Source organism: Mucilaginibacter sp. RCC_168 (assembly GCF_041355315.1).
Classification (GTDB): domain Bacteria; phylum Bacteroidota; class Bacteroidia; order Sphingobacteriales; family Sphingobacteriaceae; genus Mucilaginibacter.
Map to the genome: position 1 here is coordinate 173015 of NZ_JBFUPN010000001.1, position 115343 is coordinate 288357.

The following is a 115343-nucleotide window of genomic DNA, read 5'->3' on the forward strand; positions in this document are numbered from 1 at the left end:
ACAATCAACTATTTTGGATCAGGATAAATATAAAGTGAATCCTTCCCTGGGCGATACTAAACCTCCTGTTCTGCATCATTATGTAGATCTCTCCAAAAAATATTATTACACACAGGCCTGGAAAAAAGTGATCAGCTAAATGAGCATCGGGCGATTGATTTACAAGATATTTTTTAAACCAACTTTACAGATCAGGTATCATATCCGTCATTTTGGTTTAATAGGATGGTACAAATTATACCAGGGCGAACAGCAAATGAAAAAGGCTGCCTCGGATATTCCTCCCGTTCCATTAGCAAAAGATCATTTACTGGAGGTTAATTATTTAACAGGCGCTAAATATTGGCACCAAACTATTTTCTGTGCACAATCACTCGCCAGGGTTTTGCAGGGAAGAGTTAAAATAAACATTTACTCCGACGGAACATTAGATCAAACACATGAAGCTTTTATTGCACGAGCCATTCCCGGTGTCAGCATTATTGCAGAAAAAACTGTCAATAAGTATCTTGACCAATTCCTTCCGGTCGCTCAATTTCCCACCTTGCATTATTTGAGAAAATGGCACCCCTTTTTCAGGCGGCTGATAGATATTCATTCCGCCCCATTATGGGCCATACACCTGGATAGTGATATGCTTTTTTTTGACCGGCCGCAACAGACCATAGATGCGTACCAAAATAAAACCGCTATTTACATGCAGGAGCATCTGAGCAGTTCTTATTTTGTTGATGACGAAAAAACGCTGAAAGACAAACATGATATCAATTGCATAAGCCATGTAAACGGAGGTATCATTGCCTATAACGGCGATATAAATTACACCGATCTGGAAGAAAAAGCAAAGACTTTACTAAAACATTACCCCAATGCAGGCCCGGCCCAGGTGGAGCAAACCTTAATGAGTTATGTATTATTTAAACAAGATGCCACACCGCTTGATAAACAACGGTACCCTATATTTTATGATAGTAAAATTGAGTTGAACAATTCACAAATAGTACGTCATTATATTTTTAAAGCCAAGCTGCCGTACTTTAATACCGAATGGAAAAAAATACGCCATTAGTTTCTGTTTGCATGCCGGCTTATAATGCCGGGGAATATATTGCTGATACAATAAAATCAATTACTGCCCAGTCGTATACCAACTGGGAGCTCATTATGGTGAATGATGGGTCGACAGATGATACCGCTGATATCCTGAACCGGTTAACAGATCCCCGGATCAAAGTATACAACCAGGAAAATAAAGGGCAATGTGCGGCGGCCAATCAAGCATTCCAATTTTCAAATGGTGAGCTGATCAAGTTTATGGATGCAGATGATCTGTTATCACCCAACTATATTCAAAACCAGGTATTGGCAATTAATGGCGATGATAACGTAATTGCTTTTGCCGCCTGGGGAAGATTTTATAATAATTCATTAGCGACCTTTCAGCTGGATGATGACTTTTTAAAAGTCTCCATGAAACCTATCGATTGGCTTATCGCCTCCATGACCGGTAAACAGGTGATGCTGCAATGTGCCTTATGGCTTATTCCGCGTAAGATATTAGAGGTTTCGGGTTTATGGAATGAAACACTTTCACTCATCAATGATTTTGAATTTTTCATCCGGGTGTTGTTATGTGCCCATGAGCTACGGTTTACCAATGATGCCATTTTATATTACCGTAGCGGGCTTGCCCAATCGTTATCAGCCACCACCTCGGCAAAGGGCGCGGAATCGGCATACCATTCGATAAACCTGGGCACACAGTATCTTTTAAAACAGGAAGCCAGCGACAGGATAAACAGGATAGCCGCCGATTGTTTTCAGCGCTTGGTTTATAATTTTTACCCGCAGCATCCAATCATTGTTCATAAAGCAGAATTAAAAGTAAAAGAGTTGGGTGGTTCATCCATTGCTTTTTCGGCAGGTGGCTATACAAAAATACTGGTATCGGTATTAGGATGGAAAGCTACCCAGTACCTTAAATTTATATTCAAAAAACGTGCTTAGCTGCAGGGTGTATTTGTTTACTTATAAAAGAAATCATCTGCTATCAAGGGCCGTTGAAAGCCTTATCAAACAAACTTTTCAAAATTGGGTTTGCGAACTGCATAATGATTGCCCGGACGATCCCTATCCGGCTGCTTACGTTCAATCATTAAATGATCCCCGCTTCATTATAAAAGATCATGCAGTTAATATAGGAGCCACTGCCAGCTTTAATCTTGCTTTTATAGGCTGTGCAGAAGATTTCGCCAGTATTCTGGAAGATGACAACTGGTGGGAAGCAACCTTCCTGGAAGAAATGATCGCCCTGATGGAGAATAATCCAACAGTGAATATGTCCTGGAGCAACATGAACCTATGGCAGGAGAAAGCCGGCAACGAATGGCAAAATACGGGTAAAACCATTTGGCCTGTGGATGAGTGCACTACCACTTTTTCATGGCCGGCAGAAAAACAGATCTTAGGTGCCATAAGCTCCAACGGCGCCATGCTGTACCGTGGCAAATACGCCCATCATTATATCATACCCGCCGAAACCATCTTTGATGTGATGGAACTGGTAAGAGAGCGGAGCTTTGAACACCCTATAATCTTAAACCACAAACCTCTGGCCAATTTCGCCATCACGATAAGCACAAGCCGTTCAAATGATCCCTATCCATGGATCGCCTCACAGGCTATGCTGTTGGCCAGTTATATAGAAGCATCCGACCATAATGTTGCGATCATCCGGGAAGCATTGGCCTATCATCGCGGGCTAAAACCAAGCCCCATTGCCAATTTCTTTTTAGCTAATTTCTTTTTGTTAAAAAACAGGTTGCTCTATCAATACTTCAGCTTGTCAGATTGGATAGTTATTATCAAATGGCTCATCGGGAACGGGCATAAACTAAACTACATGAAAACCTTCCTGGCATCGCAAAAAGAAACCTATAGCTTTTTACTAAAACAAACGCGCTTGCGGTTCCAGGAGTCAAAACACAACGTACATTGAAGATAGCCCTTATTGTAAACCCTTTAATACCGGTGCCACCCGAGCAATATGGCGGTATAGAACGTGTGGTTTATGTACTGATCAGGGAGTTGCTCAAAATGGGGCATGAGATAACCCTGTATGCTAATCCGGATTCGCAACCGGGCTGCGAACTCACCGGTTACCGGGAGTCTGAAAATTATGGGTTAAAAGATCTTGTAAAGATCAACCTGCTAACCTCTTCCCTGCTTTTTAAAAATTTCGATGTGGTACACACTTTCGGCCGCATGAGTAATATAGCATCGCTCATGCCTTTTAAACAGCCTAAAGTAGTTTCGTACCAGTTGCCGCCTACGCTATCGCAGGTAAAAAAAGCTGTAAAAATCGCGGCCAAAAATTCGCTTTATTTTACAGCTTGCAGCAATTTCATCGCACAGCAAATCAGCCACATCGGCAATGTAACCGCCATTTACAACAGCGTGGATATGGATGATTATCATTTTAACGCTGAAGTTGATGCAGGCGCGCCATTGGTGTTTTTAGGAAGGATCCAGCAGGAAAAAGGAACGGCCATAGCCATCGAAATAGCGCTTAAAACAAATAAAAAACTGATCATAGCGGGCAATATCCCGGCTGAACAAATTCACCAGCAATACTTTAATGAACAGGTAAGGCCCTTTATCGATCAGGACCAGATCAAATATATCGGGCCGGTTAATAATATTCAAAAAAACGAGCTATTAGGTAATGCCGCCGCCATGTTGATGCCGGTAACCTGGGACGAGCCTTTTGGCATTGTAATGGCTGAGGCGCTGGCCTGCGGCACACCCGTAATTGGGTTTAACAGGGGAGCAGTACCCGAAGTGGTCACCAACGGATCAACCGGTTTTGTATGCAGCAATGCAAACGAAATGATTGAAGCGGTGAATAGTATATCGACGCTAAACAGATCAAACTGCCGCAAGGTGGCCGAAGAAAAATTCAGTTCGACTGTAATGGCCAGGCAATACGAGCAATTGTATAAATTTAGTATCAAGTAGTGAGTATCAAGTATCATGACTGCTACAATTGTTTTATGAGGATTTCAAGAATCTTGATGCTTGGTTCTTGACCCTTAACCCAACGTGAAACACATCACCTTCATTACCACCGGGCAGCCAAGTACAAATCCAAGACTGGTTAAGGAAGCCGAAACCTTAATTAAGCTGGGATACCAGGTTAAGGTGATCTGCTGTTTCTATCAGGGCTGGGCGCGGGAATTTGATCAGGAGATCATCAACAGGAACCAAGGTGTATACATTTATTGTGGGGGCGATCCTGTACATGAAAAACTAAGCTATTACAAAACACGTTTGCGGCAAAAAACAAGCTTGCGTCTTTTTAACTATACCAAAGCTTTCGGCATTCCCGAAAATGCCATATCCCGTACTCATGCTGAGGCGCTGTATATCGCCAGATCCATCCAAACCGACCTGTATATCGCCCATAATCTCGGAGCATTACCTGCGGCCGTTCTGGCAGCAAAATTCAACCATGCCAGAGTAGGATATGATGCCGAGGACATGCATTCGGGCCAGTTTAAAACCAAAACTGAAAAAGGCTATCTGCTGAATAAATTTATCGAAGAAAAATACTTTCCTCAGACAGATTATTTTACGGCGGCAAGTCCGCTTATTGCGCAAAACTATAAGCAGGTTTATCCTTATTTGGATCCGGTAGTGATCAATAATGTTTTCCCCAAAACTGATCTTCCTATCAGACCAAACACCGATACAGCATTACCTTTGAAACTTTTCTGGTTTTCCCAAACCATCGGAGCTGAGCGGGGGATCGAAAACATTATTGAGGCGATGGCGCTTATCGACAAACCAACAGAGTTACACCTGCTGGGAAATTGCTCTGCAGGGAATGAACTGGCCATTATGGAGCTGGCAGAATACAATCATCTTGCACCCGGTCAAATTCATTTTCACAAACCCATTGCCCCGGATGAGCTGTTCAAATTCGCCGCTCAGTTTGATATTGGCATGGCCACAGAAACGGCACCAAACCTAAACAGGGATATTTGCCTCACCAATAAAATTTTCACTTACATACAGGCCGGTCTCGCCATTATTGCCAGCGATACCCAGGCACAACGCCTTTTTATGGAGCAACATCCAACCACGGGCTGCCTGTATCAAAAAGACGATATTACCTCCCTCACCAATTGCCTATTGGAATATGCTGAAAACCCCGAAAGCTTAATTCAAACAAAGCAAATGAACTATCAATTGGGGCAAACAGAGCTAAACTGGGAAAATGAAAGCCGGATATTTCAGCGTGTTGTAGAATCAGTAACAAGTAGTTAGTATCAAGTATCGTGACTTTTAAAAATAGCATTTACGACTTACAAGATATCTTGATACTTGATACTAACTACTTGATACTAAATTGAAAAACCTCCTCATCATATCGCCCTACTTTCCGCCGGTAAATGCGGCCGACATGCAACGGGTGCGCATGAGCTTGCCTTATTTTGCCAGCAATGGCTGGAGTGTGGAAGTGGTGATGGTGGATGAGCATTATACGGATATCCAGATCGATCCTCTGTTGCTTCAAAGTATCCCCAGTGATATCAAGATTCATAAGGTTAAAGCCCTGAATAAACGCTGGACATCCAAACTGGGGCTGGGGAGTATTGCTTTACGGTCGCTTTGGTTTTATCGGCATAAAGTTAACCGGCTTTTAAAAGATGGAAAATTTGATTTGATCTATTTTTCAACCACACAATTCCCGGTTTGTATTTTAGGCGCCTATTGGAAAAAAAAGTTTGGGATCCCTTACGTTATTGACATGCAGGATCCTTGGCATTCTGACTATTACCAGGATAAACCCAGAGCACAGCAGCCGTCAAAATACTGGTTCTCGTACCGTTTAAATAAATTCCTGGAACCCATCGCCATAAAAAATGCCGATGGGGTAATCAGTGTTTCTGAAGGTTATATCGATGATTTGAAAAGCAGATATCCGGTTATAAAAAACATCCCCTCAGCAGTAATCACTTTCGGGGCTTTTGAACCTGATCTGTCCATCGCCCGTGAAAACCAAACGAGATTTGCTAACCTGTTAGATGTCCGGTTTATCAATATTGTTTATACGGGTCGCGGTGGTACCGATATGCACCAAGCCATAATTCCCGTATTTGAAGCGCTTAAAAAAGGGCTCTCTGATCGGGAAAACACATTTTACAGCCGACTGAAGTTTTATTTTATCGGTACCAGTTATGCCCCGGCCGGTGAGGGTAAGCCAAGTATATTACCCCTTGCCCAACAATATGGGGTAGCAGATCATGTTGTTGAGATAACCGATCGGCTCAGTTATTATCATACCCTGCTCACCCTGCAGCAGGCCAATGGGCTTTTTATCCTGGGCTCGGATAATCCGCAATATACGGCGTCAAAAATTTATCCGTACCTGCTTACTCAAAAACCTTTGCTGGCTGTTTTCAACAAAAAAAGTTCGGCGATACCGATACTTCGGGAGTATGGTGTAAAACACGTTTATGATTATGAAAGCGTTACGGGAATAAATATCAACGACTTCTTTTCGCAGTTAAATAACCACGATCCTGAGCCGGCTTTATATGATCAAAAAGCGATCAAGAAATATTCGGCAAAACAAATGACGGTAAATCAGTGTCGACTTTTTAACCAGGTATTAAATAGAGAGTTGAGAGTCAAGAATAAAGACAGTAAATATTGATTAATTATACAAGCTTTCTTGATTCTTGACTCTCAACTCTTGTCTCTCAGCAAACTATGCGTTTAGCCATTATAGCCACCCATCCGGTACAATATTACGCCCCGGTTTTTAAACTGCTGGCCGAAAACCCGGACATGGAGATCAGGGTATTTTATACCTGGGGCGAAAAAGCCATGGAAAAATTTGATCCCGGTTTCGGACAAAAAATCGACTGGGACATTCCCTTGTTGCAGGGATACGATTTTGAGTGGGTAACCAACACGGCATCTGATCCGGGCTCGCATCACCGTAACGGGATCATTAACCCTGGTTTGATCGACCAGATCAATCAATGGCAGCCCAACGCATTACTGGTATTTGGCTGGGCCTATCATAGTCACCTAAAAGCTATTCGTTATTATCACCATAAACTACCTGTCTATTTCAGGGGTGATTCTACTCTTCTGGATATAAAACCCGGCATCCGCGCATTTCTAAGATCCGTTTTTTTAAAATGGGTTTACCGGCATATCGATCATGCTTTTTATGTAGGCACTAATAATAAAACTTATTTTAAAAAATACGGATTAACAGACAAACAACTAACCTTTGCCCCGCACGCTATAGATAACGCAAGATTTAGCGCCGACAGAAACTTAGAGGCTTTAAAATTAAGGCAAACCCTTGGTATTGCGGAGGAGGATACCTTGATACTTTTCGCAGGTAAATTTGAACATAAAAAGTCACCCCAATTACTCATCGATACTTTTTTAGCGCTAAATAAACCAGGCGCGCACTTATTACTCGTGGGGAGCGGTATTTTTGAGATACCCTTAAAAACTAAGGCCAGCATCAATAAGCGTATCCATTTTATGGACTTTCAAAATCAATTATTGATGCCGGTGGTATACCAGGCCGCTGATCTTTTTTGTCTGCCATCCAAAGGTCCTGGCGAAACCTGGGGGCTTGCGGTCAATGAGGCCATGGCTGCCGGAGTACCGGTGCTGGTATCCAACAAAGTAGGTTGTGCCGCCGATCTGGTGATACCCGGTTTAACGGGTGATATTTTTGATTCGGAAAATTTATCAGATATTACCCAAAAGCTCGGCGAACTTTTAAAAGACAGATCAAGGCTAAAAACTTTAGGTACCAATGCCCAACGTAAAATAGCCGACTGGAGCTTTGACAAACAAGTGGCTGCCATTTTAAATACACTAAAGCACAACCATGCGAACTAATCAGGCTCCGTTGGAGCGGTTTATCGTACTATTTTTACCCTGGGGACTCTCCTTTTTATTAAAAGGCGATCCGGTGCTCTCTTATTTTATTGCCTGGCTTGGTTCGTTTTTAATATTCTGGCTTTCGCTAAGCGGGTGGATAAAACCCCTCCCTGCCGACAGGAGCATTGCAGGCCAGTTAATGCGCCCCATTTTTTTAGTCCAGATAATTTTTGCCGGGTACATGGCCTGTACATCCATTTTTTATTTCATGGATGTAATGGGCTACGAGAATTTTGTGAAACAAGGCTATATTTTGGTTGACCATGAAAAGCTGCTGCTCACCGCGCAATGTCAGCGTTATTATTGCCTGGGGCATGCCTCGCTTGTTTTAGGCATACTGATATTTATGAACTATTCTACCGAAAAGATTTACCATGTAGATACGCAAAAACTCACCCGCCTGCTAATGTTATTTGCGATGGTTAGTTTTCCTGTATCTATTTTGTTTTTAAAAATCCAGGGCCTATCCCAATTCTATAATCAATTAAACTCGCTTAGTTTTATTGCAGGTACATTGGCTCTGGCCTTTGCTATACCACTCAAAAAAGTAGGCAACACGCTGATATGTATTGGTTTTTACTGTTTTAATTTTTATCAATCGCTCATCTCGGGGTTTAAAGAGCCCATTATTGTAAGCGTACTGGTTTTGGGTATATTTCTATATCCCAATTATAAAAAAGCGGTGACCTTTACCTTTGTTCCCTTGATGCTATTGTTATTTGTTTTTTTACCTACCTACAATCGTGTTTTCAGGCAAAATGCATGGTCTGGTAACAGTAACGCCACCGAGGCCAGTCAGCTGGCATTGGATGCTACCTTAAATAATGATGCAGAGGATGATGATTCCAATTGGTCGTTCTTGGTGAACCGCTTAAGCGAAATTGATATGTTTACACACTTTGTGCAATCAACCCCCAAGCAGGTAGATTATTACGGTATTACCCTGCTTAAACAATCCGGAACAGCCATTATCCCCCGTATATTCTGGCCGTCCAAACCCATTACCGAAGAAATGGTTATGGAACGGGTTTACAATGCCGGGGTTATTAACCGTTTTTCCAATGTGTCTGCTAAGCCCGCGTTTATTGTTGATGCGTATCTTTCGGGAGGGGCCTTAGGTGTACTTTTGTGTTTATTTGCCTATGGCGCTATCGCTCAGCTGATCGCTCTGCAGGCCGAGAAACTTTTTGGCGGTTATATTCTGGGTACAGCGCTTATTTTTAGTGGTTTATTTCAAATCCTGTGGCGCGGGTTAAGTTTCGAGTTTTTAATTAACAGTGTATTCTGGAGTTATATTACCATGCTCGTTATTCATAAAATACTTACGGCAACCCATATCCTTCAAAAGGCTTGAAAGTTTTACAGATCTCGGCTTCTTACAAACCTGCGTTTATCTATGGCGGGCCCATTATGTCGGTAGCCATGCTGTGCGAACAATTGGCTAATGCTGGTTGCAGGATCATGGTGTATACTACAACCGCTAATGGGTTAAACGAACTTTCGGTGGCTCCGAATGAAGCTGTAAATATTGATGGGGTCACTGTTATCTACTTTAAACGAATTACTAAAGATCATACCCACTTTTCACCGACGTTATTAAAATCGGTTTGGCGAAACGTTAAAAAATATGATGTGGTACACATCCAGGCCTGGTGGAATACGGTTTCGGTTTTATCGTGCTTCATAGCCGTATGGCGCAAGGTACCTGTTGTGATTTCGGCCAGGGGTACATTGAGTCCTTATTCTTTTCAAAACAAAAACAAGGTCATTAAAAAGATCATTCATCATCTGCTCACAAAACCTCTATTTAAACGGTCGTACTGCCATGTAACTACTGATAGAGAGAAAGAGGCTATGCTTAGCCTGGTTCATCCTAAAAGTATTTTCAATATTGCCAACCTGGTTAAACTACCTTCATTAAATCACATGGCAGATGGCAAGCGGGGTGCCATATTTAAATTAATTTTCCTTTCCCGGATAGAAGAAAAAAAGGGTTTGGATATACTGCTTAATGCGTTGCCTGATCTAACATTCCCCTTTACATTGACCATAGCCGGCGATGGCGACAGTAATTATGTAAATGGATTGAAGGAACTGGTAAAAAACAAGGGCCAAGAACAAAGTGTTAACTGGATAGGTTTTCAAAACGAACATAAATTTGATCTCTTAAAGGAGCATGATCTGCTGGTGCTGCCATCCTTCGATGAAAATTTCGGGAACGTAGTTATTGAAAGCTTAAGCCAGGGAACAGCGGTATTGTTAAGCGAATTTGTAGGCTTGTCGGCTTATGTGGTTCAAAAAAGCCTGGGCTGGCAATGCGCACCAGACAGCCGTTCATTAGCCAGCCAGTTGAATTTAATAAGCGGTCAACAGGCTGAGTTAGCCCGTATCCGGACAATCGCCCCTTCGGTAATTGAAGCCGGCTTTGATAAAAGCAACCTGATCAACCAGTACATGAATATGTATACAAACATCATTTCCCATGGCTGATTATAACAACTATGGTTATCATAATGATAAGCCAACACACAATTTAAGCTACCAGCTTCATGACCTGCTTGGCATGATTGATCAGTCGCGGCATCACCATATACTGGATCTGGGATGTGGTAATGGTTACCTCGTTAATTATTTGATTGAGCTGGGTTACAACGCTTACGGAACTGACGCCTCTGAAGAAGGTATCAGCATAGCCCGGCAAAAAAATCCCGATCGTTTTTTTGTTCAGGACCTATCATCTGATAATTTACCCCAACAATTACAAAATATAGTCTTTGATATCATCATCACTACCGAGGTTATTGAACATTTGTACAACCCCGAGGCGTTTATCCTGTTCTGCAAAAAACAGCTTAAACAAGGCGGCGAATTAGTGGTATCAACCCCTTATCACGGATATATAAAAAACCTGGTGCTCAGCATTTTTAACAAATGGGACAGCCACATGAACCCGCTCTGGCTTGGCGGGCATATTAAATTATGGTCAAAAAAAACACTGAGCCAGGCATTGTCAAATGCCGGTTTTACAGTTACTTCGTTTAAAGGTAATGGGCGCTGGCCTTATTTATGGAAATCAATGTTGATAAAAGCTAAATTGAATTGATGGTCCCTTATTCAGTCATCATACTTACTTATAACGAAGAGCAGCATTTGCCCCGTTTGCTGGAGTCGATAGCTCTATTAAACGCGCCTGTTTTTATACTGGATTCGGGCAGTACCGATCAAACCATCCAAATAGCACAGCAAGCAGGAGCAGTTGTGCAACAGCATCCGTTTAAAAATCATCCCAAACAATGGGACCATGCATTGAAGATTTTTGATATACAAACTCCCTGGGTTATTTGCTTTGATGCCGACCAGATAGTTACCCCCGAATTAAAAGAGCTGCTGTTTAATTTTAAGGACGAGGACCACGGGGATATTAATGGCATCTATTTTAACCGCAAAAACTTTTTTAAGGGCCGCTGGATCAAACATGGGGGATATTACCCCATTTATCTGCTCAAAATGTTCCGCTATAAGGCCGGGTATTCTGATCTGAATGAGGGGATGGATCACCGCTTTATTGTTCCGGGTAAAACCATTGTTTGGAAGCAGGGACATATTTTAGAGGAGAATTTAAAAGAGAACAACATCAGTTTTTGGATAGATAAACATAACCGTTACAGCGACCTGGTGGCGCGGGAAGAAGTAGAACGGATGCAAAACCTCCGGCGCCAAACACTGAAACCAAGCTTGTTAGGTTCGCCCGATGAACGTACTGCCTGGCTTAAACGCTTATGGTGGCAGCTGCCACGTTACGTAAGACCTTTGCTATACTTCGGCCACCGTATGATCTTTCAGTTAGGGATATTGGATGGCCGCACCGGTATCATATTCCATTTTTTACAGGGATTTTGGTTCAGGCTTATTGTCGATGTAAAGATTGATGAAATACTCAACTCCACTCCAAAGCGGGTTGCTGGTAACCAACCCTCTCCCTTAAAATTCGCCTTTAAATTCATAGTCCTGTTCCTCTTATTCTATTACTTTAATATTCTGTTCCTGGGCTTAACCAGTCCCGGTAATCATTACAATGCTTTTTTAGCTACTTATTTAAACTATATACAGGGTTTACGAACCCTTTTATTATCAGTCAGCGCCATCATACTTAACATACTCGGTTTTGATGTAATTTATAATCATATTGATCTGCTGGTAGCGGGCAAAGGCGCTATCCGGTTAGCCTATGATTGCCTGGGGCTTGGGGTCATGAGCTTTTTCTCGGCATTTGTGATCGCTTATCCTAAACAATTCAGGTCAAAAATCTTATTTCTGGGATCTGGCTTATTAGGTATTCAATTTTTAAACATTATCCGGTTTGTACTGTTAGCCTTGTTTTGGAATAAAAAAACAAATGGGATAATTGATCATCATACTATTTTTAATATCATTATCTACATCTTGATTATGATCAGTCTTTACTTTTGGGTTAAAAGAGACGATAAAAAGGCAAGATATAAGAGTCAGGAATCAAGATAAAGGCAAAAACAAATGATTTATAAAAAATTTATTTCTTTATTGAAAATACGAACAAGAGCAGTCTATTTTTTTCTTGATTCCAGACTCTTAATTCTTGCTTCTCCTTATAAAACGGATCTATCTACCTATCAAGCCTAAACAACTTATGTCAACACAAAAGTCTCACATCCACCAGATTATTTTAGCGGCGCTGGGTATCCTCGTACTTATTTTGGGTACCATGATATACCTGTATCCTACTTCCATTTTTCCTGATTCCTGCTGGGGTTTCCAGGTACTGCGTGCCATGCAAATGGGCGGCGGTTTTAATATGGCCATCAAACCCGATCCTGCCGATGTCGCTAAAAACTCGGCTGAGTTTTTAACCTGGTGGTCGCCGGGGCAATACCTGTTTCCTTATGTTTTCAAACTCCTTTTGGGTATAAACACCGGCAAAGCAGCGGCAGTTACGGTTACCTTATTTACTTTATCGGGTTTAGCTGCCTTTTACCTGTTTTTCAAAAAGGTAGGTTTTACACCTTTGGTAGCCGCTATCAGCGTGTTAGTTATTGCTTGTCAGCAGGCATTTATTGTTCCTTATGTTTTTTACAATGGTGGCGAGGTTTTACTTTTCGGCTTCGCCGGATGGTTCTTGTATGGCTGTGCGGCTATAGATAAACCAGGGTGGAAGATCGTCATATTCCTGATCATTTCGGGCTGGATAGGCTTTTGCTGCAAATCGTCATTTTTATGGATATACGGAGCTGGCTGTATTTACTTATGGATCACATTGTCATCCGGCGAAACGAGTATATGGGGCTGGATAAAAAAAGGCTTCTGGATAGGCGTACCCGCTGTACTGTCATTAGCCGTGATATACAAATTTTACCTTTCCAAAGGCATCACACCGGCCTCAGGAGCCGGCGGTATAAAACTGGCCTGGGAAACTTTTAGCTTCCCGATGGCCTCACCTATATTGGCCGGTTTTTCGGTTGATGATATAATGGGCGGCCTGATATATCATGATGATTCGGCCATGTTAAACCATTTTTGGGCGGTGTTTATTGTGGTAATAGCGGCTGTATTGAGTATATTACTGGTGAGCCGTATAGTGCGTAAAGTCCCCGATAAAAAGTATACACGGCTGCTCATCGTTTTTTATTCTGTGGCGATATTGTTTTTTGGATACAACTTTTTGAAACAGGCATATATCTCTTACGAAGCCAGGCACCTGCGCTTAATCGGGTTGTTAATTATACCCGGGGTGGTTTATTTAATAAGCCAGAGCGGGGTATTTTACAAAGCGGCGTTCGGATTTATTTGTATGGTGATCGCCTTTTTTAGTTTTCGTTATTTTATACCGGGTTATCTGCAAAACAAAAATGTAAATGCTAGGGGTACGTCTGGCCTGGCCCAAATGTTTATTGATCAGCCATCATTGAACTATATTATGGATCTCGACAAAAAGAACAATAACGCCCTTTTTGTATTTATCAGTCCAGATCTGGGGTTGGAGATCAACCACAACCGTTTTATTACGTTAGACCCCATAGACTCGGATATTAAAATTGATTATGACAGCTACGTACACCGTGGCCACGCAGGGCCAATATTTATTCTGTTACCGGCAAGTTACATGGGGCCAAAGTCAAACATCATACGCAAGTGTTTCCCAGGTTACAAAGGCTTTAAAATGGATATGCTGAGTAATGATTATGTGTTGTACTCGGCTAAGTGAGTCGGGAAGTCCGGAAGTCAGTAAAGTTCGGAAGATAAAATAGGAGTAAAAGATAAAGTCCGAAAGTTTGGAAATTACAACACTCCAAACTTTCGGACTTTATCTTTTATTTTTCCGACTTGCAGACTTTACTGCTCGCGCTGTTCGAAGTCTCTGACTTCGAATGACTATGCCTGTAGTTTGCAACTACACTGCTTCATGTAGTCTAAAGACTACTAACATAATAGTCCGAAGTCAGAGACTTCGGACAGCGCGTTACAACACTCCAAACTTTCGGACTCTATCTTTCCGACTTACGGACTTTACTGACTTTCGGACTTTATCTTTTATTGATCTCGGTCCAAAGGAGGTCTTTTAGTTCCGTAAGGTTCTTTTGCGCTACGGAGGATATGAATAAAGAAGGAACTCCCTCGGGGAGTTCTTTTTTCATTTCGGCCTGCAGCTCGTCATCAAGCATATCCATTTTGGTAACTGCCAAAACGCGGGGCTTGTGCATAAGCTCTGCATTGTATTGCTGCAGCTCGTTCAGTAAAATTTCGTATTCTTCTTTTATGGTGCGGTTGGTATCGGCCGGTACCATGAACAACAGCACCGAGTTACGTTCGATATGCCTCAGGAACCTGAAGCCTAAACCTTTACCCTGTGATGCCCCCTCGATGATTCCCGGAATATCGGCCATTACAAATGAGCGGTTATTACGGTACGATACAATACCCAGGTTGGGCACCAGGGTAGTAAAGGCATAATCGGCAATCTCGGGCTTGGCAGCAGATACTACCGAAAGCAGGGTTGATTTGCCCGCGTTGGGGAAACCTACCAAACCTACATCGGCCAATATTTTCAGTTCCAGTATATTCCAGTCTTCCCTGCCATCTTCACCGGGTTGCGCAAAGCGGGGTGTTTGCTGGGTAGCGGTTTTAAAGTGCCAGTTGCCTAAGCCACCGCGACCGCCGGGTGTTAATATTTTTGTTTCCCCATCCTGGGTTATCTCGAAAATGATCTCGCCTGTTTCGGCATTTTTTACGGTTGTACCCAGGGGTACTTCCAATATCTCGTCGCGCCCGGTTTTTCCGCTTCTTAAAGAGCTGCCACCCGAATCACCATCGCCGGCAATTACGTGTTTACGGTATTTGAGGTGAAGCATTGTCCAGAGCTGGGCATTGCCTTTAACGATTACATGACCGCCACGACCGCCATCGCCACCATCCGGACCACCTTTGGATGTTAATATATCACGGTGTAAATGAGCAGAGCCCGCCCCTCCGTGGCCCGAGCGGCAACAGATCTTCACATAATCAACAAAATTGGAACCCTGCGACATTTCTTTTCCTTTTTTAGTCCGGAAAGTCCGAAAGTCAGTAAAGTCCGGAAGGCTAAGAATTTTGAATGTCTCAACTTCCGGACTTTACTGACTTACCCGACTTGCGGACTGTCTTTTTACTTAATAATTTTCGATAACGGTATCAATTGCCTTATATATCTGGTCAATTGAGCCTATACCGTTTATGCTGGTAAACTTATGCTGGTTTTTATAAAAATTAGCAACCGGCGCCGTTTTATCATTATACTCTTTAATACGTTTGCGGATAACTTCCGGGTTGGCATCATCAGCACGACCTGATTCTTTACCGCGCAATAAAAGGCGATGTTCCAGTTCATCGTCATTTACTTCAAGCGCTATCATGCCTGATATAGCCGATTCCTTTGATTTTAGCAGCTGGTCTAATGCTTCGGCTTGCGCCACAGTACGCGGAAAGCCATCAAATATAAACCCTTCGGCATCTTTATTGGCATCCAGCTTGTTGCTGATCATCCCTATAACTACCTCATCCGGAACCAGCATCCCCTCATCCATTAGTTTTTTCGCCTCTAAACCAAGCTTTGTTCCTTGTGCAATTTCGCCGCGTAAAAGGTCGCCTGTTGAAAGGTGTATTAAACCGTGTTTTTCAATAAGCTTTTGCGACTGAGTCCCTTTCCCTGCTCCGGGAGGGCCAAACAATACCAGATTTAGCATGCTCTATACAAATTAAAAGCCTTTCGGTACTACACGGAAAGGCTTAACGTTATGGTGCACTTGAAGGGAGTCGAACCCCTAACCTCCTGATCCGTAGTCAGGTGCTCTATCCAATTGAGCTACAAGTGCTTTTTGAAACGGAATGCAAAAATAGAATTTTTCACCGTCCGTTGCAAACTTTTTTAAAATAACTTTCTGAATTATTTTTTCTGAGTAGCCAAATAGCTGATCTGATGCTTACTAAACCGTTTCTCTTTTTAAACCGGCAGCCATGCATCAGCTCAAAATTACTTTACTATCTCGGCTATCGCTGCAAAATCGGGCAGCTGGCCGGCATCTTCCAGCACTTCGGCGTATATAATATTCTGCTCTTCGTCGATCACAAAGGCCGAACGCTTAGAAACACCTTTCAGGCCCAGGACAAATTCTTCGTACAAGGCGCCGTAAGCAGACGATACTTCTTTGTTAAAATCCGACAGCAGGTCGAACTGATAATTATTCTCGGCCTTGAATTTAGCCAGTGTAAAAGGCGAATCCACAGATATACCTAATATCACGGCATTCAATCCGTCATAATAACCAAAGCTATCGCGCATGGTACACAACTGCGTGGTACAAACACCGGTAAAAGCTAATGGGAAGAAATGTACAACTACTTTTTTGCCTTTAAAATCGGCTAATGATACCGACTTGATATCAGTTGATAATAAAGAGAATTGAGGTGCCGCCTGGCCTGCTTGTAATGTCATAGTTAATTTTTTGATTACAAATAAATAAAAATTACCGGCCTTATTGGTAATCGCTGGGTAATTAATTCGTTTAATATAATTTTAAGCCATGAAACACCTATTGTTTACTTTATTCCTGCTTTCATCCGTTTTCGTCAAAGCGCAAACCAGGCCGTTCCGCATCAGTACCCAGCATTTAACAGGCAATGTATATGTGTATATTTCTTATGGTTTGCCTGACGATAAAACGCCATTCCCGGCCAATGGCCTTTATATAGTAACACCTGCCGGCATTGTATTAATTGATACCCCCTGGGATGAAGACCAGACCCGGCAGCTGATAGATACCATCAAACAACGTTACCATCAAAAAATAGCGCTCTGTATATCCACTCATTTTCACACTGACCGTACCGCGGGGCTCGACGTATTAAAAAAGAACGGCACCAAAACCTATACCAGCGTATTAACCAAACAGCTGGCCAAACAACACAACGACAAGCAGCCTGAGTTTACTTTTACTAAAGACACCGTTTTTAACGTTGGCGGCGTAAAAGTGCAAACCTATTTCCCCGGCGAGGGCCATACCAAAGACAACATTGTGATATGGCTGCCCCAAACCAAAGTATTGTTTGGCGGCTGCCTGATCAAAAGCATGGATACCGACGAAAAGGGTTATACAGCCGATGGCAATATTGCCGAATGGCCTTTGAGCGTAAACCGGGTAAAAACCCGTTTTAAGAATATCAAATACCTTATCCCCGGGCACCAGGGCTGGCAGGGCGATACCCTGATGCTGAACCATACTATTGACATAGTGAAGCAGAAATAGTCCTCTTTCTGTTACCGTTGAATAGTGATTATTTTAAATTAATTTTATTAACTAAATATTTAGTTATAGCTTTAGCGTATCAAACCCTATAAGCTATGATCAGGAGTTATTTAAAAATCGCGGTACGTACCCTTTTAAAAAACAGAGGTTTTACATTTATCAATATCCTGGGTCTGGCCTTGGGTTTGGCCATCTGTTTGCTCATTATATTTTTTGTGGTTGATGAGTTAAGTTACGACCGGTACAATACCAAATATGAAAGAGTTTACAGGGTAAATACCGATCTGAAATATAACGGTACTGTATCATATTTTGCAGGCAGCCCTATCCCACTTGCCGACGCATTGGTAAGGGAGTTTCCAGAAGTTGAAAAGGCTGTAAGGATAACTCCCTCTTTAAATATCCGTTTTAAAAAGGGAAATGAGATTATAAGTGAGACAGGGGCCACCTTTTATTGCGAGCCAGGCATTTTTGATATTTTCACATTCCCCATGCTTTCCGGCGATTCCAAAACGGCACTAACCGAACCAAATGCTATTGTGATTACCGAATCGATGGCTAAAAAATATTTTAACCGCACCAATGTTGTAGGCGAAACACTTTTCCTGGTTACCGATAGCAGCAGTCATAAAATAACCGGGGTAATGCGCGATATGCCTATGCAATCGCACTTTAAAGCTAATTTTCTATTTGCTGCTAATGCCGTTGGAAAAGGCCAGTGGAATAGTATTAGCCCGTTTAAAACTTATGTACTACTTAAACCCGGAACCGATTATAAACGCTTTGAAGCAAAGCTGAATCCCTTAATGGATAGAAATCTGGCCCATGCCGATTTTGATTATAAAAAATTCAAATCGAGCAGCAATTATTTCAAGCTTAGTTTAATACCCTTAAAAGATATCCACCTGCAATCAAACCGGCAGGGAGAGCTTGGTGTTAACGGCAACATACAATATATCTACATATTTTCGGCGGTGGCTATATTTATTTTATTGCTGGCCTGTATCAATTTCATGAACCTATCCACAGCCCGCTCCGCGAACCGTGCCCGTGAGGTTGGTGTACGCAAGGTGCTGGGCTCGTCACGCAGGCACCTCGTTTTCCAGTTTTTGGCCGAATCATTAATAGTAACTTTTGCGGCTGCCTTGATAGCAGTGCTAACCGCCTGGGCTTTGCTCCCACTTTTTAACCATTTTTCCAACAAGGAATTAAGCATAACGCTGCAAACCTTAAGCTGGTTATTGCCTGCCTTACTTGTCATTGTTCTATTTGTTGGCATCATCGCCGGCTCCTACCCCGCATTTTTCCTTTCGGCATTTCAACCGGTGGATGTTTTAAAGGGGAAATTAGCCTCCGGTTTTAAAGGCGGTACACTCCGCAGTACCCTGGTTGTTTTTCAGTTTTCCATATCCATTTTTCTCATTATCGGCACACTGGTTATTTATAATCAGTTGCATTATATTCAAAATAAGGATCTTGGCTTTAACCGCAGCCAGATGCTTACTATTAACAGTGTAAATACCCTCAATAATACCCAGCTATTTAAACAGCAAATTAAACAGCTGCCTGGTGTTGTGAATGCCACATTAACCAGCTTTTTACCTGTTGGAGGTTACCGGTCGATTGGTTTTATATCTACCGATCAAAACAACGGACAATCTACCCAACTCTGGAAAGTTGATGAAGATTATTTAAACACAATGGGTATCGAGTTGAAGCAAGGACGCGACTTTTCAGCCCAGCTTAAAACAGATTCATCAGCCGTAGTTATCAATGAAACAGCAGCCAAAATATTAGGTTATCACGGTGATCCTGTCAACAAACCACTTTATACAGGCGTAGGGAAAGATATTAAGAAAAAATATACAGTCATTGGCGTGGTAAAAGACTTCAATTTTAGTTCGCTGCGCGATAATGTAGAGCCTTTGGTAATGGTAATGCAAAATGATTGGCTGGCCCGCTTAAGTGTACGCGTAAACACGCATAACTTACCGGCAATGCTGGCCCGGATTGAAGCTACATGGAAAACAGCAGCCCCGCATGAACATTTTGAATATTCATTTATGGATGCCGATTTTGATGCCCTGTACCGAACCGAGCAGCGTATGGGAAATCTTTTTATAGCATTTACCACGTTAGCCGTCATTATAGCCTGCCTGGGTTTATTCAGCCTGGCGGCTTATGCGGCCGAGCAACGCAATAAGGAAATAGGTATACGCAAAATATTAGGGGCTGGTGTTTCTACAATAGTAGCTATGCTCTCTAAAGATTTCATCAAGCTGGTTTTCATCTCCATCCTTATCGCTACGCCCCTGGCCTGGCTAATCATGAACAAATGGCTGCAGGGCTTTGCTTACCGGCAAAATATTCAATGGTGGATGCTGCTTTCGGCAGCAGTTGGCGCGCTTGTTATCGCCTTTGTCACCATCAGTTCGCAATCATTCAGAGCCGCGCATAGCAATCCGGTTGACAGTTTAAGAAGCGAATAATCAGATTTATAAATCACGAGCTATACACACAACATGCGCACGGAGACTATAATTCACTACATCTTCAACAACTTATCAATTACCGCAGTCGCGTTCCTTTCAAAACCATCACATAATCAACAAGCCGTAGGTACGGCACTCCCGTTGCATACCTACGGCATGCCATCACGTCGCCTTTATTTGCTACAAAGCTTTACTCCTGCGGAGTAATCTGCAATTTAATTACATTGACAGGATACTCCCCACTCTGTATTTTCCTTATTTTTGATCATTATATGTACGCTGAATTTGAAACTTACCTCCGGGAGCACATGCAGCTGTCTGATGATGAACTCAGGCTGATCCACTCTTTTGCTGTTGAAAGAAAGGTGCGCAGAAAACAGGTGCTGCTGCAGGAAGGCGAAATATGCCGCTTCAAGATATTTGTTTGCAAAGGTATATTACGCACCTACCGTACCCGGGAAGACGGCACCGAACATATTGTGCAGTTTTCGTCAGAGAATTTGTGGGTTACCGAGCCCGAAAGCTTACATAATCATACCCCTTCCCGTTATTATATCGATGCGGTAGAAGACAGTGAACTTATCTTCTGGACCAAAAGTGATTTTGACACCCTGTTTGCGCAGATCCCCCGCTTAAAATACTTTACGGAGCGGCTCATCTCCCGCAATGTCACATTAGGCCGCGATCGCATCTTTAGCGCCATCAGTTCAACACCCGAAGAAAAATACGATGAATTTATACAAACCTACCCCACCGTATTTGCGCGTGTGCCCCTGCACATGATCGCTTCGTACCTCGGGCTTTCGCTCAAAACCCTTAGCCGTGTGCGGCATGCCCAGCTCAAACGATAGATAACAACTCAAACTTGCGAGGTTATAAGTAAATCGCAGAGTCGACTCACCGGTCTACGCTTCGCTGGACCACCTCTCTTCGCCTGCGGCGGAAAGAGGGTGAAGAAAAAAGAAAGAAAACCCCTCTATGCGCGAAGCGGAGAGAGGGGTGACAAGCGTAGCGATGTCGGGGTGAGTCGATATACGCCCGATTTCCACCTAATGTCTTTTTATAAGTTATTACTTCGCTCCCACGAGATACGCTGCCAGGGAGCAAGCATTAAAAAAAACAGCTTACCTAAATGAAAAACAGCGTCAAATGTCCTCTTTTCCCGAAGCGGCATTGGCCAATTTTGAATCGTTAAAAACGATTTAAAATTTTATTTATCTAATTCAAAAAAAACATGCGTGTATTTGTAACAGGCGCTACGGGCTTTGTAGGCTCAGCCATTGTTCAGGAATTAATAGGCGCGGGGCACAAGGTGCTTGGTCTCGCGCGTTCGGATGCGGGTGCAAAAGCCCTTATCGTCGCCGGTGCCGAAGTGCACCGTGGTAACCTGGAAGATCTCGAAAGCCTGCGGGTGGGGGCGGCTATGTGTGACGGCGTTATCCACACCGCCTTTAACCACGATTTTACCAAATTTAAAGCCAACTGCGAAACAGACCGGCAAGTGATACAGGCAATGGGCTCGGTACTCATCGGCTCTGATCGTCCGCTGGTTATCACCTCGGGTACAGGGCTGCTGGCCGGGGGAGGCCTGGCCACCGAAGATACGGTGCCCGATTTCAGCTCGTCGCCAGTGCCCCGTGTAGCCTCGGAAGAGGCGGCGATGGCCATCGCGGCACAAGGGGTACGCACAGCAGTGGTGCGCCTGCCCCCAACGGTACATGGCAATGGCGACCATGGCTTTGTGCCTGTACTCATTGGCCTTGCCCGGGAAAAAGGAGTTTCGGCTTATGTAGGCGAAGGACTTAACCGCTGGCCTGCCGTGCACCGTCTGGATGCCGCTCGTTTGTACAGGCTCGCGCTGGAGAAAGGCTCCGCAGGGGTCCGATATCATGGCGTTGCCGAAGAAGGTGTACTCTTCCGCGACATAGCCGGTGTGATCGGTCGCCACCTGAATGTACCGGTTGTAAGCAAAACACCCGAAGAAGCACCAGATCACTTTGGCTGGTTCGGGCATTTCGCGGGCATGGATAACCTGTCGTCCAGCGCCCAAACCCGTGAACAACTGGGCTGGCAGCCGAAACATATTGAACTTATTGCCGATATGGAAACAGGAACTTATTTCGGATAGTAAAGGGACGGTTAAATTTTTATCCTTCCCTAAAATTCAGTATATTTGTATATACAACAGCCCGTTTCCCTTCAACAAAAAGAGAAACGGGCTGTTTGGTTAAGGAAAAAAGAAGCCAACCTACCGATTTTAACATAGTTATTTGACAATTAATTATTTAATACTTTTTAAAGTTTTTAAAACACGTAAAAACCGCTTTGAAATTTGTTAAAAAGTGTTAAAATCGATGGTTTTGAATCAATTTTTAAGCGTGTTTACCCCGTTTTTGAGCCGAAAAGTGTTAAAATTTAAGGCTTAAAAAGTGTTTGAAAACAGGTGTGCAGATTTCAAACGTGTAAATATGCAGATGAGGTTCTGGTGGCATAAAAAATCACTAATTCAATAAATCAGTAATTCAATAATTAATTATGAACGCAGTTGTTGTCACCCGGCCTGGTACCCCTTCCGTTTTGCAGATCGCCGAGAGATCAAAACCCAGTTGTGGAGCTGATGAGGTGTTGGTGAAAGTGATGGCTGCCGGGGTTAACCGTCCGGATATAAAACAGCGCGAAGGTAAATATCCGCCGCCTGCTGGTGTGGTGCAGGATATCCCCGGTTTGGAAATAGCCGGCACCATAGTTGAAACTGGCACGGCGGTAACCCAATGGAAAATTGGCGATAAAGTTTGCGCCCTCGTAGCTGGTGGTGGTTATGCCGAATATTGCAAGGCCCCGGAGGGTCAATGCCTGCCGGTTCCGGATGGGTTTTCATTTGAAGAGGCAGCCTCATTACCCGAAACGTTTTTTACCGTTTGGAGCAATGTATTTGATCGTGCCAACCTCAAAGGCGATGAAACTTTGCTGGTACACGGCGGGTCAAGCGGTATTGGGGTTGCGGCCATACAAATGGCGAAAGCGTTGGGTCATCCGGTTTATGTAACTGCCGGCTCGGATGAAAAATGCCGCTTCTGCGAGCAATTAGGTGCTACCAAAGCTATCAACTACAAAACAGAAAATTTTACCGATGCTATTAAACAATTAACTAACGGCAAAGGAGTTGATGTGATATTGGACATGATAGGCGGCGATTATACGCCGGGCAATATCCAATCGCTGGCTATTGAAGGCCGCCTGGTGATGATCAATACCATGAAAGGCAAGGATGCCCTGGTTGATCTGGCACAGGTAATGATGAAAAGACTGGTGATCACCGGCTCCACCTTGCGGGCTCGGGATGTGGCATTTAAAGCGGTGATCGCTCAAAAGCTGCAAAAAAACATCTGGCCGCTACTGGCATCCGGGCAGATAAAGCCGGTTATCTATAAAGTTTTTAAAGCCGAAGAGGCCGCACTCGCTCATGAGCTGATGGAAAGCAGCGCGCATACAGGAAAAATTGTGCTGAGTTTTGCGCATTAAAAACCTGAAAATGGGTGTGCAGAAAATATATGCAAAAATGTTGGCGTTGCTATTTAAATATTTGGATAGAAATCTTAACTTTGCGCCTCTGAAATAGCATCTTATATTTTAACAGTAACAACTATTTCGCAGAAAAATTCTTTAAAACACCAGGTTATATATGCCAAACATTGGAAAAATATCACGGATCATTGGTCCGGTAGTTGACGTAAGTTTCGCTGATGATGCTCATCTTCCCAAGATTTATGATGCGTTAGAGATCACGAAAGATAATGGCCAAAAAGTAATTTTAGAAGTTCAACAGCATTTAGGTGAAGATCGTGTACGTGCGATCGCGATGGATTCGACAGACGGATTGCTACGTGGCATGAAAGTGTTGGATACCGAAGCCGCTATCAAAATGCCGGTTGGCGAAAACATTAAAGGTCGCGTGTTCAACGTAGTTGGTGATGCTATTGACGGTATCGCAAACTTAGATAAATCTAATGGCCGCCCTATCCACAATGTACCTCCACGTTTCGAAGATCTATCTACCGAAACCGAAGTATTGTTCACAGGCATTAAAGTTATTGACCTGTTAGAGCCTTACGCTAAAGGTGGTAAAATTGGATTGTTTGGTGGTGCTGGTGTAGGTAAAACCGTATTAATTCAGGAATTGATCAACAATATTGCCAAGGCTTATTCTGGTTTATCAGTATTTGCCGGTGTAGGTGAGCGTACCCGTGAAGGTAATGACCTTTTACGTGAGATGCTTGAATCGGGCATTATTAAATATGGCGATGGCTTTATGCACTCGATGGAAGAAGGCGGTTGGGACTTATCTAAAGTTGATACCGAAGCTTTAAAAGAGTCAAAAGCAACATTCGTTTTCGGACAAATGAACGAGCCTCCAGGTGCGCGTGCACGTGTGGCTTTATCAGGCTTAACCATTGCCGAGTATTTCCGTGATGGTGAAGAAGATGGCAAAGGCCGTGATATCCTGTTCTTTATCGATAACATTTTCCGCTTTACACAAGCAGGTTCTGAAGTATCGGCGCTGTTAGGCCGTATGCCATCAGCGGTAGGTTACCAGCCAACACTGGCTACCGAAATGGGTACCATGCAAGAGCGTATCACCTCAACAAAAAGAGGTTCAATTACCTCAGTACAAGCCGTTTATGTACCTGCGGATGACTTAACCGACCCTGCGCCGGCAACAACCTTCGCTCACTTAGATGCTACTACTGTACTTTCACGTAAAATTGCCGAGTTAGGTATCTACCCAGCTGTGGATCCATTGGATTCTACATCACGTATCCTTAGCCCTGCTGTTTTAGGCGATGAGCATTACAATACTGCTCAACGCGTTAAAGAAACTTTACAACGTTACAAAGAGTTACAGGATATTATCGCGATCCTGGGTATGGACGAGTTATCTGAAGAAGATAAACTGGTTGTATCACGTGCGCGTCGTGTTCAGCGTTTCCTGTCACAACCATTCCACGTGGCCGAGCAATTTACCGGCTTAAAAGGTGTATTGGTTGATATCAAAGAAACCATCAAAGGTTTCAACATGATCATGGACGGTGAAGTGGATGAATATCCTGAAGCAGCTTTCAACTTAGTAGGCAGCATCGAAGACGCCATTGAAAAAGGCAAAAAGCTGCTGGCTGAAGCCAACGCTTAGATATGAGATTTGAGATATGAGATTTGAGATTCACCATTTCAACTCTTATATCTCACATTAAAAACAAGGGATATAGGATATGGGAACCAAGAGGCATTTTGTCTCACATCTCATATCTCATATCTCACATCTAATCAAATATGACATTAGAAATTCTTACTCCCGATAAAAAAGTATACGAGGGCGAAGCCACATCGGTAACCGTTCCTGGTACTTTGGGATTATTTGAAATATTAAACCATCACGCGCCTATCATCTCTACTTTACAGGATGGTAAGCTAACTGTACGTGGCGGCAGCGCTGCTAAAGAAGAAGTTTTTTTTATTAAAGGCGGCGTAGTTGAAGTATTAAACAATAAGGTCATTATTCTTGCTGAAGGCATTCAGCACAAATAGTCCTTATACCTACATTCAAAAAAAACGTCCGGGTATAACGCCCGGACGTTTTTTTTTTGACATTTTTTCCGGCTGGCCTTTTATCAAACAAACCTAACCGTTACTGAACAAACTGAACCCTTTTTTTATCGGCTCCTGCTTAAAAGTTGTTTAAATTAACAGGGCTAAATTCTGAGGCAAATTATATAAAGATAAAGCAACATCCTTAAGCGGTAATTACATCATGCAAAGCAATCCGATTTTTACAACTTCTGCATCAGCTTTGCCCATTTCAGGAAGAAAATCGACAACTTACTATGCATGCATAAAAAATGTACCGAATACCGTTTTGAACTTTGGTATATTTTATAACATATATTATTGCTATATTTTTATTTTAAGCAGAATTAAATTTCATTTTTATAATAAAAACGGCATAAAATACTTTTTTCAAAAAAAAATCGCAGCTATTGCTATTCTTTATTCCTATATCTACCTTACAAATACAGATTCGTACTGTACGAATAAACCAGGATCAACAGGCAAAATTATTTACAAATTAGTCTATCATACCAAATAAAAATGAGTTCATCAGATACTACAGCGGCTATAGAATTGAATAAGTACAGCAAAACTTTTACACAGGACGAAACACAACCTGCTGCCAAAGCCATGTTATACGGCATAGGTTTAACCGACGATGACATGGAAAAAGCACAGGTTGGGGTGGCCAGCATGGGTTACGATGGTAACACCTGCAATATGCACCTGAACGATCTGGCTAAGCTGGTTAAACAAGGTATCTGGGATGAGGATATGGTAGGCCTGATATTCCATACCATTGGCGTAAGCGATGGCATGAGCAACGGTACCGAAGGTATGCGCTACTCATTAATGAGCCGCGATATTATTGCCGACTCTATTGAAGCCGTTACCGGCGCACAGTATTATGATGGCTTAATTACCCTGCCGGGCTGTGATAAAAACATGCCAGGCTCTATCATGGCTATGGGCCGTTTAAACCGTCCGTCTATCATGGTATACGGCGGCACTATTAAACCCGGTCACTGGAAAGGTGAAGATTTGAACATTGTATCGGCATTTGAAGCTTTGGGTAAAAAAATTGCAGGTCAGATAGATGATGTTGATTTTATGGGCGTAATTAAAAACGCTTGTCCAAGCGCGGGTGCCTGTGGTGGTATCTACACGGCTAATACAATGGCCGCCGCTATTGAGGCCTTGGGTATGAGCTTGCCCTACTCATCATCGAATCCGGCATTGAGCGAAGATAAAAAAGCAGAATGCCTTGCTGCGGGTAAAGCGATCAAGATATTGTTGGAAAAAGATATCAAGCCATCAGACATCATGACCCGCGAGGCATTTGAAAATGCCATGGTTGTGATCATGGTACTGGGTGGTTCAACCAACGCCGTGTTGCACCTTATTGCAATGGCCAAAAGCGTTGGTGTTAAAGTAACTCAAGACGATTTCCAGACGGTAAGTAACCGCATACCTGTATTGGCCGATATGAAGCCAAGTGGTAAATATATGATGGAAGACCTGCACAATGTTGGCGGCGTACCCGCTGTAATGAAATACTGTTTGAGCCAGGGATGGTTACATGGCGATTGTTTAACTGTTACCGGCAAAACCATTGCTGAAAATCTGGCTGATGTTCCGGAGATCAGTTTCGAAACACAAAAAATAATTTTCCCGGCTACCAACCCGATCAAAGCAACCGGTCACTTGCAAATATTATACGGAAACCTTGCCGAAGGCGGCAGCGTAGCCAAGATCACCGGTAAAGAGGGTACCAGTTTTGAAGGCCCTGCCCGTGTATTTGATGGTGAATTTGAATTGATACATGGCATACAAAGCGGCCGTGTTAAAGCCGGCGATGTGGTGGTTATCCGCAACGTAGGTCCTAAAGGCGCTCCTGGTATGCCAGAGATGCTGAAGCCTACTTCTGCCATATTTGGCGCAGGATTAGGTAGTTCGGTAGCATTAATTACTGATGGACGTTTTTCGGGCGGAACACACGGCTTTGTAGTTGGTCACATTACACCAGAAGCTTATGATGGCGGCGGTATCGCTTTTGTAAAAGATGAAGACCGGATATTTATTGATGCCGTTAACCGCACCATCAATGTAATGATAAGTGACGAAGAATTTGCCGCCCGTAAAGCGGCCTGGAAACAACCTGCTTTAAAGGTAAGCAAGGGCTTATTATACCGCTACGCTAAAACAGTAAGCACAGCTGCTGAAGGTTGCGTTACCGACGAAATGCCTTAATTATTGATTAAGGACAAAGGATTAAAAGACAAAAGAAATAACATACAATATAAAACGTACAACAAACTAATACCCAACACTATGGAAGTTGCACAGGAAACACTAACTACACCCGCTCCAACAACAGCGGTAGAAGTTTCAGGATCAGTAGCATTATTGGAGGCATTAATTGTTGAAGGTGTTGATACCATCTTTGGCTATCCAGGTGGCGCTATCATGCCCATCTACGATGCTCTATTTGATTATAATGATAAACTGAACCACATCCTGGTCCGTCACGAACAGGGTGGTATCCATGCTGGTCAGGGTTATGCCCGTACTTCAGGTAAAGTGGGTGTTGTATTTGCAACCAGCGGTCCAGGTGCAACCAACCTGGTAACTGGTTTAGCCGATGCGCAGATAGATAGCACACCCGTGGTATGTATCACCGGGCAGGTATTCGCCCATTTGTTAGGTACCGATGCCTTTCAGGAAACCGATGTGATTAACATCACTACCCCGGTAACAAAATGGAATTACCAGGTAACTGATGCTAACGAGATCCCCGAGGTTATCGCCAAGGCTTTCTATATAGCCAAAAGCGGCCGTCCCGGACCGGTACTCATCGATATAACCAAAAACGCCCAGATACAAAAGTTCAATTTTCAAGGTTATACCAAATGTAACCATATCCGTAGCTACAGGCCAAAACCTATTGTGCGTACGCAATACGTTCAAGAAGCTGCCGCGCTGATCAATCAGGCTAAAAAGCCATTTATCGTTTGGGGTCAGGGCGTAATACTGGGCAGTGCCGAACAGGAATTTAAAGCTTTTGTTGAAAAAAGCGGTATCCCTGCAGCATGGACTGTTTTAGGTGCGGGCGCCATCCCAACAGAACATCCTTTAAACGTAGGTATGCTGGGCATGCACGGTAACTATGGCCCTAACGTATTAACTAATGAATGCGATGTATTGATTGCTATCGGTATGCGCTTTGACGACCGCGTAACCGGCCGTTTAGATAAATATGCTAAACAGGCAAAGGTGGTTCATTTGGATATTGACCCGGCCGAGATCGACAAAAACGTAAAATCAACCGTACCGGTATGGGGCGACTGTAAAGAGACGCTGCCAATGCTGACCAAGCTGATTGAAGAAAAGAAACATACCGAATGGCTCAATACTTTTAACGAATACACTCAGAAAGAAATTGAAGCCGTAATTCATGACGAATTGAACCCAACCACCCCCGAAATGACCATGGGTGAAGTGATCAAACAACTGAATGAAATTACAAAAGGTGAGGCTATTATCGTAACCGACGTAGGTCAGCACCAGATGGTGGCCTGCCGTTATGCCCGATTCAATAAAACACGCAGCAACGTTACCAGCGGTGGTTTAGGTACTATGGGCTTTGCCCTGCCTGCTGCTATCGGTGCCAAATTTGGCGCTCAAGACCGCACAGTTGTAGCTATTATTGGTGATGGCGGTTTCCAGATGACCTTGCAGGAATTGGGCACTATTATGCAAACCGGTATCGATGTAAAGATCATCATTCTGAACAACCGTTTCCTGGGTATGGTTAGGCAATGGCAGGAGCTATTTAATGAGCGCCGTTATTCGTTTGTAGATATCCAGAGCCCTGATTTTGTAACACTGGCATCGGCATATAAAATTCCCGGTAAACGAATTGACGACCGGGCAGAACTTCCGGCAGTATTAAATGAAATGCTGAACACAAAAGGGTCATTCCTTTTAGAAGTGATGGTAACCAAAGAGAATAATGTATTCCCGATGGTACCGCAAGGATGCAGTGTAGCCGAGATCAGGTTGAAATAATTACAGCCTATAACCTTTAAAATAGCAATCATGAGCAATCAAGATATAGAGAAACAAGAATTTAACATCACGGTTTATACCGAAAACCAGATAGGTCTGCTAACACGCATAGCCATCATATTCTCGCGCCGTAAGATCAATATCGAAAGCCTGAATACATCTCCATCTGAGATAGATAAAATTCATCGCTTTAACATTGTGATCACCGAATCGGAAGAAGTAGTACGTAAGCTTGTTCGTCAGATAGAAAAGCAAGTGGAAGTACTGAAAGCATATTATCATACCAATGCCGATGTGATCTGGCAGGAATTAGCGTTATATAAAGTATCAACCGATGTAATTGCCGAGAAAGTGAGCGTTGAGCGTTTGTTACGTGAAAACGGCGCGCGTGTAGTTGTATTGCGTAAAGATTATACGGTATTTGAAACCACTGGTCACCGTGAGGAAACTGACAATTTGATCAGTATATTGCAGCCTTTCGGCTTGATTGAGTTTGTACGCAGCGCACGTGTAGCCATTATTAAAGACAGTGAAGGTTTTAACCGTAAACTACGCGAATTTGAAAGACTGGAACCAGGCGAAGAAGTGATAGAAAACGAATACCTTAACCAGGGCGAAAAAGTATTTACTATGTAAGCTGAAAGCCGAAAGGTTAAAGCTGAAAGCTAACAACTAAAATGACTGATTTTCGTAAAAATCGGTGAAATCAAAATAAATAAACTTAAAATAGAATAATCGGTGAAATCACTCTACAATCGGTGAAATCATCAAAATCATTAAATAAAAACAAAACAATGGCAAAATTAAATTTCGGCGGTACTGAAGAAAACGTAGTAACCCGCGAAGAGTTTCCTTTATCAAAAGCGCAGGAAGTATTAAAAGACGAAGTTGTAGCAGTAATTGGCTATGGCGTTCAAGGTCCTGGTCAGGCATTAAACCAAAAAGACAATGGCATTAATGTAATTGTTGGTCAGCGTAAAGGCACTAAAACATGGGATAAAGCAGTAAGCGATGGCTTTGTACCCGGCGAAACACTTTTTGAAATTGAAGAAGCTCTGGAAAGAGGAACTGTAATTTGCTATTTATTAAGTGATGCAGCTCAGATAGCTCTTTGGCCAACTGTTAAAAAACACTTAACCCCAGGTAAAGCATTATACTTTTCTCATGGTTTTGGTATCACTTTTAACGAGCAAACCGGCATCGTTCCTCCTGCTGATGTTGATGTATTTTTGGTTGCTCCTAAAGGATCTGGTACTTCGTTACGCCGTATGTTCCTGCAAGGCCGTGGCTTAAACTCAAGCTACGCTATTTTCCAGGATGCTACCGGTAAAGCATTTGAGCGTGTTATTTCATTAGGTATTGCTGTAGGTAGCGGTTACCTGTTTGAAACCAACTTCAAAAAAGAAGTATACAGCGATTTAACCGGCGAGCGTGGTACGCTGATGGGTTGTATCCAGGGTATCTTTGCTGCTCAGTACGATGTATTGCGTGCCAATGGTCACTCACCATCTGAAGCCTTTAATGAAACTGTTGAGGAGTTAACTCAATCATTAATGCCATTAGTTGCAGAAAACGGTATGGATTGGATGTATGCCAATTGCTCAACTACAGCACAACGTGGCGCTTTGGATTGGTGGAAAAAATTCCGTGACGCTACTAAACCAGTATTTGAAGAATTATACAAAAGCGTTGCAACTGGCAAAGAATCACAACGTTCAATTGATCTGAACAGCCAACCTGATTACCGCGAAAAATTAGACGCGGAATTAAAAGAATTACGCGAAAGCGAAATATGGCAAGCAGGTAAAACTGTACGCAGCTTACGCCCTGAAAACCAGGTTGTAGAAGCGTAATTATAAGTCTTGAGTCGTAAGTCATAAGTATGAAGTTATAAGTCAATGACTTTGTACTTACGGCTTATGACTTACTACTTCGGACTTTAGACTAAAGACTAAAAAACATGGGACAAACATTATTTGATAAGATTTGGGATGCACACGTCGTCAGTAGCAACGAGGGCTTTCCTGATATTTTATACATCGACACACATTTCATACACGAAGTAACCAGTCCGCAGGCATTTGATGGTTTGCGTACCAGAGGGTTACCGGTTTTCAGGCCAAAACAAACCGTGGCCACTGCCGATCATAACGTTCCTACCATTGATCAGCACCTTCCCATTAAAGAAGAACTTTCCCGCTACCAGGTTGATATGCTTACCAAAAACTGTAAAGAGTTTGGTATTGAGCTGTACGGCTTGGGCCACCCTTTCCAGGGCATTGTGCACGTAATAGGGCCAGAGCTGGGCATTACCCGTCCGGGTGGCACTTATGTTTGCGGTGATAGCCATACTTCAACACACGGCGCCTTTGGTGCCATAGCGTTCGGTATAGGCACCTCGCAGGTGGAGCAGGTAATGGCAACCCAGTGTTTACTGCAATCCCGTCCCAAAAGAATGAAGATTGAGGTGAATGGCAAATTGCACAAAGGTGTTGGCGCTAAAGACATCATTCTGTACATCATCGCGCAGATCTCTGCCGCAGGCGGTACGGGTTATGCTGTAGAATACGCCGGCGATACCATCCGCTCATTAAGCATGGAAGGCCGCATGACCATCTGCAACATGAGCATCGAAATGGGTGCACGTTGCGGACTAATTGCTCCTGACGAAACAACTATTGAATACGTAAAAGGCCGCGAATTTGCCCCTAAAGGCGAAGAGTGGGATAAAGCAGTAGCTTACTGGAAAACTTTATACTCTGATGCTGATGCATCTTTTGATGAAGTATTATCCTTTAAAGCCGAAGACATTGAGCCAATGATCACCTACGGAACAAACCCCGGTATGGGCATTGGCGTTACACAACACGTTCCTGAAACCGCTTCATTTGAAGCCAAAGAGCAGGGATCATACAAAAAAGCCCTGGAATACATGGGTTTGCATGATGATGAGCAGTTACTGGGTAAACCCATTGACTATGTGTTCATCGGCAGTTGCACCAATTCACGCATTGAAGATCTGCGCCAGGTAGCCGAATTTGTAAAAGGCAAACACAAGGCAGATAATGTTACCGTATGGGTAGTGCCCGGATCAAAACAGGTACAGGAACAAGCCATCCGCGAGGGACTGGATAAAATATTTGACGCGGCAGGTTTCCCGCTTCGCGAACCGGGATGCAGCGCATGCCTGGGCATGAACGAAGATAAAATACCGGCAGGCAAATATTGTGTATCTACCTCCAACCGTAATTTCGAAGGCAGGCAAGGGCCAAATTCCCGCACCTTCCTGGCCAGCCCGCTCACCGCGGCTGCATCGGCTATTACGGGTGTGGTAACGGATATACGTGAGTTTTTGAAAGAGGAAGAATTAGCTGTCTGAACCCGAATTTTTGGAATTGTAGAATTACCAGAATTTAAAAATGGAAAACTATAAGCGTACGGCCGAAGAGTTTAATGACTGCACCGGTAAAATTATAGGTTGTGCCATGCGTGTCCATTCAGCGCTTGGTAATGGATTCCAGGAAGTGATATACCAGCGCGCCCTTGAAATAGAATTAAGGAATGAGGGATTAGTATATCAGCGGGAAATGGAAATGCCTATCTATTACAAAAATGAGCACATCGGAACAAGACGGGTAGATTTCTTTGTTGAAAGTGAGATTATGGTTGAATTAAAAGCAATCATTGATTTAGGTGACACACAGCTGGCTCAAGGCATAAATTACCTTGAGGCTTATAATATGAAGACTGGGCTACTGATCAACTTTGGAAGTAATAGCTTGCAATTTAAACGATTATTAAATAGAAAATACAAACCACAATTGATTTAAGAAGAACGCCAAAAATTCCGGCCATTCTTAAATTCAATAAATTCGAGTTCAGACAATGAGTACCAAAATATTTAAACATATACAAACCAGCGTAGTGCCTCTGCCTATCGAGAATATCGATACGGACCAGATCATTCCCGCCAGGTTTTTGAAAGCTACCACCCGCGAAGGCTTTGGTAACAACTTATTCCGCGACTGGCGTTTTGACGAGAATGACAATCCGAAACCGGATTTTGTACTCAACAATCCAAACTTCAGTGGTAAAATACTGGTTGCAGGCAAAAACTTTGGCTGTGGCAGTAGTCGCGAGCATGCGGCCTGGGCCATTGCCGATTATGGCTTTGACGCCGTGGTAAGCAGCTTTTTTGCCGATATATTTAAGGGCAACGCCTTAAACAATGGTCTGCTCCCGGTACAGGTAAGCGACGATTTTTTAAAGAAGATCTTTGAAGCCGTTTATGCCGATGAGCATGCTGTAGTAGAAATTGACCTGGTTGATCAGTTCATTAAAATTGTAGCTACCGGCGAACAGGAAACATTTGAGGTTAACCCCTACAAAAAAGCCTGCATGACCAATGGCTATGATGATATTGACTACATCCTGAGCAAAAAGGAGCTGATAAAGGAGTTTGAAACCCCCTAACCCCCTGAAGGGGGAACTGGAAAGGGACAAACCAAAGAGATTATAATAAACTAATTAACAACAACACAATCAAAAAATTCCCCCTTTAGGGGGTTAGGGGGTTTATGGGACTATCTAAACATATATTAGTAATACCCGGTGATGGTATCGGTACCGAAGTAACAACCTGGGGTAAGGCCGTACTGGAAGCAATTGGTCAAAAATTTGGTCATGAATTTACCTTTGACGAAGCCCTCATGGGTCACGCAGGTATCGAAGCAACCGGCAATCCGCTACCCGACGAAACTTTAGCTAAGGCAAAAGCCAGCGACGCTATTCTATTTGGCGCCATTGGTCACATTAAATACGATAATGATCCATCGGCCAAAGTACGTCCTGAACAAGGGTTATTAAAAATACGTAAAGAACTTGGGTTATATGCCAACCTGCGCCCCATCATGCTCTTTGATGAGCTGTTGGATGCATCAAGCTTAAAACCCGAAATATTAAAAGGGACTGATATCCTTTTCTTCCGCGAATTGACAGGTGATGTTTATTTCGGCGAGAAAAAACGCAGCGAAGACCGTAACACTGCGTCAGATCTGATGATCTACTCACGGTACGAGGTAGAACGTATCGCTATAAAAGCATATGAAGCAGCCCGTGTTCGTGGCAAAAGATTATGCTCTGTAGATAAGGCCAACGTATTGGAAGCATCACGCCTGTGGCGCGAGGTGGTTCAGGAGATAGCTAAACAATACCCGGATGTGGAAACCGAGCATATGTTTATTGACAATGCAGCCATGCAACTGGTTAAAAACCCTAAAAAGTTTGATGTGGTGTTAACTGCCAATCTTTTTGGTGATATTTTAACGGACGAAGCATCGCAGATAGCGGGGTCAATGGGTATGCTGGCCTCGGCATCTATCGGTGATGGAACAGGTTTCTTTGAACCTATCCATGGTTCGGCACATGATATTGCCGGGCAGGATAAAGCCAATCCGCTGGCTTCTATCCTATCCGTGGCCTTAATGTTGGAGATCAGCTTCGGATTAAAAGAAGAAGCCAAACTGGTAACATCAGCAGTTGATAAAGCGTTAAAAGATGGTTACCGGACTGGCGATATCGCTGATGCGAATACAGATAAAAGCAAAATTTTAGGCACTACGGCCATGGGCCAAAAAGTGTTGGAATATTTGTAAGCCCCCCAGCCCTCTAAAGGGGGTGCAGGAATACAAATCGGTGAAATCACATTGATATCTGTGTAATCATCAAAACAAGATCGGTGTAATCAAAAAACATCGGTGTAATCTGAAAGAATATGAAATGGAACGCTGACTTGTACGACCAAAAGCATGCCTTTGTATTTCAATACGGCGAGGATGTGCTGGAGTTACTGGATGTTAAACCTGGCGAATATATCCTGGATCTGGGTTGCGGTACGGGCCATTTAACACAACAAATAAAAGATAAAGGCGCACGCGTAAAAGGCACAGACTTTTCGCCGGAAATGATTGAGCAGGCCAGGGCAAAATACCCGGAAGTTGATTTCGCGGTGGAGAATGCTGCCGATTTTTTTACCGACGAAAAATATGACGCCGTATTTTCAAACGCGGCCCTGCACTGGGTGCTTGATGCCAACGGCGCTGCACGTAGTGTGTACAACAGTTTGAAACACGGTGGTCGTTTTGTGGCCGAAATGGGTGGTAAAGGAAATGTGGCACACTTGATTGAGGCCATTCAACTGGTATTGCAAAATCATGGTTACCATGTACAGGCCGATACTAAGCTTTGGTATTTTCCTTCTGTAGGCGAATACGCTACCCTGCTGGAAGAACATGGCTTTAGGGTAACCTATGTAGTGCATTACGACCGTAAAACACCACTGCAGGATGGCGATGATGGTGTGGCTAAATGGGTAACCATGTTTGGCGCCCAATATCTGGAGAATATCCCTGAAGAGGAGAAAGCGGAAATATTAAAAGAGATAACCCACAAACTGGAACCCTACTATAATGAAAACGGCCAATGGTATGCCGACTATAAAAGGTTACGGTTTGTGGCGATAAAAGAATAATTTAAGTAGCAAGTAATTAGTATCAAGTATCAAGACTTTTTATCTGTTTTGATTTTAGATACCTACAGATAATGAATTGAATTAAGTAAAAAGTAAACGAACAGGTCTTGATACCTGATACTCGCTACTTGATACTAACAAAAATTTAAAAACTAAAAAAAATATGTTACACGATCCCAACCGCGTTTATGTTTTTGATACCACGCTTCGCGATGGCGAGCAGGTACCTGGTTGCCAGTTAACAACCCCCGAAAAAATTGAGATAGCAAAAGAACTGGAGCTGCTGGGCGTGGATATTATTGAAGCAGGTTTCCCGGTTTCAAGTCCGGGTGATTTCAACAGCGTTGTTGAAATTTCAAAAGCTGTAAAAGAACCTACTATTTGCGCCTTAACACGTGCCAACAAAGGCGATATTGACGCTGCTATCGAGTCGTTAAAATACGCCAAACGGCCGCGTATCCATACGGGTATCGGTTCGTCTGATATGCACATCAAACATAAATTTAACAGTACCCGCGAAGAAATTCTGGAACGTGCCGTTGAAGCCGTAAAATATGCCAAACGTGCGGTAGAAGATATTGAATTTTATGCCGAGGATGCCGGCCGTGCCGATGTGGAATACCTGGCCAAAATGGTTGAGGCTGTAATTGCCGCCGGTGCTACAGTAGTTAACATTCCGGATACCAACGGCTATTGCCTGCCAGATCAGTACGGCAGCAAGATCAAATTCCTGAAAGAGAATGTTAAAAACATCGACAAAGCTATCATTTCGGTACATTGTCATAACGACCTGGGTTTAGCTACAGCCAACTCCATTGCCGGTTTGCAGAATGGCGCACGCCAGATAGAGGGTACTATTAACGGTATTGGAGAGCGTGCAGGCAACACCTCTATTGAAGAAGTGGTCATGATCCTGAAAACACACCAGGTGCTGGGTTTACATACACAGATAGACTCTAAAAGATTTTATGAGCTTAGCCAAATGATCCGTACACAAATGCGCATGCCGGTACAGCCAAATAAAGCCATTGTAGGCGCCAACGCCTTTGCACACAGCTCTGGTATACATCAGGATGGCTTCTTGAAAATGCGCGAAAACTATGAGATCATTCGTCCGGAAGATGTAGGTTTCCCAAGTGCAAGTATTGTATTGACTGCCCGCAGCGGCAGGCACGCGCTTAAGTTCCATCTGGAGCGCCTGGGCATCAACCTGAGTAAAGAAGAACTGGCCGAAGCTTATAACAACTTTTTAACCCTTGCTGATGCTAAATTAGACATCAACGATAACGACCTGTTGAGCCTGGTAGCGCACAAGCTGGTAAAAAACTAATAATGGAAACTGATACTAAGAACCAGCTGGATTTTGAAGCTGCCCATCAACGCCTGAAAGGCGTTGTTAAGCGCACTCCGCTGGAATATAATGCCGGCTTATCGGCAAAATACGAATGTGAGGTATACCTCAAACGTGAAGACTTACAGGTTGTACGCTCCTACAAGTTACGTGGCGCATACAACATGATCAGTCAGCTAAGTGCCGAAGAGTTGAGTCGTGGTGTGGTTTGCGCCAGTGCGGGTAACCATGCGCAGGGTGTGGCATTCAGCTGCAATGCCTTGGGCACTAAGGGTGTAATTTTTATGCCCGAGATTACGCCGAAACAAAAAATTACCCAAACAGAAATGCATGGGCATGGTAACGTCGAAATCGTTTTAACCGGCGATACTTTTGATGATTGCCTGCGCGAAGCGTTGATCTATACTGAGGCTCATCAGATGACCTTTATTCCTCCTTTTGATAATTATCGTATTATTGAAGGACAGGGAACTGTGGGTTTAGAAATATTAGAAGATCTGCCGGATGTTGAAGCCGTAATTATGCCTATCGGTGGTGGCGGTATGGCGGCAGGTACCAGCAGTTACTTAAGACAACACGTACCGGGAGTTTACCTGATAGGGGTTGAGCCCGAAGGCGCGCCATCTATGCTGAAAGCTTTTGAACATGGTGAGCCGATCACATTGCCGGAGATAGATCGCTTTGTTGACGGTGCAGCGGTAAAACGTGTAGGTACTTTAACTTATGAGATTTGTCGTGAGTTACTGGATGAAATGTTGTTGGTACCCGAAGGAAAAGTTTGTACCACTATACTCAAGCTATACAATGAGGATGCCATTGTGGCTGAACCGGCGGGCGCCCTTTCTGTAGCGGTGCTTGACGCCTGCAAAGACAAAATAAAAGGCAAAAAAGTAGTTTGTGTGGTGAGCGGTGGTAATAACGATATTGCCCGCATGCAGGAGATCAAAGAGAAGTCTTTACTATATGAAGGACTTAAGCATTACTTCATAGTTCGCTTTCCGCAGCGTCCGGGTGCTTTAAAATTGTTTGTGACCAATGTATTAGGTTCGCATGACGATATTACCCGCTTTGAGTTCATCAAGAAAAATGATAAGGAGAACGGCCCTGCCCTGGTGGGCATCGAACTCCAATCAGCCGATGATTATCCGGCATTGTTAAAACGCATGTTAGCCCATCGCTTTAACGTGATCGAATTGAATAAAGACCGTACTTTGTTTGAGTATCTGGTATAAAAAAAACACCGTAAAATAATTTTTGTCATTCTGAACGTAGTGAAGAATCTAATTGCCGAATAGATTCTTCGTTCCTCAGAATGACATTTTTTTTTAATACCCCGGACTCTCCCTAATACTCCAACCACTTCCCTACCCTTACCGCAACTTTATCACCTTCGGAATATTTCCCCGACTCCTCATTCACTATACGTAATGATACGCCTTTCTGCTCCAGTATCAAGTCCTCATAAAAACCCTTAAAAAGTACTTGTTTTACAGTCCAGCCTTTGTTCGGGGTAATTACTTTAATTTTTACCCATTCCGGATATATAACCGCGTGCTCCTTTTTAATATCCACACCGCAAAGTTTGGATTCGACTGCGGCAAGTACATTACAGTTACTGAGCAGTTGCGCGGTATACAAGTTCTTTGGTGATTGATACAAGATTTTAGGATGACCATGTTCTATGATCTCTCCGTTTTGCAGCACGATCAATTCATCGGCCATGGAGAGTACTTCTGCCGGGTCATGCGATACCATGATCACGGTAAGTCCGGTTTCTTTTACAATCTGCCTGATATCGCGTTGCAAGCCCTCCCTAAACGAAGTATCCACCTGGTTAAAGGGCTCATCCAGCAACAAAACCTGCGGACGGGTGATAATAGCCCGCGCAATAGCCACACGCTGCTTTTCGCCGCCGCTCAGATCGGCCACGCGTCTTTCGGCCATGTGCAACATGTTTAGTTGCTGGAGCACCTGCTCTGTTTTTTGTTGTTTGGCGGCCAGGTCGGTTGCGGGCAGCATTGCGGCTACGTTATCCCACACTTTGGCAAACAGGTTCAGATCGTCAGTATGCTGGGTAACCATTTTCATGGCATCATGACCGGGGATCAGTTTTTCTTCGGGCCCCCAGATACGATCGCCTTTAAATTGTACTTCCCCTGTATCGGGAGAGAGCAAACCGTAAAGCAATTTGAGTAAAGTACTTTTCCCGCTGCCGCTTTCACCAATAATAGCCGTTATTTTACCGGGCTGCACCACCATATTGGTTGGCTTTACACCTGAGAGCTGTTTACCAGGATATATTTTACTTACCGCAATTGCCTGCAAAAAAGGAGTATCTGACATAGACACCAATTATCACGAATTATTTCGAATTTCACGAATAAAAATAGGTTTCTTGAAGTTCGAACTTCTTATGTGTGATCCGGTTTAAATCGTACCATCTGTTTTGTGAAATTCGAAACCCTTCGTGAAATTCGAGCTTCAATTTTAAAATCCCAACGTCAACCCGAATGAGAAATTATTCAATCCGGCCTGTGCAGGGCTGTTCTCAAACATGTCGCTAAAGTAGTATTTGGCATAAATACCCATCAGGCCATAACCTACACGTACAAAGGCGCCTTTACGCAGTTTGGTAAAATGATAATCATCGTTAAATTTCTGTTTGCCGTTCTCTTCGCTTATTTGTTTTACACGCCCATTAAGCAATACGCCAATCTCTGGTCCTGCAACTAATCTGAAATGGTTACCCCTGGAATCTTCGGGACCACGGTAGTAAAATGATAATGGAATACGCAGATAACTGGACGAAAAACGATTTTTACTGTAATGGATATCGTCTTCCGTATAAGTTAAAACCGGTGTATTCCTTTGTATGGTGATGTCCCTGCGCAAACGGATCAATGTCCAGTCGAACCCACCCGAAACATATATTTTAAAGGCACTGTTAAAACGATAGCCAAACTGAACCACATCGAATCCGAAATTGCTGGTTTTCCATTGGCGGTAACTCAAAAACTGGTTATTGGGCGATAAGGTAAAACTACCATGATCAACCAGTGTAGCCAAACCCAGGTCGATACGGGAAAAGGTTACACCGAACGAAAAGCCGGGCGCCTTGTGCGCATGATAGGCCGTATCCGGCTGATTTGCTGAAACAGCCGGCGCATCATCCCCCACGCCTAACTTCACCCGTACACGTTTCCTATGAACGCTATCAACGGTAGTATGAGTTGAATCGGAAGTAGTCTGCGCAAAGCTTATGCTTGCTACAACGCATATGATGATGGTAAAAATTAAGCGTTTCATATATAATGGTAAATATATTATTTTTCTTTCTTCACTTTAATGATGCCCAGGTTAATACCGGTAATCGTGGCGTCATCCTCATCGGTATTGGAAAATTCAATGAACTTATCCTTCCGCTTATCAACTGCCGCTATCACTACATTAAACACATCACCCATACTACGGATACGATGTTTTTTAACCGGGGCTGTAATCGGTTTTGCATGCAAGGCCGCCAATTGCTGTTTGCTCTCCAACAAACTTAGGTCATGTATCGCTGGTTTTACTGATATTTCGTCACCGGTATGATCGGGGATAACCGCACTGGCCAGATCATCTCCACGACTTGTTAAAACACCCTGTGGTTCCGCATTCACTTTCACCAACTCCTCATTCTGTACCTTTGCTTTTTTAGTTCTATTTGCATTTTCTCTGTTATTTGTTTTTTCAACCTTTACAGCTGCCAAGTGATTAGCTGGGGTGATAACTCCCTTTTCCGTTTTTTTGTTTGGTTGTTCGATGGTTAGTACCACCGGAACTGTTTTAGTAAGCAGAGATGTGTTTTTATCTATCCTGTTAACCAATGGATTCTGCTTGTTTACCTTAATCTGTTTTGGCATAAACAGCAGGCCTATAGTAAGCGCCAATACAATACCTGCGGCAATACTTAAAAAGGGCATCAGTGATCTTTTGCGTTTGCCGGCATCCAACTGATTGGCTATGCCAGTCCATACATGGGCCGATGGCTGTATTTCCAATTCATCAAATGACGAGCGAAACAGTTCATCTAATTCATTACCCTGCATATCCATAACTTTTACCCTCCATTTTTGCAATTTGTTCTTTTAATATAGTCCGCGCCCTTGATAGTTGTGATTTGGAAGCGCCTTCGCTGATACCCATCATCTCCGCTATTTCTTTGTGCGAATAGCCCTCCAGCGCATACAGGTTAAAAACCATGCGATAGCCCGGCGCCAGCTGTTGTATCAGGCTTAACAATACCTGTGCATCTAAATTTGATGTTGCCAATGGGTTTACCGAGGGCTCATTTCCTACATCATCCGTATTAACCACCTGCAGCATTTTATGATGTTTACGATAATATTCAATGGAGCTGTGCACCATAATGCGCCTTACCCAGCCCTCAAATGAACCATCACCCCGAAAGTCTGCCGCTTTCTGGAATACCCGGATAAATCCGTTCTGCAGCATATCTTCGGCCTCCATTCTGTCGGTAGCATAACGCATACACACCACCAGCATTTTGGCAGCGAATTGTTTGTATAACAACTCCTGTGCTTTACGTTCGCCCGTTTTACAACGGTCTATCAATTGTTGAATGGTAAATTTGGGTTCCAAAAACATCATTTATAGCATTAAGATGTAATGCTTCAGTAATTGGTTGCATGGTATTGAAAATATATTTCAATATATTCTTAATACTGCTACCGCTGCCGCGGGCTTCCAGCCCGTGGCAAACATGGCCTCAGCTTTCAGCTGAAATTAAAGCTAAAAGCTTTAATCATGCCACCCACGAGATACGCTACGCTAATCCCGCGGGAGCGGTGCGGTTGTGGTGAGGGATATGCTTTGATAATACGCGTCATTGCTGTAAGCGCAGCGTGGCAATCCCTAATTATACAGAGCGGGCCTGCTAATCGGGGATTGCCACGCTGCGCTCGTATGGCGCTCTTTATATTTTAGGGCTTCTTCATCCTGTAACGCTTGTATATTTTCACGGCTACCATCAGGATCATGGCTAAAGCCACCAGGCCTACTACGCCAAATATCCAGTTGAGAGCGCTTTTGAGCACCACCAGGAAAACGATGGCAAACAGCAAGAGCGTAGCCAGTTCATTCCACAAGCGTAATTGGGTCGACGACCACTTGAACACCCCATTGGCCATTTGTTTAATCTTATTCTGGCACATATGGTGGTATATGCCCAACACTACCACAAAAGTAAGTTTGAGGTGCATCCAGCCAAAATGAAGCCAGCCGGGTTGCATTACCAGCATGGTAATACCAGCGGCCACGGTAAGGATCATGGATGGGATGGTAATAATGTTCCACAGCTTACGCTCCATAATGGTAAACTGATCTGATAATATCTTACGATCGGGTTCGGGTTTTTCCTGTGCCTCGGTATGGTATATAAACAGGCGCACTATATAAAATAGCCCGGCCATCCAACAAACCACAAAGATGATATGTATAGCTTTAACGTAATTGTACATAACGCCCCCCAGCCCCCTAAAGGGGGAGCAAACCTTTTAATTTTTATAAATCACCCTCTGCTATTCCCCCTTTAGGGGGTTAGGGGGCATATTCTTTGATCACCTCTACCGCGTACTTCACGTTGTCAAACGGGATATCGGGCATAATACCATGCCCCAGGTTAAAGATGAAACCTTTTTCGTCCTTCATCCTGTCAAACAGGCGGTGAATACGTTCTTTGATCACCTTTTTATCGGCATACAAAATATGCGGGTCAAGGTTACCTTGTACTGCAATACCTTCTGGTAAACGTTTTTTAATATCCAGCAGATCAACGTTCCAGTCAATCGAGATCACATCCGGTTTGGCTTCGGCCATTAACGGCGCAAATACCGAACTGCCTTTGCAGAAAGATATCACCGGAATATCCTTACGGTTCAACTTACTGATGATCTCGGCAATATAACGGTGACTAAACTCTTTATAATCATCCCAGGCCAGCGCTTGTGCCCAGCTGTCAAATATCTGTACGGCATTTACACCCGCAGCTATCTGCATGTTCAGATAATCGGCTGTAACGGCAGCTATTTTTGATAACAGCTGATGAGCCAGTTCGGGCTCATTATGCAGCATCAGTTTAGTGAGTTTAAAATCCTTGGTCGATCCGCCTTCTACCAGGTAGCTCATCACGGTAAACGGCGCGCCTGCAAAACCAATCAATGGGATACGGCCATTTAAGCGCTGCTGAATTACTTTTATAGCATCGGCAACATATTGCAGTTTATCCAAAACATCGATCTGCAGGTTATCCACATCGGCTTGTGTACGTACCGGGTTGGCAAACTTAGGTCCAACACCATTAGTAAAACTCAGATCGCCGCCCATGGCTTCGCCGGTAACCAATATGTCCGAAAACAGGATGGCTCCATCTATACCCAACAGATCAACCGGCAGCATGGTAACATCAGCAGCCAGCTCCGGGGTTTTACACATTTCCAGGAACGAATACTTGTTTTTGATATCCCAGTATTCTTTCATGAAACGGCCAGCCTGGCGCATCATCCACACCGGCGGGCGTTCTGTTTTCTCGGAAAAAGCTGCTTTTATTAATAACGAATCTCTCATATATTTTTAGAGTATCAAGTAGTTAGTATCAAGTATCAAGACCTATAAAAGAGCTTTATTAATGTCCGATTACAAAAATCTTGATACTTGATACTAACTACTTGATACTATTTTTCAATGTTTTTTCAATTCCTGATGAAGACGGTTAATTACCTCTTTCATTTTGGCTGTCATTTTATCGGTATGTTTTTCGGCCAGTCCTAAATAAGCTTTGGCTTTTTCAAAATTACCAAACCTGATGTTAAGGTTAGCTACGGTAACCAGCGCGGCTACGTGATCATTCAGCGTATGCAGCGGGTATTGCGCGGCCAGCTCATAATGCTGTTCAGCGGCCTCAAACTCCTGCCGCTGGATACAAACGCCTCCATAGATGTACTCATAAAACCCACGGCGCTTTTTGCTCAGCCATTTCGGATTACTGATCTCTTTTAACGATGCCTCGGTTTTTACATAGTCCTTAGCATGAAAATACTTAGCCGCTACTACCAGGGTACCTTGTTTAAAGTAATCCCAAATGAGCAGCAATATCATCATTACCGCTACTGCTGCCAGTTCATAAATACGCAGGTAAAGTAACAGGCCCAATGATAACAGGAAAATAAATGCTATAAATAAACGTACCCTGTTACTGAACATTAATGCTGATTATCGGTAAACTTATAACCCACACCACGGATAGAGTGAAAATAAACCGGGTTTTTAGGATCTGGTTCAAAATACTTACGGAAGGTTAGGATAAAGTTATCAATAGTACGGGTTGAAGGGTATACATCATAGTTCCAAACCGTTTCCAGGATCTGCTCGCGCGATACGGCATCATTTCTGCGCTCGATAAGCAGTTTAAGCAGCATGGTTTCTTTTTTGGTAAGCGCGGTGATAGACCCATCGGCATTTACCAGTTCAAAGGAGTTAAAATGGATGGTTTTATCACCAATTTTATAGCTGTTAAACTCTTTCAGATCTTCACCTTTCAGACTGCGTTTTACCAGGTTATTCACCCTTAAAATCAGCTCTTCCAGGTTAAATGGTTTGGTCAGATAATCATCTGCGCCTTTTTTAAGACCCGCTATTTTGTCCTCATTGGTATTTTTAGCCGTTAAAAACATAATAGGCACTTCGGTATTTTCAAGCCTGATGGTTTCGGCTACTACAAAGCCATCAATCTCGGGCATCATTACGTCTAATATCACCAGGTTAAAGCGCTCTTCTTTAAATAATTGTAAAGCCTTTTTACCATTTTTAGCTGTAGAAACTTTATAACCTTCCAGCTCAAGGTTAAGTTTGATGGCTTCCAACAAATGTTCTTCGTCTTCAGCCAATAAAATTCTTTTCTTATTAAGCATGTTATTTTTTTAAATTTAGGTTCATCCAAATACTACTTCAAAAACACTGCCCGACGGACGGTTATCCCGCACCTTGATGCTGGCCTGGTGTTTATCAAGTACTTCTTTTACAATATAAAGCCCCAGTCCGGTACCTTTGGTATTACGGGTATCCTCGCTGCCTACACGGTAAAACTTATCGAAAATACGTGTTTTTTCGTTATCAGCTATACCAATGCCCTGGTCGGCTACTTCCAGGTAAACCTTATCGTCTTTTGAAAACAGCTTTACAGCTACTGCAGAGCAGGGGCTTGAGTATTTCACCGCATTCTCGATAAGGTTAGTTACTACCGATGTAAGCGCAAACTTATCGCCGGTGATCTCTATCTTAGGTTCTATTTCGGCATCGATGATCTGCTGGTTGCAATCGCATTTGGTGATCTGTAAGCGATTAACAATGCTATCAACCAAAACCGAAAGGTTAAAAGTATTTTTGGGGAAGGTATACGACTGGTTATCAATTTTTGATGCCAGCAGCATATTCTCTACCATATCATCCAAACGTTCCACATCCAGTAATGACTTGCTTACAAAATCAAGCAGCTGCTCTTTGGTTAACGACCGCTTCTGAATGGTTTGCAGCAAAATTTTAATAGAGGCCAAAGGCGATTTAAGCTCGTGCGTAACCGAAAGCAGGAAATTCCTCTTTTGCTCCTGAAGCTTACGCTCTTTGTTGATCGACGCATGCAGGCTATAGGCTCCTACTATTAATATCAATATGAACATAGAGCCCTCGCCCAGGATCATCCCAATGCGTTGCGGCTGCAGTTTTATCAGCATATAGCCCCACCAAACCAGTTCGGAAACGGCGTATATGATGAGCGCATAGAAAATAATAAATGGCTTCTTCATTGTTTTAGTTTTTGGGTTCGGGTACGGGGTTCGGGTTGCCGGTAATTCAATTAAACTGCTTGCCACACGAACCTCGTAACTCGAACCTATTTTCCGTTAAATACCAGGTCAAGACTATCAAAGATAGCACGTTTAGCCTTTTCCAGGTCTATTTTTGTATGTGCCGATGATATAAAACCCACTTCATAGCCCGATGGACCCAGGTAAATACCCCGGTTGATCAGTTCGCGGTGGAATTTTTTGAATTTTTCCATACTGGAAGCATCAATATCTTCGGCTTTACGAATATACTCTTTATCTGTAAAAGCAAACCAGAATATAGAGCCGATGCCAAACACCTTAAACTTATAGTTACGTGCTGTGGCAAAGCGCTGTACCGCCTCGCGAAACTCCTCGGTTTTGTTATTCAGGTCGCGGTAAAAACCCATTTTCAGCAGTTCGCTCAATTGCGCAATACCTGCGGCCATAGCTACCGGATTACCTGATAATGTACCTGCCTGGTAAACCGGGCCTTCAGGCGATATATTGCCCATAATAGCAGCCGAGGATCCGTAAGCGCCAACAGGCATACCACCGCCGATGATCTTACCATAAGTAATGATATCCGGTTTGATACCATAATGACCTGATGCACCTTCAAAACCTATCCTGAAACCCGATATTACTTCGTCAAATATCAACAGCGTTCCGTTTTGGGTACAGATTTCACGTAGGAATTGCAGATACTCTTTTTCCTGCAGCAACAAACCATTGTTGGCCGGGATAGGCTCAATAATAATGGCGGCAATCTGGTCTTTAAAATCTTCAAAAGCTTTGGTTAAAGCTTCCTTATCATTCAGGGATACAACAATAGTTTCATCAGCAAAGGCTTTGGGCACACCTGCCGATGAGGTTTCGCCAAAGGTCACCAGGCCCGAGCCCGCTTTTACCAGCAGGGCATCTACGTGACCATGGTAGCAGCCTTCAAACTTTAATATCTTATCGCGTTTGGTATAACCCCTGGCCAGGCGAATAGCCGACATTACAGCCTCTGTACCCGAGCTTACGAAACGCAGTTTTTCAATCAGTTTATTGTTTTTCAGGATGAGTTCGGCCAGTTCGTTCTCCAAAGCCGTCGGCGCACCGAACGACATGCCATTTTGCATTACCTCGGTCACTTTTTCGCGTACTTTGGTATTGTTATGGCCCAGGATAAGCGGCCCCCATGAGCAGCAAAAATCCACAAACTCGTTACCATCGGCATCCCAGATATGGCTGCCATCACCTTTTTGGATAAACAGCGGCGTACCATAAACAGATTTGAACGCCCTTACCGGTGAATTTACACCGCCCGGAAAATAAGTTTTCGCTTTCGCGTACAACTCTGCAGACTTTTCCCTGCTGATATCAGGCTTGCCTGTAGTATTCAAAGGCTCATTGGCCTCACCCGAAAATATTTTCTTTATTGAATCTAACATGTTTCTTTTAATCTCTAAATGCTAATCTCTAAATTCTAAACCTCAGAGATCGTTATTGATAAACTCTAAATTTTAATTAATTTCCTTTAGGATTTAGAAATTAGAGTTTAGAATTTCTTTTCTACAGCCATTTATTCTCCAAAACCTCTTTGGCGTGATAGGTTAGTATCGCCGTGGCACCTGCCCTGCGGATGCTGGTAAGCACCTCGGTAATGGCGCGCTGCTCATTCAACCAGCCTTTTTGTATAGCCGCTTTGATCATGGCATATTCGCCGCTTACGTTGTATGCCGCTACCGGCAATTCGGTATTATCTTTTATCAGTTTAATCACATCCAGGTAAGGCAATGCCGGTTTTACCATTAAAAAGTCGGCGCCTTCCAGTTCATCAAGGTTAGCCTCTATCAATGCTTCGCGCTGATTGGCCGGGTTCATCTGGTAGGTTTTTTTATCACCAAACTTGGGGGCCGAATTTAAGGCATCCCTAAACGGGCCATAAAAAGCGCTGGCATACTTAGCCGAGTACGACATGATAGAAACGTTTGTAAAGCCGTTTTCGTCCAGCACATTACGAATATATCCCACACGACCGTCCATCATATCAGATGGCGCGATGATATCCGCGCCACATTGGGCATGGGCCAGGGCCATTTTACCCAATACTTCCAGCGTTTCGTCATTCAGGATCACGCCATCCTTCACAATACCGTCATGACCATCGCTGCTATAAGGATCCATGGCCACATCGGTAACAACACAAGCCTCCGGAAAGTTCTTTTTAACCTCACGTATGGCCCGCAGATATAAACTATCGTCGCGATAGCTTTCGGTAGCCAAAGGGTCTTTTAATGAGTCCTCAATATTAGGGAACAGATCAAAAGAATACAGGCCCAGTTTCAGGCAGCTTTCAATCTCGCGCAGCAAATTGTCAACAGAATAGCGGTAAATGCCGGGCATAGATGCCACTTCTGTTTTTTGAAACGTACCATCCACAATAAACAGCGGGAATATCAGGTTAGCCGCGCTAACATGTGTTTCCTGCACCATTTGGCGTATCACTTCACTTTTCCGGTTTCTACGTGGTCTCTGTAACATATTTTTTAGTTCATTTGTTCACTGGTTCATTAGTTCATTGGTCTTTATAGTGGGAAATATTGAACAAACCACCAATGAACCAATGAACAAATGAACCAATGAACTAACTTATAATCCAAACACAGCCTCGGCCAGTCCAACTTCGTCGGGCGAGTAAGGCAGGGTATATTTTACACCCATTTCATCAAACTTTTTGCCGGTTGATTTGCCTATGACCACCACCTTCTGGTAAGGATCCAACAGGTTATCGGCAAAATAAGCCTCCACGTTCGACGGACTGGTAAATACCATCACATCGGCACCGCTTGGCTCTACATCTTCGGCCAGCACGGTTTCATATACCGGCAGGTCAATAATTTTGGTATCCGCCGATAATCCTTGCTGTATGCTCCTCATCGGGCTTTCGGCACCGGGGAACAACACGATCTTGCCATTCGCCAGCTTGGCAAATTCTTCGGCCACTTCTGCGGTATCAGTACCTTCACCTACATAATCGGTAAAATAACCTTTGCGGCGCAGCATCTCTTCGCTGCCGCTGCCCATCACACCAAACTTTACCTTTTTAGGAAACAGCGGGTTCAGCTGGAAAAAGTAATCCACCGCGTTTTTACTGGAGAAAAACACCCAGTCGATATTTTTTAATATATAGGAATCAAATTTGGTGATCACCGGTACGGTGCGGATCAGCGAGCGTGCCTCTACCTCGATACCTAAATGTTCCATCGCTTTTTTAAAGTAGCTTTGCTCAGACAGTTCGCGTGATATAAATACTTTCAATGGATGTTTACGGTCTTTAGCAAATTTAGCCACAACCTTTTCTGCCAGGCCTTCGCTGGTTGGTGCTTCTAAAAACAATCTGTCCGGAAATTCATCTCCCTCATCGGCTTTCGAGGTAAATACCTGGAACATGCCTTCATCCCGGCGGCAATAGCAACCTAAAGGTAAATGACAGCCACCGCCAAACATTTTCAGTACAGTTCTTTCCACAGCCAACTCTTCAGCCACATCCGGGTGGTGAAGCGTCTGCAGTATATCAAAAACTTCCTGGTTGTTTTCGCGGATCTGAATGGCCAGCGCTCCTTGCGCAGGAGCCGGGATCAATTCTACCGGGGTAATTTCCTCTACATGAAACTCGCTCAGATCTAAACCTAAACGCACTACCCCCGCTTTGGCTATCATAATGGCATCATACTTTTCGTCGCGCAGCTTGCCTATACGGGTAGGCACATTACCACGCAGATCCTCTATCTCCAGGTCGGGGCGGTGTGCCAGCAGTTGTGCCTTGCGCCTGTTGGATGATGTGCCCACAATAGCGCCGTATTTTACCGATAGCTTTTGATGCACATCCACACAATCCTTCAAGATCAACAACAGCTCAGCCGGGTCCTCCCGTTCTGAAACTGCTGCGATGATGAGTCCCGGAGGGTTTTCAGTTGGCAGGTCCTTGTGCGAGTGTACCGCGATATCAATGGTACCGGCCAATAATTCTTCTTCTAATTCCTTGGTGAAAAATCCCTTTCCTTCTAACTTATCAAAGCTCAGGTTTAATATACGGTCGCCCTGGGTTTTTATGATCTTTAGTTCGGCATTTACGTTAATGGCGGCAAGGCTGTCTTTTACAAAATTAGCCTGCCATAGCGCCAATTCACTGCCGCGGGTTCCTATTATCAGTGTTCTGTCCAAAAGAATGATTTTTTACGGTGCAAATTTAATTTTTTACAGGCATGAATTTAACATTAATTCATGTTATGAAAGTAGGCTGACTAATAATTGTTAATTATTGAATTAATGAGTTAGTGAATTAGTGATTTTTTTGAAAGATAGGCGGTGGAGATACTAACGAATAGGAGTTTGCAGATACTAAACATTATCCGGGCGTTTCCGCCAGTCGGCGGACGGGCTATCCGCTCATACGCCTGCAGGCCTTAGGCTCATGGCCGGTATCCGCTGCTATCCCTAACGCTTTTTAATTATTGAATTAGTGATTTAGCGAATTAGTGATTTTATGCTGTTAGGTAATTCTTTTTTTCCGTCAGCAGATAAGCTTCGGGCGAAAGCGGGCAGAACAATGGTGGCTTGTGCGGCTGTAGGGGCATTAGCAAACCTTGCCGAAGCAGAGGAATGAGCGAACAAAGTAGAGGTAAGGTTTAGCAGCCCGTGGTTCTGTTTGCTTTGCGGGGCAAAGGCCTTGTGCGCAAAGAAGCATTTCTGCTGACAGCCTTTTTGGTTACTTTTGTGGCGACAAAAGTGACTGGCCCTCCCGCGGCCAAGGGCGGGTATACGCCAAGCAAATGAGGAGATTGCCGCGCTACGCTCCAATGACATACCTAAAAAAAAGTAGGATTAATTTTCGTTGATCAATATATCTTTGGCCATGATCATGGGCACGCTGATATATTTTTTCTCCATGTAATTCATCACCTTTTCCAGGATCTCGCGCGATTGCTCATCCAAACCCTGTACCTCATCGGCAAAAACAGAATTAATGGCTGTATTGCGGATCTCTTTAATCTTTTCGGGCACCTGGCGCATAGCTACTTCAATGCGGCGTTGTTTTAACTGGGTTAAAAACTCGGCGATGTTTTGCTCAATAATGGCTTCGGCATGTACCAGTTCCTGGTAGCGCTCCTGCAGGTTACGTTTGGCAACCTCGTTAAGGGAATGTACTTCGATAAAGTTAACCGGGAATTGTTCCAATACTTCGGGAGCGGTATCATTGGGTATAGCCAGATCAACAATAGTTTTGCGACCGGTTTCGCCGTTAAGCAGCGATTGGTATATTTCGGTAGTAATAAGAGGCTCCACTGCCGATGTGCAAGTAATGATCACATCAAAACCTTTATTGTATGTTTTTAAAGCCTTCAGGTCAAACGCTTCACCACCCAAATCAGATGCCAGTTCGGCAGCCTTTGACAGGGTGCGGTTAAATACCGCGAAATTGGTGAATTTATGCTTTTTAAGATATTTGGAAATATTGCGGTTGGTTTCGCCGGCACCGATGATCAGTACACGGGCATCTGTGGCACACAGGTTAAGGTCGCGCAGTTTGCGGTAAGCCAATGATACTACCGAGATGGGATTTTTAGAGATATTGGTATGCGTGTAAACCTCTTTGGCTGTTTTTACCACACAGTTCATCACCATGCGTAAACCATCGCCGGTGAGGCCTGCTTCTTTGCAATGCTCATAAGCCTTACGTAGCTGGGCCAGTATTTCCTTTTCGCCAACTATCAAACTTTCCAATGAGCATGAAGTACGTAAAAGATGTATCATAGCCTCCTGATCTTCATAGATAGAAGCACTATCCATAAAGGTACTCAGCGAATGATCACACAATTCAGTATTAAATGATTCGATAAACTTACGGGCAAAATCCTTATCAACCTTATTAGGGGTTGTCATAACAAACTCAACGCGATTGCACGTAGCCAGATAAAATATCTCCGGAATTCCAAATTGAGCTTTTACCTGTTGAAGTTTTTCTGTCAGATTATCCTGGCAAACCACCAATCTACCTAATTCCTTCAGTTCAATCTGTTTGTGTGTAAAAGCAATAACCTTTAAATACTTCAAAGCAGTTTTAAATTTGACCGAACAAAAATATCACTATAAATGAGATCCCGTGTCAATACTTTGTCATACAGGGCTATTTAGAATGTTTATAAATTACGAAATCTGACTGTAAAACAACATTAAAACTGCTTAAAACAATATTTAGCAAAATAATGTATATTACATAATGCATCTTATCAAAAATATAAGCCTGATTATACTGGTAATTGGGTATATACTTGCAGGTATCAATCATTTTATCAATCCAACATCATATTACCGTATTATTCCGCATTATCTGCCTTACCCGGTAGTTATTAATATGGTTGCGGGTGCTGCCGAAATATTGCTGGCCCTGTTACTGATACCCAGCCAAACCAGGCCATGGGCGGCTTATACTATTATACTCATGCTCATCGCTTTTTTACCGGTACACATCAGCATGATCAGTGATGCCCCTTTAAGATTGGGTAAATTGACCGTAACCCCACTATTGGCCTGGATACGTTTGGCGTTACAGCCGGTGCTGATAGCCTGGGCATGGTGGTATACTAAAGAATGGAGCAAGGATTTTTAGGAGCAAGGATATTGGGAGTAAGGAACAAAGATATTGCAAAGCGGGTTGACTCACCCCAACATCGCTGCGCTTGTCACCCCCTCTCTGCTGCGCAAAGAGGGGAACAAATATGCAAAAAACCGGTCATTGCGAGCGTAGCGCGGCAATCCCCTACTTACAGGGCCGACCTGCATATCGGGGATTGCTTCGTACCTCGCAATGACACGTGAAGAGAAGAGTTTCCACCCTCTTTCCGCCGCAGGCGAAGAGAGGGTCGCCCAGCGAAGCACCGGCGGGGTGAATCGTCACGGATGTTCATAAAACCGTTTTAGATACAAAAAATATAAAAATAACCTATGGATCTGCAAAGTGTTGAAATGCGTAACCTGGAAGTACAGGATTACCAGGAGCTTAAAAAGTCAATGAAATCGGCCTATATGGATATGGATGAGGACTATTGGGATGCCAATTCCATCAAACGGCTCATCAAACTGTTTCCCGAAGGTCAGATCTGTATCACCGTTAATGAAGTGGTGGTAGGCTGTGCGCTGTCTATCATCGTCGACTATCAAAAGTATGGCGATAACCATACCTACAAACAAATAACCGGCGACAGTACTTTTAAAACCCATACCGATAAAGGCGATGTGCTTTATGGTATTGATATTTTTATCCACCCCAATTATCGCGGCCTGCGCCTGGCCCGCCGCCTGTATGAGGCCCGCAAGGCCCTTTGCGAAAAGCTAAACCTCAAAAGCATCATCGCCGGCGGCCGCATCCCTAATTATCAGAAATACCAGAACGATCTGACACCCCGGCAATATATTGACAAGGTAAAGTATAAGGAGATCTATGATCCTACCCTGTCGTTTCAGTTAGCCAATGATTTTCACGTACGCAAAGTGCTGCGCAATTATTTGCCCGAGGATAGCCGCTCCAAAGGTTTTGCAACGCTCATTGAGTGGAATAATGTGTATTACGAGGAGATCAGCACGGCCATTAACCAAAAAACGGTGGTGCGCATAGGTCTGGTGCAATGGCAAATGCGCAGTTATAACAACATCAGCGAGCTGCTGAAACATGCCGAGTACTTTATTGACGCCGTAAGCGATTACCAGGCCGATTTTATTTTGTTCCCCGAGTTGTTTAATACCCCGCTGATGGCCGATTATAACCACATGGATTCGGCCAAGGCCATGCGCGAGCTGGCTAAGTATACACAGCCTATTATCGAGGAGTTTTCTAAACTGGCGGTATCCTACAACGTAAATATCATTGCCGGCAGCATGCCCGTTATTTTTGAGGATTCGCTGTATAACGTATCCTACCTTTTCAGGCGAAACGGTAGTATGGAGGAGGTTTATAAGATTCACCCTACCCCGGCCGAGATCAGCTCATGGGGTATGCGCGGCGGCGACGAGGTAAAAGTATTTGAAACCGATGCCGGTAAAATAGGCATCCTGATCTGTTATGATGTGGAATTCCCCGAACTGTCGCGCATATTGGCCGGGCAGGATATGCAGATCCTGTTTGTGCCTTTCCTTACAGATACGCAGAACGGCTATAACCGGGTGAAATTTTGCGCCCAGGCCCGTGCCGTGGAGAATGAATGTTATGTAGCCATTGCGGGCTGTGTGGGTAATTTGCCCAATGTAAACAACATGGGTATCAGCTACGCACAATCGGCGGTGTTTACCCCGTCTGATTTTGGCTTCCCAACCAACGGTATCCAATCCGAAGCTACACCCAATAGCGAGATGATCGTGATTGCAGATGTGGATCTGTCCCTGCTGGACGAGCTGCACGAATACGGCAGCGTACAAAATCTCAAAGACCGCCGTACTGATCTTTATAATATTACATTCAACGGCAAAAAAGTGTAATATTATGCCCTGATGGAAAATAACATTCAATGGGAGGATCTAACTATCTACCAACCCTTAAAAAAGGAAGATCTCAAACAAAGTTACAAGCACTTTACGGATATTATATTCCATAATTTATCTCATTTTGACTTTAATCGTTACGGGCGAATGCTTGTTAAGCGATCAAACGAGCTATTACACGTTATCCATCTGGATACCCGTGGAAGCTGGATGGGTATGTCCGACAGATTTAACGTGGAGATCGCGATAACAACTATTTATGATGAAGATTCATTTATTCATAACCGCGGACTTGCCGGGGTAAAAAAAATTGAACAGATTATTCCCGAGCTCCGCAATTTTTATCGTATCACTCAGGAATATGAATTGCTTGCCGATTTTTTAACCAGAAAAATCATCGAATTTATTCTCCCTTATTTTGATAAATACCGCTCTTCTGCACAGGTTCTTATCAACTCTGATGACTTTGATCTCCATCAAATAATAGCAATTCATCAATCCAACAGCAACCTGTTTTTATTTTGTGACCTGTATAATCATCATGATGAATATGCCTTGGCTATTTTGAAAGAACGCATGGAACATTATATTTTATTGGGCGCCGACCAAACAAGTCCTATATTTATTGAGCTACAAACTCTCTTTGAACTGGTTAAACAAAAAAACTGGTCGGCGGTGGAGGAAATTTTAATTAAAAAACAAACGATTGTATTAAAGAAACTCCGGCTTAAATCTTCTTAACCACTATTTTATTAAAATATTTAATAAATCAATTACTACCTGTATAAATAATATTTATATTCAACATCAATAAAACGGTGTTGAAATAATGAAACCTAAGTCTGTCACATCCATGAAAAATATTTATCTCATACTTTTACTGCTAAGCGCAAGCTTTATAGTTCGGGCACAGGACACAGTTAAAAAAACGGTTCCTATGCGGTTTAATATAGACATGAATACGGTTGTTAAAGATTCCACCGGGAAGATATGTACTTATAAGGAATGGACCGCATTAACCCGTACACGTGAATATGTTTTAATGCCCGAGGATACGAGCAACCCCAATACGGCATTTAAGCTGGTTAAAAAAGATGCTCTATTACGTAAATACAGCGCTACTGTTAATACAGGCAATACAATGCCGGCCGGTCAAAAAAACCTTTCGCCCGGGGAAGCAGAAGAGCAACGTATGGCATCGTATCCCAAACCTATGGAATCGGAAAATTTCACTATTGGCCAGGAGATTGAATCATTCAGTACCCATGATATGAATGGCAAAAAAGTAAAGCTGAAAGATCTGCGTGGGAAAGTGGTAATGCTAAACTTCTGGTTTATTGGCTGCCCGCCTTGCCGGGCAGAAATACCCGAGTTAAACAAGCTTGTTGAGCTATACAAAGACAATCCCAACGTTGTTTTTTTGGCCGTGGCCTTAGATCCTCGCTGGGATATCAGGACTTTTTTGAAAACGTCGCCTTTTAATTTTGATATTATCGATGATGGCCGTTCCATTGCCGATATTTATAAAATACACCTTTACCCCACCAGCGTGATATTGGATAAGGAAGGTAAAGTAGCGTTCCATACCGTAAGCTTTGCCGCAAACTCACCGTACTGGATGAAAAAGACCATCAACGAGGCTTTGAAGTAATAAAGCAAACGCTACTTTGCCCATTCAAGCGTCCACGCTTGAATGCTATTTTAAAGTAAGCGTCGACGCTTACAACCATTATATTTCAAGCGAAAGACGCTTGAACTGGCGGGGGTTTGGCTAAAGCCCATAACTATTTAATTATATTCCGTTGGTTAAAACCAACGGCAATGAGAGATCAATCAACTGTTTTCTATTCATTGCCGTCCCATTTATGGGACGGATAATAAAAAGTGTTTGCTGGCTTTAGCCAAAAGACAATCTTTAGCCTGTGGTCGGTGTTGTCACCGCACCACTCATAGCTAAACTTGATAACGCCTTATATGAAGCATATGTAATAGTGGTACGGTGATAACACCGACCACGGGCTGAATACGGTGATAACACCGACCACAGGCTGAATTGATTTCTAAAGACCATACAAAGATTGGTGAGAATTCATCTTTAATTCTACCAGAATATAACACGACAAACTGCCTTTAATCCGATACTTAAAGTCATTAAAACATCATTGTCAAGTTATTTGATAAATTAATTGTCATTTCTTTGTTACAATTAACTTTTTCTTATTTGATTAAATATTTGCATAAATCAATTATATGAGCCTTTTAAGTTGTTGCGTAAGCATATATACATCCCTACCGTTTAAAACCTGTTAAAAGCCGTTAAAACTACTGTAAACAGGAAATAGTGAGACAACTTTCAAGGTATTTGATTGACACCCGGCCATGTTCACGCTGTTCATTACATTTCACCTATTGACAATTTTCAAGAATGGCATATTTTTGGAAGCAAACAATAAGAGCCACAATTATTACTGGGTCAATCCGATACACAATTCCATGTTGCGGAGCCGTGTAGGTCCTGAATCATTGTAGCTTTCATGATTAATTAATCAACACCACGCGCGTGACGTATTCCGCTGTTTGGCCCCTTGATATATAATTAATCAAAATAGCTTACATTATTAATTTTTTACATAATTAAGCAGCAACTTAACTCTTACAACCATGGGATTAGGCTCAAAATTAAACTGTACTCAATCAAAAAGCAATGTAGTAAATGCAAGCTCTAGAGTATCTGTTGTAAAAAGTAAAAATGCGTTGTGTGTTATTGATAATGGCAACGTGAGGATGAGATTTACAGATGTAACAAGCATGGATTTAAAGGGATTAAAAAGTCCTCTTTATTCTTTATTAGTGCCTTAGTTTTTGCACTCATAAATGTTTTCAATTTCTTACCCTTGTAAATTTGTAAAGTTTAATCATGTGAATGATGGTGTTCATGTTAAAACCCACATACATACTTTCAAAGCTCGTAATAACCAACGTTATATAATTGAATTTGACGAGTTTATCGGTAATGTGTTACTGGTGAAATTTTATCAAAAGTCACATAGTAATTCTCCCCATAAATATAACATTTTGACCAATTCAGGATGGGCTTGCTCAGTAATATATACTGTTTTTGATTTAATGCTACGAACATGGAGAAATAATAGTTTTGGTAACGTTTCTTTTGCCTTTATGGGATCAAACACTATAGGCTCAAATGGTGAGGAAGAATCAAAAAAAAATACTAAAAGATTTAACTTCTATAAAATAATGATAGCCAATTTTATAGGTGATAAAAATTTTAGATTTCAACAAAATGTTGACTCAAGCATATTCGTCATGTTGAACAGGAGAAATACTTCTGTAGAGAATCACATGGCGACAGTCTTAAAATATATTTATACCAATTACTCCATATTGGATATAGATTTGATATTGGAGCCAATAAGTTTAGCCTCTCAATTAGGATAATATCGGCATCATCTCAATAAAAAGTCAGCTAAACCCAATCCTTGCCCCGCTCCCGCGAGATTAGCAGCGTATCTCGTGGAGATCATGATTAAAGCTTTCAGCTTTATAGTTCAGCTAAAAACTGACCATGCTTACCACAGGCTGAAAGCTCACGGCAACCGAATTCTTCATCTACAATTGACGCACAAATGTGCATCCACCCATTAACACCAAAAAAGTGTAATTTCCACCCATGATCCGTAAAGATAATTACACCCTGCCCGGCGCTAAGGGCCGCCCTATGCTGATTGATGTAACATATAACGATGCGCTAAAAAACGCGCCGGTAGTGATCTTCGCGCATGGCTTTAAAGGGTTTAAGGACTGGGGCACGCATAACCTGGTGGCCGATCATTTCGCCCGTAATGGTTTCCGGTACCTCAAATTCAACTTTTCGCATAACGGTACCACGCCCGATCATCCCACAGACTTTGCCGATCTAATCGCCTTTAGCGACAATACCTTTTCCATCGAACTGGAAGACCTGGATACCATTATTGATTTTGCCTGCAGCGGCGCGGGCATGGCAGCTGCCGAGGGCGTATTTTTAATAGGCCACAGCATGGGTGGAGGCATCAGCATCATTAAATCAGCCGAAGATAGTCGCATCAAAAAACTGGTTACCTTGGCTTCTATATCCGGGTTCCGTAATCTGTGGCCGCAGCAAAGCGAAGCGCAATGGTATCTGCAGGGTATCATTTATATGCATAACTCCCGAACCGGGCAACAAATGCCACTCAAATCAACCCTGCTGGATGACCTCGACAAACATCCCTTACGACTGAATATCCAGGCCAAAGCCGCCGAAGTAAAACAACCCTGGTTGCTGGTACACGGTGATATTGACCCAACAGTACCACTGGAGCATGCCCGGGAACTGCACACCGCCCAACCCAACACCCAATTGATGATCATCAAAGGCGGCGACCATGTTTTGGGGGCATCGCATCCTTATACCGAGGATACACTGCCCGCTGCTTTACAAGAATATTGCGACGCGGTGATAATATTTCTGCGGGGTTGACCCACCCCGCCTGCGCTTCGCGTGGCACCCCTCTCTGCTTCGCAAAGAGGGGAAGACAAGGAGCTCTTCTCTCAACACGTCATTGAGGCACGAAGCCATTCGTTTTGTACAGTTTAGAGATTGCTTCGTGCCTCGCAATGACGTACTTTTGTAAAATCCCCTCTTTCCGCCGAAGGTGAAGAGAGGATGATCGAGCGAAGCGATGACCAATAATAGATTTTTCACTACGTTCAAGAGATAGTTCTTCACTGCGTTCAGAATGATAAACCTCTTTCATACAAAAATATCTTCTTTTCCCCGTCAGGAGAACAGCTTCGGGTGAAAGTGGGCAGAACAATGGTGGTCTGTGCGGCTGCAGGGGCATAGCAAGTTTTGTAGAAGCACGGGACTTTGCGTGAACGAAGTTGGGCAAATAATTGCAGCCCGTGGTTCTGTCGGCTTTGCGGGGTAAAGGCCATGTGCGGCAAAGAAGCATTTCTGCTGACAGCCTTTTTGGTTACTTTTGTGGCGACAAAAGTGACTGGCCCTCCCGCGGCCAAGAGCGGGTATACGCCATCCCCAAGCGTCATTCCACCGTCAATAAACACCCCAGGAAAAAACTTACCGTAACTTTATACACTTAACCCTATCTTAAACCGAAATACTATTTAACTAATATGAGTTTAGAAGGATCACGAAAAGAAGGAAAAAAATACCTTAACGCTATACCAACCGATGAGGCCGGCTTTGATAAAATGCTCCCCATACTGCGGCAATACCTCAACAACAAGGCCGAGAATATTCCAAAGAAAACATTAGGTCCTTTTAAAACCGACATTACCATTTACCAAAATCAGCCGGCCACTGGCTTGCGCGTTACCTGGATAGGCCATACCAGTATATTGATCGAAATTGACGGCAAACGCATCCTCACCGATCCGGTTTGGAGCGAACGTGTTTCCTTTTCAAAATATATCGGACCTAAACGCTTTTTTCAGTCCCCGCTTTCATTGAGTGAGCTACCCCCGCTGGATGCTATTATTATATCGCATGATCATTATGACCATTTGGATAAGGATACTATCAAATTTTTCGCGGGATCAGCCATTCCTTTCTATTGCTCCGTAGGCGTAGGACAGTACCTGCGTAAATGGGGCATTGCCGAAAATAAAATTACCGAAATGGATTGGGGGAATAGTGTGGTAATCGGTAACGATCTGGTGGTAACAGCCACGCCGGCCAGGCATTTTTCGGGTCGGGGTATTACCGGGCGTAATGAAACCTTGTGGTCATCCTTCGTGATCAGGGGCCCCAAACACAATATTTATTTTGGTGCCGACTCGGGCTGGTCGCCCAGTTTTGCGGAGATCGGCGAAGCTTTTGGTCCGTTTGATCTGATTATATTGGAGATCGGCGCTTACGGCAAATACTGGCCCGATATACATATGGGCCCCGATCATGCCTCCAACGCGCACCTGGCCCTCAAAGGCAAGCTGATGATGCCCGTACACTACGGCACTTTTAGTCTGGCCCCGCACGCCTGGTACGAACCTATTGAATGGCTAACCGATCTGGCAAAAGATAAAAACATCAACCTGTTTGTCCCCAAACCCGGCGAACCAACCGAAGTAAAAGGTGAGTATACCTCCAACTGGTGGAAACCGTATTTGTCATACAGCTCATAGTCGATAAATCATAGTAAAAGGGGGTACATATTTCAGCCGTTAAGTATAAGTGTCCCATAAGCACATGACGAATTCTTCATAATTTTTTGTATATTTATATACGCAACAGCCCGGGATTCTTTAACCAGAAAACCGGGCTGTTTTGTTAAAGGGAAAAAGGGGACCAAAAACCGATCGTTGGTATGTACCATTTTAACTGTCAATTTATTAATACTTTTTAAACTTTTCAAAACCAGTTAAAAATTTGTTAAAAAGTGTTAAAATAGCATTAAAGCTCTATTAAAACGAACAATAACTAAGGCTTTTTACCTTGTTTTCGACTAAAAAAGTGTTAAAATTTGAGGTTTAAAAAGTTTTTCCATCCAACAAAGTAACTTCGGGCGTTTGCGATAATCAAATAAGTAAACGCTTCTCAAAAAAACCCGACTAATGGCTCAAACCTACATACTGGTAATTGAAGGCAAACCGCAAGGCCCTTTTAGCATAGACCAGCTAAAAAGCCTCAAAGTAAAACCTACCGACTTTATAAAAACTCCCGAAATGGATGATTATAAAGAAGCACAGGAAATTGCCGAACTACGCGCGCTTTTCGGCTTTGCCAAGCCTTCACTGCTCATGCAGTATTATGGTAGTTTTGATCAGCGCCTGCTGGCCTCAGCGCTGGATTGGTTTATACTTTTCGGGGTGTTTGTGATCATCGCTTTTATCGTGGTACTGCTGTTTATACAGGATAAAGAAACGCGGATCATTGTATCCTTCAGCATTTTAGGCGTTATCCCTCTGGCTAAAGTGGTCTATCATGTAGTGATGGAAAGTTCGGTTAAACAGGCCACTTACGGCAAACAAATGCTCAGGATCAAGGTGGTTGATATGAATGGTGACCGTATCAGTACAGGCACGGCTATTAGTCGTAATTTGCTCAAACTGATTTCCGCATTGCCGTTTTGTTTAGGTTACGTGATCGCCTTCTTCAATAAAAAACAGCAATGCCTGCATGATATGCTGGCTAATACCCTGGTGATCAAGGAAAGGCTGTTTTGAGAAAGCTAGTTCTCCATTCACTATAAGTAGTCAACCATAGAAATTTAAATAGCTATTCGACTATATTCATTAAATTTGCATCTTATTTAATTCATCCACTGCATGAATACTGATGCCGTTAAATTGCTTCAAGGCCGTTATTGTAATTCACTGACCGATTATTCGCGTTTTGTTACCCGCGAGGTGAATATCGGCGATGTGCCCATGGGCAGCAATAATCCTATCCGGATCCAAAGCATGACCACTACCGATACCATGGATACTATGAGTACTGTAGAGCAATCCATCCGTATGGTTGATGCCGGCTGCGAATATGTGCGCATCACCGCGCCCAGCATCAAAGAGGCCCAAAACCTGGCCGAGATCAAGAAACAGCTTCGCCAGCGCGGCTATAACGTTCCGCTGGTGGCCGATATACACTTTACCCCCAATGCTGCTGAAGTGGCCGCACGCATAGTTGAAAAAGTAAGGGTAAACCCTGGCAATTACGCCGATAAAAAGAAATTTGACCAGATAGATTACACCGACCAGGAATACCAGGGCGAACTGGAACGCATCTATAAAAAATTCGCTCCTTTGGTTAACATCTGTAAAGAATATGGTACCGCCATGCGCATAGGCACCAATCACGGCTCCCTGAGCGACCGTATCATGAGCCGTTATGGCGATACCCCACAGGGCATGGTAGAATCGGCGATGGAATTTATGCGAATGTGCGAAACCCTGAACTATTATAACCTGGTGATCTCCATGAAATCGAGCAATCCGCAGGTGATGGTGCAGGCTTACCGCTTACTGGTAGATACCATGGTGGCCGAGGGCATGAATTACCCATTGCACCTGGGTGTAACCGAAGCCGGTGATGGTGAGGATGGTCGCATCAAATCGGCAGTAGGCATCGGTACTTTGTTAGAAGACGGCCTGGGTGATACCGTACGTGTTTCCCTTACCGAAGAACCAGAAGCAGAGGCTCCTGTAGCTATTGAACTGGTGAAACGCTACGCTTTAAGGGAAAAGGCAAAAGGCGAAAGGCGAAAGGCAGAAGACAATAATAATGCGGACGAAAAAAAACCTTCACCTTTAACCTTTCATTTTTCGCCTCAACAGCACTCCCCTTACGAGTACAAAAAACGCCATACTTATGAAGCCAACGCTTTTATTGGCGGGCATATGGTGCCAAGGATAGTGGTTGATCTGTCGGCAAAAAACCTGAAAGATCCGGCTGTTTTGAAGGATGCGGGATACCTGTATTCGCCATTGTTGGATAAATACAACATGGCCGAACAATCCGTCGATTTTGTTTACCTGGCCGATGAATTGCCATCGTTTGTATTTCCAAGCAATGTAAAACAATTATATAGCTATAACACCTGGCAAAAACTGGCTGATAAAACCAATTGCCACCCGGTGTTTTCCTTAGCTGAATACATTGCACCGGGTACCGACCGTTCGTCCAAATTAAACCTGGTCAGGATAGTACCTGCCGATATTGAGTCGGACGAGTTTGGCTCCCTGCCTTTTGATAATTCGCTGGTGTTTGTACTGGAAACAACGGCGCTGCATGGCATGGCTGATCAGCGTAGTTTCTTCTTTAAACTGGAAGAGCTTGGGTTGGAGATACCCGTGATCATAAAAAGGAGTTATGAATTTGAAAATCAAAAGTCAAAAGTCAAAAATCAAAATGACTCTCCGACTAACGACTTAGAATTTAAGACTCAGAACTTACAACTATATGCCGCTACAGACCTGGGCGCCTTGCTGGTTGACGGCTTTGGCGATGGGATATGGATAGATGCGCCTGAATTACCGGCTAACGTTATTACATCAACTGCATTTGGTATTTTACAGGCAACCCGTTCCAGGATCTCCAAAACAGAGTACATATCATGCCCGAGCTGCGGTCGTACCCTGTTTGATCTAATGGTGACCACACAGATGATCCGTAGCCGTACAAGCCATCTTAAAGGCCTTAAAATTGGCATCATGGGCTGCATTGTGAATGGCCCGGGTGAAATGGCTGATGCGGATTATGGCTATGTAGGTTCAGGAACCGATAAAGTAACGCTTTACCGCGGCAAGGAAGCGGTAAAGAAAAACATCAGCTCGGCAAACGCACTTGATGAGCTCATCGGTATTATCAAGGAAGATGGTAACTGGGTAGAACAGGAAAATTAATTAGTGAATTACTGAGTTAGTGAATTATTGAATGGATAAGTATTTTGGGCAAAAGATCAGCATACTGGAAGAACTGCTACCTGAAAATAAATTTGTGCGCATTCACCGTTCGTTCATTGTTGGCCTGACTAAAATAGACTCTTTTTACTCTTACAGTATTGAAGTAGCGGGTCATGAATTATCTATAGGCCGTAATTACAAGCAGGATGTTCAAAAAAAGCTGAAAGCTGAGCGCTTACAAATCGACTAATATCTGCGGGTCATAATTTTGCTTTATATTTGATGCCACCATCCCCATATGAGTAATAAAGTAACTGTTTTTGATATTCCCTCAACGCTTAAACGCCACATTACATCGGCAAATATTGCTAAACCCGATTTTGGCATTGTAAATGAAAATTGGGGCCAGGATGATTTTGCAGTATTAAGCAACGAAAAAGGGGTACGGTATGGTTTACCTGTTAAAACAGATTATTATTCGGTTATTTTATGTCTCAGCGGCAACTATAAAAAAACAGTTGGTCATTTTGTTTTTGAAGTTTACCCCAACTCCATTCACCTGGTATCACCGGCATATATTACTTCTTTTGAGGACGCTTCAGACGATCTGCGATTATACCAGGTGTTGTTTAAAAAGGACTTTTTAACCCATAACTTTCTGAAAGAAAACATCCTGGACAACCTGCTGGAGGTAAACCCCGACTACCCCCCTATTTATGGCCTGTCCAAAAAAGGAGTAGCATCCTTAAAGGCTTTGTATGAAAAGATCAGTGACGAATGCAGGGAGCAAGGGGCTTTCCATTTACAGATCCTGCGGTTGCTTTTAACCGATCTACTCTATGAAATGAACCGTGCCTGCGAAAGTTGTTTATTGAATTCAACCCGTCATTTGAGTAAACAGTATCAACTGGTATATAAATTCAAAAAGCTGGTGGAGGAAAGATTCCTGGATATGAAAACTGTACAGGAATATGCCGACGGACTCTTTATATCGGCCAAGTATTTAACCGAAATAGTAAAGAACGAAACGGGTCAAAATGCGCTGCACGTAATCCATAACCGGCAGTTCCTGGAGGCGCAGTACCTGCTATCATCATCAGGCCTTAGCATAAAAGAAATTGCCGAGCGGCTTAACTTTGATAACAGCTCACATTTCAGTCGTTTTTTTAAACGGTTTGCGGGGTATAATCCTTCGGAGTTTAAGCAGGTTCAATAAAACCGTTCGATTTTTCGATCCAAAACACCTTTCATGACCCTTGCCTGACGGTAAAACATCTCTACCGGAAAAATTGGTTCTTAAAACCGATTTATTGAGATTGATACGCCTCACTATCCACAGTACCTTTGTTATGTTAATAAGAAACAAAGGTCATGAAAAAACAAAACTTAAACTTACTAAAAGGCAGGTTGCTACAGCTCTACTGGGAAACCTATCAAATTTTAACCGTCATTTACAGATAATCTTTTATCGCTGTAAATTCTATCATATATCAAAACGTATTGATTAAGGAAACATTCATTCTTAATCAATACAAGAAATCAACAGCCGTTTAAGGCTTCTCTATATATTGACACATAAAAACAGGCAGACTCTTTTTAAAGTCTGCCTGTTTTGTTTTACCATTCGTTATCAGCCGGATCAGTTCACCGGGATAAATTCAGCAAACGTATTTGCGGTTTCGCTTAGGCTATTCAGGTTTACATAATCGCAAACTTCGGCATACTCGGCACACATTTTATGAACGGCTTTATTCTGTTGGGCCTGGTTAATGGCTTCGGCACTTAACCAGTCAAAAACTTCAATAATGGTTCCATCAGCAGCTTCCTTGATAACAGGTTACCGATCCGTTACCAATCCTTCCTGTTTAAGGCGGCGTACATGGGTTTTGGTGAGTTGTTTTAAAGCATCTGTTTTTCCCGGTTTTGGTTTATAAGCCACACTAACTATTCGCCCCATAATTGTCATATTTTACAGCAATTTACAATTTTTAAAACCCACATCATATTCTGTGGTTAGCTTTATAAATATCAAAACATAAATTAACCTAACCATGGCGAAAAACGTTGCAGATCAACTGGTAGAAATGCTGGCAAGCGCTGGTGTAAAAAGAATATATGCCGTTACCGGCGATAGCCTTAACGAGGTAAATGACGCTGTAAGGCGGGCAGGTGATATACAATGGATACATGTACGTCATGAGGAAGTTGGCGCCTATGCTGCAGGAGCAGAAGCGCAGCTGAACGGCCTTGCATGTTGTGCGGGCAGCAGCGGCCCGGGACATGTTCATCTCATTAATGGTTTGTATGATGCACACCGTTCCGGCGCACCGGTTATAGCCATTGCTTCAACTATAGCTACTTTTGAATTTGGCACCGATTACTTCCAGGAAACTAATACCATAAAACTGTTTGATGATTGCAGCTATTATAACCAGGTAGCCGCTACTCCAAGGCAGTTGCCACGCATGCTGCAGGCGGGCATACAAAGTGCATTACATCAGAAAGGGGTGGCTGTAATTGGTTTGCCGGGCGATATTACCAGTATGGATGCTGTGGAGATAAATACAGCAACACAAAACTTTAATACTGTTCCTGTGATCAGGCCTTCAGATACGGATTTGCAAAAATTATTCGCTTTGATCAATCATCACCAAAAGATCACTATTTTTTGCGGCATAGGTGCAGGCGAAGCGCATAAGGAAGTAGTAGCCCTGTCTCAAAAACTTCATGCTACGGTAGCTTACTCTTTCCGGGCTAAAATGGATATTCAGTATGATAATCCTAACGAAGTGGGCATGACGGGGCTTTTAGGCCTGCCATCGGCCTATCATAGCATGCATGAAAGTGATCTGCTGATATTATTAGGTACCGATTTTCCGTACACTCCATTTATGCCTACGGATTGCAAAATTGTACAGATAGATATCAAACCTGAACGTATTGGTCGCCGCGCTAAAGTGGATGTAGGGTTATGCGGCGACGTTAAAGATACGTTAACAGCGCTATTGCCATTGATCGGTCAAAAACAGGATGATAGCTTTTTAAAGGCACAGCTTAAAGTATATGCCGATGTAAAAGAAAAGATGCAAACTTATGTAAACGACAGTGGTGAGCAGGATAAGATACATCCCGAATTTGTAGCCAGTGTACTGGATAAAACAGCTGCTGATGATGCTATATTTACCGTAGATACCGGTATGTCATGCGTATGGGGTTCCCGTTACATCAATGCTACAGGCAAGCGCAAAATGATAGGTTCTTTTAACCATGGTTCAATGGCTAATGCCATGCCGCAGGCCATTGGCGCTGCTCTGGCCCGTCCCGGCCAGCAGGTAATCGCACTTTGTGGCGATGGTGGGTTGTCAATGTTGTTAGGTGATCTGGCTACCATTGTCCAATATAAATTACCTGTTAAGATCATCGTTTTTAACAACCGTTCCCTGGGTATGGTGAAGTTGGAAATGGAAGTTGCCGGTTTGCCCGATTGGCAAACAGATATGTACAATCCAGATTTCGCTTTAGTAGCGCAGGCTATGGGCATTAAGGGTATTAATGTCAAATACCCGCAAGATGTTCAGGAGGCAATTACTGAAGCACTGGCTTTTGACGGCCCGGCCTTAGTAAATATATTTACCGATCCGAACGCGCTGGCAATGCCGCCTAAAATTGAGTTTGAACAAGTGAAAGGCATGGCGGTTTCGATGACCAAACTGATGCTCAACGGCCATATGGATGAAGTTCTGGATACTGTAAAATCAAACTATAAACACTTGAAGGATTTGTTATAAGTCTAAAACAAATCCATAAACCATGTCATTGCGAGGAGGAACGACGAAGCAATCGCGTAGCTATTCTCATCAGTGAGAACGCGAGGAGATTGCTTCGTGCCTCGCAATGACATAACAGGGATAAAAGCAAAGGGCCCGGCTAACCGGACCCTTTGCTTTTATTTCTTCCAAACGTTATTGTCAGGATTATAATCGGGCAGTACTTTATCAGGATCATAAGTAACTGACTCAATTTCTTCGGTTGATGGATATTTGAATGTCCATGAAGCAAAACGCTCCCAAATTTCAACCGGCAGTTTAATACGATCAGTTTTACCGCTTTTGGTTTTTACCTCCAGAATAACCGGCATAGCCATTTTACCCAGGTTATCTATGGTAATCATAGCTCCTTTTGAGGCATCACCATCCACATATTTCACATCGCTAACCGCTACATCCAGGCGCCAGTCGTTCAGGAACCAGCCTCTCCAGAACCATTGCAAGCTCTCGCCTGATGCATTCTCGATAGTGCGGAAAAAGTCGTCAGGTGTTGGGTGTTTAAATGCCCACCTGTTAATGTAGGTTTTAAAAGCAAAATCAAAACGTTCGGGGCCTAATATCTGTTCACGTAATAAAACCAAACCGGCACTCGGTTTTGCATACAGTAATGTACCTGTATTTCTTTCTTTCAGGTTGGCCGGCTGGCTCATTATGGGTTCCAGTTCTGGTTTAGTGAAAAACTCGCCGGTGCGGTGCATATCTATCTGGCGGGTATTTTTATACTCACCGTTGTTAAAATTGGCAGTTGAAAGGGTATTGATAAAAGTGTTAAAACCTTCATCCATCCAGCCATACATACGCTCGTTTGAACCTACGATCATCGGGAACCAGGTGTGGCCAAACTCATGATCATTTACACCCCAAAGCGCGTTTTTCTTTGCCCTGTATCCGCAGAAAACAATACCCGGATACTCCATACCCCCTACAATACCGGCAACAGCTGTTGCAGCAGGGTAAGGATATTCAAACCATTTGGCAGAGTTATATTCAATTGATTTTTTTACATATTCTGTTGAGCGCCCCCAGGCATCATTGCCGTCACTTTCAACCGGATAGGCCGAAATAGCTACTGATTTTTTACCGCTTGGCAAATCCATTTTGGCGGCATCAATAATAAACGCGGCCGATGAAGCCCATGAAGCATCACGCGCGTTCTTTATTTTGAAATGCCAGGTTAGTTCTGTTTTACCTGCCGGGCGTGATTTAGGGTCTTTAACCTCATCGGCAGTACGGATCATTACTGTTTTTTCGCTTTGAGCAGCTTCGGCCCAGCGTTTTTGTTGTTCGGGTGTATAAACCTCCTGCGGATTTTGGAGTTCGCCGGATGCTACTACGATGTGATTTGCAGGAGCAGTGATGCTCAGGTCAAAATCACCATATTCCAGGTAAAATTCACCCGGACCTGTGTATGGCAGGGTATTCCATCCCATTACATCGTCATATACGCACATACGCGGATACCATTGGGCAATAGTATAAATCCTACCATTTTTGGTATCCTGGTAACCCATACGATCCGATCCATAATTTGGCGGAATAAATGAGTATTCTATTTTAAGTTTAACTTGCCCGCCATTGGCTGTTACCTCCTTAGGCAAAAAAACCTGCATGCGGGTATCACTGATCAAAAATTTCGCTTCGGCAAATTCACCCTTACCCAAAGCGTATTTTACAGATTTTATTTTGTAGCCCGCATCAAACACCTCACCACGCCCCCAGTTACGGCTGCCGGCAGGCGGCACGATAGCTGTTCCACGTGAATCTAATTTAAACAGGTTTTGGTCAAGCTGCATCCATAAAAAGTCCAGGCTTTGCGGACTATTATTGGTATAAGTTAAAACTTCCGAACCGGTGATCTCATTGGTTTGATCATTCAGTTTTGCAGCCAATTGATAATCGGCCCGGTTTTGCCAGTATTTAGGTCCTGGTTCGCCGCTTGCGGCACGGTATTCTGTACCATTTTTGGTATAAAAGCCAGGCCCAAAAGTCTCATGATAATTGTAATCAGAAGCAGGCGCATTAGTTGAAGCGGCCTGCTGAGCATCACTTACACTAACCGCCAGCATAAAGGCCATGCTGAAACCGACCATCAGTTTTAAATTCATTTCAATATTTTTTGTATGTATACAGCAAGTATACTACAAAAAAACGTTTTTGAACGTCCGGGTAAAACGATTGTTACCAGAATATTAATATTGATTTAATGAAATATTGAATTACTGATTAAATAAACAGAAAGCCTATAAATCAGGTAGATATACAAGATTTACAGACATTAATTGAAGAATATGAAGATATCCTGCCCTTACTTGTTTAAAAAGTGCGATTGGTAAACTTTTTCATCAAAACCAAAAAACAAAAAGTCGCCATCTTCAATAACCGGCCTTTTAATCATGCTGGTTTTTTGCTGCAATAGTGTAAGCGCATCAGTGTTGGTTTTTACACTTTCTTTTACCTCAGGATCAAGTTGTTTCCAGGTAAGGCCTTGCTTATTCAGGAACTTTTCGTACCCGGCTTTGCTATCCCACTCCTGTAATTTCTCGGTGCTTACACCTAATTTCTTAAAATCCTGGAAATTATAATCTATCTTATTTTCCTTTAACCAGTCAAGCGCTTTCTTAACTGTATTGCAGTTAGTTATTCCGTAAACTTTCATCGGGCTAATTTATCCTTTTTGCACCGAAAATATGTCAGGTGTTTTTAATCAAATACGCAATCTTACTGACTGGCACCGCTACTTTTACCACCACCTTTGGTATCATCATTATTGATGCTGCGCTGATTCTTTTTAATATCGCTATTGAGCTTACCAAATTTATAATTAAGCCTGATAGCAAAATGACGGTATGGATTTTCCCGGCTGATGGTTTGAGAAAAATCTGGTGTATTGGTGGTATTGGTAAACGCCCTGTATTTGCTGTAAGGGTTATTCGCTACAAGTGTTACCGTAAATTTTTTCTTGAATAAGTCTTTGGCGACGCTATAAGAGTTGTAAATAAAATTACTTGATTTACCTTGCAAGGTTACGTCACCACTAAAGAAACCGGCATTATAGCCAAATCTGTAAGTATCACCTAGTTTATAGGTAAAGCTGGCAAATGCATTACCGATGTAGCCATCATTTTTGAAAAAATCGCTATTATAAATACCTTTTAGCCAAATATGTGAAATTTGCCCGTTTAAACTAACAGTCAAGGGCTTGATGATTGAAAAATTGGTATTGATATTGAAGCCCAGTGTGCGGTTACTACCCAGGTTTTGATAGGTGGTATAGGTTACCGTATCACGTAAACTGCTTATTGTTTGGATAGAGTTATTAGAGAACGCGTAGCTTAAACCCACTGTAACAGATGCCTTTTTAAAGTTGCTATAGGTGAGCTCAAAGGTGTTGTTAAGTTCGGGGCGCAGATCCGGGTTACCGGTGCTGATAAATTTGGGATTTGAATTATCAACGAAGGGGTTAAGTTGGTATATACCCGGGCGTTGTATACGCTGCGTAAAACCGAAATTAATACTGCTGCTATTCAAACTGCGCTGTATGGATATGGATGGTATCAGGTTGTTATATCCCCTATCGAGGGGTGTACCCGTAAAATCGGCACTTACTTTTGTGTGTTCAATGCGTAAACCGGCTTTTGCCGTCCACTTACTTAGTTTTAATTGATAGGAATTATAAAAACTGGTCACATCCTGATGATAGTCAAACGTACTGGTTTGCCCGGTGTTAACCACATACTCATTTGTAGTAGGATCAAGGTCTTCACGCCCGAAATCACTGAAGTTATTACGCAGGATGGCTTTAGCCCCTGCTTCGATATTTAGTTTTTTAAGCGGATATACATAATCAAGCTGAATGGTATGCTCCCGGTTACCCGCGTTATTACGCTGCCTGAAATCGGGATTGTTCACATCATCATAATTAAACCTGTCGGTAAATGCGTTTGAACTTGTTTGATCGCTTGGCGAATAGCTGTATTTATATGACAAGGTTAACAACTCGTCTTTATGGTTTTTAAAATTCCGCTGATAATTGATAGCGATATCGGCTCCCTTATCTTTACTGTTACTGGTAGTTGCATTTCGGTAAGCCTCATCAAGCGTCGCAACATTGTTTACCCGGTTTGATTGCAAGGAGCCATTTTGATCAAAATGCCCCTGAAAGATCTCAAATGAACCAGTGAGCAGGTCAAGGCTATCAATTTCATAACTTAATTCGGCATTGGCGTATTTGTATTTACCGCTAAAGGTATTTGTACCGTCCTGATTTAATATGCTTGATACTGATTTATTTAAAAATTGCGTCTGTGTGTTGTGCGTTGCGGCGGTTACTTCTTTCTGTGTACCAAAACCAGCATAACCGGAAAGACCAAATTTACCTTGTTTTACGGTAGCGTTCAGGTTATACCCCGGTCCCCAGACAGAATTATAGCGCATATTGACACTGCCGTTATAACCTTGATCGGCGTTTTTCTTGGTGATAATGTTGATGATACCCGTTAAACCTTCCGCATCATACTTGGCGGGTGGCGTAGTGATCACTTCTATTTTTTCGATATTGGTGGCCGGCATTGATTTCAATACATCAGATGGACTTTTAGCCATCAATGCCGATTCTTTTCCGTTGATCAGGATCTTATAGTTGCCGCTTCCTTTGAGCCTGATCTTATCATCCCCATCAACTGATAAAAGCGGTACTTTGCGCATCATATCCAATGCAGATACAGCCTTGCTTTCAGGATCAGCGGTTACGTCGTAAGTAAGGCGGTCAACCTCCTGTTTCAAGGTTGGTCTTACGGCTGTTACGGTAACTTCCTTTAATTCTTTACTGGAGGGAGCCAATAAAATTTTACCTGCATTAAATTCATTTCCGGTTAGTTTTACGGGCAAAATCTTGGTAGCATATCCAATAAAAGCAACAATCAGCTGGTAAGTTTTACCATCCGGGGCCTTTAATTCAAAACTTCCATCGTCTTTGGCAAGCGTACTTTTTACGGGTGTATGGGTAGTGGCATCCTGAAGTGCTACAGTAACATAACCTAAGGGTTTATTTAGTGTCGAGTCAATTACAGAACCCTTAACAGTTATGTTTGTTGGCGAATTTTGAGTCTGGGCAAAACAAATCGCCGAAAGATAACAGAAGAGCAGGGTCAGTAAAAATTGTTTCATAAGGATTTAGTGATAAGACGCCGTAAGTTATACAACTGTTGCATACAGCAAAAATTATTTAACAAATTTTAACTAAGCGATTAGTTTACGATTGAAACGGAGGGATGCATTATTTATTATACCGGGTCATAGTTAATTCGGTACCGATTGTAGCAAAGCTTTTGATCATTTCTATTGAGCGATCAATAAGCGCAGGAAGTTCCGGCTTTTCATCATCGTCAAAACCACTTAAAACATAATCAACCTGGCGGCCTTTGGGATAATTATCGCCTACTCCAAACCGGAGGCGGGCGTAGTTATTGTTGCCAAGCGTTGCTTCAATATGTTTTAAGCCATTATGACCAGCAGCGCTACCTTTGGGTTTTAACCTGAGGGTGCCCAAGGGAAGTGCAATATCGTCTACAAGCACCAATACATTTTCGATAGGTATTTTCAATTCCTTCATCCAGTGGTTCATCGCCTTGCCACTGAGGTTCATATAAGTTGTTGGCTTAATGAGATGCAATGTACGCCCCTTGAATGATACTTCGCTGTAATATGCCAGGCGCATGTGATAAAACTTTACACCCTCTTGTTTGGCTAATTCATCCAGTATCATAAACCCTATATTATGCCGGGTATCGGCATATTCAGGCCCTATATTTCCTAAACCGACTATAAGATATTTCATTTTGCGGAGCAAAGATAGGATTATGGACAAAAGATAAAGGACTTTAGGACAAAGGATTTTTTAGCAAAGGACCGGGACCTTGGTAAAAGAACGTTGATATAGAAGACTATTGCGAAATTGGATATTCAAAGGATGCTATCTGCTTTTGTAAGGCTTGAACTCTGGTAAGCAAGCTCTGGTAATCAACATTTATAGCTAATTCACATTGTTCAGCAATGATTAATTGAGTTTCCAGTTCAAATGCTGAGCCGAGGCTCATTGATAAGAAATGACTAAAATCCTTCTGTGACTTTCTTGAAGAGCCTTCAGCAATATTTGAAGGAATTGAAACAGCAGCACGATAAAGCTGACTTGATATTCCAAACCGGTGTTCCGCAGAGAACTTTTGTGTAAGTAAATAAGCATCTTTTGAAAATTCCACAGAATCAATCCAGATCCGAAGCTGTCTGAAATTATGTTTTAGCATATCTTAATTATTTCACTCTAAGATATTCTTTATCTTTTATCCTCTAATGTTTAAAAAAAGTCCTTTGTCTTTTCGTCCTTCATCTTTTGTCAAAAAAAAAGCGCCGGACACAAGTCCGGCGCTTTTTTTCAAATCAGATAAAGCTTACTTTTTACCTGAAGCAGCTTCCTGCTCTGCCTGACGTAATGCACGTGAAGTAGTTACAGATACAATAGTATCTTCCTGAGCATTGGTAATAGTAAGGTTTGGCAATTTAATTTCACCTACTTTTACTGATTTACCAACTTCAAGGGCTTCAATGCTTACTTCAATAGCATCTAAATGATCTTTAGGTAATGCTTTGATGCGCAGTTTCCTTAGTTTCTGAACTAATTTACCACCCACTTTAACACCTGGAGATGTACCGGTTAATTTAACAGGGATCTCGATAGTGATTGGCTTTTTCTCGTCAAGCAACAAAAAGTCAACGTGGATAATTTGTTCAGTTAAAGGGTGAAACTGAATATCTTTAATAATAGCTTGTGATTTAACACCAGCAATTTCAAGATCGATGAAATGAACAACCGGAGTATAAACAACGGCTCTCAAATCAGCTGCGGACACTGCAAAGTGGGATTGTGTTGGCCCACCGTAAAGTACTGCAGGCACTAAGCCTTGATAACGCAGTTCTTTAGCGTCTCTTTTCCCTACGTTCTCTCTTGGAGAACCGCTAATAGCAATTGATTTCATTATTTGTATTTATTTATTTGTTAAGTTCATGGTTCATAGATCATTGTTCATGGTATCTAATCCGCACAAATATTTTTATTCTATTCAAAATCCATGTTTCCGGCTACAAGCCATCAACCATGAACTATAAGCATTCTATTTAATCTACCTTGAACAACTGGCTGATAGAACCGTGCTCGTTTACATTGCTGATAGCTTTTGCAAACAGTTCGGCAGTAGATAATACCTTTAGTTTAGGGCTTGTATGTTTTAACGGTATAGTATCCGTAACTATCAGTTCGGTTAAAGCCGAATTTTCGATAGTTTCATAAGCCTTGCCCGATAATACCGGATGTGTACAAACCGCGCGTACACTGCGTGCCCCACGCTCCATAATTAAACCTGCCGCTTTAGCCAATGTACCGGCTGTGTCGCATATATCATCAATCAGCACAATATCCTGATCGGTTACATCGCCAATAAGCGTCATGGACTCGATCTCATTAGCACGTTTACGGCGTTTATCGCAAATTACCACTTCTGCATTAAAGAACTTGGCAAAACTACGTGCCCGGTATGAGCCGCCCATATCCGGCGATGCAATGGTTAAGTTTTCTAAACCCAGGCTTTTGATATAAGGTACAAAAATGATAGAAGCATCCAGGTGATCAACCGGTATATCGAAAAAGCCCTGTATCTGCGCAGCGTGCAGATCCATGGTCATGATACGGTTAATGCCTGCAGCAACTAACAAATTAGCTACCAGCTTAGCGCTGATGGCTACACGTGGCTTATCTTTCCTGTCCTGACGGGCCAATCCAAAATACGGAATAACGGCGCTTACATAATGTGATGAAGCACGGCGTGCAGCATCAATCATCATGAGCAATTCCATCAGGTTATCCGTAGGCTGGTTGGTACTCTGGATCAGGAATACATCGCATCCCCTTACAGATTCGTTAAAATGTGGTTGAAACTCCCCGTCACTAAAGCGTGAAAGCACCACGTCACCCAATTCGCGGCCATAAGCATCAGCAATTTTTTGCGCAAGCTCTTTAGAACCTGATCCTGCAAATAACTTAACCGGATTAAATTGTAATGGCATCTTCTTATTTTGGATTTGGGATTTCCGATTTCGGATTTTTCTTAATCCTTAATCTAAATCACTTTACACATACAGCCCGTATAAAAAACAATTCGGATTTCAATTTTCTATCAGACCTAAATCCGAAATTGAAAATCAGAAATCCGAAATCTTTCTTGTTGCCCGACCAGGATTCGAACCTAGACAAACGGTACCAAAAACCGTCGTACTACCATTATACTATCAGGCAATCTCCTTTGGTTTGTTTTACTCCCCGAAAAGGAATGCAAATATAAGACGATTTTTTAACTCTCAAAAAGAATTTGAAAAAAGTATTTTTGATTGCGTTTTAAGGCGAAAAACGAGCCTAAAAAGTGTTAATCCGGCATTTTTGGTTTTAACATCATAATACTTTTACTAATTTCGGGCTGCATTCAACCTTTTTTCGCATTGTAAAATTCAGACATGGACTACAAAAAAATCAATAATATATTTGGCTGGGTAGCCTTTATCATTGCTGCGCTAACTTATATTTTAACCTTAGAGCCCTCCTCCAGTTTTTGGGATTGCGGCGAGTTTGTTGCCTGTATTTACCGTTTACAAGTGGCTCACCAGCCTGGCGCCCCACTTTTTACCATGATAGGAAAGGTATTTACCTTACTTTCTATGGGCGATAATACCAAAGTGGCTTATTGGGCTAATATGGCATCTGCCTTATCCAGCGGCGCAACTATTATGTTCCTGTTTTGGACTGTAACCGCCCTGGCAAAAAAACTGCTGGTTAAAAAAGCCGAAGACATCAGCACCGCAAATCTGATACTCATTATAGGTGCGGGCCTGGTTGGAGCCCTGGCTTATGCATGGTCTGATACTTTCTGGTTTTCGGCTGTTGAGTCTGAAGTTTACGCGCAATCATCCTTATGTACAGCTGTTGTATTTTGGGCCATACTAAAATGGGATGCCAACGCCGATGAGCAACATGCCGATAAATGGATCGTATTTATTGCCTACGTAATGGGCTTATCTATAGGCATACACTTATTAAACCTGTTAGTAATACCAGCCATAGCTTTAGTGATCTATTTTCGCAGGGCAAAAAACATTACTTCAAAAGGCACTTTCTGGGCGTTTTTTGCCGGCATTGTGGCTGTGGCCTTTGTACTTTGGGGCGTTATTCAATATACTGTAAAAGGCGCGGCCTTTTCCGATCTGCTTTTTGTGAATACTTTAGGCATGGGCTTTGGCAGCGGGGCAGTCATGTTTTTTGTTTTACTCATCGCCACCATCGTAGCAGGCATATACTATACCATTAAGCCGCAAAAGCCGGCCATCATTGTAGCGGCAGTATGCTTTATACTGGTATTGGGCATCAGTGCCGGAATTATAGGCGTGGTTGTTGGTTTAGCAGTATTAGCACTGCTGGAGTACGTAGTTAAGATCCGCGAAAAACGTTTCGCTTTAAATACCTTTTTAATTTGCCTGTTGTTCATCCTGTTTGGTTACAGCTCATTCGTGATGATCGTAGTAAGGGCAAAAGCAAATCCTAACCTCAACAACAGCGACCCTGAAAACGCTTTCGCACTTAACGGCTATCTGAACCGCGACCAGTATGGTGATACGCCATTACTTTACGGACAATTTTTTGATTCAACGCCAATCGAACAAACCGAAGGGGCCACACTTTATCGTCGTGGTGAAACCAAATATGAAGTGGCCGGTAAAAAACTGACCACTGTTTATGACCGCAACACACCTTTCCCGCGCATGTTTAGTGATAAGGCTGGTCATCCGGATTTTTACCGTGCATGGAGCAAATTAGGCCAAACAGAGCATCCTACCTTTGCTACCAACCTGGGCTTTTTTGGCACCTGGCAGGTAAACCAAATGTATACCCGTTATTTTCTGTGGAACTTTGCCGGTCGTGCCAACGATCTTGACGGTCAAACCGGCGCTATTGATGGCAAAGGCGGCATCGATGGTTCCTGGCTAAGTGGCTGGAATTTTAGCAAGCCGCTACCATATGCTGTTACAGAAAGTAAAAGTTATAACCGTTTATTCTTTTTACCGCTTATCATCGGCCTGATCGGTTTATTCTTCCACTTTTGGCGCGATCAGCGGAACGCGGGGGTTGTTTTGGTACTGTTCTTTTTTACTGGTTTAGCCATTGTATTATATCTAAATCAGGATCCACTCCAACCACGTGAGCGAGATTATGCTTATGCGGGATCCTTTTATGCCTTTGCTATCTGGATAGGTTTAGGTGTACTGGCTATTGCCGATTTTTTGTCCAAAAAGATCAATGCCAAAACAAGCGCCATTATAGCCACACTGATCTGCTTACTGGCAGCTCCTGTACTAATGGCCAACCAGGAATGGGACGATCATGACCGCTCTACCAAGCTTACACCGCATGATATGGCGTATAACTACCTCAACTCTTGTGCTCCTAACGCTATTTTATTTACCTATGGCGATAACGATACTTACCCGCTTTGGTATATACAGGAGGTTGAAAATGTGCGCCCGGATGTGCGTATTGTGAACTTAAGCCTATTGGGTACCGACTGGTACATACGTGGCATGAAAAATAAGATGAACGAGTCGGAGCCGTTGCCTATCAGCATGCCGAACGACAAGTTTAAACCCGGCGTGCGCGATGTGATTTATTTTAACGATCAGAAAGTTGCCGGTTCTACTGAGTTGAAAGAGGTTTTTGACTTTATCACTTCGGACGATAAATCAACCATGGTAGAATACAATAATGGTGACATGGCCAACTACCTGCCTACCAAAAACTTTAAATTGACCATTGATCCTAACCAGGTGGTACAAACCGGTACCGTTCCGGCGGCCCAAAAGGACAAGATAGTACCTGAAATGGACTGGACCTTCAGCGGCCGGTATGTGACCAAAGATGTTTTGGCGATGATGGACATCCTATCCCACAATAACTGGAAACGACCGATCTATTTTTCGGTGACCGTACCCAATGATAACATGATAGGCCTCGACAAATATTTGTACAACGAGGGATTCGCTTATCGTTTAATGCCATTGAAACCTGACACGGCTTCTAACGCTCTCGAAAACAGCAACACCCCGGTGATGTACCATAACATGATGACTAAATTTAAGTGGGGTAATATGAAAACCGCGCGTTACCTTGATCATGAATCCATGACTATGTTTTACCCGCTGATTACCAGACTTTATTCTAATTTGTCTGATAACCTGATGAAAGAAGGGCATCCCGACCTGGCTAAAAACACCCTGAAAAAATATGACGAAGTGATGCCAGGCATTATCAATTCAACCGAGGTTGCTGTACGTAAGTTTTATATGATTGAAAGCTCCTACCGTTTGGGTGACATCCCGCTGGCCAACAAACTAGCTAACCAGGTAGACGATTATGTAAATAACCTGCTCAATTATAACTATGCATTGTTACAGCGCAACGAGATCAGTTTGGATAATAATCGCGATGTACAATACTCCATACAAATTTTGAGCGGACTGGTAGGCTTTACCAAAGATTTTAAACAGACGGAACTAAACACCAAATTCAGTGCACAATTAAAAGGATTTGAAACAAAATTTGGTATCACCCCCAAACAGTAAAGTACTTTAAAAATAAAAGCAGGGCTGTCACCCTGAGTTTGTCGAAGGGCGTGCGTAGCGGCTTGCCCACCATACTTCGACAAACTCAGTATGACAGCCCTTTATCGTAAAACAAAAAAAGCGACATAAGTCGCTTTTTTATATAGATCATATCTTATTATCCTTCGTTTACAACACCCATGTTGCAGAACTTGTCAATACGTTCGGTAACCAGTTCATTGATGTCGCGTTCGCCCAATGTTTTCAGATCTTTAAGCAATTGCTTTTTCAGAATGGAAGCCATAGCCACGGGATCCTGGTGAGCACCGCCAAGAGGCTCCTTGATCACACCGTCGATCAATTTATTTTTATACATCTCTGTCGAAGTCAATTTCAATACCTCGGCGGCACGTTCTTTATTTTCCCAGGTCTTCCAAAGGATGGTTGAGCAGTTTTCGGGAGATATTACCGAATACCAGGAATTATCCAGCATCAGTACCCTATCGCCAATACCTATACCCAATGCGCCGCCTGATGCACCTTCGCCTATGATCACGCAGATCACCGGTACTTTCAACACAGACATTTCCAGCAGGTTACGGGCAATGGCTTCACCTTGTCCGCGCTCTTCAGCTTCCAGACCAGGAAATGCTCCCGGGGTATCTATCAGGGTAACCACAGGTTTATTGAATTTTTCGGCCATTTTCATGAGCCTTAATGCTTTGCGGTAGCCTTCCGGGTTAGCCATACCAAAGTTGCGATATTGACGCTCTTTGGTATTACGACCCTTTTGGTGCCCGATGAACATCACCGTTTGACCGTTCAGCGTTCCAAAGCCGCCAATGATGGCTTTATCGTCGCCTACTGTTCTGTCGCCGTGCAATTCAATAAAATCATCGCACATTAATTCAATATATTGAAGGGTATAAGGCCTTTCGGGATGACGGGAGATCTGCACCTTTTGCCAGCCGGAAAGATTTGAATATATATCCTTTTTAGCAGCATCCAGCTTGGCTTCCAGCTCGGCTACGGTTGCAGACATGTCGAGCTTGTTTTTATCCTCCACCTGCTTCACCTTTTCAATCTGCTGTATCAGTTCAGCCAGTGGCTTTTCAAAATCAAAAGTAATCTTCATACTATTTATTTGGGCCGCTAAATTAAGTAAATCCTACGGTATATTATCAATTAGGGTTTTGTAAAGTTTCCAGCTTTTTAATTTGCTGGGGAGCCATCAGGTCGCCGGTGCTTAAGCAAGCCTGTAAAATGGCGTTTCTGAGCTCTCCATAGTACAACCCGGAGCGCGTGGCATAAAATATCACATCACCATTATTTAAGCGCTGTTTACGAAAAAGCTCATCTAAAGTTTGCTCATTTTTAATAATGAACGAACCCATTTCCACCCTTTTGCGGTGCAGTTCAGTAGCAATCGCGGTAATTTTGGTTACCTGGTTGGGGCTCAATCCCAATTCTTTTTTAAACCTGATCACCTGATCGGGCATGGGATAGTGGTTGATCTCGGCCGGCAATGCCATATGGTTGTATATATCTTCGCCATTGAGCAAAGCGGTGTATTGCTTATCGGTCAATGTTTTTACCGGCGATTTTTTCAGCGTACTATCCGCATGCTGCGCCTGGAGGGTGCTACAAAAGAACAAAATGGTAATAAGTGAAAGTATTGATCTTAGCATGTGGCATTTTACGAAAAAACCTCAACTATTATACCATCAGTTGTTAAAAGTTAACCAAAATTTAATTTCACTCCACTTTCACCACTTTTGACCGCTTTGAAATACCGTTTTCATTAAACGATTCGATCTGGAAATAATAAGGCAAGTTTTTATCCATACCGTTAAAATAGTACTCGTTTTTACCGTACACCATCATGTTGTTATAGAGTTTATCGGGCGCGATGCCCATATAAATGGTATAGCCTGTGGCATTATCAACCGGTTCCCATTTTAACCAGGAATTGCGACGCTCGCTATCGCCACGTAGCACGATAAAATTTTGAACAGTATCAGGTTTCGCACCTGCTCCCTTACCAAATACCCGGAAGCCTGATAATGCGAACTTTCCGGTAGGCATGTGCAGGTTCAGCATTTTGAGGTAACGCGCTTTGGCCGGAGTTTTCAGCTCCACATAGTCATGCGGTACATCGGTTTTGTTTTTGCTTTTGTCGATCAGCGGTTTCCAGGTTCTTCCGTCCAATGAAGAATAAACGATATACTGGTGAAAAACACCCAGCGATTTACCCATAAACGTAGCATCCTGATCGGCATAGTTGATCTGTATGGCATTTACTGTGCTCACTTGTCCCAGGTCGGTTTTAAACCATTCGCCTTTGTTAGCCGTTTTGGCGCTCCAATAGGTTTTGATATCCTCATCAACTGCATAATTGGGCTCATACCCGCCTAAGGTTGAGGAAACCTCTACCGGTTTATTATAGTTGAGGATCATCCAGCCGGTAAAGTTGCTTTTTAGGTGATCTTCGGTGCCAACCGGTAAATAATGCGGGTAATCGCCATAAGCTGTATTGGTATACAACACGCCATCCTTGTCAAATCCGGCCGGCCAGAAACCGATCCTGCGCTCAAAATTGTTTTTTACCGAGATGCCCATGGTAGAGATATGCCAGTAATTGCCATACTTATCCTGCCAGGTGGCCCCGTGCCCAGCTCCTTTGGCAAAGCCACCGGGCTTGTACGAGAAGGGGTTATGCTTTTGATAGATAAACGGTCCCAGCGGTTTATCAGCTATAAAAACACCGTCGGCATAGCCGCTTTGCTCAGTGCCAGGTGCGCCGAACTGCAGGTAGTATTTGCCGTTATGCTTGTTCATCCATGAACCTTCGATAAAAGGCAGCAGGAAAACATTATCGTTATGCTCGCCAAAACGCTCCCAGCCATGTATTTCGGGGTTTAGTTTGACCAGCTCTTTTTTAGGACCGATGGGTTCAAAGGTCTTACGGTCTATCTCCTGGCCATAAAGCGGCAGGGTATTGCTTGAGCCATGGTAGATGTAAACCCGACCATCATCGTCGGCGAACATGCCCGGGTCCCAGGCGCCCACTTTAAAGTAGTCTTTAGCGGCCTTCCAGTCGTCGCGGGTGGGGTTGGTACTCATCCACAGTGTAAAATCTTTATTATAGGTTGAACCTATAACCAGCAGGGTATCACCCAGAACCAGGGTTGCGGGGGCGCAAAGCTCATCGCCCTGAACCTGATTGTAGGGCCGCAGGAACTTGCGGTACACAAATTTCCAGTTCAGCATGTCATCGCTCCACCAGTAGCCGAACTGATTGGTGCTGAACAGGTAATATTTCCCCTTTAACAGGGTAATGGTTGGGTCGGCGGTGGCGCGGTGTTTGCCCCAGGCGGCAAAATCGGCAAAGGGTGTATAGCCATAGTCCAGGTTGAGGGGATTGCAGTAGGTTAATTTTTTATTTTGCGCCTGCGCCGGCAGCAGACCGTGGCAGCATAATATCAGGAGTAAAATACGTGTACAAATTTTCATGGTTTTATAAACTTATAAAATTCAAACAGGCCAAAACTTCTTAAACCTTCTATTTTAACATTTTTCTGTTCAAAAACGGGCTAAAAACATTCAAAAATTCATTCAAAACCATCCATTTTAACACTTTTTAACAAATTTTAACTCGGTTTTGGGCAGTTTAAAAAACTTTAAAAAGTAATACTTTACTTATAGTCAAATAGCCACATACCAAACGGTCGGTTTTGGGTTATTTTATCCCTTTAACCAAACAGCCCTGCTTACAGTTTTCAAAGTAAGCAGGGCCGGCCTGTGGTATATTTAAAGATACAAAAAATGTTTGGGATGTGCAATGGGGCGACTCGCCCGATCTGCGCTTCGCTGGATCTCTCTTCGCCTGCGGCGGAAAGGGGTTGGGAGAATAAGATTCCTTTATTACTTCTTCTTCCCGTCAGCAGAACAGCTTCGGACGAAATCAGGCAGAACATGATGGCTTGTGTGGTGGCTGGGGCATTAGCAAACCTTGCCGAAGTGTGGGGTTGAGCGAACGAAGTAGGGGTAAGGTTTAGCAGCCCGTGGTTCTGACTGATTTGCGGGGTAAAGGCCTCGTGCGGCAAAGAAGCATTTCTGCTGACTTGATTTTTGGTTACTTTGTATCAAGACAAAGTAACAGCCTTAGCGGCAATTGAGCGCTATACGATAGGCCTCTCCGTTCTGTATAGCTACGAGATTGCTTCGTCGTTCCTCCTCGCAATGACATGTTTTTTATTACCTCGCGACCGGGTAAGTCGTCTGCGTTCAAATCCCCAGCGCCTCTAAAAAACATTTTTATTATTGTGTGTTAAAAACACAATTAATTTGTACATTCATCTCCTGAAACCCTTTTCCCTAAGAAAGCTATTCATGAAGAAGAAATACCTGCTGCTTTTGCTGCTGCAATTGTGTCTTTGCGGACATACGTTTGCCCAATACCCAAAAATGACCAAGCTCTTATACGGCGTGGCTTATTATGATGAGTACATGCCCTACGAAAGGCTGGACAAAGATGTGCAGATGATGAAGGATTGCGGTATTAATGTGGTACGCATAGCCGAATCCACCTGGAGCACGGTGGAACCACAGGATGGCGTATTTGATTTCACCCACATCGACAGGGTGCTGAGCGCCATGCACAAAGGCGGTATCAGTGTAATTATTGGTACGCCTACTTATGCCGTACCTACCTGGATGGTGAAAAAGCACCCCGAAATACTGGCTATTACCCCATCGGGCCAAAGCCAATACGGGGTAAGGCAAAACATGGACATCAGCAATGTTGATTTTAAGTTTTATGCCAACCGGGTGATCCGGAAGATCATGGAGCATGTGAAGGATAACCCGGCTGTGATCGGTTACCAGGTGGATAACGAAACCAAATCATACGGTACATCCGGGCCAAATGTGCAGGCTTTGTTTGTAAAATACATGCAGGCCAAATACAAAACGCTGGATAACATCAATAAGATATTCGGCCTGGATTACTGGAGCAACCGCATCAATAACTGGGACGATTTCCCATCGATGAACGGTACCATCAACGGCAGTCTGGCTGCTGAGTTTGCCAAGTTTCAGCGGCAGCTGGTGACCGATTATATGGCCTGGCAGGCTGCTATTATCAGGGAATACAAACGCCCTGACCAGTTTATCACCCATAATTTTGATTTTGATTGGCGGGGTTACTCCTTTGGTATACAAACCGAGGTTGACCATTTTGCCGCTGCAAAAGCGCTGGACATTGCCGGTGTTGATATTTATCATGCCAGCCAGGATAAGCTAACCGGTGCCGAAATTTCCTTCGGAGGCGATGTGGCGCGTTCCATGAAGGGTGTTAAAAATTACCTGGTGATGGAAACCGAAGCACAAGGCTTTCCGCAATGGACACCTTACCCCGGGCAGCTTCGGTTGCAGGCTTTTAGTCACCTGGCCTCGGGGGCCAACATGGTGGAGTATTGGCCCTGGCACTCCATCCATAACTCGGCCGAAACTTACTGGAAAGGCTTGCTGAGTCATGATTTTGAACCCAACCCGGTTTATAATGAAGCCAAAACCATCGGGAGGGATTTTGCCCGGCTAAGTCCGCAACTTATCAACCTCAAAAAGAAAAGTGAGGTGGCTATCCTGTTCAGCAACGAGGCACTGAGCGCTTTCAAAGCCTTTGGTTTTGGATGGGGCGTACGCACCGGTTATAATGAGGTATTGCGGCAATTTTACGATGGCCTTTACCACATGAACATTCCCTGTGATTTTGTTGACCCCAGCAGCCAGGGCATCGAAAATTATAAAGTGCTCATCGTGCCCCTGCTGTATGCCGCGCCCGATAGTTTGCTGCAGCGTTTAAACCGTTTTGTAAAAAACGGCGGTCACATTATTTATACTTTTAAAAGCGGCTTCTCTGACGAAAACGTAAAGGTTCGTACCAAGCACCAGCCAGGCATTATTGAGGAGGCTTGCGGTATTTACTACAGCCAGTTCACAGTACCCGAAAATGTATCGCTCAAAGGCGACCTGGGCTTAAGCGATGCTGATAAAAAGCTCAATACCTGGATGGAACTGATAACCCCTACCACAGCCAAAGTATTGGCCTATTACGACCACCCAGTTTGGGGCAAATACGCCGCCATTACCGAAAATAATTATGGCAAAGGGATAGCCACTTACATAGGTTGCCTTACCACCAGCGCGGTGACCGATAAGCTCCTGGCCGACGCGGTTAAAAAAGCAGGCTTATGGAATGAGGATCAGCAGATCGCCTTCCCTGTCATCACCAAATCGGGTGTTAATCAAAAAGGAAAAACGGTTCACTATTATTTCAATTATTCGAATAAGGAAACCAGTTTCACGTATCCTTATAACAATGGTAAGGAACTGTTATCCGGAAATAGTGTAAGTAAAAATACCGCTGTACAGCTTGCACCCTGGGATGTAAAGATCATTGAGGTTGATTAATTTTCTTGTTATAGAGACGCAAATATGCGTCTCTATAACAAGAAAAAAGGAGATGTCACCCTGAGCCCGTCGAAGGGTAGAACGGCAGAAGCCTGCCCACCCTGCTTCGACGGTGCTCCATGACACCCTTTTTTAGAATGTTTACTCAACTAAAAAACATTAGGTTTAATTTTGGATATTTTGCGGCTCTTTTAGCTGATGTAATTTTCTAAAAACCGCGGCGTGTAAAAATAAAATGGTTGCGGGGGCAAAAGCCGGGAACCAAACAAACGGAAACACAGCCATTTCCCGGAGGTTCCCATTCGCGCCGGTAATAACCGCAACTACGAGCAGATCAATAATATCCATAATACCGAAGATATTCCAGGCGTAAACGGCAATTTTCCAGCCTGGTTTTCTCCGGGAAACCATTTTTGATAGCGGCCATGCCAGAATCGCGGTAATGATATCGCCCAGACCCGCGAAAAAAGCAAATTTCGCCGGCAGCAGGTGATAGCCGTAGATGATGATAAAAAACACACCAAGTAATCGGAATACGTGTACCGCGATCAGCGATTCCAGTGTAATTGCCCGGAGCAATTTTTTAAATAAGCCAGTATTGCCTATAAACCCGAATAAGATGATGAGCAAGGGCAGGCCACCCCAAACCATTGTTTTAGGCGGCAGGGAATCCACGTTAAGCACGCCTTTTAAAGCCAGCACCGAAACATAAGCGAGATAAGCGAGGTAAAACACAAGGATACCCAGCTGGATATTTCTTGATCTTTGTAAGCTCATACCCGCGTTGAGCGCTGCCTGCTTTACCGGTTGGGTGATAAAAAAAATGGAGTAAATAAAAACTGGGATAAATAGCACTATGACCCAAAGGGGCATGCCTGATATGTAATTTGCCATTGGATGTTTTGTTTAATAAAAACAAAGGACGGCCAAATTACGTGGCCTCCACTTAGCAAATGGCAAGAAATGAAAACGGTCTATTTCCTGATAAATTCTTTTCTTATCCTGCTTAGCGAAGTATCTGTTATACCCAGGTAGGAGGCGATATATTTTAAAGGCACGTGCTGAAAGATCTCCGGACTGGAACTGATCAGGTCACTGTAGCGTTGTTCTGCTGTTTCCTGCAGCATAGAGAGCATCCGTTCTTTAAGGATACCGTAACTATTCACCAGTTTGAGGCGGCCAAATTCACGAAAATCGGGCATGGCATGAAAGCTTTCCTGCATATCAGCATAGGTGATAGACCATGTTTCACAATCGGTAATGGTTTGAATGTATTCTCTTGAAGGGCTCCTGTTAAAAAATGACAGCAGATCGCTTGCAAAGGATTTCTCTGCATAGAAGGCCGTGGTAACTTCATCGCCTTCCAGGTTATACGTATACGATCGCATGATACCTTTCTCGATAAAATAATAGGCATTACAAACCGCACCCGCTTTTAAAACATAACCGTTTTTGTCAATTTTTACCGCGTTAAACTTAGCTACCAATTGCTCCGCCCTGGCAGGGCTCATGGGCAATACCTGTTGAACAAATTGAATTAAAGTATCTTTATTCATACCTGGCTGTTTTAGGGTTTCTATAAGGCCTGATACAAATATACGTCTCTACAGACGTAAAAAGGGATTGTCATGCTGCCTGTCGAAACATGGTGGGCTGGCATCTGCGCTCGACTCTTCGACGGAGCTCAGAGTGACAGCCCTCCGCTGTTCGAAGTCTCTGACTTCGAACGATTATGCCGGTAGTTTTCAACTACCGCGGCGCAAAATTAAATCTTGTTATCCTATGCCTGCAGTCAGTGACTACAAACATAGTTAATTCGAAGTCAGAGACTTCGGACAGCGATGGTTCATGGAGCCTGTCGAAGTATGGTGGGCAGGCCTCTGCGCTCGACTCTTCGACGGGGCTCAGCGTGACAGTCCTCTTTGGGTATTAGCGCATCAAGCAACCCTCTTCAACGTAAAAGCAAACCTGCTGCCTGCGCCCAGTTCGCTGTCCACCGCTATCTTGCCTGATTGTGCTTCGATAAAATCTTTGGCGATGGCCAGGCCCAGGCCGGTGCCGGTTTGATCGGCGGTGGCATTGGGGACTTTGAAATAGCGTTCGAAAAGGCGCGACAAGTATTGCTCTTCTATCCCTTTGCCATGATCCTGTACAGAAAACTCGATCTCGTCGGCATGGCGTTTTTTCACCACCAGTTCTACCGTTGATTTTTCGTGACTGTATTTGATGGCATTGGACAGCAGATTAATGAGCACCCAGGTGGTTTTATCCAGATCGGCATGAACATCGGGCAGGTTTTCATCACAGTCGACCTTGATAGTCACCTGTTTCTGATCGGCTATAAATTTGATGGCCTTTACCGCGTAATCCACAATGTTTCTGGGATGGGTTTTGCCAAAGTTAAGTTGTAGCTTACCCGTTTCAACCTGTGCCATATCCAGCAGTTCACCGGTTATTTGCAGCAGGCGGCGGGCATCTTCCTCAATGTTCTCCAATAGTTGCCGTTGCTCGGGATTTACATCGCCAATGCGTACATCCTCCAGTAATTTGAGGCTCATTTTGATGGATGATATCGGGGTTTTTAATTCATGCGATATGGTGGCGATGAAATTGGTTTTAGCCTCATCCAACTGCTGATATTCGGTAATGTTTTTCAGGATGATCACCTTGCCTATCACCCTGTCTTTACTGCTTACCGATAGCGACTCGCGGGAATAAAAGCTCTCGCGGTTATCGGCAAATATTTTTAGCCTGGCCTGATCATTCACCAATAGATTACGCAGCAGGTCGTTTTCGGTAGCCACGTCAGGTGCATAACGGCCATTGAGCTGATCGGCGGTCATGCCTATCAATGAGCAGGCTACTTCATTGGCAAATATGATGATCATTTTTTCATCCAGACCCAAAATGGCATCGTGCATGGAGTTGATGATGGTCTCGATCCGTTTCTTTTCAAAAAGGATACTGGCCAGGTTGCTATTCTCAAATTCATCCAGCTTGCGGGTCATGTTGTTAAAGGCTTGCCCCAATTCGCCAAACTCGTCGTCTGATTTAAAATGAATTTGCTGATGATAATTACGATTGGATACCTCTTTGATGCGGGCGGTAAGCTCTTTGAGCGGGTTAGCTATATAACCCGGGAAATTAACCGCGAAACTAAAAGCCACCAGGAATAAGAACGCCCCGCAAAAAGCAACCAGTATGGTGGCACGCTTGGCTGTACCTTTGGCAATATCATTTTTATGGGAAATGGCCGTCATGTTTAGCTGCATAAACTTATAAACCAATTGCCTTGCCTGCACGCGTAATGCGGTTAGTTTAGCGGCATCGTGATTTTGCAGTTTGATCTCCTCAAAAACGGAACGCAGAGAAGCAGCTGTTTGGCCTTCGCCGGTCTCGGTAATGTTGTGCTCCTCCTGCACCAGGTTAGTTTCAATTATTTTTAATTGCGCCGGGCTAAGCGGTCCGCCATCTGCATCAACAGCCGACAGGATCTGCTGGCCGTACTGCAATGATTTATAGTTATCTTTTAGAATAGCACCAGCATCGGCCGACAAACGGTTGAGGAAATACACCGACAACCCGCAGCAGATGAATGATAGTACAAACAAAAAACCTATGCCTGTACGCAGTTTATTTTTAATGGTCATGTTATGATAGTATTACAAGGTCAATATCAGTTTTTGACATTTTATTTAACAATTGGGTAAACACCGCCGTTTTCATGATCACCTGGTAAAATTTAAACCTGGGTTTACCAATACAAATGGTAGTGATATCATATTTTTCGGCCGTTTCCCAAATGGCTTTAGCTATATGGTCGTTTTTTACTTTAAGCACTTCGCCGCCCAGCTGCGTAGCCAGTTTCATATTGTTGATGAGGTGGCGCTGCGATGCCAGGTTTATTTTATCGCTGCTTTCGCGCGAGGTTTGTACATAGAGCACATACCATTTAGAGCGATAGTATGACGACAACCGGGCCGTTTTGCGGATGATTATTTTTGCCGACGCGTCATTGGTACTAATGCAGGCCAAAAAAAGTTCGGGCCGCAGTTTAATGTTTTTGGGTATCTCGGTATCAATTTTCCGTTCAACCTGGTGGGCAACCTCGCGCAGGGCCAGCTCCCGCAGCTGCAGTATCCGCTCGGCCTGGAAAAAGTTACTGAGCGCCAGCGGTACTTTCTTTTCATCATATATCTTCCCCTCCTTTAAACGATCTATCAGTTCATCGGCGGTAAGGTCGATATTCACTACCTCATCAGCCATTTGCAAAACCTTATCGGGGATGCGCTCGCTTATGGTTGCCCCGGTAATGCGCTGCACTTCCTCGTTCAGGCTTTCCATGTGCTGAATGTTCACCGCGCTGATCACGTTGATACCCGCGTTCAGGATCTCCATCACATCCTGCCAGCGTTTTTCGTTGCTGCTGCCTTCAATATTGGTATGAGCCAATTCATCAACCACCACCACTTCGGGGCGCAGGCTGATGATAGCTTTCAGGTCCATCTCTTCCAGTTCTTTGCCTTTATAAAACAACTTACGGCGGGGTATTACCGGCAAACCCTCCAGCTGTGCCACGGTTTCTTTACGGCCGTGAGTTTCAATATAGCCTATTTTAACATCGATGCCATTACGCATCAGGGCCTGGGCCTCCAGCAGCATGCGGTAGGTTTTACCCACACCGGCGCTCATGCCTATGTAAACCTTAAATTTACCCCTCCTTGAACGTTTGATCAGTTCCAGGAAATGCTCAACAGACTGCTCTTTATTTTCTTCGCTCATTTATGTTTCTATTATCAAGTGGTGCCGACTCACCCCGACGTCGCTACGCTTGTCACCCCTCTCTCCGCTTCGCGCATAGAGGGGATTTTATTTCCCCTAAGCCCTCTCCGGCTTCGCTGCAAAGAGGGTGGAGAGAGTTTTATTTTTTTCAACCTTCTTTTTTTCAACCTTCGATTCCCTCTTTACGCCGTAGGCGAAGAGAGGGATGTCGAGCGAAGCGATGACAGGGTGAGTCGATTGTGCGGCATTTAACCGCACAGCCCTACCTATATCTAAACTTAGCATTTTCATCGTTAATAATTTTTTTATAAAACTAATAAAAGGAGATTCCGAAAAATCCCCTTTTATAGTATGAATGTTCGTCAACCAAACTTATAATTAACAACCAAACATTAATTATAGAAAACAACCATACATATCTTCACCTCTCCTAAGAAGGCTGTCACCCTGATCTCCATTGACTCACCCCGACTTCGCTACGCTTGTCACCCCTCTCTCCGCTTCGCGCATAGAGGGGATTTTTCTTTCTTTTTTACCCTCTTTGCGACTTGTCGCAGAGAGGGTGGTCCAGCGAAGCGTAGACCGGGTGAGTCAGTTCTACAACTCGACTATCACACGGGTGAGGCTCCTAAAACGCATACACCGCTGCCAAAACAAATTGAGAGGCAGTTTTGGTCGGATCGCCCGACCGGTTTGTAAATCCTTCTGCCGATCCGCCATCAAGCCGCACTTCCGGTATCAACGATAACGGACCAGCTTTAATATTAGCCGTAAACGTTACCGCGGTTACATGTTCACCAGGCGCCGGACCAGCTAAGGTCAGGTCGCCGGTTTTTGTTTTAAAATATTCGCCACGTAAACCCAAGGTCACTGCTTTTGTCACCGCGTATTGTGGGTATAGCGCCATACCTGTAAAGCCACCGGTTATGCCGTTGTTGGCTTTATAATCGGCAGCGTTCAGTCCCAGTTTAAAGGCATCTGTGATCTGGTAAGCCGTGGTCAGGTCGAACTCCGTTCCCGAAGTTTTACCGGTGATCACGTTCAGGTAGGCCGTCCAGCCTTTTACGGGCACTATGGTTAACTGTGCGCCAAAATTGTTTACACTATTGGCGGATTTATAGGCATTCCACTGATCGTTAAACACACCTGCCATCAGGCTTACCTTATCAGTAAATGCATAGGTGGCCTTAAAGCCGGCATTCTGAAAAGGGCCGTTGGTGAACAGGTATGAAGTAGAATAGTTAAAATTACCTGTAGGGCTGATCACTTCATAACCAATGAAGGTAGCCATATAACCACCTGTTAGTACCAGTTTATCAGTTAAATCATAGGCTATATAAAGGTTTTGGATATGGAACGAATTATTATTGGCACCTGCATTAGGGATGGATTGCTCCTGCCCCCGCGGACCAAATGATAACTCACCCACGAACGCCGCCTTCCCAACTTTTTTCTTCAGTCCCAGATCAATCATGCCAATGGATATAGAATTTTGATCGGTAGCGAAGCTGGTTGGTATATTGTTTTTTCGTCCAGAGAAATCATATTTATAATAAGTATCTACAGAGCCGGATATAATTAGTGGCGGGTCTGTTTTGGCACTGTCCTGGGCTTTTGCTGCCAGGCTGGTTATTAAAATAATTGCTGGTATAATTAGTAAGGGTTTCATTTAGTATGGTATAATCTCTAAGAGAAAGGATCGGGGTTCGGGTTGCGAGGCTCGGGGAAATAATGGTCTATTAAAACCCGAACCCCCAATCCTCGAACCTCGATCCTCAATCTCCGTCCCGGTTATTTTTTAAGCTCTTCTAAAGCTATATTTAGTTTAAGCACATTTACTTTGCTTGGACCAAACAGGCCAAACATTGGTTTTTCGGTGTGTTCATCAACCAGTTTGGTTAACTGACTGGCAGATAGTCCACGAGCTTTAGCAACACGGGCTACCTGTACCTGGGCACCTGCCGGTGAAATATCAGGATCCAAACCACTGCCCGATGCGGTAACCAGTTCGGCAGGGATCTGGGCACGGGTTACACCTGGATTATGTTTTAAGAAATCCTCAATCCGTTTTTCAACGTCTTTCAGGTAATCAGGATTTGAGGGACCTTTGTTTGAACCGCCTGATCCGGCAGCATTATAATCAACTGCCGATGGACGGCCCCAGAAGTATTCGTCTTTAGTGAATTTCTGGCCTTCCAATGCGTAGCCTACTACACGACCTTTATAAGTTAATGTTTCGCCATCACCACGACCGGGAGTTAATTTACCTACACCGGCAACAGCCAGTGGATATATGCCTGCAGTTATTACGATCAAAATGAGCGTTAACTTTAATGAGGGCAACAAATATGTTTTCATCTTATTAATTATTGATTTATTGATTTAGTGAATTAGTGAGTTCTGTTGTCTGAACTCGAATTTTTAGAATTTAAGAATTAATAGAATTCTATTATTTATTTAAATCCGAAATCGAACGTCCGAAATCCGAAATCGTATCTCACATCTGATCTACAAGAACATCCCTACGGCCAGGTCTATCAGTTTAATACCAATGAATGGAATTATTACACCGCCCAAACCGTATATCAGCAGGTTGCGGCGCAACAGCGCGCTTGCACCTATCGGTTTGTATTCCACACCTCTTAATGCCAGTGGTATAAGCAATGGTATAATGATGGCGTTAAATATTACCGCTGATAATATGGCCGATTCCGGGCTATGCAGGTCCATGATGTTCAGGGCCTTTAATGAGGGTATGGATACCATGAACAACGCCGGTACTATGGCAAAATACTTAGCCACGTCATTAGCGATAGAGAAGGTGGTTAATGTACCACGGGTCATCAACAGCTGTTTACCTATCTCCACAATCTCAATCAGCTTGGTTGGGTCATTATCCAGATCCACCATGTTACCGGCTTCTTTGGCGGCCTGGGTACCACTGTTCATGGCCACACCCACGTCGGCTTGTGCCAGGGCGGGGGCATCATTTGTACCATCGCCCATCATGGCTACCAGTTTACCGCCTTGTTGTTCAGCTTTAATGTAGTTCATTTTATCTTCTGGCTTGGCCTCGGCAATAAAATCATCCACACCGGCCTTTTCGGCAATAAATTTGGCGGTAAGCGGGTTGTCGCCGGTTACCATTACGGTTTTAACACCCATTTTGCGCAGGCGTTCAAAACGTTCGGCAATACCGGTTTTAATGATATCCTGCAGCTCGATCACACCCATGATCTTTTCGTTTTGCGATACCACCAATGGGGTACCACCGTTTGAGGAGATCTTTTTCACATTATCTTCTACCTCAGTAGGGAACGGGTGACCTGCCTTTAAAGCGATATTCCGGATAGAATCAAACGCGCCTTTACGGATCCGCAAACCATCAGGGGTATCCAAACCGCTTGAACGGGTTTCGGCAGTAAATTTGATGAATACCGCGTCTTTAGGAGCAACCACTTTTGGCATGGTTTTATCTTCATGGGCCAGTTCAACAATTGATTTACCTTCGGGGGTTTCATCAGCCAGCGAGCTTAGCACGCAGGCGGCAACAAAGTTTTCATTTGTAACTCCGGTAGCCGGATAAAAGTTGGTTGCTTTACGGTTACCTATGGTAATGGTACCGGTTTTATCCAGCAGCAAAGTGTCAAGGTCACCGGCGGTTTCTACCGCTTTGCCCGATTTGGTGATCACGTTGGCCCTTAAAGCCCTGTCCATCCCCGCGATACCGATGGCTGATAACAGACCGCCGATTGTGGTAGGGATTAAACATACGAACAGGGAGATAAAGGCAGCTATAGTTATAGGGGTATTGGCATAATCTCCAAATGGTTTCAGCGTAACACATACGATCACAAAGATGAGCGTGAAACCCGACAGCAAAATAGTTAAGGCTATCTCATTTGGTGTTTTCTGGCGCGATGCACCTTCAACCAGGGCAATCATCTTATCCAGGAAGCTTTCGCCGGGCTGGGTGGTCACCATTACTTTGATCTTGTCTGACAGTACTTTGGTACCACCAGTCACGGATGATTTATCACCACCTGATTCGCGGATAACCGGGGCAGATTCACCGGTTATGGCCGACTCATCAATAGTGGCGATACCTTCAATGATCTCGCCATCTGTTGGGATGTTATCACCTGTTTCGCAGATAAACACATCACCTTTTTTTAATTGGGATGACATCACCATCTGCTCCTTGCCGTTAACCAGCAAACGGGCCGGTGTTTCTTCGCGGGTTTTGCGCAGGCTTTCGGCTTGTGCTTTACCACGTGCTTCGGCAATGGCCTCGGCAAAATTGGCAAACAGTACGGTTAAAAATAAAACAATGAATACGGTAAAGTTATAGGCAAAGCTACCCTGCCCTTTATTGGCAAAAGAGTAAATGCTTACAATAAGCATCACAAACGTACCGATCTCTACAGTGAACATCACCGGGTTACGGAACAGGATGCGTGGGTTTAGTTTGATGAATGACTGCTTAAAAGCATCTTTCATCTGGTCGCCCTGGAATAATGTATTTTGATTTGAGTTCATGATTTATATTTTTAGGCCTCACCCTGCCCTCTCCAAAGGAGAGGGTTTTCAAAGTCCTCTCCTTTGGAGAGGATTTAGGTGAGGCTTGTTTATTTTAATGAAAAATGTTCGGCAATTGGACCTAATGCCAGTGCAGGGAAAAATGACAGGGCAGCAATGATCATGATCACCGCGAAGATCATTATTCCGAAAGTTGTGGTATCACTTTTTAGTGTTCCGGCAGACTCAGGGATGAATTTTTTATTGGCTAATAAACCGGCAATTGCCAGCGGACCAATAATGGGCAGGAACCGGCCCAGGATCATTACGATACCCGTGGTAACGTTCCAGAAAATATTACCATCGCCCAAACCCTCAAAACCCGAACCGTTGTTGGCTGCTGATGAAGTGTACTCATACAGCATTTCGGAAAAACCGTGGTTGCCCGGGTTGTTTAACCAACTGGATGGCTTAACGGCCCAGTCGGCGCCGGGCATGTGTACCACTACGTATGATGATATGGCCAGGCCTACCAGGATAATAAAGGGGTGCAATAAGGCGATCAAGGAAGCGATCTTCATTTCGCGGGCCTCTATCTTTCGCCCAAAAAACTCTGGTGTTCGTCCTACCATCAGCCCGGATATAAATACCGCGATGATGATAAAGATGTAAAAGTTGAGGATCCCTACGCCACAACCGCCATAAAAACAGTTCACCATCATACCCAGCAACATCATGTTACCAGACATAGGCATGGCGCTGTCATGCATGGAGTTTACCGAACCGGTAGATATAATAGTGGTTACGATACTCCAATAAGCCGAGTTAGCCGGACCAAACCGAACTTCCTTACCTTCCATAGCGCCGGATGGCTGGCTGACACCCATATGGGCTATAGCCGGGTTTCCATTCAACTCGGCATTCATGGTCGGGATCAGGAACAGGAGCATGCCTATCGTCATCACGCCAAACACAACGTAAGCGAACTTCTTTTTATTGAGATAAAAACCAAGGGCAAATACCAATGCTATAGGGATCAGTACCTGGGCAACCAATTCGGTTGTATTAGTTAAATAATTAGGGTTTTCAATAGGATGGGCAGAGTTGGCGCCGAACCAGCCGCCACCGTTTGTACCCAAATGTTTGATAGCTACCATGGCAGCAACCGGACCGCGTGATACGTGAACGGTATCGCCCTGCATGCTGATAAAGGTATCTTTACCGGCATAGCTGGTGGTCATGCCATTGAAAGCAAATATTACAGCAATTACGAATGATATAGGCAGTAATATACGGGTAATGGTTTTTACAAAGTAATCCCAAAAGTTACCCAGCTTATCGGTTACTTTATCTTTCATAGCCCTGAATAACACAATCAGCGCAGCAATGCCGGTAGCTGCAGATACAAAGTGCAGGAACATGAATACAAAATGCTGTGTAAAATAGGTAGCGCCGCTTTCGCCTGAGTAGTGCTGCAGGTTACAGTTCACCAAAAAGCTGATAGCGGTATTGAAAGCCGTATCTGCCGACTGACCAGGGTTAGCATCTGGGTTTAGCGGCAGGTGACCTTGCGCCATTAAACAAACAAAGGCATAAATGAGCCATACGCTATTAATAGTAAGCAGGGCAAATAAATGCTGTTTCCAGTTCATTTCTTTTTTGGCGTCGATGCCGCTGAAACGGAAAATGAAACGTTCAAACGGGGCCAGAAAATCGAGCCAGGTTTTCTCGCCTTTAAAAACACGGGCAATGTACCGGCCCAAAGGTATTGCCAGCGCGAGTGTGAGCAGGTAGGTAAATATTACACCTGAAATTTCAGTGTTCATGATTTAAGTAATTAAAATTTTTCGGGTTTAAGCAGCACATATACCATGTATACAAACACGGCTATGGCCACAATGAATAATGCGATCATGGTGATTAGATTTTTTCGAAGTAATTAACTGATTTAAAAAAGATCCAGAAGATGGCCGCAAAGACCACCACGTAAATAATAACTTGTAAAACATCCATAGTATTCAATATTTTCAGAGTCCTTTACCAAGCAAATGCCAATAATTAAAATATACAGGTAAATAACTGTATTACAGTCATTTATTTAGTTCATTAAAGTTATCGGTAGGCTTTTTAATCAAAGTAAGCCTATCATTTTGATAGGCTGAATATCAAAGTGGGAGTTGTTTTAGTTCGTTAGCCATATCGCAGACGACTCACCCCGTCTGCGCTTCGCTGGACGACCCCTCTCTGCCGCGAAGCAGCAAAGAGGGTAAAAAAACCCCCACGCCTCATTACGAGGTAAGCCCCCTCTAAATCTCCCCCAAAGGGGGAGACTTCAAAAAAATATTTTAAAGCCCTCTCCTTTGGAGAGGGTTGGGTGAGGCTCCTGCTTCGTGCCTCGCAATGACGCGCGGAGGGAAAGGCGTTTTTTTCACCCTCTTTGCCGCTTCGCGGCAGATAGGGTCGCCCGCGAAGCGTGGCGGGGTGAGTCAACTCTACAGCAAGTCCCGAATTATTTTGACATTTCAAGAAGATTTCCTCTGCCCAAATAGCCATATATTGGCCTTGATAACAAACTGCATGAAAGATATTCCGGTATATCAACTAAGAGAGCGGGCCTCAACGGGTCTCGAGGTCAGGCATTTTGTTGCCGGGGATGATGTGCCCCACGATGAAACCGATACCCTGGGTGCGCACCGGGATGATCATTATATATTTTTTGTTATTGAAGAAGGTACGGCATCACTTATGATCGATTTTCAGGAGTTAAAGTTTGGCGCCTCTTCTTTATATTATATATTACCGGGACAAGTACACCACCGGATCCGTAATGAGATAGGTTATGGCTGGTTTGTAGCGATCGACGCCCTGTTGATAGCCCCCGATTACCGGAATGTTTTTGAAAGCCAGCTGGTATTACAACAACCCTTTACGCTCAATGAGGTACAATTTCGTCAATGTACCGATCTGTTAGCCCTCATGCAGGAAAAATACCGGGAAGAAAATCCCGGTCCGTTTTATTTGCAGGTGGTACACTCGCTGGTACAATCATTTGTGGGAATAGCGGCTTGTTGCTTTAGCGGATTTTGCAATTCGCAATTTGCTTTATCACGACCGGTACAGCTGGCCCAGGAATTTAAAAAGCTACTGGCCGGTAATATCCGGCAGGTTAAAAGCCCATCGGTTTACGCCTCTATGCTCAATATTTCGGAAACTTATTTGAATGAGGCCTTGAAAAAAGTAACCGGGCTTTCGGTGAGCTACTGGATCCAGCAGGAGGTCCTGCTGGAAGCTAAACGCTTACTATACTACAGCGAAATGAATATAAAAGAAATTGCCCATATGCTTGGATACACAGACCATACTTACTTTTCAAGACTATTCAAAAAAGCCGAAGGCACTACCCCGCTTTTATTCCGCACACATTACCGTAAATAGTCCAATCATTACCGTAAGCCATTCATTGATTTGGGGATAAATAGGCAGTTTCTTTGTATAATTAAAAAACTACCATGGAAACATCCACTTTTCAAAAAATCAAAAGAAAAGCCGGAAAACTGTTTGAAAACAGGTTACAATCCGGCCGGGTGCTTGAAGTTCGGCACTGGGAGCCATCAACCTTAATTGAGGTCGACCTGCACCTTCCCACTGCCGATATAGCACAATGGAACGAGATACCCTATATAAAATTCCGGGTCGACGACTTTACCTTTCGCGATTACACTCCATCAGGCTGGGATGCCGAAACCAGTACCTGCACCATTTATGTTGATGCGGCACACAACGGACCTGGCAGCAGATGGGCAAATCAACTAAAGAAGAACGATGTGGTGAGCTATCTTAAAATAGGTTCAACGGATCACAGCCCAACGCCCACCTCTGCAGTTGTTGCCCTGGGCGATGAAAGCAGCATGGGGCATTTACTGGCCCTGCAAAAAATGGTATTGCCGCATACCCGTTTTTCGGGTGGCTTGGTGATCGGTAACGAGCAGCACCGCAGGCTTTTTCATGAATACTTTTGGTCGCCCCTACAACCGGTGGCACGTAAGGATACTTTTGGTCATCACAGCCTCATTGAGTGGGTACTCGAACAGCAATACAGTTTGGAAAACACGGTATTTTACCTGGCCGGTAATAATACCATGGTAGCGCAACTGCGTAAACTGCTCAAACACCAGGGTTATCCATCGGGGCAAATTAAAGTGCAGGGCTTTTGGTCGTAGCTTGCTTTACCTTATGATAGGTAATGTAAGAGACGGCCAGGAAAACCAGGAAAATAACCGGCATTACGCGATAGTTTACCGGATCGCCTGATGCGCTATGCGCTATAAATGCCGAGATAAAGGTGAAAGTAAAACCCGCGTAAACCCACTCCTTAATCAATGATTTTAGGGGGATCAACAGCAAAACAGCACCGGCCAGTTTAGCCAGGGCCAGCTCTACCCTGAAATAGCCAGGATAACCCAGATGTTGAAAAGCCTGTAACATTGTAGGCTGTGTTAAATAAGTATAAGCCGAGAAGGTCATCATTAATGCTACTATGCTTGTGGTGATCCAGTAAGTGATCTTTAGTGCTTTCATTTCTTTTTTTGCACAAACTTAGCTACCTTTACTATTAAAAAGATACTACTATACCAAAGGATAGTGGTATCTTTTTGGATAGCTATTTTATATATGGAAGGTCAATTCAAAAAAAGAGATCACAGTTCCGAAGCCTGCAAGGCCGCAGGAAGTGCAGTTAGGGACGCACTTTATGTGTTAAACGGAAAATGGAAATTGCCGCTTATTGCCACCCTTGCCGACGGCCCGCTGCGTTTTAATGATATTCAAAGAGCTTTGGGCGAGATCACCCCCAAAATATTGTCAAAAGAATTAAAGGAACTGGAACTGAACGAATTTGTAAAGCGGAATGTTTTTTCAACTACCCCCGTTACCGTTACTTATGAAGCTACCCCCTACAGCCAAACATTGGGGCCGGTTTTAGAAGAGCTGCAAAAATGGGGAAAACAGCACCGGGAACGTATAATTGCCAGTCGCCGTCAACCTGCGGATACTGAAGTATTAACTTAAGGATAGTAAACTATGGCCAAATTTTTTGACAGCATACAGGAGCAGCACAAGGCTTTTATCGAAAAGCAGAAAATGTTTTTTACCGCATCGGCTCCGCTTGCAGCTGATGGCCATGTTAACCTTTCGCCCAAAGGGATTGATAGTTTTAAAGTATTATCAGCCAATAGGATAGCCTACATGGATATTATAGGCAGCGGTAATGAAACATCGGCCCATATCCTGGAAAACGAGCGTATCACCATTATGTTTTGCGCCTTTGAAGGTCCGCCAAATATTATGCGTTTATATGGCAATGGCTATACGGTGTTGCCCGGCGATGAAGAGTGGGCCGCTTTAGCTCCCAACTTCCAGATCTTGCTGGCAACCCGGCAAATTATTGTAGCCGATATTCATAAAGTGCAAACTTCCTGTGGGTTTAGTGTACCTTATTATGTCTACAAGGGCGAAAGAGACCAAGCCTACAAATGGGCCGCTAACAAAGGAGCAGACGGTTTAGAAGCATACAAAAAAGAGAAAAATATGATCAGTATGGATGGCTTGCCTACCGCTTTGGTTAACTCAGCTAAATAAGGTACTGACCTGCTTCCTAAAGGAATCTGTGCTATTTTCTTCTTTGGTAGAATAGAGCCCATGATTATACATCGAATCTTGTTGAGCAATAGCATGAAGCATAGCCGACTCATTGATCAAGCACCTTCCCCGCGCGTCATTGGTACGAAGCAATCCTCGGATAGCAGAGCTATTCTGTATAGTTTAGAGATTGCTTCGTACCTCAATGACGCGTTTTTTGTTTTTTACCTCTCCCGTCTTTTCATCATTATTAGCTTACACGCCTGGATGTGGCATAAATCACCTTCTTGTTAATTAAATATGTACTTTCATATAAAATTATGAAAATACATATAGAATAGCCCCTCCGCTTGTATTACGGGTTAAATCCCACCTCTTAATCGATTAAGTTTAAATCTTTATGGCAATTTTTGTAACAAATAGTTTACCTTTAACCGCCGATTAAGATTTATAATTACCAAACGACTAAAAGTTAACCATTTTATAATACAAAAAATTTGGAAATGAATTTAATGTACGTATGTTTGTACATATAAAATAACCAATTTCACAAGTGTGTTTTGCCTATTAAAAATACACTCAACCATATTACATCCTTAACGATCCCTGCATGAAGATACGTTTACCTGGTGTTCTTATATTCCTGTGCCTATTTTATCTGAACGTTAACGCGCAGGTAAAAAATAACGCAGCTTTAGCGGGTTCCATACTGGCAGATAGCCGTTTGGATACGATACAGGCACGGGGCTTAAAACTACTTTCCGGTTTCTCAGCAGGCACCTCCTATAACGAAGTATGGATCAGAGATTTTAATACTTTCATCAAAGGGTCCTTAAAAGTACACCCCAAAGAAAAGGTGAAAGAAATGCTCCTGATGTTTTTTAAAATTCAGGGCGAGGACGGTAATATTGTTGATGGTGTGGTTGACAGTGCAAAGGCGGGCGTAGGCTATCAGTATCGCTACTCGGCATTACTACCTGGTTGGGCGGCACACAAAAATACCGTTGAAACCGACCAGGAATCATCCCTTATTCAGGCTGTAAAAAAATATATAGATGTAACCGGCGACAGATCCATACTCTTTGAAGTAATAGGTGCTAAAACGGTTCTGCAACGCATAGAAAATGCTTTTGCCTATATTCAAAAAAATAGATGGTCGGCCAGATACGGCCTGGTAACCGGGGCTACTACAATTGACTGGGGCGATGTGCAGCCAGAAACCGGCTGGGGTGTAGCCATTAATGATAAAACCAAATGGGCCATTGATATTTATGATAACGCCATGTATGTCATAGCTATCCATGATTTTATGGCTATGAAACCCTCAAATTATCAAACCAAACAAAACTGGACTGCCATAGCCAATACCATCAAAAAAAATGTGCGTAAATATTTATGGATGCCCGGGGCACAGAAATACCGCCCTCATCTTTACCTAAACGGCAGCCCCTTCTCCAAAAATTTTAATGAAAACGAGATCCTGTACAGCGGCGGATCTATATGCGCTATACTGGCCGGGTTTAATACCACTGCAGAGATTAAAGAAATAAACAGGCAGTTACTTGCCGCCGCGGCCAAAGATAAATATGCTACCATTGGTAAAACGGTTTATCCGGCTTACCCGGCAGTGCAGTTCCCCAATATGCACCCTTACATTTATCAGAATGCCGGCGACTGGACATGGTTTGGCGGGCGAATGATTGCGGCCCTGCTTGCCAATGGCCAGGCAAAAGAAGCTTATAACGAATTAATACCAATGATTGAAAGGGCCATTGCACACAAAGGTTTTTATGAGTGGTACGATGTGCAAACCGGCGCTCCCAAAGGTTCGGGCGATTTCAGGGGCGAGGCCGGCGTTTTATTTGATGCGATCACAGTTTTAAAACAATGGGCTATTAAAAATAAATTAAACACTTATTAGCATACAATTTTAGAAAACCAGTACTAAATCAAATTTTCATGAAAAAAAATAATACCATTAAGGTAACGTGGATAGCTTTGCCCTTTTCTAAGGGTACTCTTCCCGTATACCGCCAGCCCCCTTAGTAGTAAGCCGCATTAGTATTCGCTGTGATACGCATTAGTATCCCCCGCGATATTCTCCTAAAGAATCAATTCTTAAATTATTAACAACGTTATGAAGAAACACATTATTTACTCGATCCTGTTCGTCCTGTTATCCCTGCAGGCAATGGCACAGCAAAAAATCAGCGGAAAGGTTACCAGCGCGAGCGACAATTCGCCCTTACCTGCTGTAAGCATAAGAATCAAAGGTACCTCCGTTGGTACCGTTACCGATGCAAATGGTAATTTTAGTGTATCTGCACCAAATGCCAATGCTGTGTTGGTATTTACCTATACAGGCTTCGCCGCGCAAGAAGTAAGCGTAGCCGGCAAAACCAGCATTAATGTACAATTAAAAGAAACCTCAAGCGCCTTGAATGAGGTGGTGGTGATTGGTTATGGTACGGCCAAAAAATCTGACTTGACAGGCTCTGTCGCTACCGTTAAGGCCGAGCAGTTGCTTGATAAACCAGTACCAAATTTATCGCAGGCCTTGCAAGGCAAGGTTGCCGGCGTTGATGTTAGTGTTAACAGCAACGCGCCGGGTGCTGCAGCTAAGGTACGCATCAGGGGTATTGGTTCCATCAACTCCAACGTTGACCCTATTTATGTGGTTGATGGTGTGGTAGGTGTTGACCCTAACTCTATTAACCCTAATGATATTTCATCAATTGAGGTTTTAAAAGATGCCTCATCAACGGCTATTTATGGTGTACGTGGCGCCAATGGTGTTATCATGGTAACCACAAAACGTGGCCGTAAAGGTCCCGCTACCATTAGTTACGAAGCCAATACCAACATCAGCCAACTTTACAGGCATGTACCAACACTCAATTCTAAAGAATTTGTAGACATTTACAACCAATCATTTGCAAACGGATCAAAATTTGATCCTACAGGCGCTATACAAACGCCCGCGAAAGCGCTAAATTTTCAAAATTTTCCGTTACTATTTAATACGGACAATAGCCCGAAATACGATACCAACTGGGAAAAGGAAACTTATAAGCCAGCGTTTTCGCAAAGCCACCAGTTGAATATTCAAGGTGGCAGCGAAAAATCTGTTTACAGCTTATCACTGGGTTATCTTAACCAAAACGGCTTAACCCCCACATCAAACTTTAAACGTTATTCCGTTAAAATGACGATGGATAACGATGTAAAGGATTGGTTAAGAATAGGCGGTAGTATCAATGGTATTTTTAGTCGCCAGCGTTTGGTAACGGATAACAATGGTGGTTTGAACGTACCCCGGGCCGTAAGTGAAGAGGTACCGATTGTACCTGTCAAATATCCCGACGGAACCTGGGCCGGCAACTATGACATTGCTGGTTTAGAGGGCGCCCCAAACCCAATACAAACAGCTAATGAACGGTATACTATTAATAATACCTTACAGGTATTGGGTAACATCTATGCAACCGCTAAGATATCATCAGAGCTTGAATTTAAAACCGATTTTGGTTATAACCTCATCGGGCAGAAAAACAACTTCTATTCTTCTTTGAGTTTACAGCACTTATCTGCTGATCAGGGCGGTATAGCCAGCGTTAACTCAAACACAACTTATTTCTGGCAAACTGAAAATTATCTTACCTGGAACAAAAAGATCAATGAGCATCAAAGGTTTACCGCATTAGCTGGTATATCTTTCAGCAGATCAGTATATCAGCGATCAAATGTTGAAACCCAAAACTTTATTGATGACTTTTTCCAGTTTAATAACCTGGGTGCCGGTTCAGTTAAAAGCCAATCCGGATCTGATGAAAACCCAAGTTCACCGGGCGCGCTTTATCCGGGCTCGTTAAACTCATACTATGGCCGTATCAGCTATAATATCGACGAAAAGTATTTATTTACCGCTACCGGTCGTTATGATGGGTCATCAAGACCAGCCGCAGGGCATAAATTCGCATTCTTCCCATCATTAGGTGCTGCATGGCGTGTATCTCAGGAAGACTTCCTGAAAAACAGCGAAACCGTTTCTAACTTAAAACTAAGAGCAAGCTTTGGCTACACCGGTAACCAGGAAATTGGTAATTACCGCTCACTGGCCCAGTATGGTACCGGACAAACCGTGCAGAACGGACAAGCTGTAATTTCCTTGCTGCCAAGCTACCTGGGCAACCCGGATTTGAAATGGGAAAAAACACGCCAGATTGATGGTGGTATCGAACTGGGCTTGTTTCATGGCCGTGTTAACTTAGATTTAGATTACTACCAACGTACTACTACCGACGTATTATTACAAGCTCCTATTCCGTGGTCGGCTGGTTTTACCACTGCCAACGTTTACAAAAACGTAGGCTCGATGAAAAACTCAGGTATTGAGTTAAGCCTTAACACGGTTAACGTTAAAACCAGTGATCTGGAATGGAGTACCGGTATCATCTTTGCCGCTAACCAAAACAAAGTAACCAAGCTGAATGATGGCAACGCCGACATTTTCCCGGGCCCTAACTTCCTTGGGCAAAACTATGTGATACGTGTTGGTGCGCCAATAGGATCTTTTTACGGCATGACCCGTGTAGGTACCTATGGGGATAATGCAGCCGATATTGCAGAAGCTGCCAAACATGGTTTAAAAGCCGGCGACAGGAAATATATTTATAATGCCGATGGTAGTAACTATTATAGTATTATCGGCCGGTCAAATCCAAAATGGACCGGTAACTTCAACAGTACCATCAAGTATAAAAACTGGGATTTTTCATTTGATATCCGTTTTGTGCAAGGTGTAAATACTGCTGCCAACTTTAAACACTCGGTTGAAGACAGGCAAACCATCTCCAACAGTTTAAAAACCGTATTAAACGGATGGACCCCGAACAACCAAAATACCATGATATCACAAGTGCGTAACTACAAATATGCACAGGACTCGCACTTTGATACCTGGTGGGTTGAGGATGGATCATTTATACGCGGCCAAAACTTTGTGTTGGGTTACAACTTACCGGCACCTGTATTGCAAAAAATGCATGTAACCCGTTTCCGTATTTATACCAGTGTGCAAAACCTGTTTGTTATTACCAAGTATACAGGTTATGATCCGGAGGTTGACACCTTTAATAACTCTTATGGTTCAAACCCTGCGTTTACTCAAAATATCGACTTTTTTGCAAACCCTCGTCCACGTATCTGGAACCTTGGTTTACAGGTTGGATTTTAAAAACAGTATGGTATGATACGATCAGAAAGAAAAACAGCAATGAAGGATAATAGTAACCATATAAAAAATTACTAAAATGAAAATATTAAAAAATATACTTATAGTATCGGTATTAGTACTTGCCTGCTCATGCAAAAAGTTTTTGGAAGAGCACCCCAAGTCTGTTCTAACACCAGATGCCGACCTTTCAAGTGCAAAGGTTGCATCAGCGTTTGCCGTTGGGTCCTATCAAAATCTAACCGGTTTACTTACGGGCCAGTCTGGGTCATATGGTGGTAACACCTGGAACCTGATGGAGTTTATGACAGGTAAAGCAAACAGCGACCTGGGCCAAACCGGATTTGTAAATTTCCAAACACTCATTTACAGTAATACCTCTTTTTATTTTGATACCTGGTGGCAGCAAATGTACCTGGGCGTAGGTGCCTGTAACCTGGCCATACAAAAAATACCTACTATTAACGCACCTGGATTAACAGAGGCTTCTAAAAACAGCATGGTGGCCGAGGCCCGTACTATGCGTGCCTTGTATTATTTTTACCTGGTACGTATGTATGGAGCTGTGCCTAAGGTAACTGAACCAGCAAAGGACCTCAACCTGCAGGTTCCGCGTGTGCCAGCTAAACAGATCTATGACGAAGTGATCATTCCCGACTTGTTAGCGGCTGAAAAATCGGGCATTGCTGCCGGTCGTTCTACCGGCCGGGTAACCCTGGATGTTATACAGTCAATTCTGGCCGACGTATATTTAACCTATGCCGGCGCTGCCATCAATGGCGGTCAGCAGTATTATGCAGAATCAGCCAAGCGTTCTCTCGCGGTAATTCAGAGCGGAACATACAAACTGTTTCCTAATTATACCGATATGATAAACCCGAATAATAAAAACACCGGTGAGTTTATCTTCCAGGTACAGTATGCAGCGTCAGTTCCACAAACTAACCCGCTTACCGCGCTTACTATTCCAAATTTCTCTGGTATATCCAAGTATTCTGATGAGTACGGTTCAGTATGGCCAACAGATCAGTTCATCGCTTCATTCCCGGCTGGTGATAAACGGGTACAGGAAAAACAATTCTTTTATACCACCTACCCAGCCATTAAAGCGCCGAATGCTCCGGTTGTGTTTAAAAATCATTACATCTATAAATGGTTCGACGTAAACGCAGTTACCAATACGGCTAAGTCTGATCTGAACTATACCATTTATCGTTTGGCCGATGTTATGTTAATGTATGCCGAAGCATCAAACCGTGCCGATGGCTCACCAAATGCCAATGCTATTAGTTATGTAAACCAGATCCGTGCAAGGGCTAACCTGGCGCCGATTGGTGCATTGTCACAAGATGCATTTGAGAAGGAAGTATGGCTGCAACGTTATTTTGAGCTTTGTTTTGAAAACAAAATGTGGTTTGATATGATCCGCACCCGTAAAATACACAATGATGTTACCGGTAACTGGGATAATTTTGTAGGACACAAAACCGTGTTTAACGCAACTTATTCCGAAAAACAATTATTGTTCCCTTTACCAAAACAGGAAACAGATGTTAATCCAAAATTACTGCCTAATAACCCAGGCTTTTAATTAATACAGGTTAATATAAAGCAGAACAGCCCCGGACAAGCCGGGGCTGTTTTTTTTATGATAGGTTAAGATGGGTTATTCGCTCCTGAGACTTTTGATAGGGTTGGCAATGGCCGCTTTGATAGATTGAAAGCTCACCGTAAACAGGGCTATTGCAATGGCAACTAACCCTGCAAATACAAATACCTCCCAGCCAATAGGAATGCGGTAGGTAAAATCCTGCAGCCATTTGGTCATGGCCCACCAGGCTATAGGTGATGCTATAATAATGGCAATAAATACCAGCTTTATAAAATTAAGGGATAGCAGTGTAGTGATATTGCCAATGCTTGCACCCAGCACCTTGCGGATACCTATCTCCTTGCTCCGCTGCTCGGCCATATAGGCGGCAAGAGCAAATAGGCCCAGGCAGGCTATAATAATAGCCAAGATAGCAAAACTGGTAAATATGCGACCCATGCGTTGCACATCGGCATACATGTTGGCAAAACGCTCATCCATAAAAGAATACCGTATAGGCTGGTTGGGCGAAAAAGATTTCCAGGTCCTGGTGATCTCGGCCAATGTATTTTTCATATCGCCGGTTTTTACTTTTACTGATACGATGGAATTGCTGTTTTCTAAATGCATCACCAAAGGCTCTATCCCATCGCGCAGCGATTCAAAATTAAAATCCTGTACTACACCGATCACCAGCATCGGGTTTCCGCCATTGCTGATCCTTTTACCTACTGCATTTTTAAGATTAAGTCTTTTGGCCAGGGTTTGATTAATGATAACCGCCTGCGAATCGGTTTTCATGGCTGGGTTAAAATTCCTGCCGGCTACCAGTTTCATCCCAAAAGTTTTTATATAATCGGCATCAACATCCCAAAACTGGCCACCAACTGAAGTTTCCGTTTTATTTTTCCCTTCATTATAAAATGGGTTTCCATTGCGCTTGGTACCGGCTACCGGAAGAAAATCGCTGATCGATACGCTTTTTACTGCCGGCAATTTTAACAGTTCATCCTTAAAGTTCTTCACTGCATTATCTAAGGTATTGGTGCCTTGTATCATCACTACCTGGTCTTTCTCAAACCCAACCTTTTTATTAAGAATGAATTGCATCTGGTTATAGATAATAAAAGTGCTGATGATTAAAATGATGGATGTGGTGAACTGAAAAACCACCAATCCATTACGCAGCCCTGAGCTTCTGCTGCCTGAACTTAGCTTACCTTTTAATACTTCGGCAGGTTTAAAGCCCGAAAGATAAAATGCCGGGTAAATTCCCGCAACCACACCAACTACAACAGCCGATATCAGCACTGTTGGTAACAACCACCATTGCTGCCAGGGTATAATTAATGATTTTGATGCCAGCACATTAAAATAAGGCAACAGTATAATAGCCAATATTAAACCAAGCACGAAAGAAAAGAAGCTGTACAGCAATGACTCCGTTAAGAACTGCTGGATCAAACCACTGCGTTGTGAACCCACTACTTTGCGCAAACCAACTTCCTTAGCCCGGTTGGCCGATTTGGCGGTTGACAGATTGATAAAATTGATACAGGCTATAACCAGTATAAAGCCGGCAACAGCGCCAAATAACCAAATAAAACGGATATCGCCGTGTGACATGCCATCGTGAATATCATATGACCTGAGATTGATATCGGCGATATTCTGCGCATACATGCTTAACGCACCTGCAATTTTCGAAGCATTTTTATCTCCATTTTTTACCATATCCGGGATATAATAATTGTTAATTAACCCATCGGTTACCTTTTTGTTAAAGCGGGGAACATCAGTTCCCCGCTTTAGTGTAACGTAAACATGGTAATTACTTGCTCCCCAGGTAGTCTGTTCGCCTTTCCAAAATTCAATGCCTGCAAGCGTTAATAAAAAGTTATATTGATGCAGGTGCGACGTCGTTGGGAGATCCTGCATCACCGCGCCAATTTTATAAGCTCTGCTTTTATTATTGTTAAGATACATGACCTTGCCAACCGGGTTTTGCCCGGGGAAGTATTTATCAGCCTTGCTTTTTGATATTACCATGGTAAAAGGCTCGGCAAGCGCGTGGGTAGCATCACCATAAACCATGGGTAGCTTTAATATATCAAGCAGCGACTGATCTGCATAAGCGAAACCATCCTCATGGGTATTTTCGGGCGCATCGCTCCGCTTCAACTCATTGCTGCCGGCACCCCAAAAAAGTGAATTGGGCATCAGCCGGCCAAATTTTTCTACTTCCGGAAAATCAGATTTGAGCGTTTTACCCATTACTGCCGGCCAATCAACTCCTTTTTCATGAATATTGTCCATATTATATTGCCCAACAATCCTGTAAATACGATCGCTATCCGGGTAGCTTTTGTCAAAGCTCATTTCCTCCCGTATATATAAGGCGATAAGCAAACAGGCGGCAATGCTCAGCGCAAATCCCCCCACCTTGATAGCCGCGTACATTTTCTGTTTGAGCAATTGACGGAATGCAATTTTTAAATAATTTTTTATCATGGTGATATAGCTTACAAAGTGATCAATTGGATGGCTTAGTACTTTTTTTTTAAAGCCTGATTCTGAATTACCGGTCTTTATTTCTTTATAAGGGTTAGTTGCCTGGGCATTCGCTTCGGCTTCTTTAATACGCTTTAGGATCTTTTTAAAAAGGAAATAGCTGTAATCCCCGGGCTCCTGCGCTGTTCCGGGCTGCCACCACTCCAGCATAAATCTCACGCTATTATTAAAGTCCGGATTTTCCTTGAGCAGCGCGTTCAGTTCCTGCAGCTCCTGCCCGGATGCTTCGTGGGTTAGCTTTTTTATTACCAGGTTCCAGATACGGTCTTCCGTGTTCATATTGGCAACACTTAAATTTATAGATAGAGTTTATTTATACTAAAAGGCATGCCATTACTTTAAATAACTCATTTACAAAATTTTAACTACAATAACCATCAATTAAATCGTCCGTTTTCGCACAGGCTGTTCGATTTTGGGCCATTTATCCTATCCATTTAGTATAGTATGGCATCTGGTGTTATTTGACCCGCTTTCAAGCGCTTAGGTTACAGTCTAAAAATTATTTTTAATATATAGTACTATGTATTGTATAGTACCATGTTTTGTATATATTTGTTTTAATTTTTAACCTTAGCGGCATCATGAATATCAAAACATTACTATATACCGGCATCCTTATTCCCATAGTTTTTTGGGGGGCGACCATCATTTGCGGTTTTATCCATGGTCATTATAACCACCTGACTGGTACGGTGAGCGAGCTTGGGGCAATAGGCTCCCCATCTGAACCTTTAATGGCTACCCTAACCATGTTCGGCGCCATTTTAAGTATGTTTTTTATGATGGGGGTGTATGGCGCCTGCAAACAATTAGGTCTTAACATTATCCCGGTATTTACCCTGCCCGCGTTTACTTTTATGATGGGCTGGGCGGCCATGTTTCATTCGGGCAACCACCTGCATTCGGCCACAGGGCCTGTATTTTTTATATTGTACCTGGGCGCACTATTGGTTGCTGTTTTATGGAGAGGTAAAAAAGAACTGGTATCAGTAAGAATATCTTCATTGCTGGGCCTGGCCTTTATGCTGCTGATATTTTTACGCTTTGTACCCGCTATTGAAAATACCTATCCGGGCCTTATTCAAAGGTTCGCGCATTTGGGCTGGTCGGTATGGTTCACGGGTCTTAGCATCGGGCTCATCAGGCTTGTTTCGTTACAGGAAAATCAACAACTTTTAAATCACTAAAAATTATATCATGAAAAAACTACAATTAATCACGGCTATTGGTATCCTTTTATCGGTAACCGCCTGCAGGTTTGGCAAAAGGCATACCACCATTATGGAAAACGGCAACGGCAGCACCGTAAAAATAGAGTACGTAGGCCAAACCTATTTTACCGCCGATGGTACCGGCATTCAAAGTATTTCGCCAAACGGCTATGTAAAATACTCAAGGGATGACAAACAGTTAATTGCCGAGAGCGATCACAACGGAAAGATCACTTATGAACTAAATGACGATGGCAAAAAAACCATGCTTAACGAAACCGATAAGGAATTTTTGGCCCAGGCAGTTAAAGACATGATTAAACACGGTCACAACGCCGATGGCCGGTAAAGGATAAAAGCTAAATGGAAAGCAGGTTTAAATTAAACCTGCTTTTTTATGCATAATTGAAAACATTGACAATAATTAATGGGTTTATGGGTTAAAAAAGCATGAAAATAAAATTGTACAGCCGCGCATTTGGCTTTTTATTAGTATCCCTTTTTAGTTATAGTTTAGTTAGTGCACAAACAGCCCAGATGAAAACCCCAAAAGGCAACGACCAAACCTTGCAGATAAGCCGCAAAAAGATCGACTCGCTTGATAAGGCATTGATAGCCCTGCTGGGCGAGCGCGAAAGGGTGGTAAAGGAAATTGGTGTTTACAAAGCTCAGAACAACATCCCGGCATTGCAGGCCGACCGTTTTAAGCAGGTGATTGAAAAAAGTATTGAGGCTGGTAAAAAGGAGGGCTTATCAGAAACTTTTGTAACCGAACTGATGAATGCCATCCACAAAGAAAGCCTTCGGATTGAGGAAGAGATTAAGGCGCAAAAGTAATTTTTATTGTGACCAGCGCATATAACGCATTTTGTATTTAAGCGCATCAAAATTTAATTCCGGTACGCTTACCTTGATCAGAACAGGCTGATTATGAGATTTTTCACCATCAATCAAGTCTGGTATTAAACCGTATCAATTTCACATCAAGTTATTATAAATCAATTATTTATATTGTTCTTTTTGCTTTATTCTCATTAACTTTAATAAATTTGGATTGCCGGAAACGTCCATTTTCAGCGTTATTCAAACCGGTATTCTATTATATAAATCCATGAAGAAAAAACTTTTAATTGCCTGTCTTATAGCAGGCGGCCTTGTAAAAGCTGGCTTTGTAAATGCCCAGGGTACAGCTCCGTTTTCTGTCAGCAATAAATCGGTAAAAGTAATTGTGTCTGAAAAAGAAGCAGGCTATAAGCTTACACCAACCGAAACGCTTCAGTTTACGGATAAACCCCAACCTGGCGAAACCGAAGTTTCCGTTTTTGTTGATCCGGCTAAAACATTCCAAACCATGCTGGGCATTGGTGGCGCCTTAACCGATGCCTCTGCCGAGGTATTCGCTAAACTACCAAAAGACAAACAAAAAGAGTTTTTAACCGCCTATTACGATAAGGACAAAGGTATTGGTTATACCATGGCACGTACCAATATTCAAAGCTGCGATTTCTCGAGCGCGAGCTATAGCTACGTAAAAGAAGGCGATGCCGATCTGAAAACATTCGACATCAGCCATGATAAAACCTATCGTATACCTTTTATCAAAGCTGCTATGGCGGCAGCTGGCGGCAAATTAAACCTGTTTGTTTCGCCATGGAGCCCGCCGGCTTTCATGAAAGATAATAATGATGTACTGCACGGCGGTAAACTGAAACCAGAGTTTGACCAAAACTGGGCCAATTTCTTTGTGAAATTTATAAAAGCTTACGAAAAAGAAGGTATCCCGGTATGGGGCCTTTCGGTACAGAACGAGCCTATGGCTAAACAAAGCTGGGAGTCATGCATGTTCACTGCCGGTGAAGAGCGCGATTTTGTAAAGAACTTTTTAGGCCCAACGCTGCATAAACAAGGCCTGGCCGAAAAGAAACTGATTGTTTGGGATCATAACCGCGATTTGCTTTATCAGCGTGCCAGCACCATATTGGAGGATCCTGAAGCCGCCAAATACATTTGGGGTGTAGGTTTCCATTGGTATGAGACCTGGACAGGCGCCGGTCAGCAATTTGAAAGCACGCGTCGCGTGCACGAATCATTCCCTGATAAAAACCTGATCTTTACAGAAGGCTGCATTGAAAAATTTGATTTCGCCAAAGTTAACGACTGGGCCTTGGGCGAAAGATACGGTCTATCTATGATCAATGATTTTAACGCCGGCACCGTAGCCTGGACCGACTGGAACGTTTTGCTTGATGAAAAAGGCGGACCAAATCACGTTGGCAACTTTTGCTTTGCGCCGGTACATGCCGATACGCAAACCGGTAATCTGATCTACACCAGCTCATACTATTACATGGGTCACTTCTCTAAATTTATCCGTCCGGGTGCTAAACGTGTAAGCGCGGTAGCCAGCAGAGATAAACTGTTAACCACCGCCTACCTCAATACCGATGGTAAACTGGCCGTAGTGGTAATGAATAAAACCGACGAAAAAATTGAATACTATTTATGGATCAAAGGCAAAGCCGCTAAAACAACCAGCTTGCCGCACTCCATCGCTACGCTCATAGTAGAATAAAAAGCCTTATACTAATCAACTATATCTCTGGTGTGGTGGGTCATTTATGATCCACCACTATCATTACCGGGAAATGGTCAGACGGAAGTTTGGCCTCGTATTTATCACTCCCCTTTGCTTTTCCCCTATAACTGTCGGTCAGTATCCCATACCTTTTTACGGTAAAATCCTTAGTTAAAAATATATGGTCGATGCGTGCCGTAGTTTTGGTATTGGCGTTAAAATCATTGAATGTACCATTCTCCGCATATTTTATCGGCGATAGCTCATAAGCATCTTTTAAGGTACCCGAGGTATTGATCACCGCATAACTATCAGAAGTTTGATCGACATTAAAATCGCCCGAAAATATAACCGGGGCTTTACCGGCAATGGCTTTGATCTTGGTTAAAACCAGTTTAGCGCTCTCCCTGCGGGCAACCACACCAATATGATCCATATGCAGGTTAAAGTAGTAGAATTTATAACCCGTTTTGATCTCCTGGAAAGATCCCCATGAACAAATGCGCGGCAAAGCGGCATCCCAGCCTTTGTTTGGCTTATCAGTAATGGGGGCCAGCCAAAAATCGCCGTGAGCTAACAGTTTAAACTTA

97 protein-coding genes and 2 tRNA genes (2 of these 99 running past the window's edge) are annotated in these 115343 nt (G+C 43.3%); 57 read left to right on the plus strand and 42 right to left on the minus strand.

Features of this window, described 5'->3' with window-relative positions:
* From AB6735_RS00730 to AB6735_RS00790, 13 genes are all read left to right on the plus strand, one after another.
* Positions 1–139, plus strand: partial view of a hypothetical protein gene (locus AB6735_RS00730; protein WP_370993893.1) — the 3' end only. Its footprint begins 779 nt before the window's first position; 139 of the gene's 918 nt are visible here — the last part of the coding sequence; the start codon falls outside the window, past its left edge; its stop codon occupies positions 137–139.
* Positions 140–1069, plus strand: coding sequence for a hypothetical protein (locus tag AB6735_RS00735; RefSeq protein WP_370993894.1), 930 nt, complete (start codon positions 140–142; stop codon positions 1067–1069).
* Positions 1048–2007, plus strand: a complete 960-nt coding sequence (locus AB6735_RS00740; protein ID WP_370993895.1) for a glycosyltransferase family 2 protein — start codon at positions 1048–1050, stop codon at positions 2005–2007. Before AB6735_RS00735 ends, AB6735_RS00740 begins: the two co-directional genes overlap by 22 nt.
* Positions 2000–2998 carry a glycosyltransferase gene (locus AB6735_RS00745; RefSeq protein ID WP_370993896.1) on the plus strand — a complete coding sequence of 333 codons (999 nt, stop codon included), beginning with the start codon at positions 2000–2002 and terminating at the stop codon, positions 2996–2998. Before AB6735_RS00740 ends, AB6735_RS00745 begins: the two co-directional genes overlap by 8 nt.
* Positions 2995–4017 (plus strand): glycosyltransferase family 4 protein, encoded by a 1023-nt coding sequence (locus AB6735_RS00750; protein ID WP_370993897.1) that lies wholly within the window; start codon positions 2995–2997, stop codon positions 4015–4017. Before AB6735_RS00745 ends, AB6735_RS00750 begins: the two co-directional genes overlap by 4 nt.
* Before the next feature lie 84 nt (positions 4018–4101).
* Positions 4102–5328, plus strand: a complete 1227-nt coding sequence (locus AB6735_RS00755; RefSeq protein ID WP_370993898.1) for a glycosyltransferase — start codon at positions 4102–4104, stop codon at positions 5326–5328.
* Between the two features lie 82 nt (positions 5329–5410).
* Positions 5411–6721: a glycosyltransferase gene (locus AB6735_RS00760; RefSeq protein WP_370993899.1), complete on the plus strand. Its 1311-nt coding sequence runs from the start codon at positions 5411–5413 to the stop codon at positions 6719–6721.
* 56 nt (positions 6722–6777) lie between these two features.
* Positions 6778–7938 (plus strand): glycosyltransferase family 4 protein, encoded by a 1161-nt coding sequence (locus AB6735_RS00765; RefSeq protein ID WP_370993900.1) that lies wholly within the window; start codon positions 6778–6780, stop codon positions 7936–7938.
* Positions 7928–9334: an exosortase Y-associated Wzy-like protein gene (locus tag AB6735_RS00770; RefSeq protein ID WP_370993901.1), complete on the plus strand. Its 1407-nt coding sequence runs from the start codon at positions 7928–7930 to the stop codon at positions 9332–9334. Before AB6735_RS00765 ends, AB6735_RS00770 begins: the two co-directional genes overlap by 11 nt.
* Positions 9331–10470 (plus strand): XrtY-associated glycosyltransferase XYAG1, encoded by a 1140-nt coding sequence (locus AB6735_RS00775; RefSeq protein WP_370993902.1) that lies wholly within the window; start codon positions 9331–9333, stop codon positions 10468–10470. Before AB6735_RS00770 ends, AB6735_RS00775 begins: the two co-directional genes overlap by 4 nt.
* On the plus strand, positions 10463–11083 hold the full coding sequence (locus AB6735_RS00780; RefSeq protein WP_370993903.1) for a class I SAM-dependent methyltransferase: 621 nt from the start codon (positions 10463–10465) through the stop codon (positions 11081–11083). Before AB6735_RS00775 ends, AB6735_RS00780 begins: the two co-directional genes overlap by 8 nt.
* Entirely contained in the window at positions 11083–12501 is a 1419-nt protein-coding gene (gene xrtY, locus AB6735_RS00785; protein WP_370993904.1) for an exosortase Y, read from the plus strand. The genes AB6735_RS00780 and xrtY overlap by 1 nt, the downstream gene beginning before the upstream one ends.
* Before the next feature lie 145 nt (positions 12502–12646).
* Positions 12647–14218, plus strand: coding sequence for a hypothetical protein (locus AB6735_RS00790; RefSeq protein WP_370993905.1), 1572 nt, complete (start codon positions 12647–12649; stop codon positions 14216–14218).
* 319 nt (positions 14219–14537) lie between these two features.
* On the opposite strand, the gene obgE is transcribed toward AB6735_RS00790, so the two are convergent.
* The 4 genes from obgE to AB6735_RS00810 all read right to left on the minus strand — a co-directional run bounded on the left by obgE (position 14538) and on the right by AB6735_RS00810 (position 16981).
* The gene (obgE, locus tag AB6735_RS00795) at positions 14538–15539 is read right to left on the minus strand and encodes a GTPase ObgE (RefSeq protein WP_370993906.1); all 1002 of its coding nucleotides are present in this window, start codon (positions 15537–15539) and stop codon (positions 14538–14540) included.
* A 120-nt stretch (positions 15540–15659) separates the two neighbouring features.
* Positions 15660–16232, minus strand: coding sequence for an adenylate kinase (locus AB6735_RS00800; RefSeq protein WP_370993907.1), 573 nt, complete (start codon positions 16230–16232; stop codon positions 15660–15662).
* Positions 16233–16284: 52 nt separating this feature from the next.
* A tRNA-Arg gene (locus tag AB6735_RS00805) sits at positions 16285–16361 on the minus strand.
* Between the two features lie 158 nt (positions 16362–16519).
* Positions 16520–16981, minus strand: a complete 462-nt coding sequence (locus tag AB6735_RS00810; RefSeq protein ID WP_370993908.1) for a redoxin domain-containing protein — start codon at positions 16979–16981, stop codon at positions 16520–16522.
* Between the two features lie 88 nt (positions 16982–17069).
* On the opposite strand from AB6735_RS00810, the gene bla reads away from it, so the two are divergent.
* The 18 genes from bla (at position 17070) to ilvA (ending at position 39068) form a co-directional block, all read left to right on the plus strand.
* Positions 17070–17792 (plus strand): subclass B1 metallo-beta-lactamase, encoded by a 723-nt coding sequence (gene bla / locus AB6735_RS00815; protein ID WP_370993909.1) that lies wholly within the window; start codon positions 17070–17072, stop codon positions 17790–17792.
* A 95-nt stretch (positions 17793–17887) separates the two neighbouring features.
* On the plus strand, positions 17888–20281 hold the full coding sequence (locus AB6735_RS00820) for an ABC transporter permease (protein WP_370993910.1): 2394 nt from the start codon (positions 17888–17890) through the stop codon (positions 20279–20281).
* A 275-nt stretch (positions 20282–20556) separates the two neighbouring features.
* Entirely contained in the window at positions 20557–21135 is a 579-nt protein-coding gene (locus tag AB6735_RS00825; protein ID WP_370993911.1) for a Crp/Fnr family transcriptional regulator, read from the plus strand.
* A gap of 383 nt (positions 21136–21518) precedes the next feature.
* Complete coding sequence (locus tag AB6735_RS00830) at positions 21519–22412, plus strand: SDR family oxidoreductase (protein ID WP_370993912.1); 894 nt, start codon at positions 21519–21521, stop codon at positions 22410–22412.
* 407 nt (positions 22413–22819) lie between these two features.
* Positions 22820–23806: an NAD(P)H-quinone oxidoreductase gene (locus AB6735_RS00835; protein ID WP_370993913.1), complete on the plus strand. Its 987-nt coding sequence runs from the start codon at positions 22820–22822 to the stop codon at positions 23804–23806.
* A gap of 160 nt (positions 23807–23966) precedes the next feature.
* Positions 23967–25472, plus strand: a complete 1506-nt coding sequence (gene atpD, locus AB6735_RS00840; RefSeq protein ID WP_370993915.1) for a F0F1 ATP synthase subunit beta — start codon at positions 23967–23969, stop codon at positions 25470–25472.
* 140 nt (positions 25473–25612) lie between these two features.
* Positions 25613–25867, plus strand: a complete 255-nt coding sequence (gene atpC / locus AB6735_RS00845) for an ATP synthase F1 subunit epsilon (protein WP_076374640.1) — start codon at positions 25613–25615, stop codon at positions 25865–25867.
* Between the two features lie 561 nt (positions 25868–26428).
* Positions 26429–28138 carry a dihydroxy-acid dehydratase gene (ilvD, locus tag AB6735_RS00850; RefSeq protein WP_370993916.1) on the plus strand — a complete coding sequence of 570 codons (1710 nt, stop codon included), beginning with the start codon at positions 26429–26431 and terminating at the stop codon, positions 28136–28138.
* 81 nt (positions 28139–28219) lie between these two features.
* Positions 28220–29956 (plus strand): biosynthetic-type acetolactate synthase large subunit, encoded by a 1737-nt coding sequence (gene ilvB / locus AB6735_RS00855; protein WP_370993917.1) that lies wholly within the window; start codon positions 28220–28222, stop codon positions 29954–29956.
* Positions 29957–29986: 30 nt separating this feature from the next.
* Positions 29987–30592, plus strand: a complete 606-nt coding sequence (ilvN, locus tag AB6735_RS00860; RefSeq protein WP_370993918.1) for an acetolactate synthase small subunit — start codon at positions 29987–29989, stop codon at positions 30590–30592.
* 158 nt (positions 30593–30750) lie between these two features.
* Positions 30751–31809 carry a ketol-acid reductoisomerase gene (gene ilvC / locus AB6735_RS00865; protein ID WP_370993919.1) on the plus strand — a complete coding sequence of 353 codons (1059 nt, stop codon included), beginning with the start codon at positions 30751–30753 and terminating at the stop codon, positions 31807–31809.
* A 107-nt stretch (positions 31810–31916) separates the two neighbouring features.
* Complete coding sequence (gene leuC / locus AB6735_RS00870) at positions 31917–33335, plus strand: 3-isopropylmalate dehydratase large subunit (RefSeq protein WP_370993920.1); 1419 nt, start codon at positions 31917–31919, stop codon at positions 33333–33335.
* Between the two features lie 40 nt (positions 33336–33375).
* Positions 33376–33786 carry a GxxExxY protein gene (locus AB6735_RS00875; protein WP_370993921.1) on the plus strand — a complete coding sequence of 137 codons (411 nt, stop codon included), beginning with the start codon at positions 33376–33378 and terminating at the stop codon, positions 33784–33786.
* 55 nt (positions 33787–33841) lie between these two features.
* Positions 33842–34429 carry a 3-isopropylmalate dehydratase small subunit gene (gene leuD / locus AB6735_RS00880; protein WP_370993922.1) on the plus strand — a complete coding sequence of 196 codons (588 nt, stop codon included), beginning with the start codon at positions 33842–33844 and terminating at the stop codon, positions 34427–34429.
* A 104-nt stretch (positions 34430–34533) separates the two neighbouring features.
* Positions 34534–35610 (plus strand): 3-isopropylmalate dehydrogenase, encoded by a 1077-nt coding sequence (gene leuB, locus AB6735_RS00885; RefSeq protein ID WP_370993923.1) that lies wholly within the window; start codon positions 34534–34536, stop codon positions 35608–35610.
* A gap of 119 nt (positions 35611–35729) precedes the next feature.
* The gene (locus AB6735_RS00890; protein WP_370993924.1) at positions 35730–36485 is read left to right on the plus strand and encodes a trans-aconitate 2-methyltransferase; all 756 of its coding nucleotides are present in this window, start codon (positions 35730–35732) and stop codon (positions 36483–36485) included.
* Between the two features lie 163 nt (positions 36486–36648).
* Entirely contained in the window at positions 36649–37815 is a 1167-nt protein-coding gene (locus AB6735_RS00895; RefSeq protein ID WP_370993925.1) for a 2-isopropylmalate synthase, read from the plus strand.
* Positions 37816–37817: 2 nt separating this feature from the next.
* Complete coding sequence (ilvA, locus tag AB6735_RS00900; RefSeq protein WP_370993926.1) at positions 37818–39068, plus strand: threonine ammonia-lyase IlvA; 1251 nt, start codon at positions 37818–37820, stop codon at positions 39066–39068.
* A gap of 112 nt (positions 39069–39180) precedes the next feature.
* On the opposite strand, the gene AB6735_RS00905 is transcribed toward ilvA, so the two are convergent.
* From AB6735_RS00905 to hemA, 14 genes are all read right to left on the minus strand, one after another.
* The gene (locus AB6735_RS00905; RefSeq protein WP_370993927.1) at positions 39181–40179 is read right to left on the minus strand and encodes an ABC transporter ATP-binding protein; all 999 of its coding nucleotides are present in this window, start codon (positions 40177–40179) and stop codon (positions 39181–39183) included.
* A 144-nt stretch (positions 40180–40323) separates the two neighbouring features.
* Entirely contained in the window at positions 40324–41142 is an 819-nt protein-coding gene (locus AB6735_RS00910) for an outer membrane beta-barrel protein (RefSeq protein ID WP_370993928.1), read from the minus strand.
* Positions 41143–41159: 17 nt separating this feature from the next.
* On the minus strand, positions 41160–41933 hold the full coding sequence (locus tag AB6735_RS00915) for a hypothetical protein (protein ID WP_370993929.1): 774 nt from the start codon (positions 41931–41933) through the stop codon (positions 41160–41162).
* Entirely contained in the window at positions 41917–42489 is a 573-nt protein-coding gene (locus tag AB6735_RS00920; RefSeq protein WP_370993930.1) for an RNA polymerase sigma factor, read from the minus strand. The genes AB6735_RS00915 and AB6735_RS00920 overlap by 17 nt, the downstream gene beginning before the upstream one ends.
* Positions 42490–42821: 332 nt before the next feature.
* Entirely contained in the window at positions 42822–43358 is a 537-nt protein-coding gene (gene hemJ, locus AB6735_RS00925) for a protoporphyrinogen oxidase HemJ (RefSeq protein ID WP_370993931.1), read from the minus strand.
* Positions 43359–43437: 79 nt separating this feature from the next.
* Positions 43438–44463: a uroporphyrinogen decarboxylase gene (gene hemE / locus AB6735_RS00930; protein WP_370993932.1), complete on the minus strand. Its 1026-nt coding sequence runs from the start codon at positions 44461–44463 to the stop codon at positions 43438–43440.
* 114 nt (positions 44464–44577) lie between these two features.
* Positions 44578–45099, minus strand: a complete 522-nt coding sequence (locus AB6735_RS00935) for a hypothetical protein (RefSeq protein ID WP_370993933.1) — start codon at positions 45097–45099, stop codon at positions 44578–44580.
* Complete coding sequence (locus AB6735_RS00940) at positions 45099–45806, minus strand: response regulator transcription factor (RefSeq protein ID WP_370993934.1); 708 nt, start codon at positions 45804–45806, stop codon at positions 45099–45101. Before AB6735_RS00940 ends, AB6735_RS00935 begins: the two co-directional genes overlap by 1 nt.
* Positions 45807–45827: 21 nt before the next feature.
* Positions 45828–46697: a sensor histidine kinase gene (locus AB6735_RS00945; RefSeq protein ID WP_370993935.1), complete on the minus strand. Its 870-nt coding sequence runs from the start codon at positions 46695–46697 to the stop codon at positions 45828–45830.
* Positions 46698–46783: 86 nt separating this feature from the next.
* Complete coding sequence (gene hemL / locus AB6735_RS00950; protein WP_370993936.1) at positions 46784–48154, minus strand: glutamate-1-semialdehyde 2,1-aminomutase; 1371 nt, start codon at positions 48152–48154, stop codon at positions 46784–46786.
* Between the two features lie 121 nt (positions 48155–48275).
* Positions 48276–49247, minus strand: coding sequence for a porphobilinogen synthase (hemB, locus tag AB6735_RS00955; RefSeq protein WP_370993937.1), 972 nt, complete (start codon positions 49245–49247; stop codon positions 48276–48278).
* A 108-nt stretch (positions 49248–49355) separates the two neighbouring features.
* The gene (gene hemC, locus AB6735_RS00960; protein WP_370993938.1) at positions 49356–50930 is read right to left on the minus strand and encodes a hydroxymethylbilane synthase; all 1575 of its coding nucleotides are present in this window, start codon (positions 50928–50930) and stop codon (positions 49356–49358) included.
* A gap of 303 nt (positions 50931–51233) precedes the next feature.
* Complete coding sequence (locus AB6735_RS00965; protein ID WP_370993939.1) at positions 51234–51572, minus strand: hypothetical protein; 339 nt, start codon at positions 51570–51572, stop codon at positions 51234–51236.
* Positions 51573–51590: 18 nt separating this feature from the next.
* Positions 51591–52820 (minus strand): glutamyl-tRNA reductase, encoded by a 1230-nt coding sequence (hemA, locus tag AB6735_RS00970; protein WP_370993940.1) that lies wholly within the window; start codon positions 52818–52820, stop codon positions 51591–51593.
* Positions 52821–52986: 166 nt separating this feature from the next.
* On the opposite strand from hemA, the gene AB6735_RS00975 reads away from it, so the two are divergent.
* The 13 genes from AB6735_RS00975 to AB6735_RS01035 all read left to right on the plus strand — a co-directional run bounded on the left by AB6735_RS00975 (position 52987) and on the right by AB6735_RS01035 (position 68428).
* Positions 52987–53376, plus strand: coding sequence for a MauE/DoxX family redox-associated membrane protein (locus AB6735_RS00975; protein WP_370993941.1), 390 nt, complete (start codon positions 52987–52989; stop codon positions 53374–53376).
* Between the two features lie 335 nt (positions 53377–53711).
* A complete protein-coding gene (locus AB6735_RS00980) occupies positions 53712–55238 on the plus strand; it encodes a GNAT family N-acetyltransferase (protein WP_370993942.1) in 1527 nt (508 codons plus the stop codon).
* Between the two features lie 12 nt (positions 55239–55250).
* Complete coding sequence (locus AB6735_RS00985) at positions 55251–55982, plus strand: hypothetical protein (RefSeq protein ID WP_370993943.1); 732 nt, start codon at positions 55251–55253, stop codon at positions 55980–55982.
* 112 nt (positions 55983–56094) lie between these two features.
* Complete coding sequence (locus AB6735_RS00990; protein ID WP_370993944.1) at positions 56095–56892, plus strand: TlpA family protein disulfide reductase; 798 nt, start codon at positions 56095–56097, stop codon at positions 56890–56892.
* A gap of 1010 nt (positions 56893–57902) precedes the next feature.
* Positions 57903–58100: a hypothetical protein gene (locus AB6735_RS00995; protein ID WP_370993945.1), complete on the plus strand. Its 198-nt coding sequence runs from the start codon at positions 57903–57905 to the stop codon at positions 58098–58100.
* 60 nt (positions 58101–58160) lie between these two features.
* Positions 58161–58697, plus strand: a complete 537-nt coding sequence (locus tag AB6735_RS01000) for a hypothetical protein (protein WP_370993946.1) — start codon at positions 58161–58163, stop codon at positions 58695–58697.
* 232 nt (positions 58698–58929) lie between these two features.
* Positions 58930–59760 (plus strand): alpha/beta hydrolase family protein, encoded by an 831-nt coding sequence (locus AB6735_RS01005; RefSeq protein ID WP_370993947.1) that lies wholly within the window; start codon positions 58930–58932, stop codon positions 59758–59760.
* A gap of 656 nt (positions 59761–60416) precedes the next feature.
* The gene (locus AB6735_RS01010; RefSeq protein WP_370993948.1) at positions 60417–61424 is read left to right on the plus strand and encodes an MBL fold metallo-hydrolase; all 1008 of its coding nucleotides are present in this window, start codon (positions 60417–60419) and stop codon (positions 61422–61424) included.
* A gap of 429 nt (positions 61425–61853) precedes the next feature.
* The gene (locus AB6735_RS01015) at positions 61854–62465 is read left to right on the plus strand and encodes an RDD family protein (RefSeq protein ID WP_370993950.1); all 612 of its coding nucleotides are present in this window, start codon (positions 61854–61856) and stop codon (positions 62463–62465) included.
* Positions 62466–62567: 102 nt separating this feature from the next.
* Positions 62568–64640, plus strand: coding sequence for a (E)-4-hydroxy-3-methylbut-2-enyl-diphosphate synthase (gene ispG, locus AB6735_RS01020; protein WP_370993951.1), 2073 nt, complete (start codon positions 62568–62570; stop codon positions 64638–64640).
* Between the two features lie 31 nt (positions 64641–64671).
* A complete protein-coding gene (locus tag AB6735_RS01025; RefSeq protein WP_370993952.1) occupies positions 64672–64890 on the plus strand; it encodes a LytTR family transcriptional regulator DNA-binding domain-containing protein in 219 nt (72 codons plus the stop codon).
* Positions 64891–64938: 48 nt separating this feature from the next.
* A complete protein-coding gene (locus AB6735_RS01030) occupies positions 64939–65856 on the plus strand; it encodes a helix-turn-helix domain-containing protein (RefSeq protein WP_370993953.1) in 918 nt (305 codons plus the stop codon).
* An 835-nt stretch (positions 65857–66691) separates the two neighbouring features.
* Entirely contained in the window at positions 66692–68428 is a 1737-nt protein-coding gene (locus AB6735_RS01035) for a thiamine pyrophosphate-dependent enzyme (RefSeq protein ID WP_370993954.1), read from the plus strand.
* Positions 68429–68586: 158 nt separating this feature from the next.
* Here AB6735_RS01035 and AB6735_RS01040 read toward each other — a convergent pair whose 3' ends face one another.
* From AB6735_RS01040 to AB6735_RS01075, 8 genes are all read right to left on the minus strand, one after another.
* Complete coding sequence (locus AB6735_RS01040) at positions 68587–70572, minus strand: M1 family metallopeptidase (RefSeq protein WP_370993955.1); 1986 nt, start codon at positions 70570–70572, stop codon at positions 68587–68589.
* Positions 70573–70772: 200 nt separating this feature from the next.
* Entirely contained in the window at positions 70773–71123 is a 351-nt protein-coding gene (locus AB6735_RS01045) for a Spx/MgsR family RNA polymerase-binding regulatory protein (RefSeq protein WP_370993956.1), read from the minus strand.
* A gap of 62 nt (positions 71124–71185) precedes the next feature.
* The gene (locus tag AB6735_RS01050; protein WP_370993957.1) at positions 71186–73633 is read right to left on the minus strand and encodes an outer membrane beta-barrel protein; all 2448 of its coding nucleotides are present in this window, start codon (positions 73631–73633) and stop codon (positions 71186–71188) included.
* A gap of 109 nt (positions 73634–73742) precedes the next feature.
* Entirely contained in the window at positions 73743–74303 is a 561-nt protein-coding gene (gene pth / locus AB6735_RS01055) for an aminoacyl-tRNA hydrolase (RefSeq protein ID WP_370993958.1), read from the minus strand.
* 106 nt (positions 74304–74409) lie between these two features.
* The gene (locus AB6735_RS01060) at positions 74410–74769 is read right to left on the minus strand and encodes a four helix bundle protein (RefSeq protein WP_370993959.1); all 360 of its coding nucleotides are present in this window, start codon (positions 74767–74769) and stop codon (positions 74410–74412) included.
* Between the two features lie 144 nt (positions 74770–74913).
* The gene (locus AB6735_RS01065) at positions 74914–75498 is read right to left on the minus strand and encodes a 50S ribosomal protein L25/general stress protein Ctc (RefSeq protein ID WP_166090502.1); all 585 of its coding nucleotides are present in this window, start codon (positions 75496–75498) and stop codon (positions 74914–74916) included.
* A gap of 139 nt (positions 75499–75637) precedes the next feature.
* Positions 75638–76582 (minus strand): ribose-phosphate pyrophosphokinase, encoded by a 945-nt coding sequence (locus AB6735_RS01070; RefSeq protein WP_370993960.1) that lies wholly within the window; start codon positions 76580–76582, stop codon positions 75638–75640.
* A gap of 158 nt (positions 76583–76740) precedes the next feature.
* Positions 76741–76811, minus strand: a tRNA-Gln gene (locus AB6735_RS01075).
* Positions 76812–77026: 215 nt separating this feature from the next.
* Between AB6735_RS01075 and AB6735_RS01080 the strand changes: the two genes are divergently transcribed.
* The gene (locus AB6735_RS01080) at positions 77027–80179 is read left to right on the plus strand and encodes a protein O-mannosyl-transferase family (protein WP_370993961.1); all 3153 of its coding nucleotides are present in this window, start codon (positions 77027–77029) and stop codon (positions 80177–80179) included.
* A 157-nt stretch (positions 80180–80336) separates the two neighbouring features.
* Here AB6735_RS01080 and AB6735_RS01085 read toward each other — a convergent pair whose 3' ends face one another.
* From AB6735_RS01085 to AB6735_RS01095, 3 genes are all read right to left on the minus strand, one after another.
* Entirely contained in the window at positions 80337–81293 is a 957-nt protein-coding gene (locus tag AB6735_RS01085) for an acetyl-CoA carboxylase carboxyltransferase subunit alpha (protein WP_370993962.1), read from the minus strand.
* A 46-nt stretch (positions 81294–81339) separates the two neighbouring features.
* Positions 81340–81846: a hypothetical protein gene (locus tag AB6735_RS01090; RefSeq protein ID WP_370993963.1), complete on the minus strand. Its 507-nt coding sequence runs from the start codon at positions 81844–81846 to the stop codon at positions 81340–81342.
* Positions 81847–81913: 67 nt separating this feature from the next.
* Positions 81914–83671 (minus strand): family 43 glycosylhydrolase, encoded by a 1758-nt coding sequence (locus tag AB6735_RS01095; RefSeq protein WP_370993964.1) that lies wholly within the window; start codon positions 83669–83671, stop codon positions 81914–81916.
* Positions 83672–84550: 879 nt separating this feature from the next.
* Here AB6735_RS01095 and AB6735_RS01100 point away from each other — a divergent pair.
* The gene (locus AB6735_RS01100) at positions 84551–86632 is read left to right on the plus strand and encodes a beta-galactosidase (protein WP_370993965.1); all 2082 of its coding nucleotides are present in this window, start codon (positions 84551–84553) and stop codon (positions 86630–86632) included.
* Between the two features lie 165 nt (positions 86633–86797).
* Here the strand turns inward: AB6735_RS01100 and AB6735_RS01105 are convergent, their stop codons facing one another.
* The 10 genes from AB6735_RS01105 to kdpF form a co-directional block, all read right to left on the minus strand.
* Positions 86798–87526, minus strand: coding sequence for a hypothetical protein (locus AB6735_RS01105; protein ID WP_370993966.1), 729 nt, complete (start codon positions 87524–87526; stop codon positions 86798–86800).
* Positions 87527–87606: 80 nt separating this feature from the next.
* Positions 87607–88188, minus strand: coding sequence for a Crp/Fnr family transcriptional regulator (locus AB6735_RS01110; protein WP_370993967.1), 582 nt, complete (start codon positions 88186–88188; stop codon positions 87607–87609).
* Positions 88189–88569: 381 nt separating this feature from the next.
* On the minus strand, positions 88570–90282 hold the full coding sequence (locus AB6735_RS01115; RefSeq protein WP_370993968.1) for an ATP-binding protein: 1713 nt from the start codon (positions 90280–90282) through the stop codon (positions 88570–88572).
* 1 nt (position 90283) lies between these two features.
* The gene (locus AB6735_RS01120; RefSeq protein WP_370993969.1) at positions 90284–91414 is read right to left on the minus strand and encodes a sensor protein KdpD; all 1131 of its coding nucleotides are present in this window, start codon (positions 91412–91414) and stop codon (positions 90284–90286) included.
* Positions 91415–91510: 96 nt separating this feature from the next.
* A complete protein-coding gene (locus AB6735_RS01125; protein ID WP_370993970.1) occupies positions 91511–91705 on the minus strand; it encodes a hypothetical protein in 195 nt (64 codons plus the stop codon).
* A 337-nt stretch (positions 91706–92042) separates the two neighbouring features.
* Positions 92043–93083 (minus strand): outer membrane beta-barrel protein, encoded by a 1041-nt coding sequence (locus AB6735_RS01130; RefSeq protein ID WP_370993971.1) that lies wholly within the window; start codon positions 93081–93083, stop codon positions 92043–92045.
* Between the two features lie 122 nt (positions 93084–93205).
* Entirely contained in the window at positions 93206–93772 is a 567-nt protein-coding gene (locus tag AB6735_RS01135; RefSeq protein ID WP_370993972.1) for a K(+)-transporting ATPase subunit C, read from the minus strand.
* Between the two features lie 150 nt (positions 93773–93922).
* The gene (kdpB, locus tag AB6735_RS01140; RefSeq protein ID WP_370993973.1) at positions 93923–95953 is read right to left on the minus strand and encodes a potassium-transporting ATPase subunit KdpB; all 2031 of its coding nucleotides are present in this window, start codon (positions 95951–95953) and stop codon (positions 93923–93925) included.
* Positions 95954–96042: 89 nt separating this feature from the next.
* Positions 96043–97758 carry a potassium-transporting ATPase subunit KdpA gene (kdpA, locus tag AB6735_RS01145; RefSeq protein ID WP_370993974.1) on the minus strand — a complete coding sequence of 572 codons (1716 nt, stop codon included), beginning with the start codon at positions 97756–97758 and terminating at the stop codon, positions 96043–96045.
* Positions 97759–97769: 11 nt separating this feature from the next.
* Positions 97770–97847, minus strand: coding sequence for a K(+)-transporting ATPase subunit F (gene kdpF, locus AB6735_RS01150; protein ID WP_076377293.1), 78 nt, complete (start codon positions 97845–97847; stop codon positions 97770–97772).
* A gap of 662 nt (positions 97848–98509) precedes the next feature.
* Between kdpF and AB6735_RS01155 the strand changes: the two genes are divergently transcribed.
* Positions 98510–99367, plus strand: a complete 858-nt coding sequence (locus AB6735_RS01155; RefSeq protein ID WP_370993975.1) for a helix-turn-helix domain-containing protein — start codon at positions 98510–98512, stop codon at positions 99365–99367.
* 74 nt (positions 99368–99441) lie between these two features.
* Entirely contained in the window at positions 99442–100152 is a 711-nt protein-coding gene (locus AB6735_RS01160) for an SIP domain-containing protein (RefSeq protein ID WP_370993976.1), read from the plus strand.
* On the opposite strand, the gene AB6735_RS01165 is transcribed toward AB6735_RS01160, so the two are convergent.
* Positions 100127–100510, minus strand: a complete 384-nt coding sequence (locus AB6735_RS01165) for a DoxX family protein (protein ID WP_370993977.1) — start codon at positions 100508–100510, stop codon at positions 100127–100129. The two genes, AB6735_RS01160 and AB6735_RS01165, sit on opposite strands and share 26 nt — an antisense overlap.
* 93 nt (positions 100511–100603) lie before the next feature.
* On the opposite strand from AB6735_RS01165, the gene AB6735_RS01170 reads away from it, so the two are divergent.
* The 5 genes from AB6735_RS01170 to AB6735_RS01190 all read left to right on the plus strand — a co-directional run bounded on the left by AB6735_RS01170 (position 100604) and on the right by AB6735_RS01190 (position 108393).
* Complete coding sequence (locus tag AB6735_RS01170; RefSeq protein WP_370993978.1) at positions 100604–100999, plus strand: winged helix-turn-helix transcriptional regulator; 396 nt, start codon at positions 100604–100606, stop codon at positions 100997–100999.
* A 12-nt stretch (positions 101000–101011) separates the two neighbouring features.
* On the plus strand, positions 101012–101569 hold the full coding sequence (locus AB6735_RS01175) for a pyridoxamine 5'-phosphate oxidase family protein (RefSeq protein WP_370993979.1): 558 nt from the start codon (positions 101012–101014) through the stop codon (positions 101567–101569).
* 610 nt (positions 101570–102179) lie between these two features.
* Complete coding sequence (locus tag AB6735_RS01180; RefSeq protein ID WP_370993980.1) at positions 102180–103490, plus strand: hypothetical protein; 1311 nt, start codon at positions 102180–102182, stop codon at positions 103488–103490.
* Positions 103491–103706: 216 nt separating this feature from the next.
* Positions 103707–106805 carry a SusC/RagA family TonB-linked outer membrane protein gene (locus AB6735_RS01185; protein ID WP_370993981.1) on the plus strand — a complete coding sequence of 1033 codons (3099 nt, stop codon included), beginning with the start codon at positions 103707–103709 and terminating at the stop codon, positions 106803–106805.
* A gap of 76 nt (positions 106806–106881) precedes the next feature.
* A complete protein-coding gene (locus tag AB6735_RS01190; RefSeq protein ID WP_370993982.1) occupies positions 106882–108393 on the plus strand; it encodes a RagB/SusD family nutrient uptake outer membrane protein in 1512 nt (503 codons plus the stop codon).
* Between the two features lie 75 nt (positions 108394–108468).
* On the opposite strand, the gene AB6735_RS01195 is transcribed toward AB6735_RS01190, so the two are convergent.
* Entirely contained in the window at positions 108469–111243 is a 2775-nt protein-coding gene (locus AB6735_RS01195; RefSeq protein WP_370993983.1) for an ABC transporter permease, read from the minus strand.
* A 305-nt stretch (positions 111244–111548) separates the two neighbouring features.
* Here AB6735_RS01195 and AB6735_RS01200 point away from each other — a divergent pair, with 305 nt between their 5' ends.
* The 4 genes from AB6735_RS01200 (at position 111549) to AB6735_RS01215 (ending at position 114750) form a co-directional block, all read left to right on the plus strand.
* Positions 111549–112154 carry a DUF998 domain-containing protein gene (locus AB6735_RS01200; protein WP_370993984.1) on the plus strand — a complete coding sequence of 202 codons (606 nt, stop codon included), beginning with the start codon at positions 111549–111551 and terminating at the stop codon, positions 112152–112154.
* 10 nt (positions 112155–112164) lie between these two features.
* The gene (locus AB6735_RS01205; protein WP_370993985.1) at positions 112165–112527 is read left to right on the plus strand and encodes a hypothetical protein; all 363 of its coding nucleotides are present in this window, start codon (positions 112165–112167) and stop codon (positions 112525–112527) included.
* A 101-nt stretch (positions 112528–112628) separates the two neighbouring features.
* Entirely contained in the window at positions 112629–113015 is a 387-nt protein-coding gene (locus AB6735_RS01210; protein ID WP_370993986.1) for a chorismate mutase, read from the plus strand.
* Between the two features lie 274 nt (positions 113016–113289).
* A complete protein-coding gene (locus AB6735_RS01215) occupies positions 113290–114750 on the plus strand; it encodes a glycoside hydrolase family 30 beta sandwich domain-containing protein (protein ID WP_370993987.1) in 1461 nt (486 codons plus the stop codon).
* A 40-nt stretch (positions 114751–114790) separates the two neighbouring features.
* Here the strand turns inward: AB6735_RS01215 and AB6735_RS01220 are convergent, their stop codons facing one another.
* Positions 114791–115343 carry the 3' portion of an endonuclease/exonuclease/phosphatase family protein gene (locus tag AB6735_RS01220; protein ID WP_370993988.1) on the minus strand. Its footprint extends 326 nt past the window's final position, so the window shows 553 of its 879 coding nt (coding positions 327–879); its start codon lies beyond the right edge, outside the window; its stop codon occupies positions 114791–114793.

Coding starts and splice junctions, on each gene's coding strand:
- AB6735_RS01040 (WP_370993955.1), bottom strand. CDS start 70,572: ATGAATTTAAAACTGATGGTCGGTTTCAGCATGGCCTTTATGCTGGCG.
- hemJ (WP_370993931.1), bottom strand. CDS start 43,358: ATGTACAATTACGTTAAAGCTATACATATCATCTTTGTGGTTTGTTGG.
- AB6735_RS00920 (WP_370993930.1), bottom strand. CDS start 42,489: ATGATGTTTTTGGAACCCAAATTTACCATTCAACAATTGATAGACCGT.
- leuC (WP_370993920.1), top strand. CDS start 31,917: ATGGGACAAACATTATTTGATAAGATTTGGGATGCACACGTCGTCAGT.
- AB6735_RS01190 (WP_370993982.1), top strand. CDS start 106,882: ATGAAAATATTAAAAAATATACTTATAGTATCGGTATTAGTACTTGCC.
- AB6735_RS01135 (WP_370993972.1), bottom strand. CDS start 93,772: ATGAAAACATATTTGTTGCCCTCATTAAAGTTAACGCTCATTTTGATC.
- AB6735_RS01085 (WP_370993962.1), bottom strand. CDS start 81,293: ATGAAGATTACTTTTGATTTTGAAAAGCCACTGGCTGAACTGATACAG.
- AB6735_RS01025 (WP_370993952.1), top strand. CDS start 64,672: ATGGATAAGTATTTTGGGCAAAAGATCAGCATACTGGAAGAACTGCTA.
- AB6735_RS00975 (WP_370993941.1), top strand. CDS start 52,987: ATGCATCTTATCAAAAATATAAGCCTGATTATACTGGTAATTGGGTAT.
- atpD (WP_370993915.1), top strand. CDS start 23,967: ATGCCAAACATTGGAAAAATATCACGGATCATTGGTCCGGTAGTTGAC.
- AB6735_RS00905 (WP_370993927.1), bottom strand. CDS start 40,179: ATGTCAGATACTCCTTTTTTGCAGGCAATTGCGGTAAGTAAAATATAT.
- AB6735_RS01005 (WP_370993947.1), top strand. CDS start 58,930: ATGATCCGTAAAGATAATTACACCCTGCCCGGCGCTAAGGGCCGCCCT.
- AB6735_RS00790 (WP_370993905.1), top strand. CDS start 12,647: ATGTCAACACAAAAGTCTCACATCCACCAGATTATTTTAGCGGCGCTG.
- AB6735_RS01100 (WP_370993965.1), top strand. CDS start 84,551: ATGAAGAAGAAATACCTGCTGCTTTTGCTGCTGCAATTGTGTCTTTGC.
- hemB (WP_370993937.1), bottom strand. CDS start 49,247: ATGTTACAGAGACCACGTAGAAACCGGAAAAGTGAAGTGATACGCCAA.
- AB6735_RS00990 (WP_370993944.1), top strand. CDS start 56,095: ATGAAAAATATTTATCTCATACTTTTACTGCTAAGCGCAAGCTTTATA.
- AB6735_RS01130 (WP_370993971.1), bottom strand. CDS start 93,083: ATGAAACCCTTACTAATTATACCAGCAATTATTTTAATAACCAGCCTG.
- AB6735_RS00810 (WP_370993908.1), bottom strand. CDS start 16,981: ATGACATTACAAGCAGGCCAGGCGGCACCTCAATTCTCTTTATTATCA.
- AB6735_RS00780 (WP_370993903.1), top strand. CDS start 10,463: ATGGCTGATTATAACAACTATGGTTATCATAATGATAAGCCAACACAC.
- AB6735_RS00965 (WP_370993939.1), bottom strand. CDS start 51,572: ATGTCATTGGAGCGTAGCGCGGCAATCTCCTCATTTGCTTGGCGTATA.
- AB6735_RS00985 (WP_370993943.1), top strand. CDS start 55,251: ATGGAAAATAACATTCAATGGGAGGATCTAACTATCTACCAACCCTTA.
- AB6735_RS01205 (WP_370993985.1), top strand. CDS start 112,165: ATGAAAAAACTACAATTAATCACGGCTATTGGTATCCTTTTATCGGTA.
- hemE (WP_370993932.1), bottom strand. CDS start 44,463: ATGAGAGATTCGTTATTAATAAAAGCAGCTTTTTCCGAGAAAACAGAA.
- pth (WP_370993958.1), bottom strand. CDS start 74,303: ATGAAATATCTTATAGTCGGTTTAGGAAATATAGGGCCTGAATATGCC.
- leuB (WP_370993923.1), top strand. CDS start 34,534: ATGGGACTATCTAAACATATATTAGTAATACCCGGTGATGGTATCGGT.
- AB6735_RS01115 (WP_370993968.1), bottom strand. CDS start 90,282: ATGACCATTAAAAATAAACTGCGTACAGGCATAGGTTTTTTGTTTGTA.
- AB6735_RS01215 (WP_370993987.1), top strand. CDS start 113,290: ATGAAGAAAAAACTTTTAATTGCCTGTCTTATAGCAGGCGGCCTTGTA.
- obgE (WP_370993906.1), bottom strand. CDS start 15,539: ATGTCGCAGGGTTCCAATTTTGTTGATTATGTGAAGATCTGTTGCCGC.
- AB6735_RS00770 (WP_370993901.1), top strand. CDS start 7,928: ATGCGAACTAATCAGGCTCCGTTGGAGCGGTTTATCGTACTATTTTTA.
- AB6735_RS01195 (WP_370993983.1), bottom strand. CDS start 111,243: ATGAACACGGAAGACCGTATCTGGAACCTGGTAATAAAAAAGCTAACC.
- AB6735_RS01050 (WP_370993957.1), bottom strand. CDS start 73,633: ATGAAACAATTTTTACTGACCCTGCTCTTCTGTTATCTTTCGGCGATT.
- AB6735_RS01120 (WP_370993969.1), bottom strand. CDS start 91,414: ATGAGCGAAGAAAATAAAGAGCAGTCTGTTGAGCATTTCCTGGAACTG.
- AB6735_RS01160 (WP_370993976.1), top strand. CDS start 99,442: ATGGAAACATCCACTTTTCAAAAAATCAAAAGAAAAGCCGGAAAACTG.
- xrtY (WP_370993904.1), top strand. CDS start 11,083: ATGGTCCCTTATTCAGTCATCATACTTACTTATAACGAAGAGCAGCAT.
- AB6735_RS01095 (WP_370993964.1), bottom strand. CDS start 83,671: ATGAAAATTTGTACACGTATTTTACTCCTGATATTATGCTGCCACGGT.
- AB6735_RS01010 (WP_370993948.1), top strand. CDS start 60,417: ATGAGTTTAGAAGGATCACGAAAAGAAGGAAAAAAATACCTTAACGCT.
- ilvB (WP_370993917.1), top strand. CDS start 28,220: ATGGAAGTTGCACAGGAAACACTAACTACACCCGCTCCAACAACAGCG.
- ilvN (WP_370993918.1), top strand. CDS start 29,987: ATGAGCAATCAAGATATAGAGAAACAAGAATTTAACATCACGGTTTAT.
- AB6735_RS00875 (WP_370993921.1), top strand. CDS start 33,376: ATGGAAAACTATAAGCGTACGGCCGAAGAGTTTAATGACTGCACCGGT.
- kdpB (WP_370993973.1), bottom strand. CDS start 95,953: ATGAACTCAAATCAAAATACATTATTCCAGGGCGACCAGATGAAAGAT.
- bla (WP_370993909.1), top strand. CDS start 17,070: ATGAAACACCTATTGTTTACTTTATTCCTGCTTTCATCCGTTTTCGTC.
- AB6735_RS01035 (WP_370993954.1), top strand. CDS start 66,692: ATGGCGAAAAACGTTGCAGATCAACTGGTAGAAATGCTGGCAAGCGCT.
- AB6735_RS00995 (WP_370993945.1), top strand. CDS start 57,903: ATGGGATTAGGCTCAAAATTAAACTGTACTCAATCAAAAAGCAATGTA.
- AB6735_RS00890 (WP_370993924.1), top strand. CDS start 35,730: ATGAAATGGAACGCTGACTTGTACGACCAAAAGCATGCCTTTGTATTT.
- AB6735_RS01155 (WP_370993975.1), top strand. CDS start 98,510: ATGAAAGATATTCCGGTATATCAACTAAGAGAGCGGGCCTCAACGGGT.
- AB6735_RS01200 (WP_370993984.1), top strand. CDS start 111,549: ATGAATATCAAAACATTACTATATACCGGCATCCTTATTCCCATAGTT.
- AB6735_RS00915 (WP_370993929.1), bottom strand. CDS start 41,933: ATGGATATGCAGGGTAATGAATTAGATGAACTGTTTCGCTCGTCATTT.
- atpC (WP_076374640.1), top strand. CDS start 25,613: ATGACATTAGAAATTCTTACTCCCGATAAAAAAGTATACGAGGGCGAA.
- AB6735_RS00945 (WP_370993935.1), bottom strand. CDS start 46,697: ATGAAGAAGCCATTTATTATTTTCTATGCGCTCATCATATACGCCGTT.
- AB6735_RS01110 (WP_370993967.1), bottom strand. CDS start 88,188: ATGAATAAAGATACTTTAATTCAATTTGTTCAACAGGTATTGCCCATG.
- AB6735_RS01065 (WP_166090502.1), bottom strand. CDS start 75,498: ATGAAATCAATTGCTATTAGCGGTTCTCCAAGAGAGAACGTAGGGAAA.
- AB6735_RS01175 (WP_370993979.1), top strand. CDS start 101,012: ATGGCCAAATTTTTTGACAGCATACAGGAGCAGCACAAGGCTTTTATC.
- AB6735_RS01210 (WP_370993986.1), top strand. CDS start 112,629: ATGAAAATAAAATTGTACAGCCGCGCATTTGGCTTTTTATTAGTATCC.
- AB6735_RS00740 (WP_370993895.1), top strand. CDS start 1,048: ATGGAAAAAAATACGCCATTAGTTTCTGTTTGCATGCCGGCTTATAAT.
- AB6735_RS01090 (WP_370993963.1), bottom strand. CDS start 81,846: ATGCTAAGATCAATACTTTCACTTATTACCATTTTGTTCTTTTGTAGC.
- leuD (WP_370993922.1), top strand. CDS start 33,842: ATGAGTACCAAAATATTTAAACATATACAAACCAGCGTAGTGCCTCTG.
- ilvC (WP_370993919.1), top strand. CDS start 30,751: ATGGCAAAATTAAATTTCGGCGGTACTGAAGAAAACGTAGTAACCCGC.
- AB6735_RS01105 (WP_370993966.1), bottom strand. CDS start 87,526: ATGGCAAATTACATATCAGGCATGCCCCTTTGGGTCATAGTGCTATTT.
- AB6735_RS01030 (WP_370993953.1), top strand. CDS start 64,939: ATGAGTAATAAAGTAACTGTTTTTGATATTCCCTCAACGCTTAAACGC.
- kdpA (WP_370993974.1), bottom strand. CDS start 97,758: ATGAACACTGAAATTTCAGGTGTAATATTTACCTACCTGCTCACACTC.
- AB6735_RS00940 (WP_370993934.1), bottom strand. CDS start 45,806: ATGCTTAATAAGAAAAGAATTTTATTGGCTGAAGACGAAGAACATTTG.
- AB6735_RS00830 (WP_370993912.1), top strand. CDS start 21,519: ATGCGTGTATTTGTAACAGGCGCTACGGGCTTTGTAGGCTCAGCCATT.
- AB6735_RS01060 (WP_370993959.1), bottom strand. CDS start 74,769: ATGCTAAAACATAATTTCAGACAGCTTCGGATCTGGATTGATTCTGTG.
- AB6735_RS00735 (WP_370993894.1), top strand. CDS start 140: ATGAGCATCGGGCGATTGATTTACAAGATATTTTTTAAACCAACTTTA.
- AB6735_RS01015 (WP_370993950.1), top strand. CDS start 61,854: ATGGCTCAAACCTACATACTGGTAATTGAAGGCAAACCGCAAGGCCCT.
- AB6735_RS01180 (WP_370993980.1), top strand. CDS start 102,180: ATGAAGATACGTTTACCTGGTGTTCTTATATTCCTGTGCCTATTTTAT.
- AB6735_RS01045 (WP_370993956.1), bottom strand. CDS start 71,123: ATGAAAGTTTACGGAATAACTAACTGCAATACAGTTAAGAAAGCGCTT.
- AB6735_RS01170 (WP_370993978.1), top strand. CDS start 100,604: ATGGAAGGTCAATTCAAAAAAAGAGATCACAGTTCCGAAGCCTGCAAG.
- AB6735_RS00935 (WP_370993933.1), bottom strand. CDS start 45,099: ATGTTCAGTAACAGGGTACGTTTATTTATAGCATTTATTTTCCTGTTA.
- AB6735_RS01125 (WP_370993970.1), bottom strand. CDS start 91,705: ATGAAAATGCTAAGTTTAGATATAGGTAGGGCTGTGCGGTTAAATGCC.
- AB6735_RS01185 (WP_370993981.1), top strand. CDS start 103,707: ATGAAGAAACACATTATTTACTCGATCCTGTTCGTCCTGTTATCCCTG.
- AB6735_RS00825 (WP_370993911.1), top strand. CDS start 20,557: ATGTACGCTGAATTTGAAACTTACCTCCGGGAGCACATGCAGCTGTCT.
- ilvD (WP_370993916.1), top strand. CDS start 26,429: ATGAGTTCATCAGATACTACAGCGGCTATAGAATTGAATAAGTACAGC.
- AB6735_RS00835 (WP_370993913.1), top strand. CDS start 22,820: ATGAACGCAGTTGTTGTCACCCGGCCTGGTACCCCTTCCGTTTTGCAG.
- AB6735_RS00765 (WP_370993900.1), top strand. CDS start 6,778: ATGCGTTTAGCCATTATAGCCACCCATCCGGTACAATATTACGCCCCG.
- AB6735_RS01080 (WP_370993961.1), top strand. CDS start 77,027: ATGGACTACAAAAAAATCAATAATATATTTGGCTGGGTAGCCTTTATC.
- AB6735_RS00910 (WP_370993928.1), bottom strand. CDS start 41,142: ATGAAACGCTTAATTTTTACCATCATCATATGCGTTGTAGCAAGCATA.
- AB6735_RS00980 (WP_370993942.1), top strand. CDS start 53,712: ATGGATCTGCAAAGTGTTGAAATGCGTAACCTGGAAGTACAGGATTAC.
- kdpF (WP_076377293.1), bottom strand. CDS start 97,847: ATGATCGCATTATTCATTGTGGCCATAGCCGTGTTTGTATACATGGTA.
- AB6735_RS00820 (WP_370993910.1), top strand. CDS start 17,888: ATGATCAGGAGTTATTTAAAAATCGCGGTACGTACCCTTTTAAAAAAC.
- AB6735_RS01070 (WP_370993960.1), bottom strand. CDS start 76,582: ATGCCATTACAATTTAATCCGGTTAAGTTATTTGCAGGATCAGGTTCT.
- AB6735_RS00895 (WP_370993925.1), top strand. CDS start 36,649: ATGTTACACGATCCCAACCGCGTTTATGTTTTTGATACCACGCTTCGC.
- ispG (WP_370993951.1), top strand. CDS start 62,568: ATGAATACTGATGCCGTTAAATTGCTTCAAGGCCGTTATTGTAATTCA.
- ilvA (WP_370993926.1), top strand. CDS start 37,818: ATGGAAACTGATACTAAGAACCAGCTGGATTTTGAAGCTGCCCATCAA.
- AB6735_RS00800 (WP_370993907.1), bottom strand. CDS start 16,232: ATGCTAAATCTGGTATTGTTTGGCCCTCCCGGAGCAGGGAAAGGGACT.
- AB6735_RS01165 (WP_370993977.1), bottom strand. CDS start 100,510: ATGAAAGCACTAAAGATCACTTACTGGATCACCACAAGCATAGTAGCA.
- hemL (WP_370993936.1), bottom strand. CDS start 48,154: ATGTTAGATTCAATAAAGAAAATATTTTCGGGTGAGGCCAATGAGCCT.